This window comes from Bradyrhizobium sp. CCBAU 51627 (genome assembly GCF_028128765.1).
Classification (GTDB): Bacteria; Pseudomonadota; Alphaproteobacteria; order Rhizobiales; family Xanthobacteraceae; genus Bradyrhizobium.
This window is the reverse complement of sequence record NZ_LBJG01000024.1, coordinates 1,198,133-1,313,475: the sequence shown is the minus strand read 5'-3', so window position 1 is coordinate 1,313,475 and position 115,343 is coordinate 1,198,133. Positions and strand designations below refer to the sequence as shown.

Below are 115,343 nucleotides of genomic sequence, written 5' to 3'. Positions count from 1 at the left end.
GACGGCCACGAACAGCGCGACATATTTGGTGAACAGCCGGGTCCTGATCCCCCGCCCCCCCTCGGAGGACGCCACGCCGTCCCCGGCCGCGCTCGGCAGGGTCCCGGTTTGCGGGGTATCGGAATGGACGGAAATGCTCATTCCCCAAAACCTAGCAAGAAGGCCGGAACTTGTCTCCCGCCGCAGCGGGCAGGGTCACTCGATGACCTCGTCGGCAAGAGCCAGCAAGGTCGGTGGAATCTCAAGTCCGGTCGCCTTGGCAGTCTTGAGATTGATCACCAGGGGATAGCGGGTCGGCAATTCGAACGGCAGATCACCGGGATTGGCCCCGTTGAAAATGCGGGCGACGAGCGCTGCTGCCCGTTCGAAGGATTCCGGCACATCCGCTCCGTAGGACATCAGCCCGCCGTCGCGGGCAAGATCGGCATTTTCGTAGATCGCCGGTAACTTCCGGACGGCGGCGAACTCGAACACCCGCTTGCGGTTGAGAATGGTGAGCGCGTCGGCCACCATCAGGATGCCGTCCGGAAGATCCGCGTTCATCACGGAGAACGCCTCGTCGAAGTCGTCAGGCTCGCGGACGCCGAGCGCCTGCACGGTGAGGCCGAGCGCCTGGGCCGCTTTTGCCGACGCCTGGTAGCGCGTCGTCATGCCGAGGTCGTCCTTGTTCCAGAGCATTGCGACCTTGGTCAGTTTCGGCGACATGTCCTTGAGCAGCGAGAGCCGCTTGGCGCTGAGCGTTGCCGCAACGTCCGAAATCCCCGTGATCTGGCCGCCCGGATGCGCCAGGCTCTCGATCAGCTTGGTTTCGACGGGATCGCCAATGCCGCTGGCCGCCACCGTGGCGATGCCGGCCGCCTTTGCAGCCATTGCGGTCGGGTAGCCCACAATCACGACTGCATCGACGTTCCTGGTCTTCAGCTCCGCGATGAGCGCGGGGAGTTTGGCAACATCGCCTTGGGCGCCGCGCGCTTCGAAGGTCAAGTTCTGACCAAGCTTGAAGCCGCGCTCTCCGAGCACCTTGACCAGAATCTTGCCGCTGGAGCTGGTGTCCGTAATCGGCGTGATCGGGGTCAGCGTGCCCAGATGGAAGGTCCTGCCGCTCTGAGCCGCAGCAGAGCATGGCCCCAACAGCGACACACAACCGAGCCCACCGAGGAATTCGCGCCGCCTCATCGTATCTTCCCTACCGTGGCGCAACAGCGCGCTGGAGAAGTCTAGCACGGGACAAGAAAAAAGCGGCAATGGCGATGGCCATTGCCGCTCGGTAATCTTCGCCTCCGACGGCCTCAGGTGGGCCGTAACGCCTTGCCACCGAGGTCGAGTTCGTTGACCTGTTTGTTGCGCTCGGAATCGGCGGCCGCACGATGGTCGGTCGCCAGCACCACGTAGACTGCCGGCAGCACGAACAGGGTGAACAGCGTACCGATCGACATGCCGGCGACGACCACAAGGCCGATCGAGAAGCGACTGGCCGCGCCGGCGCCGGACGCGGTCAGCAGCGGGATCAGGCCGGTCACCATCGCAGCCGTCGTCATCAAGATGGGCCGCAAACGGATGCGAGCCGACATTTCGATGGCCGAGCGGCGGTCGAGCCGCTCGTTGACCTGGAGCTCGTTGGCGAACTCCACCATCAGGATGCCGTGCTTCGTGATCAGGCCGACCAGGGTAAGCAGACCAACCTGGGTGTAGATGTTCATGGTCGCCACGCCGAAGAACAGCGGGATCAACGCGCCGACGATCGCCATCGGCACCGAGATCATGATCACGAACGGATCCCGCAGGCTCTCGAACTGCGCAGCCAGCACCAGGAAGATGATGATCAGCGCGAAACCGAAGGTGATCGCGAGCTGATTGCCTTCCTGCACGTACTGCCTGGAGTCCGCAAGATAATCGTGGCTGAAACCCTGCGGCAGCTTCTTGGCCTCGCCCTCAAGGAAGTCCACCGCGGCGCCGACGGTCACGCCGGGCATCGGCACGGCCGAGAACGTCGCCGAATTGAGCTGATTGTAGTGCGTCAGCGAATTCGGATCGGTCCTGGTCTTGATCGAGACCACCGTCGACAGCGGAAGCTGCTGCCCGGTGTTGGTCGTCACATAATAGCCTCCGAGCGATTCCGGAGACAGGCGCTCGCTGCGCGGCACCTGCGGGATCACCTGGTACGAACGGCCCTGGAGATTGAAGCGGTTGATATAGTTGCCGCCGAGCAGAACCGCGAGCGTCGAGCCGAGATTCTGCATGTTGACGCCAAGATCCTGCGCCTTGGTGCGGTCGATCGTGACCTCGACATTCGGCTGGTTATAGGCGAGATCGCTATCGGAGACGATGAACATCCCGCTCTTGCGCGCGGCGTCCTTCAGCTTCTCCATCTGCTCATAGACGGTCTGGAAGCCCGCGGTGGAGCTGATGACCATTTGCACCGGCAGACCGCCCGGACCACCCGGCAGGGGCGGCAGGTTGAACGCGAAAGCCTGGACGCCCTCGATCTTGGAAAGCTCGGCCTGCACCAGCGGTTTCAGCGCGATCGAGGAGCGCTTGCGCTCCTCCCAGGGCTTGAGCAGCATGCCGGCGATGCCGCCTTGCGGACCGTTGATGCCGTTCAGCACGAAGCGCAGATCGGTCTCGGGGAAGCTCTGAAACTTCTTGTCGAGCTTGTCGCCATAGAAATCGACATAGTCGATGTTGGCGTATTTCGGCGCCTTGGTCACCGCGAAGACGATGCCCTGGTCCTCCTCTGGCGCCAGCTCTTTCGAGGTGTGCAGGTAGAGGAAACCGACGAGCCCGAGGATCGTCACCGCGAACAGGCCGGTGATCGCCTTGTAGTCCAGCGAGCGGTCGAGTCGTCGGCCATACCAGCGCGTCACAGCGCCGAACACTCTGTTAACGAGCTTGGCGAAGCGTCCCTCCTCGGTATTCTTGAGGAGAACCGAGCACATCATCGGCGACAGCGTCAGCGCGATCACGCCCGACACGATCACCGAGCCGGCGAGCGTGAAGGCGAATTCGCGGAACAACGAACCGGTGAGGCCACCGAGGAAGCCGATCGGGGCATACACCGCCGCGAGCGTGATGGTCATCGACACGACAGGACCGACGATCTCGCGTGCGCCTTGTAGCGATGCCTGGACCGGCGTCTTCCCTTCCTCCAGATGGCGGTGGATGTTCTCCACCACGACGATGGCGTCGTCGACCACGAGCCCGATCGCGAGCACCATCGCGAGCAGGGTCAGCAGGTTGAAGCTGAAACCCAGCGCCAGCATCAAGGTACACACGCCGATCATCGACAGCGGGATGGTGACGACTGGAATGATGACCGAACGGAGCGAAGCCAGGAACAAGAAGATCACCACGATCACGATGATCACGGCTTCGCCGAGCGTCTTCTCCACCTCATCGATTGATGATTGGATGAACTTGGTCGAGTCGTAGGCGACCTTCATCTTCATCGACGGCGGGAGATTGCGCTCGAGCTCGGGGAACAGTGCGCGCACGCCCTTGACCAGCGTCAGCGGGTTACCCTGCGGCGTCGCCTGCACGCCGATGAAGATCGCATGCTCGCCGTTGAAGGCGACGCTGGCGTCCGTGCTCTGGGCGGCAAGCTCGACCGTGGCAATGTCCTCCATCCGCACGAAGCCGCCGTCCTTGGCTTTGACGATCATCTTCTTGAACTGATTGACGTCGGTCAGACCCGTGTTCGTCGAGACGTTCGAGACGATGAGGTAGCCCTTGGCCTGGCCCGCCGCGGACTGGAAATTGTTGGCTTGGATCGCGGAAGCAACGTCCGCCGGCGATACGTTGCGGCCGGCCATCTTCACCGGATCGAGCCAGAGCCGCATCGCAAAAGTCTGACCACCCAGGATGTCGGCCGAAGCCACGCCATCGACGGTTGACAACACCGGCTGGACCACGCGGGTCAGATAGTCCGAGATCGCCGAGCCCGACAGCTCCTCAGAGGAGAAGCCGAGATACATCACGGCCGTGGTCTGGCCCGTGGTCTTGGTGACGATCGGGTCGTTGGACTCCTTCGGGATCAGGTATTTGACCGAGTTCGTCTTGGCCAGCACCTCGGTGAGCGCCTGGTTCGGATCGAAATTCAGCTTGATGTAGACCTGGATCGTCGAGGTGCCGAGCACGGAAGACGAGGTGATGTAATCGACGCCCTCGGCGGAAGCGACGGCCTGCTCGATCGGCGTCGTGATGAAGCCCTGGATCAGGTCCGCGGACGCGCCGGGATAAACGGTCGTGATGTTGATGACCGTGTTCGACAATTTCGGATACTGCCGGATCGGCAGCACCATCGCCGCGCGCAGCCCGATCAGCAGGATCAGCAAGCTGACAACGACCGACAGAACCGGGCGCTTGATGAAAATATCAGTAAAGGCCATCGCGGCGATCTCGATTTCTTTTGTCTCAAGAAGCGTGATCCGGCCAAGCCGGACCACGCGAGTGTCTTGTCAATAGCGCGGCGGCTGCGCGGGGATCTGCGGAGCCGGATCGGTCGAAATCGCCACCGCGGCGCCCGATTGCAGCTTGAGCTGACCGACGGCAACGACCTTGTCGCCCGCCTTGACGCCCTTGATGATCTCGGCGCGACCGTTGACGCGGTTACCGGTCTGCACGAACGTCCGCACTGCAGAGAGGCTGGTCTTGCCGTCCGCTTCCTTCTTCTCGGTGATCACGAATACGGAGTCGCCATACAGCGTGTAGTCCACCGCCGTTTCCGGAACGGTGATCACGGCCGGCTTGTCCGGCAGCACCACGGTGGTGGTCACGAACATGCCGGGCTTCAGGATCTTCTCCGGATTGGCGATCGTCGCCTGCACGCGGATGTTGCGGGTGTCGGCCGCAATCTGCGGCTCGATGGTGGTGATCTTGCCGTCGAAGGTGCGGCCCGGATAAGCGTCGACCTTCAGCCGGACCGGCTGGCCGACCTTGAGGCTTGCGGAGTCCTTTTCCGTCACCGTGAAGTTGGCCCACAGTTCCGACAGATCGGTCAACGACACGATCGCAGTACCGGCGGTCAGATACTGGCCGACCTCGACCTTACGGACGCCGAGTTCGCCGGAGAACGGCGCGCGCACCAGCTTCTGCGAGATCAGCGCTTCGGTCTTCGCGATGCCGGCGAGCGCCTGATCGTACGCGGCCTGCGCCTGGTCGACGGTTGCCTGCGGGCCGAACTGGCGCGACGCCAATTGCTTGGCGCGATCCAGCGAAAGCTGCGCGACGGTAGCCTGCGCCTTGTAATTGGCGAGGTCGCCCTGCTCCGGCGCGTCGAACAACTGCACCAGCGGGGTGCCGGCCTCGACATGGGCGCCGGGCTCGAACTTGATCTCGGTGACGCGGCCGTTGACGTCGGCGGTGACGTCGACCTGGTGCACGGCGGCAAGGCCGCCAACTGCGGTGAGCAGGTTCGGCACCACCTCGGATTTCGCTTCCGCTGCGGTGACCAGCGTCGGCGGCGGCTTGTTGTTGGCGAAGAACTGCTTGATCATCTGGCCGCGGAAATAATTGAACCAGACGAGACCACCGACGAGCGCGCCGAGGAGCGTGCCGACGATGATGAACCACAGCACCGGCCGGACCGGACGCTTGGGAGCCTTGCTGTCGATCGGTTCGCCCGAAATCTTGTGTTCGGTTACGATGTTCATTGTCATACGCTTTCTGCAATCGCCGCCTTGCCCGCACAAGCGGCCTGATCGTGGCCCAGATGCGAAGCAATTGCGGCGTCGTTAAGTCCGATGCCTCTCAGGAGAAACTCACAAAGCTGCCGCTCCAGATCGTTCGGCCTGCCATAGGCAAGACACGGCAGGGAGGGCAGTCTGGTCAGCGCAGTTGTCATCACCGTATGATGCGCAAACCAGAAAAGGTTGAGCGGTTCACTGCCACAGGCCCGCGCATCGCCGGCGGCGACGGCGCGATCGAGCGAGGCGACGAAGATCGGTCCAATCAGCGTCTCGATCTTGGCATAGAGCAACCGTGCGAACTCGCCGTCATCCAGATGACTGGTAGCCATCAGTCGCAGGCGTTGCGCTTCCTCCTGGTCGGGACCGTCGGCAATCAGCAGGAAATGCTGGACCATGCCGCGGATCAGTTCGACCAGGGTCGCCGTCGACGGCTCCCGCTCGAGGAGCTCGGTCAACGCCGGGTCCGCTTCGCATTCGTCACTCAGGATTTCGGCGTAGAGCGCCGCCTTGGACGGGAAATGCTTGAACAGCAGCGCCTCGGAAATGGCAGCAGCGGCCGCCACGCTCTTGGTCGTGGTGCCGTTATACCCGTGTCGGGCAAAGCAGCGTTTCGCGGCACCGAGGATCAATTGACGCCTCAGGTCGCTCGTCATACGCAATGAGCTCATGCTAGTGAGTAAGCACTCACTAGCGCGAAAGTCAAGCACTATGCTGCATCGCAACCTGAATGCGTTGTATAATAAGTAGAAATTGGCCTCACCTGCAAGGCCTGCGAGCAGGACTGGGGCGACTTAAATGGGCTGAAAGCCGAGGTCCCCCCGAATCCGGTTGAGGATGTAAGTCCCGTCCCGGGTCGGCAGGATGCGCTCCAGATTGGCGCTATCGATCTTCACATTGGCAAATCGCGGCCCTGCCGTGAGGTCGTGAACGGCTTTGGCAAAGGCCTCCACCTCGGCCATGGTTGAGATCGCCCGGCTGTCGGCGATGCCGCAGGCCTTGGCGACGCCGACAAGGTCGGCAGCGGCAGAGGTGTGGCTGGTCTGGCCGCCGGTCTCACCATAGGCCTCGTTGTCGAGTACTGCGATCGAGAGGTTGGCCGGCTTTTGCAGCCCGATAGTGGCGAGACTGCCCATCCCCATCAACATCTCGCCATCGCCGGTAATGACCAGGACCGGCAACTCCGGCTGTGCCAGCGCGAGCCCGAGGCCGATCATCGCAGCGCCGCCCATGCCGCCCCAGAGATAGAAGTTGCGGGCGTGGTCGCCGGCGGCGGTGATGTCGTTGGTCGAGGCCCCGAGGCCGCCGATGGCAACGACGTCCTTGCGGTTCTCAAGCAGCGCGGAGACCACCTGGCGGCGATCAAGCAGATTGGCCTTGCTCATTTGGTGAAAACCTTGGCGCCGATCAGGCGCTGCGACAGCAGGACGGCGGTGGGCGTGAGTGCGTTGTAGGCCTGCGCCGCAGCCGCTTCCAGCACCGCCGGCACTTCGGCTGCGTTCGAGGCGCGCATCACCTTGATGCCCGAGAGTTCGAGCACTCCTTGCGTAGTCGAGCCCATCGGCACCTGCCAGGGATTGAACTCGCCCCACTCGCCGCGCATGGTGATGAGCGTGAGGAAGGGAAAGCGCAGGATCGGGATCAGCGACAGCATGTTGATGCAATTGCCGACGCCGCTCGACTGCATCAGCAAGACGCCGCGCTGGCCACCGGCCCAGGCACCGGCGAGCAGCGCCACACCCTCCTCCTCCGTCGTGAGCGGAATGCCGCGCATCGTGGAGGAGCTCAGCACGCACTGGATCAGCTTCGAATGGCCGGCATCGGGCACATAGGGCACCTGCCGGACGTCGAAGCGTTGCAAGGTCGCGAAAATATCGTCGGGCCAGTTCGGCGCCGTGTCGGCAGCATCAGGGCGGGCGTGCATTTTCCTGTCCGGTCGGCTAGCAAGGTTCGGAGAGTGTAGACGCGTGCACGCATGAACCAGAACAAGAAAAACGGCATAACGGCTTTAACCGGCGAGTATAACGGGATGAACGCAGATGCGAAGGAGCTGGCGGCGAGCTTCGACCTCGAGAAGCTGACGCCGGAGTTCTACGACAACCCCTATCCGACCTATCGTGCATTGCGGGAGAACGAGCCGGTCAAGCGGCTGCCGAACGGCACCGTGTTCCTGACGCGCTATGACGATCTCGTCACCACCTACAAGAACACGAAGTCCTTCAGCTCCGACAAGAAGCGCGAGTTCGCACCGAAATATGGCGACACGCCGCTCTACGAGCACCACACGACGAGCCTCGTCTTCAACGACCCGCCTTCGCATACAAGAGTGCGCCGCCTGATCATGGGCGCGCTGTCGCCGCGGGCGATTGCCAGCATGGAAGGCGACCTCATCAAGCTCGTCGACGGCCTGCTCGATGCCATCGCCGCGAAGGGCCATTGCGAACTGATCGAGGATTTGGCCGCCTCGATCCCGATCGAGGTGATCGGCAATTTGCTCGACGTCCCGCATGAGGAGCGTGCGCCGCTGCGCGACTGGTCGCTGGCGATCCTTGGCGCACTCGAGCCGGTCGTATCACCCGAGGCGGCCGCACGCGGCAACAAGGCGGTGACGGACTTCCTTGTCTATCTCCAGACGCTGGTCGCGCGGCGGCGCGAGAAGCCGGGCAATCCTGATCGTGACGTGCTGACGCGCCTGATCCAGGGCGAGGAGAATGGCGAGCGGTTGACCGAGAAGGAGCTGCTGCACAACTGCATCTTCCTGCTCAATGCCGGCCACGAGACCACGACCAATCTGATCGGCAACGGCCTCGTTGCGCTGGACCGCAATCCGGATCAGAAGCAGCGGCTGATCGACAATCCCGACCTGATCAGGACCGCCGTCGAGGAGGTGCTGCGCTACGAAAGCTCGAACCAGCTCGGCAACCGCATGACCACCGAGCGGGTCGAGCTCGGCGGCGTCACGCTCGAGGCTGGCACGTCAGTGACGCTGTGCATTGGAGCTGCCAACCGGGACCCCGCGCAGTTTCCCGCCCCCGAAACATTCGATGTCGCGCGCACGCCGAACCGGCATCTCGCCTTTGCCACCGGTGCGCATCAATGCGCCGGCATGGCGCTGGCACGGCTCGAAGGCGCGATTGCGATCTCGCGCTTCCTGGCGCGTTTCCCGGACTATGCCGTCAGCGGCGCACCGGAGCGGGGCGGACGGGTCCGGTTCCGCGGCTTTTTGAGCGTGCCCTGCGCGATCGGATGAGGTCCCAAAACAAAAAAGTCGAAAACAACCCCATGCACAGTAGACCGCGGGTTGGCCAAGGATGACCTGTGGCTCGGCAGAACCATCTGACATTTCGAGCAAATCTGACCATGCCGCATCATCGGCATATGAAAGCTTCCGCACGTTGCGGCCGATACCCACATTAAGCTGAGCGCGGCCGGCAAACGCCGCAGCGCAGCAATGGAGTGGCGAAGATGGGCCCGTCGGTTATTGATTTCCTCGCAACCGAAAGGCGCCTTGGCACCTACAATTACGAGCCGATCGGGGTCGTCCTGTCGCGCGGCGAAGGCGTCTGGGTCTGGGATACCGAAGGCAACCGTTATCTCGATTGCCTCTCCGCCTATTCCGCGGTCAGCCAGGGCCACTGCCACCCCAAGATCCTGGCGGCGATGGTCGAGCAGGCACACAGGCTGACGCTCACCTCGCGCGCCTTCCACAACGACCAGCTCGCCCCCTTCTACGAAGAGATCGCGGCGCTCACCGGCTCGCACAAGGTGCTGCCGATGAACAGCGGCGCCGAGGCTGTCGAAAGCGCAATCAAGTCGGTCCGCAAATGGGGCTATGAGGTGAAGGGGGTGCCTGATGGCCAGGCCGAGATCATCGTCTGCGCCAATAATTTCCACGGACGCACGCTGGGCATCGTCGGCTTTTCAACCGACCCCGAGACCCGCAAGCACTTCGGGCCGTTCGCGCCGGGCTTCAAGGTCATCCCGTTCGGCGATGCCGCGGCGCTGGAGGAGGCAATCACTCGAAACACCGTCGCCTTTCTGGTCGAGCCGATCCAGGGCGAAGCCGGTGTCATCATTCCCCCTTCAGGCTATTTCACGAAAGGGAGGGAGCTCTGCACCGCCAACAACGTGATGCTGGTGCTCGACGAGATCCAGACCGGGCTCGGCCGCACCGGCAAGCTGCTGGCCGAGCAGCACGAGGGCATCGAGGCGGACGTGACGCTGCTCGGCAAGGCCTTGTCCGGCGGCTTCTATCCCGTCTCAGCCGTGCTCTCGAACAACGACGTGCTCGGCACATTGAGACCCGGGCAGCATGGCTCAACCTTCGGCGGCAACCCGCTGGCCTGCGCGGTGGCGCGCGCCGCCCTGCGCGTGCTGGTCGAGGAAGGCATGATCGAGAACGCGGCGAGGCAAGGCGCGCGCTTTCTGGACGGCCTGAAAGACATCCGCGCCAACACGATCCGCGAGGTGCGCGGGCGCGGCCTGATGCTGGCTGTCGAGCTGCATCCGGAAGCCGGCCGCGCCCGCCGCTACTGCGAGGCGCTCCAGGCCAAGGGCATCCTCGCCAAGGATACCCATGAGCACACGATCCGCATCGCCCCGCCGCTGGTGATCACCAGCGACCAGGTCGACTGGGCGCTCGAACGCTTCGCCACGACCCTGACGCAGGATTTCTCCTGAGGTTGTCTGCGTCGGAAAATCGCAATGCCGGGCGTGGCCAGCAACGAACGATTCCGCTAGCTGTGCGTTGAAACGTCGTGGGCGATTATGAGCTGGGAGCGACAATCATGCTTCCGCGTGGCGTTTGCCTTACGGCTGTCTTCGTTGGTATCTCGATGCTGGTGACGAGCGTCGGCGCGTTCGCCCAAGGACCAGGCCACGGAAGGGGCGGACCACCCGGCCCTGCCCCGGCACCACGGCCAGCAGCACCACCGGCCATGGCCCGCCCGGCAGCGCCACCAGTCATGGCACGCCCCGCCGCCCCGGCGTTCCACCCGCCCTCCATGCCGCAGCGGCCGGCGATGGCCCCACATTTCGCCGCACCGCAACCGCGCCCGGCCCCACACTTCGCTGCGCCCCCACCGCGAGCCGCCCCGCACTTCGCAGCGCCGCGGCCTGAATTCCATCGGGCGCAGCAACGTCCCGCCATGGTATCGCGGCCGCCGCATATCGCCGCCCCCTCGCGCCCGAACGCACCGGCAGCCGTGAGCCAACGGTTATCGCGACGGGATCAGATCGAACAGCGAGCACAACAGCATCAGCAGCAGATTCAACAGCGCCAGCAGGTGGTGCAGCAACGGCAGCGCGAGGTGCTGTCGCGCCAGACCGCGGAGCGCCAGAGCCGCATCGATCGCTTGCAGCAGCGCGTGCAGCAGCTCCAGTCGCAGAAGCCGGAAGGCGCGCGGGCGTTGCGCGAGCAGCAACGGACGCTGCAGACGCAGAACCGCCTGCTCGAGCGTGAGCAGCGTGCGCAGCAAAGCGACATCGCGCGCCAACAGCGGCTTGGATTACAGGCTCCGGCCGGGCGCACGCCAGCGACTGCGGCCGCCGTGCAGGCCGCCCAGCGCGGGCGGTTTACCGAGCCCTTCCGTCAGCAGGTGACTGCGCAAACCCAAGCGGCGCTCACCACCCGCGAGAGCGGCTGGGCTCCCCGGCAGGCCTGGCGACACCGCCATCCCGCGGTGTTCGTGGCATGGCTCGGGCCCGTGTTCTGGCCGTACGCCTATTCCGACATTTTCGACTACACGTTCTGGTCCTATGCTTACGAGCCCGACTACTGGGCGTACGCGTATGACGACTTCGTCGATACCGTGTTCTGGAGTGGCGACAGCCCCTATTCCGCCTATGCCAGCATCGAACCGTATGACTATCCGCAAACTGGCGGTGGTTCCCGCGCGCGCCAGCGCACCAGCGTGAGCCCGCAAACGCTACAGCAGGTGTGCGGCACGCCGGACAAGGGCGTCACCGCCTGGCCGCTTGCCGATATCGCGAGGGCGGTGCAGCCGACGCCGGAGCAACGCACACTGCTCGACGAATTGAAGGCGGCGGCCGCCAGGGCTGCCGACGTGTTCAAAAACTCCTGTTCGGAGACCTATGCGCTGACCCCGCCTGGCCGCTTGCGGGCCATGATGAACCGCATCAGCGCGACGCTGGAAGCGGTCAAGATCGTGCGACCGGCGCTGGAAAACTTCTACAACTCGCTCAGTGACGAGCAGCAGGCCCGCTTCAACGCGCTCGGCCCCAATGTCGGCGACCGCTCGCAGCAGCAGCAACAAGCCAATGCCGAGAACTGCAGCGCTCCGAAATCCGGCCTGACCCAGTTTCCGATCCAAAGGATCGAGGCTGTGCTCCACCCCGCCGGCAAGCAGAAGGACGCACTCGACCGCCTCAGTGACGCGACAGCCAAAGGCGTTGAGGGCCTGCAGGCGGCCTGCCCGAACGATATACCGCTGACACCGGTCGGCCGGCTCGAAGCGATGCAGCACCGGCTAGAGGCCATGCTGACCGCCGCCAACCTGGTCCAGCCCGCGCTGGACGAGTTCTATGCCACGCTGAGCAGCGAACAGAAGGCGCGCTTCAATACGCTGCAGCAGGTCGCCGGGCCGTGAGGGCGGCCTCGCGTTGCGATCTGCGCAGCGACCGGACGATGCCGGGTGACGCCTCACGTGGAAATCGGCTTCCCCCCGGCTTCATTCGTGCTCGTGGTCGCATGAGGCTGCTCGACCTCATTCGAGCCAGTGGCGTTGCATTGTTGAAAGTAAGAGGACAACTCGAGATCAGCCAGATGATCCCAGTATTCTGCTTCTGCGAGCAGCTTCCATTTGTTCATGCTGTTGTACGCGGCCTGTTGGCGGCACAGTGAGCTCATCGCACGCAAGCGTCGCACTTTCTCCACTGCGAACCTCCTCCGCGCCTGCTTGCCTGCAAGCGCATCTGTGTTGTCGGAGCTTCGCAGATCGAATTGACGAGTGATAGTCCGGTGTTTGACGGTAAATCGATGACAGCGCAATCGTCTGACTTTTCACCGACCGCACGCGTGTTAACTACACTACCGTCTTGTGCCGCCTGATACAGGTACGCAGTACCTCGTCCATCGGCGTTCCCCACCAGTCATTCGAGAAGATTTCGATCTCCGAATAGCCGGCAAAGCCCTGTGCTTCGACCGCCGCCCGCACGGATCTGATGTCGATGACGCCGTCACCCATCATGCCGCGGTCGTTGAGGATGTCTCTCGTCGGCACCAGCCAGTCGCAGACGTGGAACGCGAGCAGGCGATCTTGCCCAGCCCGCGCGATCTGGCCCATCAGCTCTGGATCCCACCAGATGTGATAGACGTCGAGCGCGACGCCGAGCATGCCGGTACGACTAGGGTCGAGCCTGTCGCAGATGTCGAGCGCCTGCTTCGTGGTATTCACGCAGGCACGGTCGGCGGCATAGGCCGGATGCAGCGGCTCGATGGCGAGCGGCAGCTTTGCCTGCTTGGCGTAGTCGAGCATCTCGGCGAGAGCTTCCTCGACCTGCCCGCGCGCGGCCACGATATCCTTGGACGCCTCGCTGCCCGGCCGCGAATATTGCGGCAGGCCGCCGACGACGAGCACGATGCAGGGCGCGCCCAGCGCCTTGGCTTCGTCGACGCAGCGGCGGTTGTCGTCACGCACCTCGCCCCGGCGTGAGGTATCCGAAGTGAACATCCCGCCACGGCAATAGCCCGACAGCTCGAAGCCGGCATCACGCACAGCGCGCACCGCGCGATCAAGGCCAACGGCCGCGACCTGGTCGCGCCAGGGATCGATGGCGCGAATGCCGTGCCTGGCACATGCGTCGATGATCTCGACGAGATCACCCTGCTTGCGGACCGTCGCCGTGTTCAGCGACAGCCACCGGTGGTCGGAGGAGAAATCGCGCATCAGGATTCGATACCGTGGGTGGCGAGCACGGCTTTCATCCGACGCGTCGCGAGTTCAGGGTTGGCGAGCAGGCCGGCCCTGTCGGCCAGACGAAACAGCTCGGCGAGATGCAACGTGGAGCGCGTACTCTCCTGGCCGCCGACCATGGTAAAGTGATCCTGGTGGCCGTTGAGATAGGCCATGAACACCACGCCGGTCTTGTAGAACCGCGTCGGTGCCTTGAAGATATGGCGCGACAGCGGCACCGTGGGACCCAGCACGTCGTGGAAGCCGGCTTCGTCGCCAGCCGCGAGCCGCGATAACGCATAGGACGCGGCCGGAGCGATCGCATCGAAGATACCGAGCAGCGCGTGCGAGAAGCCTTCGCTGTCGCCGGCAATCAGCTCCGCATAGTTGAAATCGTCGCCAGTATACATCTTGACACGCTTGTCGAGGCGGCGGCGCATGTCGATCTCGCGCTGCTTGTCGAGCAGCGAGACTTTCACCCCGTCGACCTTGGCGGCGTTGCCGTTGATGATCGCGACCGCAATGTCCATCGCCTTGTCGAGGTCTTGGGTGCCCCAATATCCCCCCAGCGCCGGATCGAACATGTCGCCGAGCCAGTGGATGATGACGGGCTCGCGGACCTGCGACAGCACGCGGTCATAGACTCTTGCGTAATCGTCAGCATTTCTGCCGAGCCTGGCCAGCGCGCGCGAGGCCATCAGGATGATGCGGCCGCCAACCTTCTCGACCGCCGAGATCTGCTCCTCATAGGCGCGGATCACGTCATCGAGGCTCCTGGCATCCTCCACGGCAAGATGATCGGTGCCGGCGCCCGAGAACACCAGCGCATTGCGGCGCTTGGCGGCCCCGACCGAACGTGTGATCAGCTCCAGCGAAGTCGGCCAATCCAGCCCCATGCCGCGCTGCGCGGTATCCATGGCCTCGGCAACCCCGAGGCCGAGGTCCCAGACATGCTCGCGGAAGGCAATGGTCTTGTCCCAGTCGACGGCGACCGACAGCCAGGGATCATTGTCCGCGAAGGGATCGGCGACCGTGTGCACGGCCGAGAAGGCGATGCGGTTCAGCGGTCCTTCGAGCTTGGCAGGAAACGTGCGCGAGGCGGCGAGCCGGTAGGTTTCGATCGAGCGATCGGTCTTCGGCAGCTTGAGCGACAGGGACGACATTGAAGCACCAGACTTGGGCAGGACGGGCTTGTTCATGATTTCGGACCTCTCCCCGTCATTGCGAGCGAAGCGAAGCAATCCAGAATCTCACCGCGGATGCAGTCTGGATTGCTTCGCTTCGCTCGCAATGACGGCTTGGTAGGCATCGGGGCTATATCCAACAGACTTCAGACAACCTCACGCCTTGATCGGCGCGACGTCGATCCAGCGCCGCTCCTTCCAGCTCTTCAGCGCGCATTCGGCGAGCTGCACGCCCTTGGCGCCTTCGAGCAGGGTGAACTTGTAGGGCGCATCCTCATAGACGTGGCGGATAAACATCTCCCATTGCTCCTTAAAGCCGTTGTCGTAGGTGACGTTATCAGGCAGCTTCTGCCAGTCGCCGTAAAAGTCATGCAGCCGCTTCTCGTCGGGATTCCACACCGGCCTCGGGGTCGCCTGCCGCGCCTGGATCATGCAGTCGGTAAGGCCTGCAACCGCCGAGCCGTGCGTTCCGTCGACCTGGAAGGTGACGAGGTCGTCGCGATAGACCCGCGTGACCCAGGACATGTTGATGTGCGCGATGATGCCGCCTTCGAGCTGGAAGGTCGCGTAGGCGGAATCGTCCGCGGTCGCCTTGTACGCCTTGCCCTGCTCGTCGTAGCGCTCGAGGATATCGGTGTTGCCGATGCAGACTACGCTCTGGACGTTGCCGAACAGGTTGTCGAGCACGTAGCGCCAGTGGCAGACCATGTCCAAAATGATGCCGCCGCCATCTTCGCTGCGGTAATTCCAGGACGGACGCTGCGCCTCCTGCCAGCCGCCTTCGAACACCCAATAGCCGAACTCGCCACGCACCGAGAGGATGCGACCGAAGAAGCCGCTATCGCGCAGGAAGGCGATCTTCTTCAGGCCGGGCAGGAACAGCTTGTCCTGTACCGTGCCGTGCTTGACACCCTTGGCATTGGCGAGCCTGACCACCTCGACCGCTTCCTCGAAATTCGTCGCGATCGGCTTCTCGCAATAAACGTGCTTGCCGGCATTGATGGCCTGGGTCAGCAGACCGGGCCGCGCCTGCGTGGTCGCGGCGTCGAAGAACATGGTGTCGTTCTTGTCGGCGAGCGCGGCGTCGAGGTCGGTGGTCCAGCGCGTGATGTTGTAGCGCTTGGCCAGTGCCTCGACCTTCTCGGCGCTGCGGCCGACCAGGATCGGATCCGGCATGACGCGATCGCCGTTTTTCAGGCGGACACCGCCCTGGTCGCGGATCGCGACGATCGAACGGATCAGATGCTGGTTGAGCCCCATGCGGCCGGTGACGCCGTTCATGATGAGGCCGAGGCGTTGTGTGGTCATGCCAGATACTCCTGAAGTGATGTTGGCTGTTCGAGCCGTGGGAGCGCCGACCAGTCCGGATGGACCGAGGTCGCAAAGCCCGCAGCATGGAGCGATCCCGTCAGGAGATCGCCGTTGTGAATGGAAAGCCGGACGCCCTGCCCGGCACCAGCGTAGAGATCGGGATGCGCGGCCGCGAAGGCCGCAGCTTCAGCGGCCGGCGTCTCGCCGAAGCCGTCGACATAGTGATGACCGTTGCGCTCGGCATGAGCGACGCCAATGAAGGCACCGAGCGCAAGGTCCTGTTGGACGGCAAGGCCAGCCTGGCAGGTCAGGTCCTCGCCGGTGATGAAGAACGTCTCTCCGCTCGCGCTCCATTTCGCTGCACGCGTGGCGTTGACGAGGGACTTGTAAAGGCCCTTGCAGGATTTCGAGGAAATGCCGCGATAGCCCAGCGCCCGCGCTGCAAGAAACGCGTCATAGGAATCGTCGGCCTCGTCGATGATGAAGCTGCGTGCCGCCAGCGGGCCAAGCGGCGACTGCCGCGAGACGTCGCGCGGCATCGGCTGCTCGACATAGAGCAGGCGCGTGGTGATGGGGCGCAGCGCGGCGTCGCGGTCGAGCCGGTCCATCAGGGCCTGCAGCGCGGCCAAGTCGGCATATTGCTCGTTGGCATCGAGCGTCACCTTGGTGTCGCGCCCCAGCGCGTCGAGTTCGTTGCCGATGCGCGCCAGCCGTACTGCATCGGCTGAGGGATCCCCCGACAGCTTCAACTTGAAATACCGTGCACCGGCGTTCTCGCGTGCGTCGGCAACACCACCCTCGCCTGCGACGGGATCGTCAAGGCCGATCGTGTGCCTGATGGCAACGCGCAGCCGCGGCTTGCGGCCGGCGAGAAACACGGCGAGATCGGCGTCCTTCAGGTCACGCGAAAGCCGCGCATCAATGCCGGAAATGTTGCCGGCCATGCCGTCGAAGACATTGGTCTCAACCGCGCGCAAGAGCGCATCGAGGACCGCCTTGTCGATCTCGGCGGGGCCGTAAGCTGCGGCCAGCGCTGGAATGTTCTCTTTCGCACAAGCCGCGACCTGTGCGCCGATGCAGGAGGCATGCAGATCGAACGCCGTCTGGAAACCGGTTTGCGCGAGGTAAAGATCGCGCGCGATCTCGAGCGAGCGACGCAAGCCATCCACCGTCTGCGCCGGCGACAGCTCCGGCCGCTTGTCGAACCATTTTGGCACCAGCAGCTCGGCACTGGCGCCCACCGCAGTTCCCCTGCCGGCGACCTCGATCTCGACCCGCACGAACAGCTGCGGCGTCGCGTTGATGGTCACCGCGCCAAAGCGGAACGGCCGCGCGAAATGCACCGGACGTTCGAAGAAGGCAATATCTCGCAGCTTCAGGCGCACGGATACGGTCCCAAGAAGGTCGTCATGCCCGGGCTTGTCCCGGGCATCCACGTGCTTTGTCCCGAGGGGCGGCACGTGGATGGCCGGGACAAGCCCGGCCATGACGTCCAGGAAATTAGAGCCGGTCCCATCGCCCTAATCCAACGTCCCTTGCGAGAAGAAATGCTTGCGGATGCGTTGCACCAGCTCGGTGAAGACAGGATCGGCCATCACGTCGAGCGAGCGCGGGCGCGGCAGCGGCACGTCGTAGATCGCGGCAATCGCACCGGGGCGCTCGGTCATGACCAGCACGCGGTCGGCGAGGAACACGGCTTCCGGAATCGAATGCGTGATCAGGAGCACCGTCTTCTTCGTCTCGCGCTGAATCCGCATCAGCTCGACATTCATGCGCTCGCGCGTCAGTGCATCGAGCGCACCGAACGGCTCGTCCATCAGCATGATCCTGGGATCGTGCACCAGCGCACGGCAGATCGAGGCGCGCTGCTGCATACCGCCGGAGAGCTGCCAGGGCAGCTTCTTCTCGAAGCCTTCGAGGCCGACGAGCTTGAGCAGCGACTTGGCGCGGGCGAGATATTCCTGCCGCGGCAGCCGCTTCATGTCGATCGGCAGCATCACGTTGGAGAGGATGTTGCGCCAGGGCAGCAGCAGCGCGTTTTGAAAGACGATGCCGACATTGCCGTGCGGCGTCGTGACCTTCTCGCCTTCGACCAGCACCTCGCCTGATGTCGGCGGCAGCAGGCCCGAGATCAGCTTGAGCAGCGTGGACTTGCCGCAGCCGGACGGGCCGACCACGACGAAGAACTCGCCGTCGTTGATGTGGAAATCGAGCGGCCGCAGCGACGGCACATCGCCGTCGCGCGTCCGGTAAGTCTTCGACACGCCTGACAGTCTGATGCCCGACGTATCGCCGGCAGCCCGGTCGCTCACCAATCTCAGATGCGCGGCCGGTTGCACGGTTTCACTCACTGCTTTCGCTGGTTTCACGTGCCACTCTTCGGCAGATAATCGTTGGTGTAGAAGGCCTTGGGGTTCTCCTTGGCCTTGGCATCGAGCCCGCCATATTCGACCATCAGATTGACGGTATCAGTCATGTTCTGATCGGTGACCTGGAACGGCCGCTTGTTCTTGGTCTCCGCGGTCCGGTACAGCGGAATGGTCAGCTCGAAGCCCTGCGTCAGGGTGTCGATCTTGCCGCCCTTGGGGTTGGCGTCGAGGATGGACTGCGCGGCCGCCTTCGGATCCCTCTCGGCGGCTTCGACCGCTTTCGTCGTTGCCGACATGAAGCGACGAACGAGATCGGCATTGGCCTTCACATAGTCGGTGTTGGCGATGATGCCTGATGAGACCATGTTGATGCCGTAGTCGGCGAACTTGATGGGATAGACGTCCTTGCCGGTGGCGTCCTTGATCTTCATCGACTGGTCCATGACGTAGCCGAGCAGCAGATCGGCCTGGCCGTTGATGACCGCATTGAGCTTGGTCTGGCCATCGCCGGCAACGGTCTTGAAATCGCTCTCCTTCAAGCCGGTCTTCTTCAGGAACAACGGCCAGATCTGGGTCATGGAATCCGCCGGCGTGATCGCCACCGTCTTGCCTTTGATATCCTCGGGCTTCCTGATGTTCTTATCGGCAAACCCCATCGCGGACATCGGTGAGGTCTGCAGCAGCACACCGGTCGCGATGACAGGCGCACCCTTGATCGCGGCGCGCATCATGGTGGGAACGTCGACATAGCCGAAATCGGCGGTCTTGGCGGCGACCGCCTGCGTGGTCGCAGCCGAGCCGCGGCCTTCCTGGATCTCGAGGTCGATGCCTTCGGCGGCATAGATGCCCTTGGCCTTGCCGTAATAGAACGGCGCGTGTTCGCCATAGACGTACCAGTTCAGCATCAGCACGACCTTGTCGGCTGCCTGCGCCGGCACGGCTGCAAACGCCAGCAGCGCCACCGCTGCAGCCCCAATCCACCGCTTCATCGTCACTCTCCCTTGCCGCTATGTTTCGGCCATTGATGGCCGTTTGCTTGAACTCATTGTTTGAGCATGACTGCTTCGGAAAACCGCGACACACTTTTCCGGATCATGCTCTTAAGAGGCGAAAATCACGTCCTCGCGCTGGCTGACATGCCAGGGGATGACCAACTTCTCGATCCGGTCGACGATCCAGAACAGGATGACGCCGAGCAGCGCGAGGAGCACGAGCGCTGCGAACATGGTCGGCAAATCGAAGGTGCCGATCGAGCGTTGCATCACATAGCCGATGCCGGAATTGGACCCGACAAATTCGCCGACGACGGCGCCGACCACAGCGAGCGTCACCGAGACCTTCAGGCCGGAGAAGATCGCCGGCAGCGCATGCGGCAGATTCACCGCGCAAAACACCTGAAAGCGGCTGCCCTGCATGGCGCGGGCGAGATCGACCATATCAGGGTCGACCGACTTGAAGCCCTGCACGGCGGAGACCACGACGGGAAAGAAGCCGAGCAAAAACGCCGAGATCACCTTCGGCAGGATGCCGAAGCCGAACCAGACCACGAACAGCGGCGCGATCGCGATCTTGGGCACGGACTGGGAGAAAACCAGCAACGGATAGACGTAGCTCTCCACCGTCTTCGAGCCCGCAATCAGCATGGCCACGGGAATGCCGAACAGCGCGGAAAGCAGGAAACCCCAGACGGTCGCATAGGTGGTCGGCCAGCATTGGCGCAGCAGCTCCGGCCAATCGGAGCGGAGCACGGCAACGACATCCGCCGGCGCCGGGATCTGATAGGCGGGGATCTTGAACAGCCGGATCGACAGATCCCAGGCCACCACGATGAAGACAAGGAACAAGAGCGGCCGAACCCAGGCCGCGTTCAGCATCTTGGACACCGCATTTTGCGGCTTCGGCTCGGCCAATTTTCACTCCCGGCAGTCTTCTTCGTTGTCCGGAGAAATTAACCTGTTGGATAAATACTGTCCAGAGGATTCCCTGTGACGTTTCGCGGCGGGTTCCGGCCGTCGAAAGGAGCATGGAGACACACGGTGTGGCAGCATCGTCGCGCCCAAATCCCAGGTGTCATTCTCCGCGAAAGCGGGGAATCCGGAACGCCGCGGAGTCCGTATCTCACCGGCGCCTCTGGAATACTGGATCGCCCGATCAAGTCGGGCGAAGACAGCGGAGATTGCTGAAGCAGTCGTCGGAAGCAGCTAAACCGTCTGTGCCACCGCCGCGCGCGACTTCGGCGCCTTCGTGGTCTCGAACAGCGCCACCGACTGCCCCGTCAGCGCGGCCAGCACCAGGCCGACCATGTGGGCGAGCCGCTCGTCCTTGGCCTTCTGGTCCAAGAGGTCGCGACCAAAGATCACGCCGAGCGTCGCCGAGTTCGAAAGATAGAAGAAGCTGAGCGCCGCGATCGAGATGTAGAGCTGCACCGGATCGACGGCGACCTGGAAATCGCCGCTCTCGACGCCGCGCCGGACCACGGCGCGGATCATCTCGACGAAGGGCGAGTGCATCGACTTGACCTTGGTCGATCGCTTCAAATGCTTGGCGCGCGCGAGGTTCTCGGTCTGGAGCAGCGACAGGAACTCGGGATTGCGCAGGAAGTAATTCCAGGTGAATTCGATCAGCCGCCTGATCGCCTCGGGCGGATCGAGATGCTCGAGATCGAGCCCCCGCTCCTCGCTGCGGATCTTGTCGTAGGCGCCTTCGAGGACCGCGAGATAGAGCTCGTCCTTGTTGCCGACGTGGTAGTACAGCATGCGCTTGTTGGCGCCGGCCTTGGCCGCGATGCGGTCGACGCGCGCACCGGCGAGCCCGTGAGCGGAAAACTCCTGCTTGGCAGCTTCGAGAATGCGCAGCCGCATCCCTTCAGGATCGCGCTGCCATTTCAGGGTTCGCTTTGCGGTTGCCTTGGCCAAACCGGGTGCTCGCTGGGTGGTGTGGATACGTCCTCTACCACGCGCGCGCCGACATTGCGAGGAGCGAAGCGACGAAGCAATCCAGACTGTCACCGCGGCGCCAGACTGGATTGCTTCGCTGCGCTGGCAACGACGGGTGGAGAGAGCGTCGGCTACTCCGCCGGCTTCGGCGAACGCTCGAGCAGCACGGTCTGGATCCCGCAAGTGCCGCTGCGCACCGTCATGATGCGTGTGCCGGGCTTGCGGCCGTTGCGGACGTCGCTGACATCGAGGCCGGCGGCGATCAGGCGGGCGCGCGTGGCGTCGATGTCGGCGACGCGCCAGCTCAGGCCCCAGAGACGGTCATGCCTGATATCGCCGCCCGCGACGGGACGGCGCACCACCTCGACGATGAGATCGCCGCAGCGGAAGAACATCAGCTGGCCCCAGTCATGATGGGAGCGGTCGAGCGCAAGATCGAGCCCGAGTCGCGCGCCGTAGAGGGCGGCGGCGCGATCGGAATCCTCTGAGGTGATCACGACATGATCGAGTCCGTCGATCGGCGCGAAGTCAGTTGCGACCGACTTCGGCCGCTCCTCGGCAAGCTCGAGGAAGAACATGCGCACGGCCCGCGTCAGTTCGGTCGCGGCCCGCGTGCGCTTCCAATGCAGCACCGCACCGCTCAAATCATCGCTGCTCTCGACCTCGGTGACGGGGTCGGGCTTCAGCGCCACCCGGTCCAGCCGCCGGTGCATCTTGCCGATGTCTGCGACGCGAAAGCACAGGCTGGCCAGCATGCCCTCCTGGTCCTCGAGCAGCGCGCGCATCCGGTCCGCCGTCGCGGTAAAGCCGCTCGGCGCCATCAATTCGATCGTCATGTTGTCCAGGGTGAACAGCACGCGATCGGCGCCCTCGCCGGAATTCTGCCAGGCCGGTGCGCGGGCGAGGAGCGTCTGATAGGCTGCCTTGGCCGCGGCGATGTCCCTGACCAGAACGACGACGTGATCGAGGCCGGTGATCATCTGTTCCCCTACTTGATCGACTTCCTGATCGACCTGGAACCCGCGGCCGAAAAGCGGCATTTGTCCGGGCTTGGCATGAGCCTGACATGGTCGTATTCCGGCCATAGGTCGACCTCAAGCGCTCCGGGCCGGTTTTGCGAATAATTTCAGCGTCTCCGGCACGGAACCGGTGCTAGAGTAAACCCGCCGGCCGGACCACAAGCGCATCACGGACAAGCAATGCAGGCTCTCTTCATCGGACAGACCTATATCGACGTCGTCTTCATCACCGACCACATGCCGACCGGCGACGAAAAGCACGTGGCCTCCGACTACGCCGTCTCGTTCGGCGGCAATGCGGTGACGGCGGCGTTCTGCTGCGCCAAGCTCGGCATCGTGCCCGACCTGATCGCCACGGCCGCCAATGACTGGCTGGGGCGCATGTTCCAGGACATGTGCGCGAAATATGCGATCTCGCTGCATGGGCGGAAGGTGAACCAGTCCTCGCTGTCCTTCATCATGCCCAAGGACGGCAAGCGCGCCATCGTCCGCTGCCGCGACGACCAGCACATCCACCCGTTCCCGATGCTCAATCTCGGCGGCTGCCGCGCGCTTCATGTCGACGGCCACCAGCCGGATGCGGCGATCCACTACGCAAAGGTCTGCCGCGAGGCCGGCATCCTGACCTCGCTCGACGGCGGCGGCCTGCGCACCAACACGCACGAGCTGCTGGAATTCATCGACGTCGCCATCGTCGCCGAACGCCTGTGCGAGCAGATGGACCTGACGCCGGAGAAGATGCTCGATTATCTCAAGAGCCGCGGCTGCAAGATCGGCGGCGTCACCATGGGTGAGAAGGGCCTGCTCTGGTACGACGAGACCGGGACGGTGCAGGTGATGCCGGCGATGCCGATCCCGCGCGAGCGCGTGATCGACACCAACGGCGCCGGCGACGTCTTCCACGGCGCCTATGTCTATTCCTATCTGGCCCATCCCGGCAAAAGCTGGCGCGAGCATTTCGACTTCGCCCGCGCGGCCTCGACCTTCAAGATCCAGCGCCTCGGCAACGAGGCCGGCCTGCCGACCCTTGTCGACATCGCCAAAGTCAGGCACGAGTTCGAAGTTCGCGTTTAGGAAATCTGTCATGGGGCGCGTCTTCGTCGCCGGCAGCATCAACATGGATGTGGTGGCGACCGCCGATCGCCACCCCAGGGTCGGCGAGACCGTCGCGGGCCGGCAGGTGCTGTATTTCCCGGGCGGCAAGGGCGCGAACCAGGCCGTGGCTGCGTCCAGACTCGGCGCGAAGACCACGCTGATTGGGCGGCTGGGCAAGGATGCTTTTGGGGCTGAGCTGAGGGCATTCCTCGGTGCCCAGGGCATCGATCTCGGCTCCGTGCGCGAGGCCGACACGCACACCGGCACCGCGATCATCACGGTTGCCGCTTCCGACAACACCATCGTCGTGATTCCCGGCAGCAATGGGCTGGTCAGCGCGGATGACGTCGCTGAGGTGCCGCTGGCAAAGGGCGATGTCGCCGTCAGCCAGTTCGAGATCCCGCTGCCGACCATTGCCGCATTCTTCCAGCGCGCCCGGAGCGCAGGCAGCACGACGCTGCTCAATCCGGCGCCCGCGCAAAAGATGTCGAGCGAGCTGCTCGCGCTGGTCGACATCCTCGTGCTGAACGAAACCGAGCTTGGGTTCCTTGCCGGCAGCGAACTTTCCGACAGCGACGAGGCCGCCAAAATCATCGCGGTGGCGCGACAGCTTCAGGCGCGCGAGGACCAGACCATCTGCATCACGCTGGGCAAACGCGGCGTGCTCGCCCTCGCCGGCAGCGAGGAATTTGCCGTGCCAGGCCGCGTCGTGAAGGCGGTTGATACCACCGGCGCCGGCGACTGCTTCGTCGGCGCGCTGGCCTCGCAACTCGCCGACGGCGTGCCTCTGCGCGCAGCCCTCGCGTTCGCCAATGCCGCCGCCTCGATCAGCGTGCAGCGGATGGGCGCCGGGCCGTCGATGCCGACGGCCGCGGAGGTGGCGGCTGTGCTCAGCGCCGGCTGATCAGGCCAGCGCGCTCTTCAGGTCGAAACTTTCGTGCGCCGCCTGCTCCGGCGTGATCGAGCGATCCATCGCCTGCAAGCGGCGGCCGAACATATGATCGCCGGCGCGGTTGATCGATTCGATTCCGAGCAGCTTGTCGCCGTGATAGCAGAACGCGGAGAAGGCCTTCTTGGCGGGATCGCCGCGCAGCACGACGCGGTCATAGCCGGTGGTGAGGCCGGCGATCTGGAGCTTGTCGTCGCCCTGGTCGCTCCAGAACCAGGGACGGCCGTCATACGGCTTCCCGTCCCCGGTCAGCCGCGCCGCGAGGCAGCGGGCGTGGTCGGTGGCGTTCTGCACCGATTCCAGCCGCAGCGAGCCGCCGAAGCGCGGGCTTGCAAACAGCGCGCAATCGCCGATCGCCGAAATATTCGGATCGGCCGTCGAAAGATATTCGTCGACGATGATACCGGCCGCGACCGGCAGCCCGGCCTCGGCCGCAAGCTCGATGTTCGGCAGCACACCGACGCCGACCACAACGAGGTCGGCGGGCAGATGCCGTCCGTCGCTGAGACTGACGCCGGTGACCTTGCCGTTCTCGGCCTCGATCGAGGTCGCCTGCACGCCGAGGTGAATGCGGATGCCGGCCTCGCGATGCCGCGCCTGGAAATAGTCCGAGACCTCGGCCGTGACCGCGCGCGCCATGACGCGCGGCGCAAGTTCGAGCACGTCGACCTCAAGCCCCTTGATGCGCGCGGTGGAGGCGAATTCGAGGCCGATGAAGCCGGCGCCGATGATCACGGCGCGCGTCTTCGACGGCATGATCTGGCGCAGCGCCTCGCTCTCGTCGAGGATGCGCAGATATTTCACGTCGGGCAGATTGGCGTTGGGCAGATCAAGCAGGCGGTTGCGCGCGCCGGTGGCCAGCACGAGGTGGCCGTAGGCCAGCGTCTCCCCCGAGGCGAGCAGCACTTTGCGCGCCGCGCGATCGATCGAGACCGCGCGGCCTGCGATCAGCTCGATCTTCTGGTCCTGGTAGAATTTTTCGGGGCGGAACATCAGGCTCTCCGGCCCGGCCGAACCCTTGATATAGGCCTTGGACAGCGGCGGCCGCTGATACGGCAGATGCGCCTCGTCATTGATCAGGCAGATCCGCTCGGCAAAGCCCGCCTGGCGCAGGGAGGCCGCGACCTGGTAGCCGCCGTGGCCGGCCCCGACAACGATCACCGGACCTTCCGTCATTGGACAGCCCATTTCTTCAAGACACGAGCGTGACCCATGTCGTCCCCTCTCTCGCTAAAGATGGCTTGGCTAGCCTAGGAGGAGCCGGCGCTCGTGTCCGTCCCTAAACGAAGGCGGCCCATATGAGCCGATCATTCCGCCCGACGCAAGGCCCGTAAGCGGGGATTGTCACCCCGCGCCTTCTGCGATTTAGTTGCAGTAGCGAACCTCTTGCCGGGGATTTCTCAGATGCCAGCTCCCGTCTCAAAGCCCGACGATCCCGCGCTGCTGCGGATCGATGGCGCGATCGCCACCATCACGCTCAACCGCCCCGCCGCGTTCAACTCGGTCAACCTTGCGATTGCGCAGAAGCTCGAGCAGCTCGCGGCGTTCATCGAGGGCAACGATGCCATCCGCGTCGTGGTGCTCGAGGGTGAAGGCCGCGCCTTCTCGGCGGGCGGCGATCTGCAGACCATTGGGGCTGCGGCCGAAGCCAACAATGTGACGCCTGTGGTCGGCGAGCTGCTCAGGCACTATCATGCCTTCATCGAGATCATCAGGCGTATGCCAAAGATCTCGCTGTCGAGCGTGCACGGCTCGGCCGCCGGCGCCGGCATGGGCCTTGCCTTCATCACCGATCTCTGCATCGCCGCTGAAGATGCGAAGTTCACGCCCGCTTACGCCAAGATCGGCGTATCCCCGGATGGCGGCTCCACGGTCGGGATCGTCGGCACGGTCGGCGCGCGCCGCGCGCTGCAGATTTTCCTCGCCGAGGACAATTTTACCGCGCAGCAGGCCTATGAGTGGGGCTTGGTCGCCAAAATCGTCCCCGCGACCGAGCTGAAGGCGGCGACGCGGCAGCTGGCCGAGCGCCTGGCGCAGAATCCGCCGGCGGCCATATCAGGCACCAAGGCACTGGTCCATCAAGCCGCGACCACGCCGGTAAAACAGCAGCTCGATGCCGAGGAGCACAAGATCATCATGGCGATGAACACGGACGAATTCCGCGTGGCCGTGAAGAAGTTCACCAGCAAGAGCAAGTAGCGCGCTACTGCGGACAGATGTAGCCCGTGCCCGCCGGCGACTTGAAGCAGCCGACCGACTCGGGGAGCACGTGCCGCGGCAGCCACAGCACGACGCTCGGGAAGTAGATCGCAAATGCGATGGTGGCGAAGAACACCACATAGATCGGCAGCGCGGCGCGCAACGCTTTCGCAAAGCTGATGCCGACGAATTTCGATGCCATCAACAGCACGAGGCCATAAGGCGGCGTGATCAGGCCGAAGGCGAGCGTTGCGATCAGCACCACGCCCATATGCACGCCGTTGATGTCGCCGGCCTCCGTCAGCGTGTTGACCAGCGGCATGAAGATGATGATGGTCGGGACCGGCTCGATGAAGTCGCCGACCACGGTGAACAGAAGCACCATCAGCAGCATGATCAGATGCGGATCGTGGCCTGCAATCGAGGTGATCATCTCGGCGATGTAGCTGGCGCCACGCAAGTAAGCGAGCATCCAGCCGAACGCGTTGGCGGCGCCGATGGTGATCAGCGGCAGCGAGAAGATCAGCCCCGCGAGACAGAAATCGTACGGGATCTTTCGGAAGTGCCCGCGATTGAGCGCGGGGATCACCACCAGGATGATCCAGACCACGGCGACGACGCCGGCCTCAGTCGGCGTGAACCAGCCGGTCAGGATGCCTCCTAACAAGATCACCGGAATCATCAGCGGCAGGGCCGCATCGCCGGCCGCGAACACCACCTGCCGCAGCGGCGCGCGCGGCTTGCGCAGGCCCGAGGGGCCGAAGAAATAGCAGTAGATCATCAGACCGAAGCCGATCATCAGGCCAGGCACCACGCCCGCCATGAACAGGCCGGCGATCGAGACGTTGCCGACCGCGCCATAGACGACCGCGGTGATGCTCGGTGGCACCAGCGCCGCAATGGTCGAAGCTGACGCGATGATCGCGGCGATGAAGGCGGGCTCGTAGCCCTCGCGCTTCATCGGGCCGCCCAGCGCACGACTCATCACGGCGACGTCCGCGGTGGTCGAGCCCGACATCTCCGAGAAGAACATGCTGAAGACGACGACGACCTGCGACAGCCCGCCCCTGATATGTCCGACCAGCGACACCGACAGATTGGCTATTCGCACCACGACGTTCGCCGAACTCATGAGCTCGCCGACCAAGAGAAAGAACGGAATGGCGAGCAACGCCTCGGAATCGACGCCGTCGAAGATCTTCTGGATGATCGCGGCGAGCGAGACGTCGGACAGGATCGCGCCGATGAAGACGCCGGCCATCAGCGAGAACGGCACGGGCACGCCGAGATAGCCGAACGACAGGAAGCAGATCGACATCAAGGCCAGGACGACAGGTGCGCTCACGGCTGCACCCCCGCCTGCGCTTCGGTGACGACGGGCGCGGCATCCTCGTCCGGTGGCTCGGGATGATCAAAACCGTTGCGCAGGCCGTTGACGAGCTGCTCGACCGTGAACAGGCCGACCAGGATGCCTGACAGCGGGATGATGACATAGAGCGATGCGATCGGCGTGCCCGACGGCAGGCGAAAACTGCCGAAGCCGCGAAGATAGTTCTGGTAACCGTACCAGATCAGGCAGAAGGCGACGCCGAGCACGATCAGGCGGATGATCACTTCGACGATCATCCGCGGCGTGCCATGCATCGCCTCGGAGATCGCGGTGAGATAGAGGTGATCGTTGCGGCGCGTCGCTGCCGCCGTCCCGATGAAGATCGCGTAGATGAACAACGTCGAGGTGACCTCCTGGAGCCACAGCCAGGGATGGCCGATGGTGCGGGTGACGACGTCGGCAGTGACCGACAGCGAGAAGCCGAAGCACAGCACGCCGCAAAGGATCATCAGCGCGAGCTCGAGCCAGTCGAGCCAACGCCATTTGAGATGGCGCCGGCGTTGCACTACGAGCTTGTCGGCGATGGCCATTGTTGTCCCCGGCTGCGGCTTTCCGTCATGGCCGGGGCCCGTCCCGGCCATCCACGCACTTTCGCGCGGGCTCGAAGGAAGAACGTGGATGCCCGGGACAAGCCCGGGCATGACGACCTTGCTGGACCTAATTGATCGATCGGATCAGATCCTTGATCTTCTCGGCGTGCGGGCCGAGCTCCTTGGCGAGCTTGTCCAGATAAGGATCGGCGATCGCCGTAAAGCTCTTCTTGTCGACGTTGTCCACGACCTTGACGCCCATCTTCTTCAGCTTCTCGGCCGCGCTGCGCTCGAGATCGAACGCCTTCGCCGGCTCCTTGGTGCTGATCTCGTTGGCCGCTGCCTGCACCCAGCCCTTCTGCTCGGCCGAGAGACTCTGCCAGAGCTTGTCGGAAACGAACACCAGCGCGTTGTTGGCCTCGTGCTCGGTAATGTTCAGCACCGGCGCCACCTCGTAGTGCTTGTTGACGAGGTAGACGTTGATGCTGTTCTCGGCGACGTCGACCACGCCGGTCTGCAAGCTGGTGTAGACGCTGCCGAACGGCATGTGCACGGTCTGGGCACCATAGGCCGGAAACATCGTGTCTTCTGTGGCGGTCGCCTGCACGCGGACCTTCAGGCCCTTGATATCACCGACATTATGAATCTCCTTCTTGGAGTACATGTGGCGGACGCCCTGCGAGCCGGTGCCGATCAGGTGCAGGCCCTGCGTGGTCTCCTCGATCATGGTCTTGAGCGCTTCGAACACGCGGGGGTCCGCAAGCCCCTTGATCACGTGCTGTTCGTCGCGGAACAGATAATGCAGCGACATCACGCCCGCCTGCGGCGAGATCGTCGCGGTGTTGGCCGATGAGACGATGGAGAACTCGACGTCGCCGGATTTGACGAGCTGGAGCACCTGCGGCTCCTGCCCGAGCTGGGCGCCCGGATATTGGTCGATGATCATGGTGCCTTTGCTCAATTCCTTGAGCTTGTCGGCAAAGAGGTCGCCGGCGATGGAGTAGCCGGTGTTGCGGGGCTGGTCATAGGCGAAGCGATAATGCTTCACATCCTGTGCCCCCGCGCCCGTGACGAACAGCATGGCGGCCGCAGCCAGCAACGCACGCATGGATCGTGCAGTCATCGTCCCCCCCTGTGTTATCGCTCGCCGCTTTCAGCGGTCTGAGCGCTTGTTGTCAGTCCTTACTCGGTCTTCTTCCCGGTCCTCTGCATGAAATCGAAATCGCAGCCCTCATCGGCCTGCATGATGGTCTCGTTGAACAGCCAGGCATAGCCGCGCCGCGCTTCATCGCGCGCCGGGGGCGGCTTCAAGGCCGCGCGCCGGCGCTCCAGCTCGGCCGCATCGACCAAAAGCTCGATGCTTCGCTTGGCGACATCCAGGCTGATCCTGTCGCCGTTTTTCACCAGCGCCAGCGGTCCGCCGACAGCGGATTCCGGCGTGATGTGGAGAACGATGGTGCCGAACGCGGTGCCGCTCATGCGCGCATCCGAAATGCGCACCATGTCCTTGGTGCCGCCGCGCGCGAGCTTCTTCGGGATCGGCAGATAGCCGGCCTCGGGCATCCCCGGCGCGCCTTTGGGGCCGGCATTGCGCAGGACGAGCACGTCGTCGGCGGTGACGTCGAGATCTGGATCGTCGACCCGCAAGGTCATATCCTCGACGGATTCGAACACCACGGCGCGCCCCGTATGCTTCAGCAGCTTCGGGCTCGCGGCCGACTGCTTGATCACGGCGCCGCGCGGCGCGAGGTTGCCGTGCAGCACGGCGAGGCCGCCCTCTTTCTTGATCGGATCGTCGCGCGAGCGGATCGCGTCCTGCCCTGGCACGTCTTCCGCACTGGCGACGACGTCGCGCAGCGTCTGGCCCGAGATCGTCTTCGCATCGAGATCGACGAGATCGCCGAGCCGCGCCAGCAGCTTCGGCACGCCGCCGGCGTGATGGAAATGCTCCATGTAATGCTCGCCGGACGGCTTGAGATCGACCAGCACCGGTACCTCGCGGCCGATCTGGTCGAACGCTGCGAGATCGAGCCGGTGCGGCGAACGATGCGCCATCGCCGTCAGATGGATCAGTCCGTTGGTCGAGCCGCCGATCGCCTGCAGCACGACCTGCGCATTCTTGAAGGAGGCCGGCGTCAAGAGCTCGCTCGGCTTCGGACCCTTGGTCCTGGCCATTTCGGCAGCCACGCGACCGCTGGCCTCGGCGAGGCGGAATCGCTCGGCATGCGGCGCCGGGATCGTCGCGCTCATCGGCAGCGACAGCCCCATTGCTTCGATCATGCAGGCCATGGTCGAGGCCGTGCCCATCACCATGCAGGTGCCCACCGATGGCGCGAGCCGGCCGTTCACCGCCTCGATCTCGGCATCGTCCATGTCGCCGGCGCGGTATTTCGCCCAGAGGCGGCGGCAGTCGGTGCAGGCGCCCAGCACCTCGCCCTTGTGATGGCCGACCACCATGGGTCCCACGGGAATGACCACCGTCGGCAGATCGGCGCTGATCGCCGCCATCACCTGGGCCGGCAGCGTCTTGTCGCAGCCGCCGATCACGATCACCGAATCCATCGGCTGCGCCCGGATCATCTCCTCGGTGTCCATCGCCATCAGATTGCGCAGGTACATCGAGGTCGGATGCGCGAAGCTCTCCGCGATCGAGATGGTCGGGAACACGAACGGCATCGCGCCCGACAGCATCACGCCGCGCTTGGCGGCTTCGATGATCTGAGGGACATTGCCGTGGCAGGGGTTGTAGTCGCTATAGGTATTGGTGATGCCGACGATCGGGCGCTCCAGCGCATCGTCGGAATAGCCCATGGCCTTGATGAACGCTTTGCGCAGGAACAGCGAGAAGCCGGCATCGCCATAGCTCGTCAGACCCTTGCGCAAGCCACTCGTCATCACATCACTCCTAAGCTGCCATTGTGGTACAGCCTGCCTCTCGATTGTCAATAAGATAGGCGCTCATCCGCCTATTTCTGGACTAGCACACCGCCGATCGGCCGGATTATTGACAATCAGCCCGTTCCTTGCTCCCTAAGGCAAGCCGGCAGGGCGCCGGGAGACTGAGGGCATGTCCGATATCCATACCGCAGACGCGATGCCTATCAGGCGCGATGATCCTGACGACGTCGTCGCGCGGCTGGAGGAGGACATCATCTTCGGCCGCCTCGCACCGGGCGCGCGCCTGACCGAGGACGCGCTGATGTCGCGCTACGGCACCTCGCGTCATTTCGTGCGCCAGGCGTTGGTGGATGCCGAGCGCCGCGGCATCGTCCGCCGCGAGAAGAATGTCGGCGCCACCGTGCGGTTCTATGCCGCCGAGGAGGTCCGGCAGATCTACGAGGTCAGGGAGATGCTGACGCGGCAGGCCGCGCTGATGATCCCCCTGCCCGCACCGCAAGCGTTGATCGACGAACTGACCGCCTTGCAACGGCAATATTGCGCGAAAGCCGATGTGCAGGACCTGCGCGGCATCCACGAGGCCAACGACGCCTTCCACCTCGCGCTGTTCTCGGCCTGCGGCAATCCCTATCTCGTGCGCTCACTGCAGGACTACATGAACCTGACGCTGCCGATGCGCGCGAAGAACCTCGCCGACCGCGACGGGCTCGCGCAATCGCGGCGCCAGCACGAGCTGATGATCGAGCTGTTGAAGGGCCGCGACAGCTGGGCACTGGCGCAGCTGTGCGTGGATCACATGCAGTTCAGCAAGAAGGATTATCTGGCGAGGATTGCGAGCGAAACAGAGCACTAGAGCCCAGGTCGACAGACCTCCCGCGTTCGGCGATCGTAGCCGATCAGATCAAGGAGAAAAGACGCGCGTGCCAGTGGCCCATGACCGCTGGTTTCCAACTGGACTGGCGCCGATTTCCCAGCCGGCGCCGCCCCAGAGAGCGTCAACGACGCCAAGATCGCCCATGCCGTCACGGACAAAGAAGATGTTTGGAGCAGAGTCGGTTTGCAGTGCTCCGCTTTCGCCGTTGGCTTGCAGCTTCAAGAGACACCAGACATCGGCAAGTCTGCTTTCAGCGCGGCCACCCAGCTGAGCGAGGATCCGCGCTGAATTAGCGGGTTTGTTCAAGACATGAGGCTGCAGAGACGTATCGTCGGCGGTTTCGACCTTGACCGCAAACCGGCGCGCAAAGGTCGCTCCAAGCCATGAAATCTTGACAGGCGCGGTGGGCGCAACGTCCTCGCGGAAATGCTCGCGAGCTACGAAGGATTCGCTACCGGGAATGGCGGACGTTGAGGGCGGATCGAGAGGTTCACCAGGCTTACGCTTGAGGGAGCATTCGATCCTCGCACCCGCAAGAAGAGACGCCGAGCTGCCGTCGGCCTTGTTCTCGTCGGCACGCGCGCAGAAGCCGGATGCTGCAAGGACAACGACTAGAAATAGATTGGGCGCAAAGCGGCGCATTGTTGGCGTCCTTGAATTACCGACTCAAGGACAAGGTAAACTTTAGATTGCTGCTGTAAATCGAGGACTAGGTTTCTGGTTAAGCTTAAAGCAAGGAACTTATTTGAGAAAAATGCGAATAGATCTGGAACCACGAGGCGCCTGCTCGGCCGCAACCCGCAACGCAGATCGCGTCAAATCGCAACGGCCACGCGACTCCTCTACTTGCTCGCCAAACGCGCGACAGCCTGATCGGCCGGAGGCACCGGCGAGCCCGGGAGGGATACGGGCTGCATGATCCGGCAGCACCTCGCTTGTGCGCGAAGTGGATCGTTCCACATCCACCGCACCCGCCACGCCGGGTTGTGGGCGTAGGCCGGAATGCGCCAGAACCAGATGGTTTCGTAGACGCTGTCACCGAATTGCTCCACATCCGGGCGTGGCGTTGGCCAGGATGCTGCCGCCGCGACCAGGGCGACCGTCAACACCGCGGCCCCTGACAAAACCATTTTGCGCATCTTTGCTTCCATTATCGATAGAATGAAAAGGCGGTCACTTCCCCGCAACACAATGCATAGAAGAAACGCTCAGTGTTCCGACAATAGAACGCCTATTTCCGAAAACGGAAATCCGGAGCTCTACGGTGCTCCCCTCCTCTCCCCAACGCTTTTCGTATGAAATGAGCGACGCCCGGCGCCGCAAGCGGAGCCGGGAGCGAGCGCCTACGTCCTTTCAGGCATCAGGCTACCGCCTATTCCAATCGATGATCCGGCTCTCATCGCCGTCGAACTCGTTGCTGCAGAACGCGCCGCCCTGGAAATGGTCGCCGATCGGATCCGGCTTCAGCTTGGCCTGCTCGGCCATGGCGTGCGCCACGTGATCCTCGGAGCGGCCGGTCGGGCGATAGCCGAATTGGTAGGCGCGGCTGTTGTCCCACCAAGCGCGCTCGTTCAACGAGACGCCGTAGAACACCTCGAAATGGATATCGGGATGCTCGAGCCCGATCCGGCAGAGCTGCACCAGATCTTCCGGCTTCAGCCACATCGCGATGCGCCGGTGATCGAGCGGCCGCTCGTCGCAATTGCCGATGCGAATGCAGGTGACCTTCAGACCATGCTTGTCGGCATAGAGCGCGCCGACCGCTTCGCCGAACACTTTGCTGACGCCGTAGCGGCCGTCGGGACGCACGGTGACGTCGGTGCCGATCTTCCGGTGACGCGGATAGAAGCCGACGACGTGGTTGGACGAGGCGAACACCACGCGCTTGACACCCTTGCGGTACGCAGCCTCGAACAGATTGTAGCCGCCGATGATGTTGGCCTGGAGAATGTCGTTCCAGGGACCTTCAACCGAATAGCCGCCGAAATGGATGATGCCCTCGACGCCCTCGCAGATCGCCTCGCATTGCGCGAGGTCGGACAGGTCCGCCGCCCGAAACTGCTCGTTCGGCCCGAGATCCTTCGGTGGCCGGATGTCGGAGAGCAGCAGGTCCGGATAAACCGGCGGCAGCAGCTTGCGCAGGCGCGTTCCGATTCCGCCCGAAGCTCCCGTCATCAAGATGCGCGGCATGTCTTTCCTCGTATATGTCGACCGATTTGCGGCCGTAGATATCTGATGGTAGCAGACTTGGACAGAGGGAACGCAATAACGAGAACTGCACATGAACGCTGCATCGTCCCACGCTCTGGGCTGGCAACCGGCGACCTATTATCCCGATCCCGCGATAAAGGCACTCGATCCCCGCTTCGAAAAATACTGGCTGAAGCTTTCGGCCGTGGAGCGGCTGACGACTGGCCTGCGCTGGGCCGAGGGGCCGGTCTGGTTCGGCGACGGCCGCTATCTCTTGTGCAGCGACATTCCCAACCAGCGTATCATCAAATGGGAGGAGGAGACCGGCGCCGTCTCCATCTTCCGGAAACCGTCGAATTTCGCCAACGGCAACACGCGCGACCGCCAGGGCCGGCTGGTCACCTGCGAGCATGGCGGCCGCCGCGTGACCCGCACCGAATATGACGGCACCATCACCGTGCTGATGGATCAATTCAACGGGAAGCGGTTGAACTCGCCGAACGATGTCGTTGTTAAATCGGACGGCTCGATCTGGTTCACCGATCCGACCTTCGGCCTGCTCGGCAATTACGAAGGCTTCAAGGCCGAGAGCGAGATCGAGCCGAACGTCTACCGGCTCGATCCCGTCAGCGGCAAGGCGACCGTGGTCGCCGAAGGCGTGCTCGGTCCGAACGGACTGTGCTTCTCGCCGGACGAGAAGATCCTCTACGTCGTGGAATCCCGCGGCGTGCCGAACCGCAAGATTCTCGCCTACGACGTCTCGGCCGATGGTACCACGATCTCGAACAAGCGCGTCCACATCGATGCGGGGCCCGGCACGCCTGATGGCATGCGCAGCGACATCGACGGCAATCTCTGGTGCGGCTGGGGCATGGGCGATCCCGAGCTCGATGGCGTCGTGGTGTTCGCGCCCGATGGCGTCATGATCGGCCGCATCGCGCTGCCCGAGCGCTGCGCCAATCTCTGCTTCGGCGGCGTCAAGCGCAACCGCCTGTTCATGGCGGCGAGCCAGTCGATCTACGCGCTGTATGTGAATACGCAAGGCGCTGTGGGGGGATAGGGCCCCCTCTCTCCTCCGTCATTGCGAGGAGCTCTTGCGACGAAGCAATCCAGACTGCTTCCGTGGAAAGACTCTGGATTGCTTCGCTTCGCTCGCAATGACGACGGACGCTTTGCTTGCGCTCCTTACCCGCCGCACGATGACGTAACAAAAACGCCGGAGCGGTTGCCCGCTCCGGCGTCATGCTGTTCAATCTCTAAACCTTACGCCGCGTTGAAGCCCGCGACGGCCTTCACTTCGAGGAAGTCCTCGAGGCCGAACTTGCCCCACTCGCGGCCGTTGCCCGACTGCTTGTAGCCGCCGAACGGCGCGGTGCGATCGTTGGGCACGCCCTGGAGATTGACGTTGCCGGCGCGGATCTGGCGACCGACGCGCTTGGCGTCCTCGACGGTCGCGCCGGAGACATAACCAGCGAGGCCATAGGGCGTGTCGTTGGCGATCTTCACGGCGTCGGCTTCGTCCTTGGCGCCGAGGATGGTCAGCACCGGTCCGAAGATCTCTTCGCGAGCGATCGTCATCTCAGGGGTCACATCGGCGAAGATGGTCGGGCGGACATAGAAGCCCTTGTTGACGCCTTCGGGCAGGCCCGGGCCGCCGGCGACGAGCGTTGCGCCCTCGTCGATGCCCTTCTTGATCAGCGCCTGGATCTTGTCCCACTGGCCGCGATTGACGACCGGGCCGATGGTGGTGCCTTCGCCGCGCGGATCGCCCGCCTTGGTCTTGTCGGCGACGGCCTTCGCGATCGCGGCGACCTCCTTCATCTTGGACAGCGGCACGATCATGCGCGAGGGCGCGTTGCAGGACTGGCCGGAGTTGTTGAACATGTGCATCACGCCGCCGGTCACCGCCTTCGTGAGGTCGGCGCCTTCGAGGATGACGTTCGGCGACTTGCCGCCGAGCTCCTGGCTGACGCGCTTCACGGTGGGCGCCGCGCGCTTGGCCACATCGATGCCGGCGCGGGTCGAGCCGGTGAAGGAGATCATGTCGATATCGGGGTGCTCGCTCATGGCGGCGCCGACCTCGGGGCCGAGACCGTTGACGAGGTTGAACACGCCCTTCGGCACGCCGGCTTCATGGAGGATTTCCGCGAAGATCAAAGCCGAGGTCGGCGTGAACTCCGACGGCTTCAAAATCATGGTGCAGCCGGCGGCAAGCGCAGGCGCGACCTTGCAGGCGATCTGGTTGAGCGGCCAGTTCCAGGGCGTGATCATGCCGACCACGCCGATCGGCTCGCGCAGCACCATGGCGGTGCCGACCGGCTCCTCGAAATGATAGTTCTTGAGCACATCGAGCGTGGTCATGAGATGGCCAAGGCCTGCGCCGGCCTGCAGCTTCTCCGCCATCGGCAGCGGTGCACCCATCTCGTCGGAGACGGCGGCGCCGATCTCCTTGAGGCGGCCCTTGTAGACCTCGATGATTTTCGAGAGCAGCACGGCGCGCTCGTCGCGGCTGGTCTGGGAGAAGGTCGCGAAGGCGCGCTTGGCAGCGGCCACCGCCTTGTCCACATCGGCCTTGGAGCCCAGCGCAACCTCGTACATCGCCTCTTCCGTCGCCGGATTGACCACGGCGGTGGACTTCTTGACGGCGGGATCGACCCAGGCGCCGTCGATGTAGAATTGCATGCGATTGACCATCGTTAACCTCTTCTTCGGAAGCTGGAGGGGGGCGTTTCGGCAGGCATCCTTGCACGAAAGCGCCGGCAGTTGAACCCGCCATATGCGGGGCCAGCGTTGCGGCTTACGGAGGTTATATGAGCCGAGGGCGGGAACGTGGCAAGGCTCCCGCAGATGTCATTCCGGGACGCGGCAAAGCCGCGAGCCCGGATCCATTTCACCACCTGTACTGAGGCCCAACGGATTCTCAGGTGCGCAATTGCGCACCATAGCTCGACGCTACGCGTGGCCCCCGAATGACGGGGCCAGTTACCCCGACTACACCGCCATCTTTCGATGCAGCACCGGCGCGCCGGTGGTGAGGCTTTCCGCCGCATCGATGATCGCATTCGCATCGATGCCGTAGTGGCGATAAAGGTCGGCGATGCTGCCGGTCTGGCCGAACTGCTCGACGCCAAGCGCCTCGACGCGATGGCCGCGGACGCTGCCGAGCCAGCCGAGCGCGGACGGATGGCCGTCGACCACCGTCACGATGCCGCAATCGCGCGGCAGCGGCGCCAGCAGTCTTTCGATGTGGCTGAGATGCTGCACGCCGCGCCGATCGCGCCGCAATTTCCGTGCGGCGGTCCAACCCGCATGGAGGCGGTCGGCCGACGTGATGGCGAGCAGGCCAATGTCGCGCCTGTCCTCGCCGATGAAGCCGGTCGCCTCGATCGCCTCGGGCGCGACCGCCCCGGTATAGGCGATCACGACTTCGGCATTGGGACCCGGCTTGCGCAGCCAATAAGCGCCGTCGGTGATGCCCTGCTGAAGTTCCGGCGTCATGATCCGCTGCGCCTGCTCGATGCTGCGCGTCGAGAGCCGCAGATAAACCGAGCCGCCCTCGCCCGGATCGCGCTGCATGTGCTCAAAACCCCACCCCATGATGACGGCGAGCTCGTCGACGAAGGCCGGCTCGAACGAGGCGAGCCCGTCCTGCGCCATGCCGATCAAGGGCGTCGCGATCGATTGATGCGCGCCGCCTTCCGGCGCGAGCGTGATGCCCGAGGGCGTCGCCGCCACCATGAAGCGCGCATCCTGGTAGCAGGCGTAGTTCAGCGCATCCAGGCCGCGCTCGATGAAGGGATCGTAGAGCGTGCCGACCGGCAACAGCCGCGCGCCGTTGATCTGGTGCGACAGGCCGAGCGCAGAGAGCATGATGAAGAGGTTCATCTCGGCAATGCCGAGCTCGAGGTGCTGGCCCTTGGGCGAGGCGTCCCAGTTGTAGGTGGATGGAATTTTCTCGCTGCGGAATAGATCGGCCTTCTCGGCGCTGGCGAACAGGCCGCGCCGGTTCACCCAGGGGCCGAGATTGGTCGAGACGGTGACGTCGGGCGAGGTCGTGACGATGCGTCTGGCGAGCTCGCTGTCGCCGCGCGCGATCTCGTTCAGCACGAGGCCAAAGCCCTGCTGGGTCGACATCTGCGGCGACGGCTTGAAGGCGAGCGGCGTAGGCACCTCGACGACGGGCGCGGTCAGCCGGCGGCCATCCTGGTTGAACGGCACGCGCGCCAGGAACGCATCGAGCTCGGCGGCGCTCTGCGTGAGGCCCTCATACTTGTCCCATTCATGGCCGGGCCGGATGTTCTGGCTCTCGCGATATTTCTCCATTTGTGCGACGGTCATCAGGCCGGCGTGGTTGTCCTTGTGGCCCTGGAACGGCAGGCCGACGCCCTTGATGGTGTAGGCGATGAAGCAGACCGGGCGATCGTGGTCGACGGACTCGAACGCCTCGACCATGCTCGCCATGTCGTGGCCGCCGAGATTCGACATCAGCGCCAGCAATTCCTCGTCACTGCGCTGGTCGATCAGCTTGGTGATCGGGCCCTGATCGCCGATCTCGTCATGCAGATGCTTGCGGAAGGCGGCACCGCCCTGAAAACACAGCGCGGCGTAGAGCGCGTTCGGGCAATTGTCGATCCAGCGCTTCAAGGCCTCGCCGCCGGGTTCGGCAAAGGCCTCGCGCATCAGCCGGCCATATTTCACGATGACGACGTCCCAGCCGAAATTGCGGAACATGGTCTCGAACTTTTCCCAGAGCCCTTCGCGCACGACGGCATCGAGCGACTGCCTGTTGTAATCGACCACCCACCAGGTGTTGCGCAGGCCGTGCTTCCAGCCCTCGGCGAGCGCCTCGAAGATGTTGCCCTCGTCCATCTCGGCATCGCCGACGAGGGCGATCATCCGTCCCTCGCGACGGTCCTTCATCCAGCCGTGCGCCTTGACGTAATCCTGCACCAGCGAGGCGAACAGCGTCTGCGCGACGCCGAGGCCGACCGAGCCGGTGGAGAAATCGACATCGTCGACATCCTTGGTGCGCGAGGGATAGGACTGCGCGCCCTTGAAGCCGCGGAAATTCTCCAGCTTCTCGCGGCTCTGCCGGCCGAACAGATACTGAATGGCGTGGAACACCGGGCTCGCATGCGGCTTCACCGCGACGCGGTCCTCCGGACGCAGCACATGGAAGTACAGCGCCGACATGATGGTGGCGAGCGAGGCCGAGGAGGCCTGGTGGCCGCCGACCTTGAGGCCATCGGCGTTCGGGCGGATGTGGTTGGCGTGGTGGATGGTCCACGACGACAGCCACAGCGCCTTGCGGCTGAGAGCGGTCAGGATTTCGAGACGCGTGGAATCGACGGGCATGGCGATGCTCCGGAAAATAAGGTCGAGCATACGCCTGCCGGAAACGTCAAACTTCTCAATTTTTCGCGCCATACCGGCCGTAATTGGGATAATTTACCAACATTTAGCGCCCATAACAGGTTCCATCCCAATGTCCGAACTCGACGCCATCGACCGCAAGATTCTCGGCCATCTCCAGACTGACAGCCGGATGACCATGCAGGAGCTCGCTGATAAGGTCGGGCTCTCGGTCTCGCCCTGCCATCGCCGGGTCAAGCTGCTGGAGGAGCGCGGCGTGATCTCGCGTTACATCGCAACGGTCGACCAGAAGGCGCTCGGACTGCATGTCAGCGTGTTCATCTCGATCAAGCTGGCGCGGCAGAAGGAGGAGGACCTCAACCGCTTTGCCCGCGCGATCTCGAAATGGGACGAGGTGCTGGAGTGCTATCTGATGACCGGCAACCGCGACTATCTGCTGAGAGTCGTCGCCGCCGACCTCGCCTCCTACGAGACCTTCCTCAAGACCAAGCTGACCCGGCTCGACGGCATCGCCTCGATCGAGTCGAGCTTTGCGCTGAGCCAGGTGAAATATTCGATCGCTCTGCCGGTCTAGACTAGCTGTCTCTCCCCGTCATTGCGAGCGTAGCGAAGCAATCCAGAGTCTCTCCGCGGCAACAGTCTGGATTGCTTCGTCGCAAGAGCTCCTCGCAATGACGGTGCTCTAGCGCCAGGGCTGCACGATGATCTTGGTGTGGGCTTCAGGCTTGGCGAGATCGGCGAACGCCTTTGCGACTCCGTCAAGGCCGACTTCCGCGGTCACCATGGCCGCCGCATCCACCTCTCCTTCCGCGATCAGGCGCAGCGAGGCCGCGAACTCCTCCGGCGTGTAGCCGAGCACGTACTGGACGTTGAGCTCCTTCATGATGCCGAGCATCGGCTCGTTTCTGTCGCTCTCCATGCAGACGCCGACCACGACGATCTTGGCGTCGCGCGGCGCGCCCTCGAACACCTGCTGCAACAGGCCGGGCACGCCGACGCATTCAAAGACGATCGCTGGCTTCAATGCCGGCAGCATGGCCTGGAACGGCGGCCGCGCCGCCTTCTCCGTCTCCGACATCTGCGCGTGCTCGGCCCAGGTCGCGTAGGGCTGCGACACCTTGGGGTCGACGACGATGTCGGCGCCGAGCTTTGCGGCGAGCACGCGCCGCGCCGGCGAGTAGTCGGCGGCGACGATCGGATGCAGGCCTTTGATCTTCAGCGCGGCGATCACCGCGAGCCCGACCGGGCCGCAGCCGATCACAAGCGGCACCTCGCCGCCGCTGATGTTGGCTTTGGCCACGGCATGAACGCCGACGGCCAATGGCTCGGTCAGCGCGGCATGTTCCGGCGCGAGGCCATCAGGCACCTCCAGCAGCAGCGGCTCGCTGAGCAGCATCTGCTCCGCATAGCCGCCGACGAACTCGTTGGAGTAGCCGATGCCCTTGATGCCATCAGGCATCAGCAGTGCGGGCAGCGAGCACACATGCGTGCCCGGCTTGAGCTTGCGCGCGGTACCGGGGCCATAGTCGATAATCTCGCAGCAGAACTCGTGACCGAAGACGACGTCGCGTGACAGATCCATCGGCGTTCGTCCGGTCTTCTTCGCCATCTCCACCATCCGCGGCGCATGCTGGCGCGCATGCAGGTCGGAACCGCAGATGCCGCAGGCGAGCGTCTTGACCAGCACCTGGCCGGGGCCGGGCTTCGGCTCCGCCATCTGGTCGACGACGATCTCACCGTTCCTGAAAATCGCAGCGCGCATCCGGGTCCTCCCCATCCTGTCGGAGCCGTTGATAGCACGAAGTGGGACGCGCTGACTTGCGTCAGGGGTTCGGGGAACGCTCTTCCAGCACCAGGAGCTGGGCCCGGCGGACGCGCTCGCGATGGGCAATGTAGAGGCCGCTAGCCACGATGAAGGCCGCGCCCGTGACGGTCCAGACGTCAGGCACCTCGCCGAACAGGAAGAAGCCCAGGATGCTGACCCACAGCAGCTGCGTGTAGGAGAACGGCGCCAGCACCGAAGCGTCGCCGTAACGATACGCCAGCACGATGATCCATTGGCCGACAGTGGAGGCTACGCCGATCACGATGCCGAGTCCGATCGCGGTCCAGCTCGGCGCGACCCAGACGAAGGGAACCATCATGGACAGAATCGCAACGCCCGTCAGCGCGGAATAGGCCATGGTGGTGAGCACGGCTTCACGGCCGCTCATCATGCGCGTCAGGATCAGCGCGGCGGCCCAGCAGAATGCCGAGATGATCGGGAAGAACGCGGCGGCGTGAAAAGCGCTCGAGCCCGGCCGCAGAATGATCATGACGCCGATGAGGCCGATCGCGGTCGCGATCCAGCGGCGCATGCCGACCTTCTCGCTCAGGAAGATGATCGACAGCGCGGTCACGAACAGCGGCGAGACGAAGCCGGTGGCGGAGGCTTCGGCGATGGGGAGAAAGCGCAAGCCCGTGATGAAGAACAGGGAGGAGCCGAGCAGCGCGGCACCGCGCATCAATTGCAGGCCAAGGCGCTCGGTGCGCATCGCATGCAGCGGCGATCCCGGCAGCATCACCGGCGTGAACATCATTGCGAAGACGACGAAGCGAATCCAGGTGATCTCGATCGAGGGCAAGCTGGTCGACAGATATTTCGCGGTGACGTCGGAGGTGCCGAGGAACACCGTCGACAGCAATACCAATGCAATGCCCTTGAAGGGATGATCGACGCGCGCGAGCGCGCGGCGAGCCTCCAGCTTCTTCTCCGGCATGGACATGGGAATACTGTCGAGCCTTGCGGCTGCGGCGGGCGGCGGTGTCACTGTAGGAACCCGGCAAAAGGCGAATCGAGAACACGGGTAAAAAACGACAAATGCACCGCGTTCACAACTTCCGAAAACAGGATGCCGATATGCGCTCACGTCCGCGCGCGTCAAGGCTCCATTAATGTTGCACGTTGTGCACTACAGCATGGGCAGGCTGCGCGGCTTCGGACCGCGCGGAAACGCCGCATCCAGCGCCGAAATCTCTTCTTTCGTCAGCACCAGATCGCCGGAGGCCGCATTTTCGCCGGCATGTTCCGCGGACGACGCCTTCGGGATCGCGAACACCGTCGTCGCACGGGTGAGGAAGCTCAGCGCGACCTGACGCGGCGTCGCCCGACGCGCCTCCGCGATGCGCGCCAGCACGGCACCGCCCTTGCTGCGGTCGTCGGGAAAATCATCGTGTCCGAACGGCGAATAGGCGACCACCGCAACGCCGTGGCGCTCGCACCACGGGATCACCGCATGCTCTATCGCACGCTCCTTGAGATGATAGAGCACTTGATTGCAGGCAATCTTCCCCTCGCCTGATACATCGAGGATCTCGTCGAGATCGTCGGCATCGAAATTGGAAACTCCCCAGGACTTGATCTTGCCCGATGTCACCAGTTCCTCGAACGCGGCCACGGTATCTTCGAGCGCATACGATCCGCGCCAATGCAGCAGATAGCAATCGAGACTGTCAGTCTTCAGCCGCTTCAGCGAGCGCTCGCAGGCCGTGATCGTGCCGCGCCGCGAGGCATTGCTCGGCAGAACTTTCGAGACGAGGAACACCTCGTCGCGGCGGCCGGCGATGGCATCGGCAATGACGAGCTCGGCATCGCCATACATCTCGGCAGTGTCGATATGGATCATGCCGAGATCGAGCCCGCGCTGCAGGGCGGCGATCGCGCGCTTGCGATCACCGTGATCGAGATACCAGGTGCCCTGCCCGATCACAGAGACGTTGGCACCGGTCTTGCCGAAGGATTTTGTGTTCATGTTTGGCTCCAATGCCACTCTTGGCTCACACAACCGCCATCGCGCCCAAGAGTTCAATCCGCTGATGTTTCGATCAGACGCGGCGGTGTAGGTACATCGTGGTTTTTGTGGATGCTGAGGGCAGCGCGCGACACCATAGGGCACAATCGCGGGCGCGTCGATTGGCGCGGGTATGGCCTGCGCCACGCCACTCTTGTGTCCCGGACGCGCTGCAGCGTGAAACGCTGCTGCGCAGAGCCGGGATCCAGAAATGCAAAACACCCCACGGTTGGATGGGCCCCGGCTCTGCAGCGCATCACTTCGTGCTGCGCAGCGTCCGGGGCACGAGCCCGATTGCTAGATCGGAGTTTTAGCTCGCCGCGCCCGCGAGCTTCGCCTGCTTCGCAGGCGCCGCCTCGACCGTCGCGATCAGCCGCTTCAGCTCGGGAATGCAGGAGCCGCAATTGGTGCCGGCCTTGAGTTTTGCGCCGATCTCGGCGGCGGTGCGCGCGCCGCCCGCGATGGTGTCGCAGATGGTGCCGCGGCCGACGCCGAAGCAGGCGCAGACGATCGGACCGGTCGACGCCGCGCCTTCGCTGGACTTGCCCGACAGCAGCATACGGCGCTGCTCGTCGGTGACGTGGTCGGCCGCGAACAGGCTCTTCACCACCTCCCAGTCGCCGGCATCATGCCCGGGGCCGACGAACAGGCAGGTCTCGATGCGGTCGCCCGCAAACGAAGCAGCGCGATAGACGCCGCCGCCAAAATCGCGATATTCGGCAATATCCTCGCCGGAGACGCCATCGAGCCAGGCCGGCCAGCGCGAAAGATCCGCATTGTCAGCGAAGAGATAGCCGAACCCGCCGGTGACCGTGACGCGGGTCCACAACAGGTTTTGCGGCAGGTCGAGCTGCTTGCGCGACAGCGCGAAGCCGCGGAAGACGAATTCGTAAGGAGCGATCGCCGCCGGCGTCGCCTTCGACTCCGGCTGGCCCGAGAACGGATCGGTGAAGGATTGCACCAGCGCGCCGACGCGGCCGTGCGAGCTGTTCATCGCACTCCAGTGGATCGGCACGAACAACACGCCGCGCTGTTGGCCTTCGCTGACGACGACCTTCAGGATGCACTGACCATAGTCGGTCGTGATGCGGGCGTAGCCGTCGTGGACGATACCGAACTTGCCGGCATCGTCAGGGTGGATCTCGACGAAGGGTTCGGGCAGATGCGCACCCAGCCGCTGGCTCAGGCCCGTGCGCGTCATGGTGTGCCACTGGTCGCGGATCCGTCCGGTGTTGAGCCGCAAGGGGCGCGAAGCGCCGGTCTCGCTGCGCAGCAACGGCACCTCGGGCACGACGAAGCGGCCCTTGCCGTCATTGGTGTAGAAGCCGCCGCTCGCAAAGAAGCGCTCGCCCGGCGCCTCGCCTTCGCGCGCGGGCCACTGCACCGGCTTCAAGGCGTCGAAGGCTTCGTCGGACAGCGATGTCAGCGCGCCGATGTCGAAGTCCCGGCTGCCGTCGTTCTCGTAGGCCGAGAGCGCGGCGTGCTCGCGGAAGATCTCAGCAGCGGATTTGTAGTTGAAACTATCGCCGAAGCCGAGACGCTTGGCGGTCTCGCTGAGGATCCACCAATCAGGGCGCGCCTCACCTGGCGCCGGCAAAAAGGAGCGCTGGCGCGAGATGCGACGCTCGGAGTTGGTCACGGTGCCCGACTTTTCGCCCCAGGCGAGCGCGGGCAACAGCACATGCGGGCCGGCCTCGATCGTGTCGTTGGAGAGCACGTTCTCGGAGACCACGAACAGCTCGAGCTTCTTCAGGGCATCACGGACCATGTCCGCGTCGGGCAGCGACACCGCGGGATTGGTGCCCATCACCCACAGCGCCCTGACCTCGCCGCGGTTGATCGCCTCGAACAGCTGCACCGCCTTCAACCCCTCATGGGTGGCGATGCGCGGCGCCTTCCAAAACCGCCGAACACGATCGATGTCGGGCGGCGTGAATCCCATATGCGCGGCCAGCATGTTGGCGAGCCCGCCGACCTCGCGGCCACCCATCGCGTTGGGCTGGCCAGTCAGCGAGAATGGCGAGGCGCCCACCTTGCCCATGCGCCCCGTCGCAAGATGGCAGTTCAGGATCGCGTTGACCTTGTCGGTGCCCTGCGCCGACTGGTTGACCCCTTGCGAATAGAGCGTGACCACCTTCTCGGTGTCACGGAACATCTTGAAGAAGGTGGCCACGTCCCGCTCGGAGAGGCCCGTGGCCAGCGCGGCGGCGGCGACACTGCCGGCGATGTTGCGTGCGCGCGCCAGCGCATCATCGAAGCCCGACGTGTTCCGTGCGATGTAGTCCCGATCGAGTGCGCCGTTGTCGGCGAGATGGACCAACAGGCCGGAGAACAGCGCGGTGTCGGCGCCGGGCCTGAGGCCGAGGAACAGATCGACGTCGCTCGCGGTGTCGGTGCGGCGCGGATCGATCACGATCATGCGCGCACCACGCTCCTGCCTATTCTTCAGCATGCGCTGGAACAGCACCGGATGGCACCAGGCCGCGTTCGAACCGACAAAGACGAGCAGATCGGCCTGGTCGAGATCCTCGTAGCAGCCGGGCACGGTGTCGGCGCCGAAGGCGCGGCGATGGCCGGCGACCGAGGACGACATGCAGAGCCGCGAATTGGTATCGACGTTGGCGGTGCCGACAAAGCCCTTCAACAGCTTGTTGGCGACGTAATAGTCTTCGGTCAGGAGCTGGCCGGAGAGATAGAACGCAACCGCATCGGCACCGTCGCGCGCCACGATGTGCTGCATGCGGTGAGCGACATGGTCGAGCGCATCGCTCCAGGCGACGCGTTCCAGCACGCCCTTGCAGCGGATCATCGGATACAGCAGACGGCTTTCCAGCCCGACCGTCTCGCCGAGCGCGGAACCCTTGGAGCAGAGCCGGCCGAAATTGGCGGGATGATCGGGGTCGCCCGCGATCGCCGCCCCGCCCTTGCCGTCGGGCGTCGCCAGCACGCCGCAGCCGACGCCGCAATAGGGACAGGTCGTTCTGGTCGCGCGGAGCGTGGGATCGACTGCCGTCATTTCAAACTGCCTTATCAAGCCGCCCTGGAAGGATGCGCCAGCGCACGACCGAACATCATGTCGGTGCGGATCGCCGCGACCTTCTCGCGATTGCGGATCAGCTCGAGATACCAGAGCGCATCGACGGTATCGCCGATCAGCACGGCCCCGGTGAGCCGGCCATCGGCAATGACGAGTTTCTTGTAGGTGCCGCGCCTGCGATCGGTAAGGACGAGGCTCTCGCTGCCGTCCCCGCCCATGAAGTCGCCGGCTGAGAACACGCTGACGCCGGACACCTTCAGATTGGTCGAGACGACACTGCCTTGATACGCGACGGGACGGCCAGCAAGATGCCGGGCCAGTACGCGCGCCTGCTCATAGGCGGGCTCGACCAGGCCATAGCAGGTGCCGCGATGCTCGGCACATTCGCCGAGCGCGAAGATATCGGGCGAAGCCGTCTGCATCACGTCGTTGACGACGATGCCACGGTTGACCGCGATGCCGGCGTCCCTGGCAAGCGCCACGTTGGGTTTGATGCCGGCGGCGAAGATTACAGCGTCGGCTTCGATGCGGCTGCCGTCGGCGAGTTCGACGGCTTCGACATGGCCCTCGCCGTGAATCCGCGCAGTCGAAGCGTTGAGCAGGATTCGGATGCCCTTGCGTTCGACCAGTGTCTTGAGCAGGTCGGCGGCCGGCAGATCGAGCTGGCGCTCCATCAGCCGATCCATCAGATGCAGCAGAGTTACCGGCGCGCCGGCCTTGGCAAGGCCATAGGCCGCCTCGAGCCCGAGCAGACCGCCGCCGACCACAACGACGCGCTTCCTGGCGGCAGCGAGCGTCAGCAGCAGGTCGACGTCGCGGCTGTCGCGGAAGGTATGGACGCCGGAGAGATCGGCGCCCGGCACGTTGAGCCGCAGCGGGGTCGATCCGGTGGCGAGCACGAGCTTGGAATATTCCACGCTCTCCTCACCTTCGATCTTGAGCTCGCGGCGGCCGGTGTCGATCTCGGTGACGCGATAGCCATAGCGTACCGTGACGCCGCGGTGGCGCCACCAATCCGCCGGCCGGAGCTCGATCTCGTGCGAGCCGGTCTCGCCGGCCAGCACGGATGAGAGCAGCACCCTGTTGTAAGCGAGCCGCGGTTCATCGCCGATAACGGCAACCGCGTAGCGGCCGAGTGCGGTCTTGGCGAGTTCATCGACCAGACGCGCGGCCGCCATACCGTTACCGACGATGACGAGGGGTTCACTCACAAGACATCTCCTATTCGGCGGCCTGCGCCTGTGGGCCGTAGGCCTCGGAAATCATGTAGCCGGACAGCACGCCATAGACGTCGGTCCAGGCGGTGGCGAGTTCGGGCGTCCAGGCATCGCCAAGGCCCTTCTCCAGGGTCCAGAGCAAGGCCGCGCCGACCACGGGATAGTGCTCGGCCTTGGCGCCGTAAGCGACGTGACGCTTGGCGAGCGCGGAGGCCGCGGGAAGAATCGCTTCGAGATTTGACAGGCCACCGACCACGGCAGCGAGCATGCCCATCAGCTTCTTGCGCTGCTCGGTCATGTCTTGCGGAAACATCGCGCGCACGGACGGGGCAACCTCGAACAAGCGATCGTAGAACAGCTGGGAGGCTGCTTCTGAAATCGGTGCGACCTTGGAAAAACTCTGCTGCACGAGGGCGATCTGCTGGGGAGTCATGATGTTGTCCTGTCTGTTTCGGTCTGCCTTCGTCCGCGCCGTTGCGGAAAAGGTTCATGGGTCAAACGTCATCAGAGCGACCTCCCCCCGCGTACGGGGAGAGGCTGTTTTCGTCTCGCTCACACGCGCGCTTCGGCGAGGCTTGGCGCGCCTTCACTCTGCGGGCTGCGACGCAGGTAGAACCACCAGGTCAAGGCGAGACAGAGGGCGTAGAACGCGAGGAAAATGGCCAGCGCGAGCTGCGGACCGCCGGTCGCAGCGATCGACTTGCCGAAGCTGCTCGGGATCAGATAACCGCCGACGGCACCGATCGCGCCGATGAAGCCGACAGCCGCACCGCTCTCGATGCTCGCCGTCTTCAGCGCCAGCGCGCGCGCCGCATCGCCCTTGCCGCGCACCTTGAACAGGTTTTCTTCGCGGAAGATCGAGGGGATCATGCGGTAGGTCGATCCGTTGCCGATGCCTGTCGTCAAGAACAGGATCAGGAACATCGACAGGAAGCCGGTGAAATCCTTCTGGCCGACGAAGTAGAGCACGCCGATCGTGGCCGCCGCCATCGCGATGAAATTCCAGAAGGTGATGATGGAGCCGCCGAGCCTGTCGGCAAGCCAACCGCCGAGCGGCCGCGACAACGAGCCGACCAGCGGCCCGAGGAATGCGATCGAGATCGTCACCGTCGGAAACTGGGTCTTGATCAGCAGCGGAAACGCGGCGGAGTAGCCGATGAAGGAGCCGAACGTTCCGACATAGATGAAGGCCATGATCCAGGTGTGCTTGCGCTTGACGATGGCAAGCTGGTTCTTGATCGACGACTTCGCCGAGGTGAGGTTGTTCATGAAGAACACGGCGCCGAACACCGCGATCGCGATTGGCAACACCCACATCAGGCCGGCATTCTGGAGATAAACGCCGCCGACCGGCGCTGCCTGGAACAGGTTGATGACGGCGAGCGTCATCAGGATCGGCGTGAGCAGCTGCACGCTGGAGACGCCGATGTTGCCGCCGGCCGCGTTGAGGCCGAGCGCCCAACCCTTCATCCGGTCAGGGAAGAAGAAGGAGATGTTGGTCATGCTGGACGCGAAATTGCCGCCACCGAGGCCGGCGGTCGAAGCAATCAGCAGCATCAGCCAGAACGGCGTTTCGGGCTGACCGACGAAATAGGCAAGCGTCAGCGTCGGAATGAACAGCACGGCCGCACTGAAAATGGTCCAGTTGCGACCACCGAAGGTCGTGACCGCGAAGGTGTAGGGAAAGCGCATCAGGGAGCCGATCAGTCCCGGCACCGCCACGAGCTGAAACAGCTCGTCGGTCGAGTAGTGGAAGCCCGCCTGCGGCAGCTTGGTCGCGACGATGCTCCAGATCAGCCAGACGGAAAAGCCGATATGCTCGGCGACGATCGACCAGATCAGGTTACGCCGGGCGACGACCTTGCCGCCCGCATTCCAGAACGCCTCATCTTCGGGGCGCCAGTCAGAAATCCACGTCGGATTGCCTTCCTTCATTGGAAATAGTCCCTTTCGCTAGGAAGCGGGACACGGCCTGACGCGGAGGCGTAAAGTTGCACGCTCGGGGAAGCCCCCGTTTTCGGCGGTGTCACGATTTGAATGATTGCTCGGTGACGGCGTCGATGGCGTCGAAACCTCTAATTCAAGCTCCGTGCCAAACCAGCCATCGCAAGAAATATAAATAGGACCAGCACCTTATCGACTATGATGAAAAAATAATCACGCCTATAATTGCATCAAAAGTTTGCTGACCGCTCATTTCTTGAATGTCGATTCGCCTGTTGATTGTGCGTCGCACAAGAGTTGGGCAGAAGCCCGTTTTCGCGCCAGATCGCCCCGGCGAGCGGTCAAATGCGACGGTCTCCGGCAAGACTATCCCCTTCCAGCGCGGTGCAAATTCGGCTCCTGGGAGTGTGCCCACCATGGCCACATCGTCTGGCACATCGATTGCTTCCATTCTGCCTAGTCAACGATGACTGACAGTGAGCCGGAGCATCAAGCCACCGAAGGCCACTGGGAAGCCTGTTCGCTGGTCCGCCAATGCGCGGTCATCGTGACGCTATCCCCTTGCGCATGTCGGTGCCCCACTTCGATCCGCATCCCGCGGGGGCGCGAAGCTCACTGCCTGGCAGAAGCGTCGATCAGGCACGGGCCGGGTCGATCGCGTAGATGAGCAAAGGAGCTGTTGATGTCGTACCTCGCACCCTCGGAATTCGTCACCAAGATGGTGGACGCCGGCGAATCCAAGATCTTCATGTCCACCCGGGATACGGTCATCCGCGCCTACATGGCCGGCGCCATCCTCGCACTCGCGGCCTGGTTCGCCGTCACCATCAACGTCAACACCGGCCAGCCCATCATCGGCGCACTGCTGTTTCCGGTCGGCTTCTCCATGCTCTATCTGCTGGGCTTCGACCTGCTCACGGGCGTGTTCGTGCTATCGCCGCTCGCGCTGATCGACAAGCGCCCCGGCGTCACGCTGGGCGGCGTCTTGCGCAACTGGGGCCTTGTCTTCATCGGCAATTTCGGCGGCGCGCTCACGGTAGCCCTCATGATGGCTTTCGTGACCACGTTCGGCTTCACACAGGCCCCGGACAAGGTCGGTACGGCCATCGGCAATATCGGCGAAGGCCGGACGCTCGGCTATGCGGCGCACGGTGCCGCCGGAATGGCAACGCTGTTCATTCGCGGCATGCTGTGCAACTGGATGGTCTCGACCGGCGTCGTCGGCGCCATGATCTCCACGACGGTCCCCGGCAAGGTGATCGCAATGTGGATGCCGATCCTGGTGTTCTTCTACATGGTGTTCGAGCATTCGGTCGTGAACATGTTCCTGTTCCCGTCGGGCCTGATGCTCCATGCCAAGTTCTCGATCCTCGACTATTTCATCTGGAACGAAATCCCGACCGTGCTGGGTAACCTCGTGGGCGGCCTCGCCTTCACCGGCCTCACGCTCTACACGACGCACGTGTTGACCAAGCCGAAGCGCCAGCCGGCCGCCAACCCGTCGACCCGGGCAGCGGCGTGACAATTGCGCGTCACGAAGGGGGCCTCGCCTGATATGGTGAGGCTCCCTTTGCATTGGTGGCGAGGATGGGCCGGGGCTTGCAAATCTCGATCGGGCAGCACTCCGACAAGGGGCGCAAGCCGGTCAACCAGGACTTCCACGGCGCCCTGATCCCGGCAGAGCCGCTGTTGAGCCTGAAGGGGATCGCCGTTGTCCTGGCCGACGGCATCTCGAGCAGCGCGGTCAGCCAGGAGGCGAGCGAGTCGGCGGTCAAGAGCTTCCTGACCGACTATTACTGCACCTCCGAATCCTGGACGGTGAAGACTTCGGCGCGGCGTGTGCTTGAAGCCACCAATTCGTGGCTGCATGCCGAAACGCGGCGCAGCCGGTACGCCTACGATCGCGACAAGGGCTACGTCTGTACCTTCACCGCAATGGTCGTCAAATCGACCATGGCCCACATCTTTCACGTCGGCGACTGTCGGATCTACCGCGTCGCCGGCAAGGCCCTCGAACAGCTGACCGACGATCATCGGATCATCGTCTCGTCGGAGCAGACTTATCTCGGCCGCGCGCTCGGGATCAATCCGCAGATCGAAATCGATTACCAGGCACTTCAGATCGAAAAGGGCGACATCTTCCTGCTGGCCACCGATGGCGCCTACGAGTTCGTCGATCATCGCTTCGTCACGGCCACGCTCGACGTCTGCGCCGGCGATCTCGATGCGGCGGCGAAGAGCATCGTCGAGGAGGCCTATCGGCGCGGCAGCGACGATAACATCACCGTCCAGATCCTGCGCATCGACGAGGTGCCGCAGATCGGCTCGTCGGACATTTTTGGCGGCACCGCCGGGCTGCCGCTGCCGCCGTTGCCGGAGCCCCGGGCCCTGTTCGACGGTTACCGCATCGTGCGCGAAGTGCATGCCTCCAGCCGCAGCCATATCTACCTGGCGGTCGACACCGAAACCGGCGAGATGGTCGCCCTGAAAATTCCCTCGATCGATCTCCGCGACGACCCCGCCTATTTGAAACGCTTCCTGATGGAGGAGTGGATCGCGCGGCGGATCGACAGTCCGCACGTCCTGAAGCCGCGCTCGCGGTCCAAGCGGCGCAACTATCTCTACGTCGCAACCGAGTTCATCGAAGGACAGACGCTGCGGCAGTGGATGCTGGACAATCCGCGTCCCGACCTCGAGACCGTGCGCGGCATCGTGGACCAGATCGCGTCGGGCCTGCGCGCCTTCCATCGCATGGAGATGCTGCACCAGGATCTCAGACCCGACAACGTGCTGATCGACAAGACCGGCACCGTGAAGATCATCGACTTTGGCGCGGTCAAGGTCGCCGGCGTGGCGGAGGCGTCGCCCAATCCGGCCGGCGCTGAAATCCTCGGGACGGTGCAGTACACCGCACCGGAATACTTCCTCGGCGAAGGCGGCTCGCCGCGCTCGGACATGTTCTCGCTGGCGACCATTTGCTACCAGATGCTGACCGGAGAACTGCCTTACGGCGCCCAGGTCGCCCGCATCAGGGGACGATCGGACGCGTGGAAGCTCCGGTATCGCCCGGCCAGCCACGACGACCGCGCCGTCCCCATCTGGATCGATGGCGCGCTGCGCAAGGCGCTGCATCCCGACCCCAACAAGCGGCACGAGGATCTATCCGAATTCACCTACGAACTCAGGAGCCCGAACCCGGCCTATCTCAGCACGCGGACCACGCCCCTGATCGAGCGCAATCCGCTGCTGTTCTGGAAGCTGACCACGGTGGTCCTGGCCTGCGCCGTCGTCGCCCTGCTCGCTTTGCTGCATGCGCGCTAGCAGGGCTGCCGATCAGGCCGGCTCCGCCGCCTTCGTCCCCAGCGGCTTGGGCGCGATGCCGCCGCCCGGCTTGAGGTGGAATTCGTAGGTCATCAGATGCCAGGGCCCATTCGCCTTGGTGCCATCGGGCATCTCGGCATCGTTGCGCGGCTCGACCTTGGCGACGAGGTCGTCCTTGACCCCGAACACCACGTCGGAATCGAGATATTTGTCGCCGTCCATGAAGACGTGGGTGATCAGCGGCTCGTAGCCCTTTGCATTGACCAGGAAGTGCACATGCGCCGGGCGCATCGGATGGCGCTTCGTCTGCACGATCATCTCGCCGACCGGCCCGTCGGTCGGAATCGGATAGCTGCACGGCAGAATGGTGCGGAAGAAGAAGCGGCCGTCGGCGTCGGTGATGAAGCGCGCCCGCGCCGAGGCGCCGACTTCATCATAGTTCGCCTTCTGGGAATCGTAGAAGCCATCGTCGTCGGCATGCCAGACGTCAACAGGGACATTGGCGAGCGGCTTGCCCTCGAGATCGGTGACGCGGCTCTGCACGAACATCCGCTCGCCCGTCGGATTGTTCGGCGAGATGTCGGTGCCGTGGGCCGTCACCTTGTGCTCGCCGACATAGAATGGCCCGAGCACCGTGGTCTCCGTCGCGCCGTCGCGGTCGCGATGATTGACCGCGTCGACCAGCATGGAGACGCCGAGCACGTCGGAGAGCAGGATGAATTCCTGGCGGGTATCGCTGCATTTCTGGCCGGTACGGGTCAGGAAATCGATGGCGTACTCCCACTCCTCGAAGGTGAGACCGGTCTTGCTCACGTAATCGTGCAGCGACTTCACTAATTCCTGGAGCAGGAATTTCGCGCGGCGGTCGGGCGTATCGTCGAAGCTCTTGACGACGGCTGCGGTGAGCTCGGTCTCGTTGAACTGGGTCATGGTGCGTTGCCTTGGTTTTTCTCGTTGGCCCCACTGGGATCTTGAGGGCTCCCTGGAGGCGTTTCGGGCCGGAGCCTACACTATCAGGCGGGCTCGCGTTAAGCGCGACCCGCTTGGAATAAGGGCGTCATTTCGGCTATCAACGTCGGACAAAACTGCCCGGAGGAACTGATGCTCGCCCCCACCCCTGCCTCGCCCGAATCTGTCGGCATGTCCAAGGCCGCGCTCGACCGCGTCGATGCTCACCTGAAGAGCCGGTACATCGATGCCGGCCGTTTCCCCGGCACGCACCTCCTCGTCTACCGCCGCGGCAAGATCGCCCACAGCTCTGTGCAGGGCCTCGCCGATGTCGAACGCAAGGTGCCGGTCAAGGACGACACCATCTACCGCATCTATTCCATGACCAAACCGCTCACCAGCGTCGCCTTCATGATGCTGGTCGAGGAGGGCCTGGTCGCGATCGACGAGCCGGTCGCAAAGTACATTCCGGAATGGAAGAACCTCGGCGTGTTCGTCGCCGGCACCTCGCCTAATTTTCTGACCCGGCCGCCGTCCCGGCCGATGCTGATCGTCGATCTCCTGCGCCACACCTCCGGCCTGACCTACGGCTTCCAGCAGCGCTCCAATGTCGATGCCGCCTATCGCGCCGAGAAGATCGGCGAGGTCGAGAAGTCGGGCACGCTGCAGGGCATGATCGAGAGCCTTGCAAAGATCCCGCTGGAATTCTCGCCGGGCGAGGCCTGGAACTACTCCGTGGCAACCGATGTGATCGGCTATCTTATCGGCAAGATTTCGGGCATGCCCTTCGAGCAGTTCCTGAAGAAACGGATCCTGGATCCGCTCGGCATGACCGACACCGATTTCCACGTGCCGGCCTCAAAGGCGCATCGCTTCGCTGCGTGCTACTCGGCAGACCCCGCCGGCGGCATGACCTTCCACGCCGGCCAGCGCCGCGAAGGCATCACGCTCCAGGACGATCCGGAGACGAGTTCGTTCCTCTCCCCGCCCTCCTTCATCTCCGGCGGCGGCGGGCTGTGCTCGACGGTTGCAGACTATCTGACCTTCTGCCGCGCGCTGCTCAACGGCGGCGAGCTTGGCGGTGTGAGGCTGATCGGGCCGAAGACGCTGGCGCTGATGACGAGCAATCACATTCCGGGCGGTCGCGCGCTGCCGGACGTGTCGCGCTCGCTGTTCTCGGAAGCCACTTATAACGGCATTGGCTTCGGCCTCGGTTTTGCGGTAACCATGCGCCCGGCCGAGACGCTGATCGCCGGCAGTCCCGGCGAATATAATTGGGGTGGCGCGGCCACGACCTCGTTCTGGATCGATCCGGCTGAAGAGCTGATCACGATCTTCATGACGCAGGTGCTGCCGTCGAGCGCCTATCCGCTCCGGCGTGAACTGCGCAGCATGGTCTACGCCGCGATCACCGAGAGCAATCTCTGACGTTCCCGGAATTTGTTGTAACGGGCTTCGCGAGCGATCGCGGAGCCCGTTGCTATCTTGTCTAGTGGAAATGGCCGATCAGATAAATTCCGCCGCCGATCACCAGCACGGCCGGAACGGCCCACAAAATCAAGACTGGCATGTGCGTCCTCCTTAGTTCGACGTGCAGACCTTGACCGTCTTCATGCCGCTCTCAGCCTCGGTGCGCGACTTGTAGATTGTGCCCGACGGGCTGACGACGGTCATGCTCGAGTCCGTCGGCTTCTTGTCGACGACCGTGCATTTCTTGGTCTTGACGTCCTGCACGACATAGAACTCGTCGGCCGCGAACGCCGGCAGCGAAAACGCAGCAACCATCAGCGCCGCGGTAACGATCCTCAGCTTCATTCTCTCCTCCTCCAATTGCCGGGCGTTTCCGCGCCCGGTCGATTCACAAACGGGAAGAAGTAGCAATTTGTTCCTATCCAGCGGGAACGTCACCGGGGGCGCGATGTTGATGCGGCGCATATTCCCGAGGAGGACAACATGAAGAAGCTATTCCTGCTTTCCGCAGCAGCGCTGATGATCTCGACTGGCGCGTTCGCCCAATCCACCGTGGTGACCACGACCGGAACCGGTCACGCTGCGACGATTCAAATCGAGCCCCAATACCGGACGCGGATCAAATCCTACGTCACGGAGCATCACCTGCGGCCGGTGACGACGAAGGAGAAAATCATCGTCGGTGCGAAGGTTCCGAGTGATGTCGAGCTGGAGTCGGTCCCGGCCGATTGGGGTCCGTCGCTCACGCAATATCGCTATGTCTACTCCGGCGATCGCGTAATGCTGGTGGATCCAGGCACCCGCACGGTCGTGCAGGAAGTTGATTGAGACCTGACGAACAGGGGCGGTCGCCTCGAGGGCGGCCGCCGCCTCGGAGTTGATCGCATGACACCGCATCGAGAAGCTCGCATCGCAGGGCTCAGCCTGGCGGCCGTATACGCCATGTGCCTGCTGCTGACCGCAATCAGTATGAGCTGAAGCGCCGACGACCGCGCTGCAAAATCCCCTTTCGATCCGCCCGCCGGATAGGAAAAATCATGGCGCGGCGCAGGTCCTGCCCGTATGGTTTGACAAAATCATAATCCGGCGCTGCAGCGCTGGAACCGGGACGCCTGCGTTGTCAAAGCTCACCCTGCCGGTCCGGCTCGCTCTCCTGGTCACGGGAACGATGTTGCCCTTGATCGTCTTCGCAGTCGGCATTGCCTATTTCAATTATCGCCAGGACCGCAGCGACGCGACACGCCGCGTGCTCGAGACGGTACGGAGCATGCGTCTCGTGCTGGATGCCGAAGTGCAGCGGATGACCGGCGGCTTGCAGGTGCTCGCGCTCAGCGATTCCCTGCGTAGTGGAGACTTCGACGGCTTCAGGCGTCTCGCCGTCGGCTTCATCAGCCAATATGGCGAAGACAGCGTCCTGCTGCTGGCCGACAGGTCCGGACATCAGCTGTTCTCGACGGTCACGACCGACACGAAGAATCTGCCGTCGCGCAACAACCACGAAATCGTCGAACGGGTCTTCGCGAGCAAGACCCCGCAGTTTTCCGATCTGTTCACTGGATCGGCCAAGAAGCGCCCGATCGTCACCGTCGAGGTCCCCGTGCTGCGCGACGGCGAGGTAGTCTATGCGCTCTCCTTCAGCCCGCCGATCGACATCTTCCAGCACCTCGTCGAGCGGCAGCGCCCGGACGAGCGATGGACCGTATCGCTGCTGGACAGCAAGGGCATCGTGTTCGCGCGCGCTCCCAACCCGGGCGATACTTTTGGCAAGCAGGCATCGCCATCGCTCTTCGACGCGATGTTCCGCTCGCCCGAGGCGATTCTGTCGAGCGTCTCACTCGATGGCGTGGCTCTTGCTTCGGCCTATACGCGATCGCGGCTGACGGGCTGGACCATCGCCGCCGGAGTCACCGAGAGTTCGCTGATCGCGCCGCTCTGGCGCAACATCGCGATCACGAGTCTGATCGGCGGCGTACTGCTCCTGGTCGGCCTCACCTTTGCGATCAGGATGGCAACGACGATCGCGCGCGGCGAGATGCTGCACAATCTTCTGATCGAGGAGCTCAACCATCGCGTCAAGAACACGCTCGCGCTGATGCAGGCCATCGCGGTGCAGACTTTTCGCAGCGCAAGCCGCGACGAGCGAACCAAGTTCGAAGGGCGCCTCGGCGCGCTCGCCGAGGCACATAACCTTCTCAGCCAGGAGAAGTGGGCGGGCTCGGAACTGAGGGACGTGATCGCACGCGCGCTCCAGCCATTCCTGCTCGCAAATCCCGATCGCATCCGGATGGCCGGCCCTGCCGTGCCGCTGTCACCGCGGCTCGCCGTGGTGCTGTCGATGATCGTGCACGAGATCGCGACCAACGCGGCCAAATACGGCGCATTGTCCAACGAGACCGGCCGGGTGACGCTGGACTGGGATGTCATTGCCGACGTGCCGAAGCCGCGGCTGCGGCTGATCTGGACCGAGTTCGGGGGCCCGTTGGTGACAACACCGGTGCAGCGCGGCTTTGGCTCACGCCTGATCGAGCGCAGCGCGCGAGACCAACTCGGCGGCGAGGCGACCGTCGACTTCCTGCCGCGGGGCGTGGTCTGCACGGTGACCTGCGCGCTGGACGGGGAGCGGTGAAGCCGAGACCTCGTCGCCGAAGACCACTCGGGTCCGCGCGCGCACTCTCGAAGCACAACTCTCGCAATCTTTCGCCGTGGAGATCAACTCGCGAAGCGCTGATACTCTTCGCGGTCAACTGTCGAGTTGTCTCCGTCGGCAATCACGATAACCCGGGGACACCTCTGGGGCCGGCCCTTGTCGCAGCCTGTGCGCTATAAGCGCCCGGTCCGTAAGTTGCGATCATCGCAAGGGCGCCAAGCAGGCCGAGGTTCTTCAGGAAGTTGATAGTCTGCACCACGACCTGGGCTTCGGGCGCGGCCCAGAAATTGTGGAACATCAACGTGGCGGCGATTGTGAACGGGATCAGGATCACCGCTGCCGGCCGCGCGAACAGGCCCAACAACAGGGCCGTGCCGCATCCGATTTCCGTCGCCAATGCGCCGGCGGCGAGCAGAGCACCAAAGCCATCGGCGCCGCCGGGAAGCCGGCTCGCCGTCGCAGTAAAGGCCATCGCCTTTCCAAAGCCGCTATAGAGAAACAGCGGCGCGACGGCAACACGCGCGAACAGAAGCACCCAACTGTCGAGCAGGCCTGCGATCTCAGCAGAACGGATTGATGCGAACATGTCATGTCTCCCGTGGTGAAGGTCTCGTCATTCCGCCGGCGCGATATCGACACGCGGCAGGCGGTTTGCCGCGGCGATGCCAAGCGATCCAATCGCCAGCGCGCCGACAATGGAGGCGCCGCCGATTGCCCAGAACACGGCATCGGGACCGCCGGTAACCTGCTGCAGCAGGCCGATGACATAGGGTCCGAGAATCGCGCCGACGCGGCCGATGCCCAATTCCATCCCGACGCCGCTGGCCCGGAAGCAGGTTTCGTAGGAACCGGCGGTGAAATTATTCAGCACGTGCTGCGCGCCGATGATGCAGAACCCCGCAACGGCGACGATGGCGAGATTGACGCCGTGACCACTGACGAAAACGAGAGCCAGCACGGCAATGCCGCCGGTGATCCACCATGTCGCGAGGTAACGCGGCGTCAATGCGAATTTCCGGTCGGCCAGCATCGCGAGCATGAGCCCCCCGATGAAAGACATCGCCTGCATCAGCGCGCCGAAGCCGAACGAAGCCGCAAAGGTCTCGCCACGCTTGAGCATGACGGTCGGAATCCAGCCGGTGAGACCGAAGATCGCGAACAAGGTGAGGAACGCCGTGAACCAGATCGTCAGGGAGATGCGGCGATAGCGTGGACTTAGCAGGGCTCGGATCGGGCTCTCGGGCGCCTCGCGGTCGACGGCCGCGAACGTCGCATCCCGATAGACGAAGGCCCGCTCCGGCCGCAGCCGGGTCAGCAAGGCGCGCAGCTCCGCGGTACGCGAGCGCGAGGAAAGAAAGCGCGCGCTCTCGGGCAGAATCGCATGGGCCACGAAGGTCAACGGAATCGACAGCGCTCCGACGTAGTAGAGGATCTGCCAGCCATGCTGCGGCGTCAGGAACACTCCGATGAGACCAGCGCAGACGCCGCCAAGCGACCAGCCCAGCGTCACGCCCCAGAGCGAGAACGCGTTGCTGACGCGTTTCGGCGCGAGCTCGTTGATGAACGTGGTGCCGAGCGGCAGCAGAACACCGAGACCGAGCCCTGTGGCGAAGCGCAAGGCACAGTAGCTCCAGAAATCGCTGGCCAGCATCGCAGTCAGCAATGTGAAGACGTTGACGATCCAGAGCCCGGCGAGCAGCGTGCCGCGCCGACCGAGACGGTCGGCAATGCCGCCGTGCCCGATCGCTCCGAACAGAAATCCGAACAGACCCGAGCTCACCAGGAGTCCCGCCTGACTTGGCGCAAGCCCCCAGGGCTGCATGACATAATGGATGACATAGGCCGGATTGAAGGTGTCATAGCCGTCGAACAGGGTGATGAGTGTGATCAGGACGCCAAGCTGCTTGTGAAACGGACCTATCGCGGCGCCGGACAATTCCTCATGCACGTCGATTTCGGACGAGATGCTCACGGGTTTCCTCCATTGGATCTGATGATGTCTTCTGCTCTGCGGCAGATTGGATCGTTATTTCGCCGAGACCGAACAAGGCGCGAGCGTTGTCGCGGCCGATCTTGCGCCGATCACCTTCGGAAATCGTCGCCGTGTCGAACCAGTCGGCGGCGTGGTCGATGTTCTCGAACGGCCAGTCGGCGGAGAACAGGATGCGATCGGCGCCGATCTCGAGCATCGCGTCGATCAGTGCCTGGGTGCGGAAATTACCCGACGTGGTGATGTAGAAATTCTCCCTGAAATATTCGGCGATCTTGCGTTTTGCCGGATAGGCGTTCTGGGTCCGCATCCACTTGTTGTGATTGTCGACGCGCCACATCGCGTAAGGCAGCCCCTCGCCCATGTGGCCGAGGATGATCTGCAGCCGGGGATAGGCGTCGAACAGGCCGGAGCCCATCAGGCGCAGGGCATGCACGGCAGTTTCCTGGCCGAACGCCCAGCTCGGTCCCAACAGCCAGCGATGTCCCTCGTAGATCGCCGCATCCTTTGCCAGCGGATTGCGCGGGTGCAGATAGAAAGGAGCGCCGAGGCGCTCGGCCTCCGCCCAGAATGGCCAAAACTCCTTGCGATCGTAGTAGATGGCATGTTCGGTGCCGGCGAGCTCGCTGAAGCCGTTAACCAGCGCGCCGCGAAATCCGAGCGTGCTGACGCAGCGGTCGAGCTCGCGAGCGGCGTCTTCCGGGTCCTGCATCGGCAGCGCTGCGAGTCCCTGGAAGCGGTCGGGCCGCCTTGCGACCTGCTCGGCGAGAAAGTCATTGGCGCGGCGCGACAAGTCCAACGCGCGATTGCGATCTGGAATCGCCTGCACGGCCGGCGCGTTCAACGACAGCACCATCAGCTCGATGCCGTGCGCATCCATCTCCGCAAGCCGCCGCTCATGTATGTCGAGCAACCGTGCCTTGAGCTCGACCCAGTCCTGGGCCGGCGCGAAGCCCGCGCTGTCCTTGACGGTGTCGTCCATCGCAAAATGCTCTTCGAGCGCGATCTTGCCCTGCATGGTGGTCGTTCCTTCGGCTTTGCTTTCGCGTTGACAAAGCAAAGCAGCACGCGCAAATACTTGTCAATGGGAAAGTTGTATCTGCAAATGATTGATACGCAAATATTGCACCTGCGAAGGTTGGCGCTTAATCCGGACGGAGCTTTTCCGCGAGGACTCGAGCCCGGACCCAAACTCATGTATCGATTTTCGAATTCGCTTCCCTATCTGCTCGCACGCCTGGGCGTGCGCATGGGCGATCTGTTCACGCGCGTGATCCGTCACGAGAAGTTGACGCTGCCGATGTACCGCGTGCTGGCCGCGCTGCTCGAGCAGGGCCATCCGTTGCGCCTCGGCGAGATCGCCGAGCTCACATCGGCTGACGTGTCCACGCTGTCGCGGATAGTCGCGGAGATGAGTCGCACCGGCTTATTGACGCGCGACCGGCCGGAGAACGATCAGCGCAGCCTCCAGGTCGCATTGACGCCCAGGGGCGCCGAACTTGCCGCACGGCTGGTGCCGCTCGCCGCCTATTATGAAGAGGTCGTCACCGGCAGCATGTCCGCGAAAGAAGCGACCGAGCTCAAGCGGGTGCTGGTCGAACTCTACCACAACATTGATCGGCTCGAGCAAGAAGTCGAGGCCGGTTTGATCAGTGTCGCACCGCCGACGAAGTCCAAGGACGTGCACGAACGCGCGGAGACGCGCGGCAAGACGAGCCTGCCGCGCGGAAAGACGTCAACGAAATAGAGAGAGGCAGGAGAGGACATGCGACAGGATCCCATCATCATTGCAGGCGGCGGCATCGGCGGATTGGCAGCCGCAATCGCGCTGGCGCAAAAGGGTTTCCAGGTCACCGTCCTCGAGCGCGCATCGTGCTATCAGGAGATCGGCGCCGGCATTCAGCTCGGTCCCAACGCGTTTCACGCATTCGATCGCCTCGCGCTCGGCGATGCCGCGCGGTCGATCGCCGTGTTCATCGATCAGCTCCGTCTCATGGATGCCATCTCGGCGGAGGAGATCACCAATATCGATCTCACCAGCTATTTTCGCCGACGCTTCGGCAACCCCTATGCCGTGGTCCATCGCGGCGAGCTGCACCGCATTTTCGTCCGTGCCTGCGAGGCACATGCGAATGTCAGCTTGAGAACTGATTGCGACGTCATCGGATATCAGCAGGACGGCACGCGGGCCACGGCCCTGCTCAGGTCAGGCGAGCGCATCACCGGGGGCCTACTGATCGGCGCCGACGGGCTGCGCTCCCGCATTCGCCAGCAGATGGTGGGCGACGGCGCACCGCGGATCGCCGGCCATACCACCTATCGCTCGGTGATCCCGACCGAGCAGATGCCGGAGGATCTGCGCTGGAACGCGGCGACGCTGTGGGCCGGCGCCAAGTGCCATCTCGTGCACTACCCGCTGTCAGGCTGGAAGGTGTTCAACCTCGCAATCACCTGCCACAACGATCCCGCGGAGGCCTTCGCCGCCAGGCCCGTCACCCATGACGAGGTCCTCGCGGAATTTCGCGACGTGCATCCCCGCGCCAAGACGATCATTCATCACGGCAGGGACTGGAAGGCCTGGGTCACCTGCGATCGCGACCCGACCGACCGCTGGATCGACGGACGCGTCGTGCTGCTGGGCGATGCCGCACATCCGATGTTGCAATACTTCGCGCAAGGCGCCTGCATGGCGCTGGAGGATGCCGTCAGTCTTGCCGACGCGCTCGATGGCAGCGAAAGCGACCCCGCCCACGCGCTGCAACGCTACAGGACTATGCGGCTGCTGCGCACCGCACGGGTCCAGCTTGGGGCCCGCGAGCTTGGCGACCACGTCTACCATCCCTCCGGGGTCCATGCGCTGCTGCGCAACCAGCTGATTCGCGAGACCAGTCTGGAGCGCTTCTGCGAGAACCTTTCCTGGCTCTATCAGGACCCGTTCGCCGACAGGCCGTCGGACCCGAAGAGAACGGCCGCGCGAGCCTGAGCCGCCCTATCCGATCGTCTGCAGCGACGGAAACGTCTCCAGCAGCCAGATGCTCACATTGGAGACTGCGCCGGTGAGGAAGCCGATGCCGGTGATCACCATCAACACGCCCATGGCGCGCTCGACGTTGACGAGATGGCCCTTCATCCGCGCGAACAGTTTTGTGAACTGCTCGATCATCAGCGCTGCGATCAGGAAGGGAATGCCGAGGCCGGCGGAATAGACCGCGAGCAGGCCGGCGCCCTTCGTCACCGTGGCTTCAGCCGCGGCGATCGAGAGGATCGCGGCCAGGATCGGACCGATGCAAGGGGTCCAGCCAAAAGCAAAGGCGAGCCCCATGATGTAGGCTCCCCAGAGCCCGACAGGCTTCGGAATCGGAAGCCGGCCTTCCCGCATCAACAGGCCGATGCGCGTCAGCCCGAGGAAGTGCAGCCCCATCACGATGATGACGATGCCGGCAAGGATCGATAGTTCCGCCGACCAGGCGCGGATCAGCCCGCCGATCAGCGAGGCGCTGGCGCCGAGCGCCACGAACACCGTGGAGAAGCCAAACACGAACAGCAACGCCGAGATCATGATCGCACGCTTCGAGGCCGACGCCGGTTCGTCGCTCTCGACATGCTCGATCGTCGCACCGGTGAGATAGATCAGATAAGGCGGGACCAGCGGCAGGACGCAAGGAGAGAGGAAGCTGACGAGGCCGGCAATCAGCGCCGCCGTAATCGAAACATTTTGCATGATGCAGTCGAAGCCATCCCAGGCCCTCGGGCGGGGCGCGGGGAACGCGCTCGGGGCCGGAGCCGAACCGGCTCAGGTGTAGCCGATGCCGCGGAATGCGCAACAGAAGCGCGATCAAACCAGGGCTCCTCCCGATGCCAACTGCAATCACAGATGCGGCACCGGGACGCACACAAATCTCGCCAAAAAGCGAGATCCGGCGGCGCGGCTACTTCACCACGCGGAGCAGCGGACGCCGGGGCTGGTCCTGCGTCTGCTTGGAGGGGGACAGCGGTTCGCTGGCAGCGCTCCGCAGCATTTCGTCGCACAGCGCCTTGAGATCGGCACTGTCAATTCCTTTGAGCTTCATCCTGACATCGAGGATGACGATCGAAAGGAGCTCAGCCGACTCGCGGCTGTTGCTCTCGTTGAGAACCTTGCGGCACTCCTCGAGCGTCTCGAGCACCGACTGCAACTGTTCGTCTGAATGCGACACCGGCGTTCTTTCCGTTAATTCGGCCTGCGAGACGTGCTTGAAACGATCCCCTCGGCCCCCAAAGAGCACCAACGATAACACGAGGAGTCCGCACGCCCGAAGTCGATTTCAGTGTGTTTCTGCGTCGAAACCGCGGTTCCAGCCGGCATCACTGCGCGCAGCAAGCCGGAACGATCAGAGGTGAAACGCTTGAGCCGGAGGCCTCGATCCGTCCCATCGGGGTGCATGACATCTCGCATGCCCGCCTCCGGTCCAACTGGACCCGGCAATCCCGCAGCCATTCTAAGGCTCGCAACGGAACGCACGCCTACCCCTCTTCCGGGCAGAAATTAGCCCGATTCCTCGCTCAGGCACACCTTAATACCACTTCGGGCGCAGTAAGTATGGCGTTCAAAACTCACCGCTCCCCAACCCGTCGTGGTTGTGGTTTGCGCTAGATTCTGCCAGTTTAGCGGCCCGAAGGGACTTGTATGCATTCCTTAGCGGAAAGGGGCGTTCCACGAGAGGAACGCCTAAACACAAATATCAGCGGCCTCTCGGATTGGGATGCCGCCCGCATATTCCTGGAAGTCGTTCGATGCGGAAGTTTCCGCTCGGCGGCCGAACGACTGTCGCTGTCGATCAACGCCGTCCGCCGCCGGATCGACGATTTCGAGCGCCAGACCGGCACCACCCTGTTCACCCGCGACGTTCACGGCACCCATCTCACGGATGAAGGCGCGCTGGTGGTCTCGGCCGTCGAGCGCATGGAGGCGGCCGCCTTCGATGTAGTGCGCGCCAGCGATTCGACCGCCAACTCTCTCACGGGCGAGGTCCGCGTCGCGGTCACCGAAGGATTGGGCACGTTCTGGCTCGCCCCGCGGCTGGTCGAATTCCAGCAGACCTATCCCAAAGTCCTGGTCGATCTGCACTGCGCGATGCGTTCGGCCGACGTCTCCCGCCATGAGGCCGACGTCGCCATCCATCTGTCGCGTCCCTCGGCACTCGATGTCAAGCTGGTGCGGCTCGGCCGCATGCACCTGATGTTCTGGGCTTCCAGGAGTTACATCGAGAAATATGGCGCGCCGCGCTCGGCAGCGGAATTGATCAAGCACCGCCTGGTGCTGCAATTCGCCGATCAGATCGCCGCCAAGGAAACCTTTGAGAGCTTCTTCCCGGGCGTTCCGGAGCGTGACCTTCTGGTCATGAAGACCAACGTCTCGAGCGCCAACTACTGGGCGGTCGCGAATGGCGCCGGCATCGGCGTCTTCCCAAGCTATGCCATTGCGCTTGGCGGGAAGTTGATTCCACTGGAGGTCGAGTTGAACCGACCGTTGGATATCTGGTTGTCCTACCATCCCGGTAGCGGCCGGATTCCCCGCGTGCGGCACATGATTGACTGGCTGATCGAAGCTTTCAGTCCGGCTCGCTTCCCGTGGTTTAAGGAAGAGTTCGTGCATCCGCATGAATTCAAGGACTCGTATATGGGCGAACCCCTGACCCAGCTCTTCGGGGGATTTTCAACCGAAGAACAAAGGTGAAAACAGAGATGAAAGCAGCGGCGAAAAGGATGAAGCAGCGCAGTGCCGGCAAGCCGGACATTGAGCTTGGCAAGCGGATCCGTCTGCGGCGCGTCGAGATGAAGATCTCGCAGGCCGAGCTGGGCGAAAAGCTCGGCGTCAGCTTCCAGCAGGTCCAGAAATACGAGAAGGGCGTCAATCGCGTCGGCGCGGCTCGGCTTCAGCAGATCGCCTCCGCCCTCGATGTGCCCGTGACCTTCTTCTACGACGGCGACAACAAGGCCCGCGAAGTCGAAAGCCTCCTGTTCCTGGACTCGGCTTTCAGCCTCCGCCTGCTGCGCGCCTACAGCAAGATCAAGGATCAGACGGTGCAGCGTCAGCTCGTCTCGCTGATGGAATCGATCGCGGCGAACGAGGACTGAGCCGGTCGACGGTCCGGCCTTTCAGGCCGACGTTCAATCCGCCGCGTCGCGGGGGCGCGGCCGGATTGAGCGAGACCTGACGAATCCGGCTTGGGCCCGCGCGCCATCCGCGCGCGGTCTCGGCTTTTCGGGGCGGCCTGGCCGCCCCTTTTCTTTGCCTTCACTGATTTCGCGAACCCATCCCGACCTTGCTGCGACCCAATCGAGTGCTCCGATGCAGGGATGCACCGGGTTCGATGTGCCTCGCTTAATGGGACCGCAACCCCGATGCCCTAGCGTCCCACCGGTTTCAGCGAATCGGCGCATGCCGCGTGGGCGGCCGAGACGTGCCGATACGAGCGCCCGTTGCGGGCCTCGTCCTGATGGGGAAGACCAGACAAATGTCGAAACGCCATGCCGTGATCATCGCCACGGCCCTCCTCGCCAGCGCTTCCGCGCTTGCGCAGACCGAGACCACTGGCCAGGCCGGTCCCAGGACCAATACCTCGCCCGCCGCGCCATCCGGCACGGTGCCCACAGCCGCCAACACGGCTCACGCCGCCGCCCCCAAAGCCGCAGCAACACCGGCGTCGACCGCCGAGAGCCGCTCCGCCGCGGCGCTCGCGCTGACGCATGAGCCGACCTATGACGAAGGCACTGCACAGCGGATCAAGGATGCGGCGCTGAGCTATTCTGATCTTGCGGTGCGCGGCGGATGGCCGATGATCCCCGCGGAAGCCAAATTCGCGCTCGGCGTCCAGGGCTCCCATGACGACCTCCTCCGCAAACGGCTGATCCTCTCGGGCGATCTCGCTGCGGCTAGAGCGAGCGGCGGCTTCGACCAGGATCTCGCTGACGGCGTGAAGCGCTTCCAGGCCCGCCACGGTCTTGCGCCCACGGGCATGATCACGCCGCGCACGCTCGCAGCCATGAACGTCCCGGTGCAAAAGCGTATTCGCCAGCTGGAAGCATCGCTCGAGCGGCTCGAGAACATCAATTTCAGCTTCGGCCAGCGTTATGTCGTCGTCAACATCCCCGCCGCCTACGCCGAGGCGATCGAGAACGACGTCGTGGTGCGGCGCTATCGCGTCATCGTCGGCAAGACCGAAAAGCCCTCGCCGACGCTGACGGCCCAGATCACCGGTGTCGTGCTCAATCCGACCTGGACGGTCCCCTCTTCGATCGCCAAGACCGAGATCTCTGCGCATATGCGCAAGGACCCGACCTATCTGTCGCGCATGCACATGGAGGTGCTCGATGCCCACGACAATCCGATCGATCCGCATTCGGTCGATTGGTCGGGCACGCACGCGCCGAACTTCACCGTGCGCCAGCAGAACGGCTCCTTCAACGCGCTCGGCGCGGTCAAGATCGACATGCCGAACTCCTATTCGGTCTACATGCACGACACCAACCAGCGCAGTCTGTTCAGCGACGACTACCGTTTCGATTCCCACGGCTGCTCGCGCGTCGACAATGTGCGCGATCTCGCAGCCTGGCTGCTCAAGGACCAGCCGAAGTGGACGCGCGCCGCAATCGACGCGGAGATCTCCACCGGGCAACATCAGGAGGTCGCCATGGCCAGGAAGGTGCCGGTGGCCTGGGTCTATCTCACGGCGTGGATGACCAAGGACCAGACCATCCAGTTCCGCAACGACGTCTATAACCAGGACGAGCAGTTGCTGGAGGCGACCGCCGAAGAAGCCGCGTTCTTCAGCAATGCCGGCAACCATCCGCTGACCGCGCATATGGCGCAGTAGGCATGCAATCGCGGCACGGGCGGTTGCGGGATCACCCGCCCTGCCGTGGTTGACCCGGGCCTTCGCCCGGTCCCACATTGCGCTTCGCCAAACGACAAGCGAGCGCGCGATGCCTGATCTGTCCCAAGACACTCCCTACGCCGACGGCAAGATCCTCAAGCAGGTCACCGATGGCGTCGGCGTCATCACCTTCAACAATCCCGGCAAGCGCAACGCGATGTCGCTGGAGATGTGGGAGGGGTTCGGCGAGGCGCTGACGGCTTTGCGCGACGACGAGGCGGTGCGCGTCGTGATCCTGCGCGGCGCCGGCGGCAAGGCGTTCGTCTCAGGCGCCGACATCAGCCAGTTCGAGAAGGTCAGGCACAACGCCGCGGCATCCGAAGAGTACGCCAGGCGCAGCGCCGCCCAGCGCGCGCTGCTTGCCGAATACCCGAAGCCGACTATCGCCTGCATCGAGGGCTTCTGCCTCGGCGGCGGGATGCAGGTCGCGATGCTTGCCGACGTCAGGATCGCCGCGCATGGCAGCCAGTTCGGCATTCCCGCGGCAAAGCTCGGCATCGCCTATGGCTATGACGGCTTGAAGCATCTGGTGTCGCTGGTCGGCCCGTCCTGGGCGCGGCTGTTGATGTACACGGGCATGCGCATCGACGCAGCGGAAGCGCTGCGCATCGGTCTCGTCGAGCGCCTGTTTCCGATCGATCAACTCTGGGGAGAGACGATGGCGATCGCGCAGACCATCTCCGAAAACGCGCCGCTCGCGATCAAGGCCGCCAAGATCACCATCGCGCAAGTGTTGAAGGACGAAAGCGCACGCGACATGAACGCGATCAAGGCGATCGGCACGGCCTGCATGGACAGCGCCGATTTTCGCGAGGGTCGGCAGGCCTTCATGGAGAAGCGCAAGCCGCAGTTTAGGGGGATGTGACGCCTCAGACAGCTCCTGCCGGCCGCACTTACTTTGGATTTGCGAACCGAGGGCTGTGCAAGATCTCCCTCAAGGCCTGAACGTTCGCGGAGCTAGCACCTTTGCGCCAGATGAGCGCGGTCCATGCCCGGTTCTCTGTTCGCCCCAGCGGGTGGACGCTCAAAAGCCTTCTGTCTGGAAAAGTGGTCAGAACGCTCTTTGGGATCAGGGCTACGCCCATGCCCGCGACGACGCAGCCAAGCATGGCGTGATATGACGCCAGCTCGATCATCCGTTCTGGCATTTCGTTTCGCTTTGCGTACCAGTCTTCAAGCCGCTTGCGATGCGGGCAGCCGTGCTCGAAAACGATGATGGTGCGTGGCAGGTTGCTGCCCCTCTTGCCGATCGGCGGGTGATTGGCGGCCGCGATGATCACCAGCTCTTCCTCGAAGGCAGGCGCCCTTTCGAATGGATCGTCGGCGATCGGTTCGGCGACGAACGCGGCATCGAGATCGCCGGCGAGAATGGCGCTCGCGAGCACCTGCGGATTGCCAGTGCGAAGCTCAAGAACGACTCCTGGATGACGCCGGTGGTATTGGTCAAGCAGTCCCGGCAGCCTGACAGCTGCCGTGCTTTCCATCGCACCGAGGCGGAACGTACCGCGAGGCTTTGCATCTTTCAGAGCATCGCGTGTTTCATCTGCGAGCGCGAGCAAGCGACTGGCGTAGCCAAGTAGTACGTGTCCCTGGGGCGCTAGATGAAGGCGTTTCCCCTCGCGAATGAAAAGGGACACTCCGAGATCCTCCTCCAGCTGCCGGATGCGTGTTGTGACGTTGGACTGAACGCGGTGCAGCCGCTCCGCTGCCCGGGTCACACCGCCCTCGCGAACCACGGCGAGGAATATTCGCAGATCAGCTAGATCCATACATCTCTCTGGGTGATCAACTAAATCATAATTATTCATTATACGGAATGATAGGCGATCGGTAAAGATCATGGCAGTCTCACACAGGAGCCCTCCCGATGATCGTCACCGTATTTCGCACGCGAATGAACCCCGGCGTGCAGGATGAATATGGACCGATGGCAAAACGCATGAGCGAACTGGCGCGGACGATACCCGGCTACATCTCGCACAAGGGCTTCGTCGCCGACGATGGAGAGCGCGTGACGATCGTCGAGTTCGAGACCGAGGAAGCGCTTCACCAATGGCGAATTGATCCAGAGCACGCCAAGGCAAAGCGGCGTGGGGTCGAGGCTTTCTTCAGCGCGTTCACATTCCAGATTTGCAGCGTCATTCGGGAGCGACGATGGTCTGCAAAGGCAACCCTTGGCGTTTGACCTGGCGGTCGACCCGGTGGTGCCTGTTTCCGCTATTGCGGCGAGCCCTTGCGAACGAAGCACTCCAGCGCCCTTCCGCGGAAGGACGCTGGGTTGCTTCGCTGCGCTCGCAACAATGACGAACGGCACATTTGGAACTCGCCGGTAGTCTGAACCTTCATTCAGGAAGATTAAATTCCTCGCGCGGTTTGCCGCGGTAGCAACCACTTGATCCCTCGCAAGTTCTCCCGCCACCAACGAGGGAGATTGCGATGAAACTCAAATTTGCTGTTCTTGGTCTGGCTGCCCTGGGCGGTGCCGCGCTGGCGTCGGGACAAGCGCTTGCGGCAATGCCGAACGGCATCCCGCAGGCGGACCAGATTGCAAGCGGTCCGGCCGCGCATGTCGATCAGGTGCGCTGGGTCTGTAACCCCTGGGGCCGCTGCTGGTGGCGTCCGAACTTCTACGACGCCTACGGCTATTATGGCCCGCGCCCGTTCTACGGACGTCCCTGGGGCTGGCGCCATCGCTACTGGCACCGCTGGTGAACGAGGGGCCGCAAGCCCCTTTGCAATGGCGTCTAACTACAATGCCTCAAGCACCGCCTTCGCGATGTCGGCGGTGCCATTGCTGCCGCCAAACTCCATCGGCTTGAGGCCGCCGGCATAGACCTGGTCCACCGCGCGTTCGATCTGTGCGCCCGCTTCCGTCGCGCTCTCGATGCCATGCTTGTCGGCGAGCCAGTCGAGCATCATCGCCGCCGACAGGATCATGCCGGTCGGATTGGCCTTGCCCTGCCCCATGATGTCAGGCGCGGTGCCGTGGCACGGCTGGAACACCGCGTACTTGTCGCCGATGTCAGCCGAAGGCGCCATGCCGAGGCCGCCGATCAGGCTCGCGGTGATGTCGGAGACGATGTCGCCGAACATGTTCTCCATCACCATCACATCGAAATCCCAGGGACGCTTGACCAGCATCGCCGAGCAGGCATCGACATAGAGCCGATCGGTCTTCACGTCAGGATGCTTCTTCGCGATCTCGTCGAAGATACCGCGGAAGAACGCAAAGGCCTTGAACACGTTCGCCTTGTCGACGCAGGCGAGCGACCCCGGCTTGCCGCGCGCCTTGCGACGCTCGGCAAGGCGAAACGAGAACTCGAACAACCGCTCGGAGGTCTTGCGCGTTATCACCATGGTCTCGCGCGCGTCTTCTTGCGTGACGACGCCCTTGCCCATCGAGGCGAACAGGCCTTCGGTAGACTCGCGGATCACGACGAGATCGATGCCGCGCTGGTCGGCGCCGACGATCGGGCTCGGCACGCCAGGAATGAGGCGCGCCGGCCGCACACCGGCATAGAGATCGAAGATGAAGCGCAGCTCGATCTGCGGCGCGATCTCGGTGTTATCAGGGTAGCGCACCGACGGCAGGCCGCAGGCCCCGAGCAGGATCGCGTCCGCCTCCTCGCAGAGCTTGATCGTCGAATCCGGCATCGATTTGCCGGTCGCAAGATAGTTGTTGGCGCCGGCGGGCGCCTCGGTGAAGCGGAAGCTCAGGCCCGACTTGTCGCCGACCTTGCGCAGCACTTCGAGCGCCGGCGCCATGACTTCGGGACCGATGCCGTCGCCGGCGAGCACGGCAATGTGGAAGGCGTTGTTTGCGGACATTTGAGAGCCTCGAGGGGAAGAGCCAGCCAAGCCGTCATTGCGAGCGAAGCGAAGCGATCCAGAGTGTATCCGCAGATGCAGTTCTGGATTGCTTCGCTCGCAACGACGGAGGAGAGAGCGTTGGACTACGGCGTCAGCACCGTGCGCCCGACCACCGCGCCCTGCTGCAATTGCAGCAGAGCCTCGTTCGCCTTGTCGAGCGGCAGCCGCGTCACCGGGATCGGGGGCACCTTCTTCGCACGCACGAGATCGAGCAATTCCTGCGTCTCGCGCAAGTTTCCAACATAGCTGCCCTGGATCGTGATCGCCTTGATCGGGATCAGCGGCAGCGCCCAGGTCGCGCCGCCGCCGAACAGGCCGACAATGACGAGCTTGCCGCCCTTGGTGAGACAATCGAAGCCGAGCTGCGTCGTCGCGGCATTGCCGACGAGATCAATCACGGCGCGGATCGGGCCGCCCGCTTTCTTCGCCAATTGCTCTAGCGCGTCCGGCGCCTTCGGATCGACGGTGGCGAGTGCACCGGCCTTCTCGGCGGCTTCGCGCTTCCTGGCGTCGATGTCGACCATGATCGCGCCCTTGCCGCCCATCGCTTTCAGGAGCGACAGCGCCATCAGCCCAAGACCGCCTGCGCCGAACATCACGATCGGGGTGTCGAAGTGCTGCTCGACCTTCTTCAGCGCGCTGTAGGTGGTGACGCCCGAACAGGCGTAAGGCGCCGTCGTGGCGGGATCGAGCCCCCTCAGGTTGAGCAAGTAGCGCGGATGCGGCACCAGCATGTGATCGGAGTAGCCGCCGTCGCAATAGACGCCGAGCGAGCGCGGCGTCAGACACATGTTCTCGTCACCGGCGAGGCACGTCGCGCATTTGCCGCAACCGATCCAGGGATAAACGAGGCCGACGTCCCCGAGCTTGAGGTCGCCCTGATCGGTCGGCTTCACATCGGGGCCGAACGCAAGAACCTCGCCCACCGTCTCGTGACCCATGGTCAGCGGCAGATTGATGCCGCGATCCTTCAGCGACAGGGGCTTGCGGCCATGGCCAAGATCGTAGCCGCCTTCCCAGATATGGAGGTCGCTGTGGCAGACGCCGGCGGCCTTCACCTTGATCAGCACCTGCGTGCCTGAGGGTTGCGGCGTCGCCTCGTCGAACTCCAGTAACGGCGCCTTGAAATCGGCAACCTTGAAACTCTTCATCGACGTCCTCCCGGCATCCGTCTTATTGCCGCGCACCATGCCACGGGCAATCGGGCGAGACAAATCTGTCCAGCCGTCTTAGTTCAGGCCAGCGGATGATGGCAAGCCGCGAACTGGCCGATCGCGACTTCGCGCAACTCCGGTATTTCCGCGCTGCATCGCTGGTCCGCCTGCGGACAGCGGGTGCGGAAGCGGCAGCCGGACGGCGGCGCAATCGGCGATGGCGGCTCGCCGGCTGCCACACTCTCGGCGGGACGCACATCCGGATCGGGCACCGGGATCGCTTGCAACAGCAGTGCCGTATAGGGATGCGCAGGCCTGGCGAACAATTGCTCCGATGGCCCGACCTCGCAGAGCCTGCCCAGATACATCACCGCGACGCGGTCGCTGACCGCCTTCACGACCGCGAGGTCATGCGCGATGAACAGAAGTGTCAGGCCGAACCGCGCCTTCATCTCCTCCAGCAGATTGAGGATCTGCGCGCGGATGGAGACATCGAGCGCGGAGACCGGCTCGTCGCAGACGATGAATTCGGGATTGAGTACCAGCGATCGCGCAATCGAGATGCGCTGGCACTGACCGCCGGAAAATTCGTGCGGCAGGCGGTTCGCCACGAGCTCAGGGTCGAGCCCGACCGCGGCGAGCACTTCGCGAACCCTGCGCTTGCGCTCGGCGTCATCCTTGACGCCGGCGATGATCAGCGGTTCGGCGACGATATCGCCGATGCGCCGGCGCGGATTGAGCGAGGCGATCGGATCCTGGAAGATGAGCTGCACACGGCGGCGCATCTTGCGCAGCGCCTCACCCTCCATCGCGGTGAGGTCCTCGCCATCGAACAGCACGCGGCCAGACTTGGCGCGGCGCAATTGCAGCACCGCGCGTCCCAGCGTCGACTTGCCGCAGCCTGATTCGCCGACCAGTCCCAGCGTCTCGCCGCGCGCGACCTGAAGGCTGACACCGGAGACGGCATGAACGGTCTTGTCGCCGAGCCCATATTCGACGACGAGATTGTCGACCCTCAGAAGCGGCTCATGGCGCGCAGCCGGCTGCATCATGCGCCGATCCCTTCCGCCATCTTGATCGGGTGGAAGCAGGCATAGAGATGATCCGCCATCTCGGCGCTGGTCAGCTCGGGCTTGGCCTCGCGACAGCGGCTGGTGGCGTAACGGCAGCGCGGCGCGAACGAGCAGCCCTTCAGTGGCCGGGTCGGATCGGGCGGACGGCCGGAAATAGCCGGCAATGGCGTATGCGGAGCGGTCTCCAGCTTCGGGATCGCCGCCAGCAGCGCCTCCGTGTAAGGCATATGCATGCGCTTGAAGAGCATGGGCGTCGGCGCGCGCTCCACCACCCTGCCCGCATACATCACCGCGACCTCGTCGGCCCGGCCGGCGACGACGCCGAGATCATGGGTGATGATGATCATCGCCATGTGGCGGCGGCGTTGCTCGCGCGCAAGCAGATCGAGGATCTGCGCCTGGATGGTGACGTCGAGCGCGGTGGTCGGCTCGTCCGCAATCAGGAGTTTGGGCTCGCAGGACAGCGCGATCGCAATGGCGATGCGCTGACGCATACCGCCGGAGCATTGATGCGGATATTGCGCGAGCCGCTGCTCGGGCGCGGGAATGCCGACCGCCGCGAGCAGCTCGATGCTGCGCTTCCGCGCCGCTGGCGTGTCGAGTTCGAGATGCTCCTGGAGCGTCTCCATCAGCTGGGTGCCGATGGTGAGCACCGGATTGAGCGAAGTCATCGGGTCCTGAAACACCACCGCGAGATCGCGCGCGCGCAGGCGCCGCAGGCTTTCGGGCGCGAGCTGAACCAGATCCTGACCATCGAACATCACGCGTCCCGAGAGCTTCGCCTTCTTTGGCAGCAACTGAAGGATCGCGCGCGACAGCATGGTCTTGCCGCAGCCGGATTCGCCGACGATGCCGAGCGTACGGCCCGCCTGCAGCGACAGATCGACATCGTCCACGGCACGCAAGATGCCGCGCGGGGTCGGCAGCTCGACCGCAACGTCGGTGATGGTCAGGAGTGGCGGAGTCAAAGCGCCCCCTGACGCGGATCTGTCAATGCCCGCATGGTGTCGCCGACGAGATTGAACGCCAGCACGGTCAGGAACAATCCGGCCGCCGGCAGGAAGGCGAGCCGCGGCGCGACGTCGAGGCTATCGCGCCCCTCGCCGATCATGCTGCCCCAGCTCGCCATCGGCGGCGGCACGCCGAGGCCGAGGAACGACAGGGCCCCCTCGACCACGATGGTGACGGCGACGCCGAGCAGGAAGAAGGCAAGCAGCGGCAGGATGACGTTCGGCAGCAGCTCGCGCAGCAGGATGCGCGCATGGCTGGCACCCAGCGCCTCGGCTGCGATCACGAATTCGCGTCGCGCCAGTGACAACGTCGCCGCGCGCGCCACCCGCATGAAGGCGGGAATGCCGAGCACGCCGAGGATGACGGTGAGATTGGGAATGGACTGGCCGAGATAGGCGGTGACGGCGAGCGCGAAGATCAACGGCGGAAACGCCAGCAGCACGTCCATGCTGCCGACCACCAGCGTCTCGAATCTCCCGCGGAAATAGCCGGCCAGCAGGCCGAGCGCGCCGCCGACGCCGAGCCCGATCAGGGGTGCGATCAGGCCGACCGTCAGCGAGACACGCGCGCCAAAGATCAGTCGGGCGAATTCGTCGCGGCCGAGGCCGTCGGTGCCGAGCCAGTGCTCGCTGGAAAAGGCGGCGCGGCGCTCCAGCATGTCCATGTCGACGGGATTCTGCAGCGGCAGCACCGGCGCGAGAATCGCAAGTGCCAGGACGATGGCGAGCCAGAGGCTCGCGATCCAGAACAACAGCCCGAGCTTGCGCTTGTGCCTTACCGGCGCGGCCGCCACCTCGTCCTGCATCGAAAGCTCAAGCGTGGCCATGGCGAATCCTTGGATCGAGCACGGCGTAGAGCATGTCGACGATGAAGTTCACGATCACGAAGCCGCAGGCGACCAGCAGCACAACCCCCTGGAGGATAACGAGGTCGCGGGTGTAGATCGCCCCGACCAGCAGCCGGCCGATGCCTGGCAGCGCGAAGATCGATTCCACGATCAGCGTGCCGCCGAGCAGACGTCCGATATTGATACCCGTCACCGTCACCAGCGTCAGTGACGAGGGCTTGAGCGCGTGCACAAACAGGATGCGCGATGGCTTCAGGCCCTTGGCCTTGGCCAGCGCGATATAGTCTTCCTGCAGGGTCGCGATCATGTCGGAGCGCAGCACCCGCATGATGCCGGGCCACTCCGCCAGCGCCAGCGTCAGCGCCGGCAGGACGAAGAAGCGCAAATTGGCGAGCGGCTCTTCGGTGAATGGCACGTAGCCCGTCGCCGGCAGCCAGTGCAGCTCGACCGCGAACAGATAGATCAAGAGGATCGCCAACAGGAAGGACGGCATCGACAGCATCGCAAAGGCGCTGCCGGTCATGAAGCGGTCGAAGGCGCCGCCGGCGCGGGCGGCGCAGGCGATCGCGAGCGGCACGCCGATCAGGAGCCCGATGAACTCGGCCATCAGCATCAGTTCGAGCGAGACCGGAATGCGCTCGCCGACCGCCTGCAACACGGTCTGCCCGGTGCGGAACGAGCGGCCGAGATCGCCCTGCAGGACGTGCCCGAGCCAGCTCAGATAACGCCACCACAGCGGCTGGTCGAGCCCCATGTCATGGCGGAGCGCCGCGACATTCTCCGGCGTCGCCTGATCGCCGAGGATGACCATGGCAAGATCGCCCGGCAGCAGCGAGGCGATCAGGAACGTGAGCAGCGAGACGGCAAGCAGAACCGGCAGGATGGCCAGCAACCGCCGCGCGACGAAGTTCAGCATCGCGCGGTCATTCCAGCCAGGTGTTCGAGACGTCGATCACGCTGTTGTAGATCTTTGGAAAGCCTTTTAGCTTCGTGCTCGACAGCGCGTAATAGGTGTTCTGGAAGGTCCAGAACCAGATCGCCTCCTTGTTGATCAGGCGGCTGACCGCGCAATAATCCTCAGTGCGCTGGCCGACATCGGCAGTGACGCGCGCATGGTCGAGCAGCCGATCGAGTTCCGGATCGGAGAAGCCAGCGAGTGCGAGCGGGCTGCCGGTGTGGAAGTTCGCGTACATCTGCGGATCGGGGTCCGCGAGATCGACAATGCGCCACGGCGTCAGCTGGAATTGCCGCGTGAAGGCGCGCGAGGGAATGGTCGCCTGATCGACCTGCTCGATCTCCATGCTGGCGCCGACGCGCTTCCAGAATTGCTGCAGCACCTGGCCGATCATGCGGCCGCGAGGCGTCGCGGTCACAAGCATCTTGAACTCCACGGGCTTGCCATAGTCCTTGATCAGCGCCTTGGCTTTCTCGACATCGTAAGGCAGCGCGCCGTCGTCCTTGCACTTAACCCAGGAGCCATCGCCATAAGGATTGCTCGCGGGCCGGCTCAGGCCATTGCTGATCGCCTGCGACATTTTGGGCCGGTCGATCGCCATCACCAGCGCCTGGCGCACGCGGACGTCGTCGAACGGCGCCACCTTGGTATTGAATGCATAGACCTGCGCGCCCGAGCCCTTGTAGGTGTGCACGGTCAGCTTGGGGTCCTTCTGCGCCTTCATGATGTTGTCGGCGTCGTTCTCGTCGTCCCAGATGATATCGGCCTCGCCGGATTGCAGCGAGGCGAAGCGCGACTGCGCATCGGGCAGCGGCTTCAGGATGATGCGGTCGAGATAGGGGCGGCCTTTGTCCCAGTAATTTGGGTTCTTCTCCAACACCATGCGGTCGCCGGCAGTCCATGATTTCAGGATATAGGGACCGGTGCCCACGGGGTTGCGGTTATAGTCGTCGCCCTTGGTCTTCCAGGCCGTGGGCGAATGCACCGTGTTGTTCGAACTCTGGATGCTGATGACAGCAGGCAGGTTCACCGAAGGATCGGTGAGATGATAGACGACGGTGTATTCGTCCGGCGCCAGCACCTCCTTGACGTTGGTGATGTAGAAGGCGCAGCGGCACTTGTTGGCGGGATCCTTCTGCCGATCGAAGTTCTCCTTGAAAGCCTGTGCGTTGAACGGCGTGCCGTCGTGGAATTTCACGCCCTTGCGCAGCTTGAAGGTCCAGGTCTTGTAGTCGTCGGAATGCGTCCAGGATTCCGCGAGCTTCGGCGCCGCCTCGCCCTTGTCGTCGAGCGTCACCAGCGTGTCGAAGATTGCGGCCGCGGCGGTGAAGGTCGAGGTGTCGTAAACTCCGACCTTGAGTGGATCGAAGCCGGGAATGTCCAGCTCCTGGCCGACGGTGATGCTGCCTCCGGCCTTCTGTGCCGCCGCCGGCTCAGCGAGCGGCACGATCGCAAATGCCGCAACAAGGAAAATCGGCGCGTGCTTGCGCGCCGCAGCAGCAATCTTCGTCATGGTTCCTCCCAGGATCCCTCGTCCGATGTTTCGGATCGTTGAATGACTCGGAGGCGAGATTGGCGACAAATGCTCGCGACGGCAAGAGGAACGCGCGAGCGATCAGTTGCCGCATGCGGCGGCGCAATGTTGCTCAGCGCGTCGCTGCTGTTTTGCCTGTCGGAATTGGCGCATCGCCGGAAAGGCCGATCTCGTCGCGCAGCACATCCGAATGCTCGCCAAGCAGGGCGATCGTCCTGGCCGGCGTGGTGTCGGCGCCGGACATCCGGAACGGCAGGTTGAGAACCTGAAACGAGCCGCCTTCGTCCTGCACCGATGACAACGCCTTTCGGTGCGCGAGCTGCGGGTCGGCCAGCGCTTCGGACACGGTGCGATAGGCCGAGGCCGGCACGCCGGCCTCGCCGAGCGCGGCGAGACACACGTCGGTCGTGAGCCGCCGCGACCAGGCTTCGACGCCGTCCATCACCTCCGCCCAGTTCTCGCGGCGCGCGGCGTAGGTTGAGAAGCGCGGATCCGAGATCCATTCGGGGCGGCCGATCACGCCCGTCAAGGCCCGGAACGTCTTCTCGCTCGCGACCGTGATCATGACATAGCCGTTTGCGGTCTCGGTCGGCCCGAACATCGGGCGCGGCGGCGGCTTCACTGCGAATTGCGCGCTCTGCAATTCGGTCAGGGTCAGCGACAGCATCGATTCCAGCATGGAGACGTCGATGTGCTGGCCAAGGCCGGTCATGCTGCGCTGATAGAGTGCGGAGGCGATCGCGCCGAAGCCGTAGGTGCCGGTGACGACGTCTGCGTGATAGATGCCGCAATAGTCGGGCCTGCTGCGGCCGGGCTGATAGGCGAGATGCGCCATGTCATAGCCGGAGGCGGCATGGATCACCGGCGCGTAGGCCGGCAGCTCCGCTGAGGGACCGCTCTGGCCGTAGCCGGAGATCGAGCAGTAGATCAGCCTCGGATTGACGATGCGCAGCCTTTCGTAATCCAGCCGCAGCCGGTGCATGACGCCGGGGCGAAAGTTCTCGACGAGGACGTCCGCGGTAGCGGCCAGCCGGCGGACCGCCTCCCTGCCGTCCTCGGATTTGAGGTCGAGCACCATGCTCTTCTTGCCGACATTGAGCTGGCCAAAGGCGGTACTGCACCCATTGCGCAGCGGTGGCCGGGTGCGCATCGTCTCGCCGCCGTCGGTCTCGATCTTGATGACCTCGGCGCCCATGTCGGCCAGCATCCGCGCACAATGGGGACCGGCGATGGTGGTTGAAAAATCCAGCACCCTGAGGCCCGCAAAGGCCTTTGTCGTCGTCCGCTCATGCTTATCTGCTAGTTGCATCCCCGAAGCCCCTTGGAACCTTCAATGTTCTCTCTTGTTGATGCGGCGACCCTAGAGGGTGGCGGCTGAGTAGGGAAGTGTTTACCGAACGGACGCGCCGCGTGGGCAGGCATTGAGATTTCCTGGGCAACTGGACCCGTTCTTGCATAGCAGCAAACGGGATCGGAAGAGGGCAGCTGTTCTTGAGGGTCTTGTTCGTCACGACAGAGATGGACGACTTTGTCCGCGTCGGTGGACTCGGTGCCGTTTCTGCTGCCCTCCCCCGAGCGCTCCGCCCCTTCGCCGATATCCGGATCATGCTGCCTGGCTATCGCGACATCATCGAACAACTCACGCATATTCAGATCGTTGGCCGCTGCCCGGCATTTGCGGAGATGCCGGCCTGCTCGCTGGGCCGGGCCGCGACCAAGGATGGAATGCCGGTTTATGTCCTGTTGTGCTCACAGCTCTACGACCGGCCCGGCAACCCCTATGGCGACGAGTCCGGGCGCGACTGGCCTGATAACGACATCCGCTTCGCGCGCTTTGCTTCGGCGGCCGCTGAGCTGGCCATGGGCATGCTGGACAAGAATTGGGCAGCAGACCTGATCCATGCCAACGACTGGCAAGCCTCGCTCGTGCCGGCCTATCTCGCCTGGCGTGGTGCCAGGCTGCCGTCGATCCTGACCATTCACAACCTCGCCTATCAGGGGCTCTTCCCGAAGGAGTCGCTGCGGCGGATCGGTGCCCCCGAAAGCTCCTTCCATATCGACGGCGTCGAGTTCTACGACCAGCTCTCCTTCCTCAAGGCCGGGCTGGTCTACGCCTCGCATCTCACCACGGTCAGCGGTACCTATGCGCGCGAGATCACGACCGAGGAATTCGGCTGCGGCCTCGAAGGCCTGCTGCGCATCCGCTCCGATGCCGCGGAGCTGACCGGCATCCTCAACGGCATCGACGAGAGCTGGGACCCGCGCTATTGCGCCCAGCTCGCACAACAATTCGGTGCCGGCGACTGGGTCGGCAAGAAAGCCAATGCCGATTACGTGCGCAAGCAGTTCGGTCTCGCAGTCTCGCGCGGGCCGATGTTCGGCATCGTCGCCCGCCTCGTGCACCAGAAGGGCATCGACCTCGTGCTCGCGGCTGCCGACGAGATCGTCGATGCCGGCGGGCAGATCGTCGTCACCGGCTCGGGCGAGCCCGCGCTCGAGCAGGCACTGGTCGATGCCCATCGCCGCCGCCCCGACGCCATCGGCGTCGCGATCGGCTTCAATGACGCCCAGGCGCGGCGCATCTTTGCCGGCAGTGATTTCACGCTGATGCCCTCGCGGTTCGAGCCGTGCGGGCTGAGCCAGATGTACGCCCAACGGTTCGGATCGCTGCCGATCGGCCACCAGACCGGCGGCCTCGCCGAGACCATCAGCGACGGCGAGACGGGCTTCCTGTTCTCAAGACCGTCGCGAGAATCTTTTCTCGGCGGCGTTCGGCGCGCCTTCGAGGCGTTCATGGCCCACGACCAGCTCGACACCATGCGCCGCAGCGCCATGGGCCGGTCGTTCTCCTGGAGCATCTCGGCGGGCAGTTACAACAAGCTGTACCGGAAGCTGTCGGCGGCGTGAGATAGGCCCGGGCGCTTCCACGTACTCCGTCATTGCGAGTTGCAATCCAGACTGTCTCGGCGGAGGGATTCCGATGTAGGAACGGCGTGCACCACTCCATCACCGTCGCGGAGAACTTCACCCCTTCCCGCGCACGTCCATTTGCGGCCGGCCGATCCAGGCGCGATTGAGGCAGCGGGTCATCCAGTCCGGCTGCGACTCGCCGCGCAAGCGGGCGAGTGCTTCCTGGTAGGGACCGACATAGCGCAGCCGGTCGGGCAATTTCGGATAGATGCGCTTGATCCACCGCAGCGCGTTGTCGGCAGATCTCTTATCGCGCGCGTCGAACTCAAACCCGAAACCCGCGCGCAAACGCTCCGGCAGCAGGCTTGCCGTGAGCGCGCGATACCATCGCGGCGGCCGCAGCCACGGACGAGCGCCACCAAAAATCTGCGCCGCGACCTCGCGCGCGGCCGGGCTGACGGTCAGCGTCTCCGACCGCACCATCGCGGCCGTATAGGCCGCAAAGCCGGACCAGTCGGCCGGCAGATCGTCCGCCGTCAATCCGAACAGCGCGCCGAACGTCCTGCTCTCGATCCAGTAGCGCTCGCGCTCCTCCAACGAGAACGGCGGCAGGACCAGATCGTGCGCCATCAACGCGGTCTCGACCAGCGTGGCATGAACCCAGCGCAGCGAGGGGATGTCGTTGGCAGAGTAGCGCGAGCCCGCCGCGAACGGACCGACGGTCTGCGGCATCTCGCCGACGATCATGCTGTGGCGCCGGTGCAGCTGCCGCGATGACAAGAGCGCCCGGTCGAGTGAGCCAAACACCATGGCAAAAACGATGTCGAAGGTGCGATGGAAGCGCCCGATCGGATCGGCAAGGGTCTTGGAATGTTCGGCGATCGCGGCGGCGACCCAGGGATGCGCAAGTTGCAGCAGCAGCGCCCGGCCGGCACCGAGAAAGATGACGGCCTCCCGGTCGATCCCCCAGGTTACCGTGTCAGGACCGAACACGCCGGCGACCGGTCCCGCTGCGCGAGCGCGGACCTGATCGAGAGCCAATTCCAGATCGTGGCCGGATACCACTTGCAGGGACCTCATCGACTGCGGATTGCTACAATCCGCAAGGCCTGTGGCAATTCGATGAAGCGAACGACGGGCTGCCCCGCTATTCCGCGGCCATCGGCATCTCGTCCAAATGCTCGTGCAGCACCACGCCCGACAGCGGATCGAATTCACCGACCCACGGCGCGCGCGCCAGCACCGAACGGGTATGGGCATAGCCCGCATCCCAGCGCTGCATGATGCCGGACGGGCTGAAGTCGATGTCCTTGGTGTGGCTCTCGCGGTCGAGCTGAGGGGCAAGTAGCCGCACCACATGCATCCGGGTCGGACAGCCGTAGCTGGTCAATTCCCTCACCGCGGGATCGGCGCGCTCGCTTTCGGACAGACGCCCGGCGAGCTGATTGATGACATGGCGGAGACGATGAGCCTGCTGCTGGCGGACGATCTGGCTGGCGATGCGGCTGGAGTACTGCACGTCCTTGTGACGGTTCAGTACCTCCGCCATCGTGGTTGGCTCGGCGCCGACGGGATTCCACAGATGCACCGCGAAGATTAGCGAATTCTTGCGCGGGTTGTCGTCGAAAACCGCCTCGGTCGGCGTGTTCGACAGAATCCCGCCGTCCCAATAGAGCTCGCCATCGATGCGCACGGCCGGAAACGCCGGCGGTAGCGCGCCCGAGGCCATGATGTGCTTCACCGTCAGCTCGCCGTCGCGGCTGTCGAAATAGCGCATCTGGCTGCTACGGACATGAGCCGCGCCGACCGTCAGCCGCGGCGCGCAGCGATTGACCAGGCTGAAATCGACGAGCTCGCGCAACGTCTTCTCCAGCGGTGCGGTCGAATAGAAGCCGGCATGATCGGCTCCCAGAGGAAAGGAATCGCCCGCATGCGCCAGCGGATTGGGACGGAAGAAGCCGGGAATGCCGTTGGTGACCGTTGACCAATAGGCCAGCTTGTCGTTGAAGCCGGGAAACGCGCCACGCAGATTCCAGACCGGGTTCTGCTCCATCCGCTTCCAGAACTCCTTCAGCTGCGCCAGCCGCTGTCCGGGCTCATTGCCTGCAATGAGGCTCGCGTTGATCGCACCAATGGAGGTGCCGATGATCCAATCCGGCTCGATGCCGGCCTCATGCAGGGCCTGGTACACCCCGGCTTGGTAGGAACCGAGCGCGCCGCCGCCCTGGAGTACCAGCACGACCTGGCCCGGCAAGCCCTTGCCCTGTGTGTTGTCCTGTGTGCCGTTCATGGTTCGCTCCTGATGAGCCTGCATCGGTCGAATATTCGTTGTCAGCCGCGACTTGTTACGCAGACCCGCGCGATGCCGTTTCATGTCAATGCGCGGTCCAGCCGCCATCGACAGGCAGCGCAATACCGGTGATCGAGGCGGCCGCATCCGTTGCCAGGAACACCGCGAGCGCGCCAAGCTCCTCGACTGTGGCGAAGCGCTTGTTCGGCTGCTGCGCGAGCAGCACATCGCGGATCACCTGATCGCGGGAAATGCCGTGCGCCGTGGCCTGCCCGTCGATCTGCGCCTCGACCAGCGGCGTGTAAACATAGCCGGGACAGATCGCATTGCAGGTAATGCCCTCTTCCGCGGTCTCCAGCGCCGTCACCTTGGTCAGGCCGACGATGCCGTGCTTGGCCGCGACATAGGCAGCCTTGAACGGCGAGCCGACCAAGCCGTGCGCGGATGCGACGTTGACGATGCGACCAAAGCCGTTCTGGCGCATCGCGGGCAGCGCGAGCCGCGTCGTATGGAAAGCCGAAGACAGATTGATGGCGAGGATCTGGTCCCATTTCTCGACCGGAAACTGGTCGAGCGGCGCGACATGCTGGATGCCGGCATTGTTGATGAGGATGTCGAGCCGCCCGGATTCGGCGATGGTAGCTTCGATCATCTCGGCGATCGATTTTGGCCTCGTCATGTCGGCCGGCGAATAGCTCGCCTTGACACCGAACTCGGCCGCTATCTGCTCGCGCGTCCGGCCGATCTCGCCCGCGACGCCAAGGCCGTTGAGCACGATGTCGGCACCCGCAGCGGCCAATGCGCGCGCGATACCAAGGCCGATTCCGCTGGTCGATCCGGTGACCAGTGCCACCTTACCGGCAAGCACGCGTGACGGAGCGGCCGCCTGCGTCTTGATGGGGATATTCATGATCCAAACCTCTTCGGGACAAATAGCCGGCACAAGCTCAGCGCGACGGTCGGGGCGAAATCTGCCGGATCATCGCATCTTGCGGAAATGCCGGTTGGCTTCCGAGTCCATACGTCCGCGCTATCGCAGGCGGGATGTCATTCCTCGCGCCGATCGGCTAGATTCTCGGCGATCCAGCTGGGGAGCCGAACCATGGAAATGCATCAGGTCCGCTATTTCCTCGCGGTGGCGCAGCTGCTCAACTTCACGCGCGCCGCCGAGGAGTGCAACGTGACGCAGCCGTCGCTGACGCGTGCGATCAAGCAGCTCGAGGCCGAGCTTGGCGGCGACCTGTTTCGCCGCGAGCGTCCGGCAGCCCAACTGACCGAGCTCGGCCAGCGCATGCATCCGCTGCTCAAGCAGTGCTATGACGCCGCTGCCGGCGCACGTTCGCTCGCCTCCTCATTCAAGAGCGGCGAGATCGGTGCGCTGCGCATCGCGCTGACGCATTCAATCGACCTTGCGCTTTTGATTCCGCACCTCAACGAGATCAAACGACAGTTCAACCGGCTGGAATTCCGCTTCCTGCGCGGCTCGAGCAAAGAGGTCGGCGACTTCCTGAAAAAAGGCGAGGCCGAGCTCGCCATTGCGGCAGAAATCGACGAGGCTTGGGACCGGCTCGACACCTGGCCACTGTTCACCGAGGCTTTCGAGCTCGTGGTCAGCAGCGGACACCGGCTGGCCGGACGCCGCAGCATATCGCCGGACGACTTGCGTTCCGAGCAATTGCTGAGCCGGACCTTCTGCGAACATTCCGGCCGGGTCTCTGCCAGCCTGCGCGAGCACGGCATCAATCATGGCCACGAGATCTCGAGCGAGCGCGACCTGATCGAGCTGGTCGAAGCCGACATCGGCATCGCCATGGTCCCTCACACTTCACCCGTGCCGGAAACGCTGACACGCGCCGCAGTCGCAGGGCTCGACGCCCGCCGCACCGTGAGTCTCTACGGAGTGGCCGGCCGCCAGCGCACGGCTGTGGCCAACGCCGTGATGCGGATGCTGCGCGGCGCGGATTGGCGAGCGGTTGCGGGCTGAATTCGCTTAAGGACCTGCAGGACCGTTTCAGCGGCCGACGCTCGCGCTTTCGAGCGCTGCGAGCAGATCGTCGATCTCCATGCGCTTGCGGAAATCCGGATCGACGAAGCGGGCCTTCACAATGCCGTCGCGGCCGACCACGAACACGGCCGGAATCGGCAGCATCCAGCCGTCATTGCCGTGAAATTTCGCCATGTCCTGATAGGATAACAGGTTCTGGATTTCGGCGCCCAGCCAGATCGCGAGATTCAACGACAGCGCGTAGCCATTGTCGAGATCGGTCAGGATCGGGAATGGCGCACCGGCATCGGCCTTGAGCTGCCGTGTATATTCCTGGGTCTCCGGCACGATCGCGACGATCCGTGCCCCCATGGCCTCGATGCGATCGAGCGACTGAACCACGGCGCGGACGTTGAGCCGGCAATAAGGACACCAGTGCCCGCGAAAGAACATCACCGCGACCGGCCCATTCTCCAAAAGCGTCGGCAAGGTGACGAGACGTCCGCTTTCATCCGGCAGCATGAACGGCGGCATCGGATCTCCCGGACGAGGCGCGGTCTCGCCACCGCCATTCCCGGCCAATCGCACCACCAGGCGATCGACCGCCTCGCCATAGGCCGGGAAGACCTCACGGCTGGCATCGGCATAAGCGCGGAGCTGTTCGTTCAGCGTGCCGTCCATGTCGCGGCAGCGCTGGAAGGCGGACCTGAGCCGCTCGGTATCGGCTGGCGAGAGTGACGTCATCTTCAGCTCCGGCATTCTTGAGGCGAATACTAGTTTCCCGGTTCGGCCGCCCGCAAGGGGGCGGCCGCGACGCGGGGCTGATCAGTTGACGTAGAAATTACCGGTTGGGTCCAGTCGACCCGGCGTGTAGTACATCGAACCGTTGTCCATGAAGAAGACGGTGTTTTCGGGCACCTTCTTGGCGTGCTTCATCATCGCCCGGTGGTTCTTCTCGGCCGGGGCCATCGCCATCGCCGACATCTTGCCGGGCCCACCGTAGACATAGGCCATTCCGGCCTTGAAGTCCCATGCCGCCTCCGAGAAGGCCGAGGTGGCGATGACCGCGAAAGCGGCGGTGGCAATCATGGTCTTGGACAATTTCGTCATGGAATGCTCCTCCGGATTGACGTGAACGCCCGCCAATCGGGCGTGAGGCCATCCGACGCCGACCGGGTCCAAAGCGGAAATGCCGATGCCCAATCGGTTCGATAGCCGCCACGCATCAACATAGCGGCCGGCTATCGCATCGAGAGCAAGCCGGCATTTCAGGGCCGACACGACCCAGGCGACACTCCTGCCATAGCCGACGACCAGCGGGGTTGCGGCCAACACAGGAGACCTCCCATGTCCACGAGCCACACCTTGTCGCGCCTGATCTGGCCCGGCGTTGCCGTCGTCGGCGCATTGACACTCTCGGCGCAGCCGGTGTTCGCCGGCGAATGCCCGGCCGACAAGATCAAGCCGAACGCCCAGCAGATGGTCGACTACAAGCCGGTCGGCGTGACTGACGTCACGCTCGGCGCGATCGACCTCGGCAAGCAGCCGGCGCATCTCGAAGGCCGCGAGCTGCGTTTCCGCAAGCTGACCATCGCGCCCGGCGGCATCGTGCCGTGGCACAGCCACGACGATCGCCCTGCCCTGATCTTCGTACAGCAGGGCGAAATCGTCGAATACGCCTCCAACTGCATCGATCCGATCGTGCACAAGGCCGGCGAGCTTCGGCCGGAAGTGTTCGGCACCTCGCATTGGTGGAAGAACCTCGGCAAGGAGACGGTCGTTCTCTATGTCGGCGACGTCCGCAAGGATCCGAACGATCACAACATGTAACGAGCACGCTGGCCCCGCCTGCTCGTAACCGTGGCGCCCGGATCCCCTTGCCGCAAGCAACCGGGCGCCACATCCTTAACCGGAGATGCGCCGCATGACCGACCTGTCCGCTCACATGAAGCCGTCTGCAATGGCGCTGCATTCACCTGGGCAGGCGCTGCGCTCGCTCGTGATCGGGCTGACCGCATTCCTGACCGTCGTCGACCTGTTCGCGACACAGGCGATCCTGCCCTCGCTGACGCGCCATTACGGCGTCACGCCGGCGGCGATGGGCTTCGCCGTCAACGCCAGCACGTTCGGCATGGCGGTTGCCGGGCTTGTCGTCGGCCTCTTCAGCCCGCGCATCAATCGCCGCACCGGCATCCTGCTCAGCCTGATGCTTCTGGCAATCCCGACCAGCCTGCTTGCGGTCGCGCCAAATCTTGCCGTGTTCACCACACTCCGGGTTATCCAAGGGCTCTGCATGGCCTCCGCCTTCGCATTGACCCTCGCCTATCTCGGCGAGCAATGCAGCGCGATGGACGCTGGCAGCGCATTTGCCGCCTACATTACCGGGAACGTCGCCAGCAATCTCGTTGGCCGGCTGATCTCGGCGGCGGTCGCCGACGGCTTCGGGCTTGCCCGGAATTTCTACTTCTTTGCGGCCCTCAATCTTGCCGGCGCCGCGCTGGTCTTCTTCTCGATCAAACGCGTGCAGCCCCTGGCCGCGACGACGCCGGCGGAAGCGCCGTTTACGGCCATGGTCGCGCATTGGCGCGATCCACGGCTGCGTGCCGCTTTCGGCATCGGCTTTTGCATCCTGTTCGCCTTTATCGGTACCTTCACATTCGTCAACTTCGTGCTGGTTCGGCCACCGCTGTCGCTCGGCATGATGGACCTGGGGCTGATCTATTTCGTCTTCTTGCCATCGGTCGTCACGACGTTGCTGGCAGGACGGGTCGTATCTCGCCTCGGGATACGTCCGACGATCTGGTGCGCGCTCGCCGTTGCGGGCTTCGGCTTGCCTCTCATGCTCGCACCGCATCTCGGCGAGGTGCTTGCCGGCATGGTCCTGGTCGGCGTAGGCACCTTTTTTGCGCAGGCCGCCGCCACCGGCTTCGTCGGACAGGCCGCCGCCGACAATCGTGGCGTTGCCAGCGGCACCTATCTCGCCTGCTATTTCTGCGGCGGGCTCGTCGGCACAGCCGTGCTCGGCCGCTTGTTCGACGGCTTCGGCTGGCACGCATGCGTTGCCGGGATCGGCCTTGCCCTCGCGGCCGCCGCCCTGCTCGCGTTCGCCTTGAAGCGCGAAGCATGAAAAGTGCGCAGCGGTCTTCCGAAAAGATCATGCCCAAACAAGAGCGAAAGCGCGATGACGATTCATCCCGATCTCGTCGCGCTTTAGCGCTTCGCCGGCACTTCCTGCGGCGGCGGATCGTCGTCGGCAATCGCCCGCCACGCGGCCCCCTCGAGATCGTCGTACTGGCCACTGCGGAGCGACCAGAGAAAGGCGGCAAGGCCGGCGCCGCCGAGCAGCAACGCCAGCGGGACCAGGTAGACCAGAATCTCCATCACACGATCTCCCGCGAGGCGCTGCGCGCACGCAGCGAGTTCAGCATCACCACGATCGACGATCCACTCATGGCGGCCGCCGCGATCAGGGGCGTGACGACGCCGCTGATCGCGACCGGCACCGCAAGCACATTGTAGCCGATCGCGAGCCAGAGATTTTGCCGCATCAGATGCAGCGCCTTGCGCGCGGAATCGATCGCAGCGACGACCGGGGCCAGTGGCCGGCCGAGAAAGACGAGATCGGCAGTGGCCTGGCTCAGATGCGCAGCCGAGATCGGCGACATCGAGACATGAGCAGCTGCCAGCGACGGCGCATCGTTCATGCCGTCGCCGACCATCAGCACCTTCGCGCCGCGCTGCTTCAACTCCTCGATCCGCGCGATCTTGTCGGCCGGCGTGACGCCGGCCCGCCATTCGGCGACGCCAAGCGCGTGGGCCGCGGCGATCACCGCGGGCTCGCGGTCGCCGGAGAGGATCTCGATGCCGATATTGCGCGCCTTCAGTGCCGCGATCACGGCCTGCGCGTCCGGACGCAAGCCCTGGCGCACGGAGAGGATGAATTTTTCCTCGCCCCTGCTGAAGGCCAAGATGGACGCTTCGGGATCGAAACGGGTCGCATCGGCGACCAGCGCCTCGGCGCCGCAGAACGACGGACGGCCGAGTCGAAGCTCGACGCCATCGACCACCGCGCGGACACCCTGACCGGCCTCTTCGGCTGCGCCGAGGATCGGTGACTTCGCGGCCGCGGCCTGCGCGACCGCGGCGGCGACCGGGTGATGACTCGACAGGGCGAGGCGGCCGGCGAGGTCGAAAACGTCGGCAGGGATGTCAGCGGCGTTCGTGACTTCGAGATCCGGCAGCGTCAGCGTGCCGGTCTTGTCGAAGATGACATGGTCGGCTTCGGCCAGTCGCTCGATGGCATCGCCGGAATTGAGCAGCACGCCCGCCTTGAACATCGCACCCGAGGCCACCGTCTGCACGGTCGGAATCGCAAGGCCGAGCGCGCAGGGACAGGTGATGATCAGGACGGCAACGCCGGTGACGATCGCATCATGCCAGGTGGCACCCGCGATGACCCAGCCCAAAATGGTGATGAGCGCCGTCGCATGCACCACCGGCGCATAGAGCCGCGAAGCGCGGTCGGCGAGCCGCATGTAGCGCGAGCGCGCCTGGAGCGCGTTGTCGAGCAACCGCGAGATCTCGGCGAGCAGCGTTGCTTCGGAAGCCGCAGAGACCCGCACGCGCAGCGTGCCGGAGATGTTCATCGAGCCGGCATAGACCGGCGTGTCCTGTTCGGCCGTGACATAGAGCGTCTCGCCGGTGATCAGGCTCTGGTCGATCTCGGAACGCCCCTCGATCACTACGCCGTCGACCGCACAGCGCTCGCCGGGCCTGAGCAGTACGACGTCGCCGGGATGGATCGCGGCGACAGGCACCTGCGAGATTTCGTCGGGTCCGACGAACTTGGCCGCCGTCTCCGCTTTCAACGCCGCGAGGTTGCCGGCCACCGCGCGGGTCCGCCGACGCATGTTCTGGTCGAGGAAGCGGCCGACGAGCAGGAAGGTGAGCAGCATGATCGCCGCGTCGAAGTAGGCGTGCTCCGAATGGTTGATGGTCTCGACCACGGACATGCCCAGCGCGAGGCAGACGCCGATCGAGATCGGGAGATCCATGTTGGTGGTCTTGTTGGACAGCGCGCGCCAGGCCGAACGGAAGAACGGCTGGCCGGCATAGGCAGCGGCCGGTAGCGCGATCAGCGCCGACAGCCAATGGAAAAAGTCGCGCTGCTCCGGCAACATGTCCGAGACGTTGCCCGACCACACCGGGATCGACAGCATCATCACGTTCATGGTGGCGAACGCGGCGACGCCGAGGCAGCGGAGCAGGAAACGCGATTCCGCGACCTCGGTCGCTTCCGCGCTCTGGGTCTCGTAAGGATAGGCCTTGTAGCCGAGTTCCTCGAGCCGATCGATGAAGCGGGCGGGATCGAGCGTCCCCTCCTTCCATTCCAGCGCGACGCGCCGGTCGGTGAGGTTCACGCGCGCCAGCGTGACATCAGGGATCGCCGACAGTCCGCGCTCGATCTTGGCCATGCAGCCGGCGCAATGAACGCCCTCGACCGCGAGATCGATATGCTGAACGCCCGCGCCCGCGGCGCGGACATAGTGAGAGAAATCGCGCGTCACCTGCATGGCGAGACCTCAGTTCAGGATCACGCGGTTGCGCGACAGGAACACGCGCTCGCCCTTGGAGTCGCCCTCGATGACCAGATCCCACTGGCCCGGCGCGACCGACGCGGCATTGCCACGATAGACGCCGGCACCCGCCTCGGCGAGCTCGACCGCAAGGTCGGCGCGCTTGTCGGTCGGCCGCTCGAGGCGCCCGCCGAAATTCAATCCGGTCACCGGCCGGCCCGACGCGTCGCGCGCCTCGACCTGAAGCACGGCATTGCCGTCGGCGTGCCGCTCGATATGCGCGCTGACCTTCCATTTGCGCGCCGCCTGATCCTGCGCCGCCGAAATCTCGCGGTCATAGACGAGGCCTGCGGCATAGGGGCTGTCGACGTCGGTGCCGGGCAGCGTCGCGATCGCGAGCTTCATCATGGTGACGTTGACGCCGATCACGATTCCAAAGAAGACGACCAGCATCACGAACACCTTGGTTCCGGTCAGCGGCTTGGCGGCCATATGACGATCTCCTGAACTTAGGGCTCGACGAAATTGTCGGTGGTGGACGCCACCACGCCGAGCCCGATATCGGTGACGTGGAAATGGACCGGGATCGATTTCTCCGGATTGTTCTCGGCCGGCGCGGTGACGAGCAGGCGCAGCTCGCTGGTGGAGTCACGCGGAATCACGATCATCGGCCTGTCCGGCGTCACCGAATCGACGCCGATGACGTGAACCGTGGGATTGGCCGGACCGTCCACATCGATCGCGATGACGCGATCATAGCCGCTCTTGTTCAGTAGCCGCACCGTGTAGGCGTTGCGGATCGCGCCATCGCTGAGCTTGACGGCGACCGGGTTGCGGTCGTGCAGCACGTTGACGTCGAGCAGGCTGCGGGTCGCGAGCGTATAGATCATGATGCCGCCGACCGCGGCGATGATCGCGCTGTAGACCACCGTGCGGGCGCGGACGAAGCGATAGATCGGCGCCTTGCCTTCCTGGCGGCGCTGGATGTTGATGTCGTTGTCATAGCCGATCAGCCGCTTGGGCCGGCCGATCTTGGTCATCACGTTGTCGCAGGCGTCGATGCAGAGCCCGCACTGGATGCATTCGAGCTGCGGCCCGTTGCGGATGTCGATGCCGGTCGGGCAGACCGCGACGCATTGGTAGCAGTCGACGCAGTCGCCGACCTGCTCCCCGAGCGCGCGGAGCTCCGCCGCCTTCTTGACCGAGGTGCGCTTCTCGCCGCGGTCGTAGCGATAGGTGACGTTGAGCGCCCATTCGTCGGTGAGCGCGGCCTGGATGCGCGGCCACGGGCACATATAGGTGCAGACCTGCTCGCGCATATAGCCCGCGAGTATATAGGTCGTCGCGGTGAGGATGCCGATCCAGATATATGCGACCATCGGCGCCTGGAAGGTCAGGAGATCCTTCACCAATGTCGGCGCGTCGCTGAAATAGAGCACCCAGGCGCCGCCCGTCCACCATGCGATCATGAGCCAGATCGTATGCTTGGCGGCGATCTCCGAGACGCGCTTGAGCGTCAGTGAACCGGCCTGCTTGTCCTTGCGCATCCGCTCGCGGCGGTCACCCTCGACGAAGCGCTCGACGGCGTAGAACAGGTCGGTCCAGACCGTCTGCGGGCAGAGATAGCCGCACCAGATGCGGCCGCCGACCGAGTTCATCAGGAACAGCGCCACCGCGGCAACGATCAAAAGGCCGGTGAAGTAATAGACCTCCTGCGGCCACAGCTCGATGAAGAAGAAATAGAAGCGGCTGTTGGGCAGATCGATCAGCACCGCCTGGCTGGGGGCGCCAAGGCCGCGATTCCAGCGCACGAACGGCAGGAAATAATAGACGCCGAGGCAGAACACCATCAGGCCCCATTTGATCCGCCGGAAGGTGCCGGAGACGCTCTGGGGATAGACCTTCTTGCGGGCGGCATAGAGCGGCCCGTTGTCATCAACCGGTGTGAGGTCTTTCGGATTTACGGTCTTGTTCATCGCTCAGCGCTTCTTGAGAGGTGCGATTGAACCTAGACTCCGCGGCGATGAGTCAATTGATCCAACGCAAACGGGGGCGGATTTCTTCGCCCCCGCTGGAACCCGTTGACCGCCGATCGGCTATTTGCCGCCGCCCAGCGAGTGGACGTAGACCGCCATCGCCTTGATGGTGGCGGGGTCGAGACGCCCCTCCCACGCCGGCATGACACCGGCACGGCCATTGGTGATGGTCTCGATCAGGACCGCCTCGTCGGAGCCGTAGAGCCAGATCTTGTCGGTCAGGTTGGGCGCACCGAGCTCCTGGTTGCCCTTGCCGCCATCGCCATGGCAGGCGACGCAATTGTCCGCGAAGATCTTCTCGCCCTTGGCGGCGTCATAGCCGTTGCGGGTCGGCAGGCCCGACAGCGAACGAACGTAGTTGGCCACCGTGACGATCTCGTCCGGCTTCAGCACGCCATCCTTGCCGAAGGCCAGCATCTGGCCTTCATGGGTCTTGACGTGACCGGAGCGTGCGCCGAACTGGATGGTCTGCATGATCTGGTCGAGCGTACCACCCCACAGCCAGTCGTCGTCGTTGAGGTTCGGGAAGCCCTTGGCGCCGGCCGCGCCGGAGCCGTGGCACGGCGCGCAATTGTCGCCGAACACGGTCTTGCCCTTGGCGCGGGCGAGTGCCAGCAAGGCCGGGTCCTTCTCGATGTCGGCAAGCGAGGCCGTGCCCAGCGCCGCCATCTTGTCACCCCGGATCTTCTCGAGATTGGCAAGCTCGACCGCGACGTCGGCACGCGACGAATAGCCGAACAGGCCCGTCGTATTGCTCGAGATCAGTGGCCAGGCCGGATAGACGACCCAGTAGGCGATTGCCCAGACGATGGTCAGGTAGAAGCAGGTCACCCACCAGCGCGGCAGCGGCGTGTTGAGTTCCTTGATGCTGTCCCATTCATGACCGGTCGTGGCCCTGCCGGTGACGGAATCGATTTCGCTTTGATGGTCGGTCATGATCTCTCACTCCTCCCGCAGAGGCAAGCTGGCCGCATCGTCGAACGCAGCCTTGTTGCGGGGCCAAAACGCGTAGGCGATGATCGCGAGAAAGATCGCGACGAAGACCGGCGTCCAGATCGTGGTCACGAGACCGGACGCGAGATTGTCGAGTGTCAGGATGGCTTTCATCGGTGATGCCTTCTCAGCGAAGATTGGCTTTCTCGTTGTAGAGCTTGAAGTCGACCAGCGTGCCGAGCATCTGGAGGTACGCGATCAGCGCGTCCATCTCGGTCGGCGTGCCGGGCTTGCCATCGAAATTGCGCACGACGGCCTTGGCGTAGCGCTTGGTGAAGGCATCGGCGCCGGCATTGTCCGGATCGGCCTGGGCCTTCATGTCGGCGGCCGCGTTGGCGATCTGATCGTCGGTATAGGGCACGCCCACCGTCCGCAGCGTACGCATGTGGTCGGCGATCGCGTCCGGATCGACTTCGGTCCGGGCCAGGAACGGGTAGCCCGGCATCACCGACTGCGGCACGATCGCACGCGGGTTGGTGAGATGGGTGACGTGCCAGTCGTCGGAATATTTGGCGCCGACGCGGGCGAGGTCAGGACCGGTACGTTTCGAGCCCCACTGGAACGGATGATCGAACATGCTCTCGGCGGCGAGCGAGAAGTGACCGTAGCGCTCGACCTCGTCGCGCAAGGGGCGGATCATCTGCGAATGGCAGAGATAGCAGCCTTCGCGGACGTAGATGTTGCGCCCGGCGAGCTCCAGCGGCGTGTAGGGCCTGACGCCGTCGACCTTCTCGATCGTGCTCTTGAGGTAGAACAGCGGGGTGATCTCGACGAGACCGCCGATCGCGACCACGAGCAGGATGCCCAGGACCAGGATGATCGAGTTCTTTTCGAGGATTTGGTGGCGTGTCCAGAACGACATGGGAAGCTCCTCACTCCGCCGGCTGAAGAGCGACGGGCATCTGGACTTCCTGTTCGCCGACGCGAACCGTCATCCAGAGATTGTAAGCCATGATCAGCGCGCCGATCAGGAACAGCGCTCCGCCGGCGGCGCGGATGATGTAGAAGGGATGCATCGCCTCGACGGTCTCGATGAAGGAATATTCGAGGAAGCCGAGCGAGGTGTAGGCGCGCCACATCAGACCCTGCAGGATGCCGGACACCCACATCGCCGAGATGTAGAGAACGATGCCGAGGGTAGCGATCCAGAAGTGCCAGTTGACGAGCTTGAGGCTGTAGAGGCCCTTGCGATTCCAGATCCACGGCACCAGGCAGTACAGCGCGCCGAAGGAGACGAAGCCAACCCAGCCGAGCGCGCCGGAATGCACGTGGCCGATGGTCCAGTCGGTATAGTGGCTGAGCGAGTTGACCACCTTGATCGACATCATCGGGCCTTCGAAGGTCGACATGCCGTAGAACGCGACGGAGACGACCAGCATGCGCAGCACGGGATCAGTGCGCAGCTTGTCCCAGGCACCCGACAGCGTCATCAGGCCGTTGATCATGCCGCCCCAGGAGGGCATCCACAGCATGATCGAGAAGGTCATGCCGAGCGTCTGCGTCCAGTCCGGCAGCGCCGTGTAGTGCAGGTGGTGCGGGCCGGCCCAGATGTAGAGGAAGATCAGCGCCCAGAAGTGGATGATCGATAGCCGATAGGAATAGACCGGCCGCTCCGCGCGCTTCGGAATGAAATAGTACATGATGGCGAGGAAGCCGGCGGTCAGGAAGAAGCCCACCGCGTTATGGCCGTACCACCACTGGAACATCGCATCCTGGATACCGCCCCAGACGATGTAGGACTTCGAACCGAAGACCGACACCGGCAGCGCGGGGTTGTTGCCGAGATGCAGAACCGCGATCGTCACGATAAAGGCGAGATAGAACCAGTTCGCAACGAAGATGTGCGGTTCCTTGCGCTTGAGGATGGTGCCCAGGAAGACCAGCAGATAGCTGACCCAGACGATGGTCAGCCAGAGGTCGGCGTACCATTCGGGCTCGGCATATTCCTTGGACTGCGTGACGCCGAGCAGATAGCCCGTGCCGGCGATGAGAATGAAGTAGTTGTAGCCGAGCACGACGAACCAGGGTGCGAGATCGCCAGCAAGGCGCGCGCGGCAGGATTTCTGCACCACGTAGAAGGACGTGCCGATCAGCACGTTGCCGCCGAAGGCGAAGATCACGGCGGAGGTGTGCAGCGGCCGGAGCCTGCCGAATTGAATCCAGGGCAGGTCGAAGTTCAGCGCGGGCCAAGCCAGCTGCGAGGCAATGATGAGGCCAACCGTGAAGCCTGCGATGCCCCAGAACATCGCCATGAAGGCGCTGAACTTGATGGGGCCCAGATTGTAGTTGGGCCGGCCGTTGATCTCCTGGGGCGGCAGTGCCGCCGGGCGGTCGTAATAGCGGTTGACGATGAAGAACACCGCGGCCAGGCTCGCCGCCGCGCTCAGCGCAGCATGGAAGGCGAATGGCGCATCGAGCGCCTTGGCCGAAGCGATCAGGCACAGGAAGGCAGTGACCGCGAATATGAACGCCAGGCCGCTTTCGCCTGTCGTCATGGTTTTCGAGATGGAGGGCTGGGGCATCGCGGATTCTCTCTGAAAGAACACGCTGCCAGAAACCACATCCCCCCTCGCGGGGAATTGATTGAAATCAAGATAGATGGATTTCTGTTAATGTGAGGCTGCTGCGGCGCCAGTTGAAGTGTCCTCTCCCCTTCTTGTGGGACAGGGCGGCGAGGACCGGCGCGGCAAACTCGCTTGGGTGAGGGATTGGTTCCTCACTCAGAATCCTTCTGCGGAGAAAGACCCCTCATCCGGCGCTTCGCGCCACCTTCTCCCACAAGAAGGGGAGAAGGAAAGGAAAGCGCGGCCTCCGGGAAATCACGGAGTCTGGAACCGCAGGATTCAAAGGCGTTGCGTCAGTCGTTCGCGGTCGCCTTCAGCGCCACGATGACATCCTGGCGAGCGACGATTCCGACCAGCTTTTGGCTGCCGTCGAGCACGATGATGCTCCGGATGCGGTGCTCGACCATGATCTGGAGCACACGCGTCAGCCGCGTCTCGGGGCTGACATAGATGAATTCCGGCGTCATGACGTCGCCGACCTTGCGGTTCATCAGATCGTGATAGCGCGGTAGCATCTGGCTCGGCGTGAACGCAAAGCATTTCAGGATGTCGAACTTGGTGACGATGCCGACGACCTGACCGTCGTCCTCGACAGGATAGGAGTTGAAATCGTCCTGCTCGAACATCTCGCTGAGCGCGAGCAGATTCTGATCACGCTGCACGGTGCTGACGTTGCGCGTCATGTAACCTTCGACGGTCTGCTCAAGGAATTTGTACACGGCGCGTCCTCATCGATCGTTCTGTGCCGGTCTTTGCCGTCAGTGCGACAACAGCACGCAGCGGGCGGTTTGCGTGACCAGATATTCGGTAACGCCGCCGAGAATGAGCTCGCGGAATCGGGAGTGACCGTAGGCACCCGCGACGATCAGACCGGCGCCGGCATCCTCGGCGACCCTCTCCAATTGCGCGGCGGCGGTTTCGTTCCCCGCGTCCGAAACGCGCGCCGTCGCGGTGACACCGTGACGGGCGAGCCAGGCGGCGACGTCGCTGACATGCGCCATCACCACCGAGCGGTCATCGTCCGTTTCCGGAATCTCGACGATGATGACGTCCTTGGCTTTGCGCAGCAGCGGCAGGGCGTCGGCCACCGCCCGTCGCGCCTCCGGCGTGTCCTTCCAGGCCACCAGCACGCAGCGCGAATCGAGCCAGCTGATCCGGTCGGGCACGACCAGCAGCGGTCGGCCGGTCTGCATCACCAGATCCCTGGGGCTGACCAGCGAAAAGGCGTCGGAGAAGGTCGGGCTCTGCCCGCCGCTGACGACGATGTCGGCGCAGCGCGCCTGCGCCAGGACGTATCGTGCGGGAAGATCCATGGCACTACGCCATTCCGCGCGCGCGCTGCGCGTTCTGGTCGCGGCACGGAATTGCGCCTCGAGGTCGGCGAGGCGCCGCTTGACGGAGCCCTCTTCCTGGTCGATCAGTCGCTGGGCCGCGATGCCGTCAGTGAAATAGAGCGGCGGGGCGAAGCGCGCTGCGGCGACTCCGACGATCGCCGCCTCGAACCGTTCGGCAAGCTCGCCCGCGACCTCAAGGCGCGCATTGTTCGGCTGATCCAGCGCCAGGCTGACCATTACGGTCGCGTATGTCATGTGGATCCTCCAGTGCAATCACTCTTATCAAATTGTACGCCTGCCCCCGTGCCGGGAGATGAGATAGATCAATCGCGGACCTGCTGTGTGCGACGTGAGGCGGGGACAGACGACGGACCTTGCCTCCGGGCCGGGCTTGGGCGACATTACGGCAAGCGGTAACCCCATCCGGAGCCACCGCATCAGAATAGGAGCATCGCTTGTCGCCGACCCGCGTAACGCACCCGCCAGACGATCATCGCGGCGAGCATTTCCGGGTCCGGATCGAGGGATTCGGCGTCGGCACCTGGGATCTCGACCTCACGACGCGCGAGCTGGAATGGTCGGAAACTGCGCGGATGCTGCTCGGCATCGCGCAGGGCCAACCGGCAAGCTACGAGCTCTTCCTGTCACGTCTCGAACCTGCGGACCGGGAACGGGTCGAGAGCGCGATCAAGCAGGTCGCCACGCATGGCGGCGGCTTCGACGTCTCCTTCCGGATTGCAGGAACATCCGACCGGGGCAAATGGATCAGGGCCCGCGCCGGCCTGATCAGAGATGAGGCCGGCGTCGCCCGTCATCTCAGCGGCATCTTGCTCGATATCGACAAGGAGAAGCAGGTCGAGGAAGCGCTGCGCACCCGCGAGACCCACCTCCAGTCCATTCTTCAGACCATTCCCGACGCCATGATCGTCATCGACGGCCATGGTATCATGCAGCTGTTCAGCACGGCCGCCGAGCGCCTGTTCGGCTGGTCCGAGCAGGAGGCGATCGGCCAGAACGTCAGCATCCTGATGCCGGAGCCGGACCGCACCCGTCACGACAGCTACATCGCGCGCTATCGCACCACCAACGATCCGCACATCATCGGCATCGGCCGCATCGTGACCGGCAAGCGCCGCGACGGGACGACCTTCCCGATGCACCTGTCGATCGGCGAGATGCAGTCCGGCGGCGAGCCCTATTTCACCGGCTTCGTCCGCGACCTCACCGAGCACCAGCAGACCCAGGCCCGGCTTCAGGAGCTGCAATCCGAGCTGGTGCATGTTTCGCGGCTCACGGCGATGGGAGAGATGGCCTCGGCGCTGGCCCACGAGCTCAACCAGCCGCTGGCGGCGATCAGCAACTACATGAAGGGGTCCCGGCGGCTGCTCGCCGGCAGCGTCGATCCGAACACGCCGAAGGTCGAAAGCGCACTGGACCGCGCGGCCGAGCAGGCCCTGCGCGCCGGCCAGATCATCCGGCGGCTGCGCGATTTCGTCTCCCGCGGCGAGTCGGAAAAGCGGGTCGAGAGCCTCTCGAAACTGATCGAGGAGGCTGGCGCACTCGGGCTCGCCGGCGCGCGCGAACAAAACGTGCAGCTCCGCTTCAACCTCGATCCCGCCGCCGATTTCGTCCTCGCCGACCGGGTGCAGATCCAGCAGGTGCTGGTCAATCTCTTCCGCAACGCGCTGGAAGCGATGGCGCATTCGCACCAGCGCGAGCTCGTGGTGGCCAACACCCGCGTCGCCGACGGCATGATCGAGGTCGAGGTCTCCGACACCGGCTCCGGCTTCCAGAGCGACGTCATTCCAAACCTGTTTCAGACCTTCTTCACCACCAAGGAAACCGGCATGGGCGTGGGACTGTCCATCAGCCGCTCGATCATCGAAGCTCACGGCGGCCGGATGTGGGCCGAGAGCAATGCATCGGGCGGCGCAACATTCCGCTTCACCTTGCCGGCAACGGACGAGACCTGATTCATGACGACCAAGGGACATATCTACGTCATCGACGACGACGCCGCGATGCGGGATTCGCTGAACTTCCTGCTGGATTCCGCAGGCTTCGCCGTCACGCTGTTCGACGACGCACAGGCTTTCCTCGAGGCCCTGCCGGGTCTTGCCTTCGGTTGCGTCGTCTCCGATGTCCGCATGCCGGGACTCGACGGCATCGAGCTCTTGAAGCGGATGAAGGCGCAGCAAAGCCCGTTCCCGATCCTGATCATGACCGGTCATGGCGATGTGCCGCTGGCAGTCGAGGCAATGAAGCTCGGGGCGGTCGACTTCCTCGAAAAACCGTTCGAGGACGATCGTCTCACGGCCATGATCGAACTGGCGATCCGACAGGCCGAGCCGGCGGCCAAGAGTGAGGCCGTCGCCCAGGATATCGCCGCCCGAGTCGCGTCCTTGAGTCCCAGGGAACGCCAGGTCATGGAAGGGCTGATCGCCGGCCTCTCCAACAAGCTGATCGCCCGCGAATACGATATCAGCCCCCGGACCATCGAGGTCTACAGGGCGAACGTCATGACCAAGATGCAGGCCAACAGCCTGTCGGAACTGGTGCGGATGGCAATGCGCGCCGGCATGCTGAAGGACTGAGGCAATCGGATTTGGGCAAATCCAATTGAGGCAGGTCAAGGCCCTTCCCAGGCGCCGTGCTAGCCAAGCAGCATGATTGAAATCAGCTCGCCCCGTGAGCGGCTGTCGTCCCCAGCCACAAAACCCACCGTCTTTGTGGTCGACGATGACGCCGCCGTGTTGGGATCCCTGCGATTCCTGCTGGAGACCGACGGCTTCGCCGTGCGGACCTTCAGGAACGGCACGGCGGTGCTCAACGCCAGCGGTGCGCCCGAGGCGGATTGCTACGTGATCGACTACAAGATGCCCGACATCAACGGCATCGATCTTGCCGGCCGGCTGCGTCAGTCCAACGGCGACGCCCCGGTGATCCTGATCACCGGCTATCCCGACGCCAATATCTCGGCCCGGGCGGCCGCGGCAGGCGTCAAGGACGTGATCTTGAAGCCGCTTCTCGAGGAAAACCTGATCAAACGCATCCGCGGCGCCATCCAGGACCGACCGCGGTAACCGGGGCAGGCCTCAGAACGCGCTTCTGTACTGCGCGATCCCGCTGCGGGGACCATAAATCCACATCGGCTCGCCGCACTCGCTTGGACCGTGATCCGTCATGCAGGCGGCGCTCCAGGGCGGGGCCGCGATCTGCCGGCCCTCGGTCGGGCTTGGATGCGAGTGGCCGTGGATGCTGATGATTCCAGACCGGGCTGCCGCTGACACATCCGGTAGCAGCGCAAGCAACAGCGCAGCCAGAAGAGGCGGGATCAATTTCGATGTCATCGGGGGTCTCCGTTGGCGTGAAGGCTTCCGATGACCAGATTTGCGTTGGAGACCCGATATTTCCCCGCACACTGAAGTGTGAGAACGGCGGTATCCCCGGGCTCGCGGGCGACCTACGGAATACTACGTAGGTAACCCCCCTTAAGATATCTCGCGAAATTTTCGAAGCCCCGGATACCGCGTAGGAAAGCGTCATCACAACGGAGATGGCGCAGATGCTGACCCAGACGTTCAACCCCCAGGCGATCAACACCCAAATCGTTGGCAAGATTGCCCCGGCCCATCCCGTCTCGGACCAATTCGGTGCGATCACCGGCCACGTCGGCTTGGTTGCCATCGAGTTCTCCTACCGCAAGGACGAGGAGATTTACGGTGAAGACGAGCCGGCCGAATACGTCTATCAGGTCGTCTCCGGCGCAGTCCGCACCTACAAGCTCCTCTCCGACGGCCGCCGCCAGATCGGCGCCTTCCATCTTGCCGGCGACGTGTTCGGCCTCGAATCCGGCGCCATCCATCGCCTCGCCGCTGAAGCCATCATCGATACCACTGTGCGCCTCGTGAAGCGCGTAAGCCTCGAAAAGGCCGCCGGCACCGACGTGCAGGTCGCCCGCAAGCTCTGGGCCATGACGGCCGGCGAGTTGCGCCACGCCGAAGACCACATGCTGTTGCTTGGCCGCAAGACCGCTATGGAGCGGGTTGCGACCTTCCTGCTCGAAATGGACCGCCGCCTCGCCGTTGCCGGCATGATGGCCCTGCCGATGTGCCGCCGCGACATCGGCGACTATCTCGGCCTCACGCTCGAGACCGTGTCGCGCGCACTGTCGCAGCTCCATGCCCAAGGCATTCTCGGCTTCTCCGGCGCCCGTCAGATCGTGCTGCGCAACCGCCAGCGCCTGCACAATCTCGACGCCTGATCTCGTCGTCCTCCCTACCAACTTGGCCGGCTGAATTCGTTCAGCCGGCCATTTCTTTTGGCGCGGTCATGCCCGTACGCCGGGTTTCAGGCATCACGAAGAGGATCAGCAACAGACCGGTCGCAGCAATGCCAGCCAGGCCGAAGAAGGCGGTGGCGTTGCCGAACTTGTCGCTGACATAGCCGCCAAGCGCGGTGCTCAGGGAAGCACCGATCCCCGTCGCAGTACCGACGATGCCCTGCGCCAGGTTGAAATGCCCGCTGCCGAAGGCGACATCGGCCACGATCAGGGGAATCATCACCGCAAACACAGCGGCCGTGAAGCCGTCGAACACCTGCACCAGCACCAGCAGATAGGGATCGCGCACCGTCGCGAACAGCAGGCCGCGGATCGTCAGCGCACCGAATCCGATCAAGAGCAGCGGCCGCCGGCCCCAGAGCTGTGCCTGACGCCCGACCGATGGCGACAACAGCGCCACGATCGCCTGCGGGACGACAATGCAGAATGCGACAAGCACCGTTGCCCACTGGCTCGATCGCGCCGTCACCGCGCTTGCCATCAGCGGCATCATCGAGGCGTTGGCCAGCTGCAACAGCAGGACACTGATCGCAAAGACGATCAGCGGCCGTTGCCGGATCAAGTGCCAGATATTGGTGTCGCCAGGAACCGGCGCCTCGCGCGGCATCTCGCCGTGGCAGCGCGCGATGTCGACCTCCTCCTCGCGGATGCGCGACAGCGCGATCAGGGTCGGGATCGCGAGCAGGAAGGTGACCAGGAACACCGAGCGGCTCGAGAGAAGATATCCGGCCGTCCCCATCACCCCGGCGGCGACGCCGTTGCCGAGCGAGGCAAAGCGGGCGTTGCGGCCAAGCCGCTCGCCGATCGCGAGCGGGCCGACGAGGCCGAGGCTGATCGCGGCGATCGCGGGCCCCAGCACGCAGCTCGCCGCCGCATGCAATGTGGCGGCCGTCACCACGACGGCGAAGATCGGCATCGCCGCATAGGCAAGCGCGCAGCAGCCGATGGTCGCGATCGCAAGCGCGGCGACCAGCCGCTCGGATCTCGCGGCATCGATGATGGCGCCGCCCGGCATCTGCCCGATCAGCGCGACGATGCCGCCGATCGACAGCACGAAGCCGATCTCGACCTGCGTCCATTTCTGCGTCGTCAGATAGACGGCGATGAAGGGACCGAAGCCGGTCTGTACGTCGGCGAGGAAGAAGATGAACCAGTCGAGACCGCGCAGGCTGCGGCGCGAAGGCGCCGGAATGGCCGCAAGCATGGGCGCGGCAACGTTGTCCTGTTCAACGCGTCCCTCGCGCTTCTCATGATCAGGCTTCCTCGACAAGAGCACAGGCGGTCAGCCCTCCCCGCTCCTCACTGGATGGCTTGCAGCGGTTGAAGACTGCCGGACGCACCTAGCACGACCATCGGCGTGTCTTCCTTGTATTCCGGCGCGGCAGCAACCTGCGCCTTGGTCAATTCCAGCGTAATGCTGTCCTTCTTGTTGGTGATCTGGCCGAAACGAAGCGCGTTCCAGTCCACCACGATCTTGCGGCTGCCTACGCCGAGAAAGCCGCCGAAATCGATCACGGCGGCGCGGACATGGCCGGTGCGGTCGACGATGACGTCGACGATATGGCCCATGTCCTCGTCCGCCGCACTACGCACGTCGCGACCGAGCACGCCGTGGGCGTCGCTGGCACCGATGATGGTCACCGACGGCGGCGGCGCGGCATCCTTCGGCGTGACGGGCACGACCGAAGCCGGTGGCTGCACCGTCGGCGGCGCCTTCGCCTCATTTGTCGCCGCGGGCGGTTCCTCCGCGGCTTGCGATACCGCAACCGTCGCCCCTGCGACGATCGTCACGCTCAGAACCAACCATCCGGCGGTACGCATGACCCCTCCTCGCAAGGTTCACTGATGCGCCAGCACGATCGACACCTGGATATGGCCGCGCGTGCGCAGCACCTCGAGCGCCACATCGTGACCGTGGCGGCTGACGCGCAGATCGACGCTGGATTCGCCCAAGCGCAGATCGCGCAGGATGACCTCGTTCAGAAACGCCGGCAGATGCGGATTACGCAGGCGAATCTCGCAGCGCGGGACGTCGAACTCGATGCCGAGCGCCGCCTCCAGCAGCGTGAACGGCGTCGCGCTGGCCCAGGCCTGCGGCGCGCAGGCGACCGGATAGAGCGTCGGGCCGCGCCGCTTCTCGCGGCGGAAGCCGCAGAACAATTCGGGCAGCCGGCGCAGATCCATATAGGTCGCGGCATCGAACAGGCCCTTGGACACGTGCGCCACCGAATGCTTGAGCCCATAATGGGCGAGCCCGAGCGCGATCAGCGCATTGTCGTGCGGCCAGATCGACCCGTCGTGATACGACATTGGATTGTAACGCACCTCGCCGTGCGCGACGGTGCGGATGCCCCAGCCCGAAAAGAAGTGCGGGCGCATCAGATCGGCGGCAACGAGGCGGGCGCGGTCCTGGCGGATCATGCCGCTGAACAGCACCTGCCCGGCATTCGAGGTACGAACCTCACATCGCCGTTTCTGGCCGTCGAGCGCGAGCGCGTAGGTGCCGAGCCCCTCGCACCAGAACGCCTGTTCGAACCGCTCGGCCAGCGCCTTGGCTTCCGACTCGAGCTTGCTGGCGAGATCGGGCTTGCCGAGCTTGAGCGCGCACCGCGCGGCAAGCTGCTTGGCTGCGTAGACATAGCCCTGGACTTCCGCGAGCGCGATATTGCCTTCCGCGAGCTTGCCATCGGCGTGAAAGATCGCGTCGTAGGAGTCTTTCCAGCCCTGGTTGGCGAGGCCCTTTTCGGTGGCGCGCTGGTATTCGACGAAGCCGTCCTGATCGGGGTCCCCGGGGCCGTCGATCCAGGCAAGCCCCGCCTCGATCGCGGGCCACAGCTCGACCAGGGTCTGCTCGTCGCCGGTGCGCTCGAAATAGCGTCCGGCCAGCAGGACGAACAGGGCGGTCGAATCCACGCTGCCGTAATATTGCGAGAACGGCACCTCGCGCAGCGCCGCCATCTCGCCGCCGCGCATCTCGTGCAGGATCTTTCCAGGCGCGGCATCGGCGAGCGGATCGACCGCCTTGGCCTGGAAATGCGCGAGCCGCCGCAGCACGCCCTTGGCGACCCGCGGGTCGACCCATAGCATCTGAAGCGCGGTGATCAGCCCGTCGCGGCCGAACGTCGTCGAGTACCAGGGAATGCCGGCATAGGGATAGCGCCCTTGCGGCGTCTCCGTCATCAGCATGTTGAGGTCGGCCATGGCCTGGCACAGCACCTCGTTGAAGATGTTGTTGGAGGTCTCGATGCTCGCCGCGCCGTTCGTGGACTGACGCATCTCGCGGCGATGCGCCAGCAGGCCCCTGAAGAAGCGCGCCGGCTTTTCCCCGACCGGCCGGTTGCAGGAGACGGCGACGAACAGCGACTTGGCCTCGTGCGGATCCAGCTCGAGCTGCCAGGTCGCCGCATTGACGGACAGCCGCGTCGGACGCGGATCGAAATGCAGGCCGGTGGTTCGCTCGGTATCGTCGAGGCCGCGATACTCGAACAGCACGTCGGTCGGTCCGAGCAGCTTGCTGGTGCCGGTTCCCCGGCGCGGCCGCCGCTCGCCGCGTACCTCGAACAGATCGGCAAAATCGTTGTCGAACAACAGCGTCAGCTCGAAGCTCGCACGTTGCTCGCCGTGGTTCTGCAGCCCGATGCGCTGATACGCGGTGCCACGCCACAGGAAGATCGTGCGCACGATGTGGAGCAGGTCCTTTTGCAGGACGAGGCGGCCCTGCCGGTAGATGTCGGGATTGGTGAGATCGACCGTCAAGCCCGAATTGTCGTCGCGCAGATTCGAGCCGAGCAGCAACGGCTGGAGATCGTCGAGCACGAGTTCCAGCCGCGCCAGATAGCGCGTGTCATGGTTGAACAGGCCGTCCGGCCCGCCGGCCGAGGCGCCGATGTCGCCATGGCTGTCCAGAACGATGAAGGTGTCGTCGTGCTTCAGCGACCGCCGCGGCCGCGCGGCGGGACCCGTCATCGGAATGTAGAACGCCTGCTCCGCGACGGCCTCCACCGTCTGCGATACCGAAATGACCCTGGTGACGGCTTCGGCTGCCATGAGCTGCTCCCCTGCGCCTTGTTTGTCGAACGCGACCAACGCACACGCAACGATTGGGTTTACGCGGCGAACTTCGCGAGCCGGCTCATTTCCTGCGTCACCAGCTCACGATACGGACCGTGGCCCTGCATCAGCCGGTCGGGCGCGCCATCCTCGATGATCTTGCCGCTTTTCAGCACGACCACGCGGTCGAAATTGCGCAGCGTTGCGAGGCGATGCGCAATCGCGATCACGGTACGCCCGCGCATCAGCCGGCTCAAGGCTTCTCGGATGGCTTCCTCGGATTCGCTGTCGAGCGCCGCGGTCGCTTCGTCGAGCAGCAGGATCGGCGCATCCTTCAGGAAGGCGCGCGCGATCGCGATACGCTGGCGCTGGCCGCCGGACATTTTCACGCCGCGGTCCCCAACCATGGTGTCAAGACCTTCCGGCAGGCTATCGATGAAATCGCAGCGCGCCGCGATCGCGGCCCGCAGCACCTCGTCGTCGGTCGCGTTCGGCCGGCCGTAGCGGATGTTCTCGCGGATGGAGCGGTGGAACAGGGAAATGTCCTGCGGCACGACCGAGATCGCTTCGCGCAGACTGAGCTGGGTCACCATCGAGATGTTTTGACCGTCGATGGTGATGCTGCCCTCGTCCACGTCGTAGAAGCGCTGCAGCAGCGTGAACAGGGTCGACTTGCCGCCGCCGGACTGACCGACCAGGCCGACGCGCTGGCCGGGCTGCAAGCGCAGGCTGAACCGCTCGAAGATCTTTTCACCGCCGGGATAGCCGAACGTGACATTGTTGAATGCGATCGCAGCACCGCTCTTGACCAGCGGCCCGGCCTCGGGGTGATCGCGCAGCTCGTGCGGCACCAGCAGCGTGGCGATCGCCTCGGTCAGGCGCGCGACGTGCTGAGTGACGTCCACAAGCGCCACCGCGAGATCGCGCGTCGCATTGAGGATGGAGAGCCCAAGGGTGCAAACCAGCACGACATCGCCGGTAGTCGCCTCGCCGCGTTGCCACAACGTGATCGCCCAGGCCATCAGCGCCACCGTCAGGACGACGGTCACGCCGGCGTGAGTGAGCCGCAACTTTTCGAGGTAGCGCAAGCTGCGCCCGCGGGCCGTGAGTTCCCGGTTCACCGTCGCATCGAAGCGCTCGTGCTCGTGGCCGATGCCGCAAAAGGCGCGAACCAGCGGCATGTTGCTGATGACGTCGATCATCTCCCCGTCGACGACCGCCGCCTTGTCGGCGAAATCGTCATGCAGCGGCTTGCCGGCTGCGGCCAGATGGAACATGGCGATCACCATGCCGCCGGCGATTACGATCAGACCGAGTGCCATGTAGGGACTGACAGTCCCGATCAGCATGATCGCCGCAATTGTGGCAATGCACGGCGGCAACACGTTCCAGACGAACATGTTTTCAACGGTGAACACCGCGTTGGAGGTGGCCGTGATGCGGCTCGTCAGCATGCCCGGCATCCGGTCCGAGAAATAGCTCGGCGCGTGTCCGGTCAGATGACGAAATATGTCACGCCGTAAATCGCCCGTGACACGAACGAAGGTGAAGCTGGCCGTCCAGCTCGCGATCCGCCACAGGAAATTGTCGGCAGCGATCAGCGACATGAGCAGAATGAATGCCAGCCATACGCTGCCGCCGTGCGAGGTTCCCGCGGACAAGCTGTCGACAAGAGATTTGACACCGTACTGCGTGCCTACTGAGCAGGCAACCGCCGCAACGACGGCGTTCAGGATCACCAGGTGCGACGCCAGCCGACGCCGCAGATAGCGCAAGACAAAGGCAAATGGCCTGCGCGCGTAGCGAGAAAGATGATCCATGTGACACTCGACCCCGTCGTGATGAGTACATTTTCTTCTACTGGTCGACTGAACATCGACCGCTTCGCCTCGGTTCCCGGGCAACGTCATCACGACATGCGGATGCGGACGATCTGCGAGGATGAGATGGCAGCATCGAGACACGCGCGCGATGTGTCGAATAAGTAACGTTTGTTGAGAGGAACTTCGCAACTGCGGGAACGTTCCCTTTGTCGGCGTGCCGGTGCCCGATACACGGCGGGGGTTTCAACGTTCACATGATCGCAGAGGAGATGGTGAGATGCGCATCGCGCAGGTAGCTCCGTTGACGGAGGCTGTTCCACCCAAGCTGTATGGCGGCACCGAGCGGGTGGTGCATTGGTTGACGGAGGAGTTGGTTGCGCTCGGACACGACGTGACACTGTTCGCCAGCGGCGACTCGCAGACCTCGGCGAAGCTGGACGCGTTATGGCCCCGGGCGCTTCGCCTCGACGGTTCCGTGCGCGATCCCAACGCGCTGCATATGGTGCTGCTGGAGCGCGTGCGGCAGAAATGTGACGACGAGGAGTTCGACTTCCTCCACTTCCATCTCGATTATTATCCATGGTCGCTGTTCTACCGGCAACCGACGCCGTTCCTGACCACGCTGCACGGCCGGCTCGATTTGCCGGAGCATCAACCCGTGTTCAACACCTTTTCCAAGATGCCGGTGATCTCGATCTCGAATGCGCAGCGGCGGCCCGTGCCGCAGGCCAACTGGGTGACGACGATCCACCACGGCCTGCCGGAGAATCTGCTGACGCCGAAGCCGGCGAAACAGGAATATCTCGCCGTGCTCGGCCGCATCGCGCCGGAGAAGGGCGTTGATCGCGCCATCAAGATCGCGATGCATTGCGGTATCCCGCTGAAGATCGCCGCCAAGGTCGATCGGGCGGACCAGGATTACTATGACGAGCTGATCAAGCCGATGATCGAAAACAATCCGCTGGTGGATTACATCGGCGAGATCAGCGATCACGAGAAGTCCGACTTCCTGAGCGGTGCGCTCGGCCTGCTGCTGCCGATCGACTGGCCGGAGCCGTTTGGCCTTGTGATGATCGAGGCCATGGCCTGCGGCACGCCGGTGGTCGCCTTCAACCGCGGCTCGGTGCCTGAAATCATCGACGAGGGCCTCACCGGCTTCGTGGTCGAGGACGTCCTCAGCGCCGCCGGCGTGGTCAATCGCCTGGCACAGCTCGATCGCGCGGCCATCCGCCGGCAATTCGAGAAGCGCTTCACCGCGCGGCGGATGGCACTCGACTATCTCGCCGCCTATCGCAGCCTGACCGAGGTCACCGCGCCGCGGATCAAGCTGGTGAGCAGCGCGGAGTAGGAACGCCCCCTCTCGTGTCCCGGACGCGCTGCAACGCTCTTCGCGTTGCTGCGCAGAGCTGGGACCCGCGCAGCAGGGACACCTCGGAAACATGGGCCCCGGCCCTGCAGCGCACCGCTAAGAGGCGCTGCGCTGCGTCCGGGGCATGAGCGCGCCCTACACCACCGCCGTCCGCTTCGGCTCCACGATCTCGAACATCCGCGGGAATTCGTCCATCAGGCCCATCAATTCGGCGAGCTTCATCGGATTACCCGACAGCTTGACCTTGCCGGCGGCGACGGCTTCCGGAAAGCTCGTCAGCTTCGCGATCACTTCGTCCAGCGTCGCACGCGCCAGCGTGAAGCTGGCGTCGGCATGTTCGGCCTGCACGCCTTCGGCGTAGGTGAGCGCGCAGTTCTCGAGGTTGAGTACGAACGTCTCGTCGGTATCCGAAAAGCGCCAGTTCAGCACGATGTGCTTGCCTTCCGCCTTCGGCCCGTTGAGGCGAATACCGAGCACGTCCCAGAGCTGTGAGGTGCGCAGTGCCGCCAGCGTCTCGCGCGGCATCGGCGGACGTGGCGGCGTCTTCGGCATACCTTGCCGAAGCTCCTGGGCGCCGAACAGATAGGCATTGCGCCAGGTCGAGCTCTCGGCGGCATAGCCAAGCTGCTCCAGCGTATCGGCCAGCAGGCTACGCGCAGCCGCGTGATCGGGCTCGGCGAAGACGAGATGGCCGAGCGCCTGCGCCACGAAGCGGAACTCGCCCTTGTCGAAATCCGCGCGCGCCCGCGCGAGGATCGCATCCGCGCCGCCCATATACTCGACATATTTCTTGCCCGCGGCCACCGGCGGCAGCGGATCGAGGTTGACCGGGTTGGCGTCATACCAGCCGAGATACTTTTGGTAGATCGCCTTCACATTGTGCCTGATGTGGCCGTAGTAACCGCGACCGTGCCAGGCACCCTCGAGGCTGTTCGGCAACTGGATCATCTCGGCGATCTCGGCGGCGGTGAGCCCGTGGTTCATCAGGCGAATGGTCTGGTCATGCGCGAACTTGTAGAGGTCGCGCTGCTGGCGGATCATTGTATCGATGCGCTCGGCTCCCCATACCGGCCAGTGATGCTGGCCGCACATCGCCTCGGCCTTGCCGCCCCACAGCCGCAGCGCTTCGCCCAGATACTTCGACCAGGCCAGTGCGTCGCGCACGTCCGCGCCGCGGAACGGCAGCAGATTGTGGAAATTATGCGTGCAGTTCTCGGCGAGGTTCAACAGCTTGTAGCGCGGCAGGAAGAAGTGCATTTCCGCCGGCGCTTCGCTGTTCGGCGCCATCTGGAATTCGAATTCGACGCCGTCGATGACGCGCTTGTCGCCGGTCGCCATGATCAGATCGGTCGGCCGCAGCAGCGCGACCGCGCCAGCCGCCATGGTCTTGCCGAGGCCGCAATCGACCTGCCCGCGCACGCCCTTGGCGAGGAACGGCCCGAACTGGTACTGCGCCCGGCGCAGCATCGCGGGCCCCGCAATGATGTTCTCCGAGACGGCATGCTCCATGAACAGGTTCGGCGCGATGATCGGCACCCGCCGCGTCGCCAGTGCATCCTCCTCCAGCACGCCGCGCGCGCCGCCCCAATGGTCGGTGTGGGTGTGGGTGAAGATCACGGCCGCAACCGGCTTCAAACCGCGATGCTTGAAGTAAAGATCGAGCGCGGCGCGCGCGCCCTCGATCGAGGTCAGGGTATCGACCACGATGACGCCGCTGTCGCCCTCGATCAGCGTCATGTTGGCGATGTCGAGCCCGCGCACCTGGTAGACGCCGGGCACGACCTCGAACAGGCCGTGCTGCATGTTGAGCCGCGACTGCCGCCACAGGCTGGGATTGACCGTCGGCGGCGCCTCATCAGCCGACAGAAAGCCATACGGCTTGAGGCTCCAGACCGTCCGCCCTTGCGGGTTGGTGATCTCAGCGTGCTCGATCGTACCGAGGAAGCCGCGCGCGGCGTCATCGAAATCCCGCGTGTCGGAAAACGGCAGCGCATTCAGCATCGCCTGATGCTGCGCAATCACGGACGGCGTTGCGTCTTTCGGCTCGTTGCTGGAAATCTCGGTCATTGTATCCTCCCGGCCTGATGCGCGGCATCTAACCGCAATTCGCGGTCGATTGCCATCGCTGGGCGCGAGAGATCCGTAGCCCGGATGGAGCGAAGCGCAATCCGGGACATTCGTCGAGATGAGAGAGACCCGGATTTCGCTTCGCTCCATCCGGGCTACAAGGCGCGGCTCAATGCATCCCGAGCACCCGCGGCAGCCACAGCGTCAGATCGGGCCAATAGGTCACGATGATGAGGAAGCCGAGCATGGTGAGCAGCCACGGCATCACCGCTCCGGCCAGATCGGTGATGCGCATTCGCGCGATCATCGATGCGACGTAGAGGTTCAAGCCGACGGGCGGATGGCAGAGGCCGACCTCCATGTTGACGTCCATGACGATGCCGAAATGGACGAGGTCGATGCCGAGCTTCTTGGCCGCCGGCGCCAGGATCGGCGCCATGATCAGGATGATGGAGTTCGGCTCCATGAAGTTGCCAGCGAGCAGCAGCAGCACGTTGACCAGCAGCAGGAAGCCGACCCAGCCGAGGTTCTGCGCAGCAATCCAGTCGGCGAGCGTCGCCGGCAGGTTTTCGTTGGAGAGCACGAAGGAGAACAGCACTGCGTTGGTGACGATGTAGAGCAGCATCGCGCTGGTGTTGGCGGCACGGAGCAGCACGCGCGGCACGTCCTTCATCCCGATTGCCTTGTAGACGAAGACCGAGATGAAGAACGAATAGACCGCGGCCATCGCGGCCGCCTCGGTCGCGGTGAACAGGCCGCTGTAGATGCCGCCGATGATGATGACGACCAGCATCAGGCCCCAGACGCTCTCGCGGAAGGCGTGGACGGTTTCCGCCCAGGTCGCCTTCTGCAGCCGCGGATAGTCGCGCTTGCGCGCAAGCCACCAGGTGACGATGCAGAGCATCGTTGTGAGCAGGATGCCGGGCAACAGGCCCGCGACGAACAGCGCGCCGATCGAGGTATTGGTCGAGACCGCGTAGACGATCTTAGGGATCGACGGCAGCATCAAGATGCCGAGCGAGCCCGCGACCGTGATGATGCCGGCGCCGAAGCGCATCGGATAGCCGTGGCGGACCATCTCCGGCAGCACGATGGCGCCGATCGCGGCGACCGTCGCCACGCTCGAGCCGCATACCAGCGCGAACATCGCGCAGGCGACGATGCCGGCAAGGCCGAGGCCGCCGTGCCAGTGCCCGATCAGCGAGGTCGCGAAGTTGATCATGCGCCGCGCGACGCCGCCATGGGTGAGAAAGTTGCCGGCCAGGATGAAGAACGGGATCGCCATGATCTCGAAGCCTTCGATGCCGGTGAAGAGCTTCATCGAGACCGCTTCGATCGGCACCGCGGTCAGCGTGAACAGGAACGTCATCACGGTGAGGCCGAGCGCGATCGAGACCGGAATGCCGGTCAGCATCAGCGCGATCAGCAGCGCGAACACGGTCGCCGCGCGCATCCAGTGCGGCAGCACGATGAAGCCGGTCTTCTCGGCAAGACAGAGCACGAAGATCAGGATCGGCGCCAGGATCAGGATCACGCCGAGCGGCGACACCTTTCGACCGGCAGCTTTCGTTGCCGCGCCCGCGGGCTGCGGGTGCAGCGCCGGCGAAACGTCGGCCTGGACGCCCTCGACATGGGTCTCGTCGTGATGCGGCAACTCGCCGGTCCAGAAATAGAACCAGGAGACCTGGAGGAAGCGGAAGCACATCAGGCCGGAGCCGAGCGGGATCGCCAGATAGACGAACCACATCGGGGCTTCCAGATCGTTGGACTGCTGCCCGGTGTGGAACATCTCGCCCACGAAGGAGGCGCCGAACGCGGCGATCATGCCGGTGAACAGCGCGCCGCAAAGCAGCGCGAACAGGATGACGTGCTTGCGCGAATGTTCCGGCAGGCGGTTGACGAGCAGATCGACGCCGACATGGATGCCGGTCCGCACGCCATAGGCCGCGCCGAACTTCGCCATCCAGATGAACATGTAGATGCAGAGTTCCTGCGCCCAGGACAGGTCCAGCTCGGACATGAAGGTGAACACCGCCATCGCGAGCGATGCCAGCCAGGTCATGCCGTGCGCGGTGGCCCATCGCGCCAGGTTGATCGATTCGCCCGCACCGTAACGGTGCACGACGGCGACGAAGATCAGCCCGGTTGCAGCGGCAATGAGCGTCGCGATCAACCATTCTTCGAGATGATTGAGCGCCTGGTTCAGCACGCGAAGCAAATCAGAGTCCCCCTATCGATGCGAAACGGTCGGGAGTGCATGCACTCCCGACCGTTCGTCCTGTTCTCCCGGCCAACGCGTCAGTTCATCTTGACGTCGAGTTCCTTGGCAACGAGATCGAGCACCTCCTGCCCGACCCGGCCCTTGGCCCACTTGTAGGTCGGCTGCATCGCCTCCTGCCATGCCTTGCGGTCGGCGTCGGTCAGATAGTGCAGCGTGGTCTTGCCCGACTTCTTGATCTCGGCCAGCGCGTCCTCGTTCTCCTGGTGCGCGATCTGGTTGGTGTAGTCGGTTGCGTCCGCCATCGCCTTCTCGAGCTGGGTGCGGATGTCGGGCGGCAGGCCCGACCAGAACTTCGAATTGACGATGACGGCGTATTGCAGGTGCGCGTGATAGGACACGGTGATGTCCTTCTGCACCTCATAGAATTTCTGCGTGAGATAATTCGAGGCCGTGTTCTCGCAGCCGTCGACCACGCCGGTCTGCAGCGCCTGGTAGACTTCCGAGAATGCCATGATCTGAGGAATCGAGCCCATCAGGCGGAAATACTGATCGGCGATCTTGGATCCGGAGATACGGAATTTCAGGCCCTTGAAATCCTCCGGCTTGATCAGCGGCCGGTTGGAGGACACCATGTGGAAGCCGTTGTCCCAATAAGCGAGCCCGCTGATGCCCTTGGCCTCCAGCTTCTGGAACAGCCACTTGCCGAGCGTGCCCTTCATCGCGTTGGCATAGGTCGCCTCGTCCTTGAACAGCCAGGGCAGATCGAGCGCCTCGAATTCCTTGACGCCGAGCGGGGCGAATTTCGCGGTCGAGGGCGCCAGCATCTGGACCGAGCCGAGCTGGAGCGCCTCGATCTCCTCCTTGTCCTTGTAGAGCGAGGAGTTTGGATAGACTTCGACCTTGACCTTGCCGTCGGTGTACTTCTCCGCAAGCTCCTTGAACTTCAGTGCGCCCTTGCCCTTCGGAGTGTCGTTGGCGACGACGTGGCTGAACTTGATGATGATCGGGCTCTGGGCCTGAGCAACAGCCGGAGCCAGAGCGAACGCGGCAGCAGCGACCGCAAAGAACAGTTTGCGCATGAAGGACCTCCCCAACAAACCTTGGAAACC

At 64.0% G+C, this 115,343-nt stretch carries 105 protein-coding genes and 1 pseudogene (1 of these 106 cut by a window edge); 31 read left to right on the top strand and 75 right to left on the bottom strand.

All coding sequences use genetic code 11. The features are described 5' to 3' along the window. From XH88_RS20995 to XH88_RS20965, 7 genes are all read right to left on the bottom strand, one after another. Positions 1-141, bottom strand: partial view of a sensor histidine kinase gene (locus XH88_RS20995; protein WP_271670143.1) — the 5' portion only. It extends 2,457 nt beyond the left edge of the window; the window shows 141 of its 2,598 coding nt (coding positions 1-141); it begins with the start codon at positions 139-141; its stop codon lies off the left edge, out of view. A 54-nt stretch (positions 142-195) separates the two neighbouring features. After that, positions 196-1,176: an ABC transporter substrate-binding protein gene (locus XH88_RS20990; RefSeq protein ID WP_271670142.1), complete on the bottom strand. Its 981-nt coding sequence runs from the start codon at positions 1,174-1,176 to the stop codon at positions 196-198. Positions 1,177-1,289: 113 nt separating this feature from the next. Beyond that, complete coding sequence (locus XH88_RS20985) at positions 1,290-4,385, bottom strand: MexW/MexI family multidrug efflux RND transporter permease subunit (RefSeq protein ID WP_271670141.1); 3,096 nt, start codon at positions 4,383-4,385, stop codon at positions 1,290-1,292. A gap of 69 nt (positions 4,386-4,454) precedes the next feature. Continuing rightward, on the bottom strand, positions 4,455-5,648 hold the full coding sequence (locus tag XH88_RS20980) for an efflux RND transporter periplasmic adaptor subunit (protein WP_271670407.1): 1,194 nt from the start codon (positions 5,646-5,648) through the stop codon (positions 4,455-4,457). 2 nt (positions 5,649-5,650) lie between these two features. Beyond that, positions 5,651-6,352 (bottom strand): TetR/AcrR family transcriptional regulator, encoded by a 702-nt coding sequence (locus XH88_RS20975; protein WP_271670406.1) that lies wholly within the window; start codon positions 6,350-6,352, stop codon positions 5,651-5,653. Positions 6,353-6,475: 123 nt separating this feature from the next. Then, complete coding sequence (locus XH88_RS20970) at positions 6,476-7,066, bottom strand: thiamine pyrophosphate-dependent enzyme (protein ID WP_271670140.1); 591 nt, start codon at positions 7,064-7,066, stop codon at positions 6,476-6,478. After that, a complete protein-coding gene (locus XH88_RS20965) occupies positions 7,063-7,605 on the bottom strand; it encodes a phosphonopyruvate decarboxylase (RefSeq protein ID WP_271670139.1) in 543 nt (180 codons plus the stop codon). The genes XH88_RS20970 and XH88_RS20965 overlap by 4 nt, the downstream gene beginning before the upstream one ends. A gap of 105 nt (positions 7,606-7,710) precedes the next feature. Between XH88_RS20965 and XH88_RS20960 the strand changes: the two genes are divergently transcribed. From XH88_RS20960 to XH88_RS20950, 3 genes are all read left to right on the top strand, one after another. Beyond that, positions 7,711-8,931 (top strand): cytochrome P450, encoded by a 1,221-nt coding sequence (locus tag XH88_RS20960; RefSeq protein ID WP_271670138.1) that lies wholly within the window; start codon positions 7,711-7,713, stop codon positions 8,929-8,931. Positions 8,932-9,146: 215 nt separating this feature from the next. Then, the gene (gene rocD / locus XH88_RS20955) at positions 9,147-10,361 is read left to right on the top strand and encodes an ornithine--oxo-acid transaminase (RefSeq protein WP_271670137.1); all 1,215 of its coding nucleotides are present in this window, start codon (positions 9,147-9,149) and stop codon (positions 10,359-10,361) included. Positions 10,362-10,828: 467 nt separating this feature from the next. Beyond that, entirely contained in the window at positions 10,829-12,289 is a 1,461-nt protein-coding gene (locus XH88_RS20950) for a Spy/CpxP family protein refolding chaperone (protein WP_271670136.1), read from the top strand. A 53-nt stretch (positions 12,290-12,342) separates the two neighbouring features. Here XH88_RS20950 and XH88_RS20945 read toward each other — a convergent pair whose 3' ends face one another. From XH88_RS20945 to XH88_RS20900, 10 genes are all read right to left on the bottom strand, one after another. Beyond that, on the bottom strand, positions 12,343-12,576 hold the full coding sequence (locus XH88_RS20945; RefSeq protein ID WP_271670135.1) for a hypothetical protein: 234 nt from the start codon (positions 12,574-12,576) through the stop codon (positions 12,343-12,345). Between the two features lie 148 nt (positions 12,577-12,724). Then, on the bottom strand, positions 12,725-13,588 hold the full coding sequence (locus XH88_RS20940) for a sugar phosphate isomerase/epimerase family protein (protein ID WP_271670134.1): 864 nt from the start codon (positions 13,586-13,588) through the stop codon (positions 12,725-12,727). Further along, positions 13,588-14,793: a dihydrodipicolinate synthase family protein gene (locus XH88_RS20935; RefSeq protein ID WP_271670133.1), complete on the bottom strand. Its 1,206-nt coding sequence runs from the start codon at positions 14,791-14,793 to the stop codon at positions 13,588-13,590. Before XH88_RS20935 ends, XH88_RS20940 begins: the two co-directional genes overlap by 1 nt. Before the next feature lie 141 nt (positions 14,794-14,934). Then, positions 14,935-16,086: a Gfo/Idh/MocA family protein gene (locus XH88_RS20930; protein ID WP_271670132.1), complete on the bottom strand. Its 1,152-nt coding sequence runs from the start codon at positions 16,084-16,086 to the stop codon at positions 14,935-14,937. Further along, a complete protein-coding gene (locus tag XH88_RS20925) occupies positions 16,083-17,576 on the bottom strand; it encodes a hypothetical protein (RefSeq protein WP_271670131.1) in 1,494 nt (497 codons plus the stop codon). The genes XH88_RS20930 and XH88_RS20925 overlap by 4 nt, the downstream gene beginning before the upstream one ends. 33 nt (positions 17,577-17,609) lie before the next feature. Further along, positions 17,610-18,458 carry an ABC transporter ATP-binding protein gene (locus tag XH88_RS20920; protein ID WP_271670130.1) on the bottom strand — a complete coding sequence of 283 codons (849 nt, stop codon included), beginning with the start codon at positions 18,456-18,458 and terminating at the stop codon, positions 17,610-17,612. Continuing rightward, complete coding sequence (locus tag XH88_RS20915; protein WP_271670129.1) at positions 18,455-19,447, bottom strand: ABC transporter substrate-binding protein; 993 nt, start codon at positions 19,445-19,447, stop codon at positions 18,455-18,457. Before XH88_RS20915 ends, XH88_RS20920 begins: the two co-directional genes overlap by 4 nt. Before the next feature lie 111 nt (positions 19,448-19,558). After that, positions 19,559-20,368 carry an ABC transporter permease gene (locus XH88_RS20910; RefSeq protein WP_271670128.1) on the bottom strand — a complete coding sequence of 270 codons (810 nt, stop codon included), beginning with the start codon at positions 20,366-20,368 and terminating at the stop codon, positions 19,559-19,561. Between the two features lie 291 nt (positions 20,369-20,659). Continuing rightward, positions 20,660-21,319 carry a TetR/AcrR family transcriptional regulator gene (locus XH88_RS20905; RefSeq protein ID WP_271670405.1) on the bottom strand — a complete coding sequence of 220 codons (660 nt, stop codon included), beginning with the start codon at positions 21,317-21,319 and terminating at the stop codon, positions 20,660-20,662. Between the two features lie 206 nt (positions 21,320-21,525). After that, on the bottom strand, positions 21,526-22,374 hold the full coding sequence (locus XH88_RS20900) for a VOC family protein (RefSeq protein ID WP_271670404.1): 849 nt from the start codon (positions 22,372-22,374) through the stop codon (positions 21,526-21,528). A 219-nt stretch (positions 22,375-22,593) separates the two neighbouring features. Here XH88_RS20900 and XH88_RS20895 point away from each other — a divergent pair, with 219 nt between their 5' ends. Both XH88_RS20895 and rbsK read left to right on the top strand, forming a co-directional pair. Beyond that, entirely contained in the window at positions 22,594-23,487 is an 894-nt protein-coding gene (locus XH88_RS20895) for a sugar kinase (RefSeq protein ID WP_271670127.1), read from the top strand. Positions 23,488-23,497: 10 nt separating this feature from the next. Next, positions 23,498-24,412, top strand: a complete 915-nt coding sequence (gene rbsK, locus XH88_RS20890; protein WP_271670126.1) for a ribokinase — start codon at positions 23,498-23,500, stop codon at positions 24,410-24,412. Here rbsK and XH88_RS20885 read toward each other — a convergent pair whose 3' ends face one another. Continuing rightward, entirely contained in the window at positions 24,413-25,633 is a 1,221-nt protein-coding gene (locus tag XH88_RS20885; RefSeq protein ID WP_271670125.1) for an NAD(P)/FAD-dependent oxidoreductase, read from the bottom strand. It abuts the gene before it with no gap. A 228-nt stretch (positions 25,634-25,861) separates the two neighbouring features. Here XH88_RS20885 and XH88_RS20880 point away from each other — a divergent pair, with 228 nt between their 5' ends. Next, positions 25,862-26,656: an enoyl-CoA hydratase/isomerase family protein gene (locus XH88_RS20880; protein ID WP_271670124.1), complete on the top strand. Its 795-nt coding sequence runs from the start codon at positions 25,862-25,864 to the stop codon at positions 26,654-26,656. A 4-nt stretch (positions 26,657-26,660) separates the two neighbouring features. Here the strand turns inward: XH88_RS20880 and XH88_RS20875 are convergent, their stop codons facing one another. The 4 genes from XH88_RS20875 to XH88_RS20860 form a co-directional block, all read right to left on the bottom strand. Continuing rightward, positions 26,661-28,001 (bottom strand): TRAP transporter large permease, encoded by a 1,341-nt coding sequence (locus XH88_RS20875; protein ID WP_271670123.1) that lies wholly within the window; start codon positions 27,999-28,001, stop codon positions 26,661-26,663. Then, positions 27,998-28,576 carry a TRAP transporter small permease gene (locus tag XH88_RS20870; RefSeq protein WP_271670122.1) on the bottom strand — a complete coding sequence of 193 codons (579 nt, stop codon included), beginning with the start codon at positions 28,574-28,576 and terminating at the stop codon, positions 27,998-28,000. The genes XH88_RS20875 and XH88_RS20870 overlap by 4 nt, the downstream gene beginning before the upstream one ends. A 127-nt stretch (positions 28,577-28,703) precedes the next feature. Continuing rightward, positions 28,704-29,699 (bottom strand): TRAP transporter substrate-binding protein, encoded by a 996-nt coding sequence (locus XH88_RS20865; protein ID WP_271670121.1) that lies wholly within the window; start codon positions 29,697-29,699, stop codon positions 28,704-28,706. 59 nt (positions 29,700-29,758) lie between these two features. Beyond that, a complete protein-coding gene (locus tag XH88_RS20860; protein ID WP_271670120.1) occupies positions 29,759-31,471 on the bottom strand; it encodes an IlvD/Edd family dehydratase in 1,713 nt (570 codons plus the stop codon). A 172-nt stretch (positions 31,472-31,643) separates the two neighbouring features. Between XH88_RS20860 and XH88_RS20855 the strand changes: the two genes are divergently transcribed. Then, entirely contained in the window at positions 31,644-32,327 is a 684-nt protein-coding gene (locus XH88_RS20855) for a GntR family transcriptional regulator (RefSeq protein ID WP_271670119.1), read from the top strand. Positions 32,328-32,375: 48 nt separating this feature from the next. Here the strand turns inward: XH88_RS20855 and XH88_RS20850 are convergent, their stop codons facing one another. The 3 genes from XH88_RS20850 to XH88_RS20840 all read right to left on the bottom strand — a co-directional run bounded on the left by XH88_RS20850 (position 32,376) and on the right by XH88_RS20840 (position 34,538). After that, the gene (locus tag XH88_RS20850) at positions 32,376-32,990 is read right to left on the bottom strand and encodes a hypothetical protein (RefSeq protein WP_271670118.1); all 615 of its coding nucleotides are present in this window, start codon (positions 32,988-32,990) and stop codon (positions 32,376-32,378) included. A 200-nt stretch (positions 32,991-33,190) separates the two neighbouring features. Continuing rightward, positions 33,191-33,487, bottom strand: coding sequence for a hypothetical protein (locus XH88_RS20845; protein WP_271670117.1), 297 nt, complete (start codon positions 33,485-33,487; stop codon positions 33,191-33,193). 226 nt (positions 33,488-33,713) lie between these two features. Next, positions 33,714-34,538: an NAD-dependent epimerase/dehydratase family protein gene (locus tag XH88_RS20840; RefSeq protein WP_271670116.1), complete on the bottom strand. Its 825-nt coding sequence runs from the start codon at positions 34,536-34,538 to the stop codon at positions 33,714-33,716. Between the two features lie 91 nt (positions 34,539-34,629). Here XH88_RS20840 and XH88_RS20835 point away from each other — a divergent pair, with 91 nt between their 5' ends. Further along, a complete protein-coding gene (locus tag XH88_RS20835; RefSeq protein ID WP_271670115.1) occupies positions 34,630-35,598 on the top strand; it encodes an SMP-30/gluconolactonase/LRE family protein in 969 nt (322 codons plus the stop codon). 203 nt (positions 35,599-35,801) lie between these two features. On the opposite strand, the gene XH88_RS20830 is transcribed toward XH88_RS20835, so the two are convergent. Together XH88_RS20830 and XH88_RS20825 are read right to left on the bottom strand one after the other, a co-directional pair. Next, entirely contained in the window at positions 35,802-37,232 is a 1,431-nt protein-coding gene (locus tag XH88_RS20830) for an aldehyde dehydrogenase family protein (RefSeq protein WP_271670114.1), read from the bottom strand. 297 nt (positions 37,233-37,529) lie between these two features. Further along, complete coding sequence (locus tag XH88_RS20825) at positions 37,530-39,893, bottom strand: transketolase (protein ID WP_271670113.1); 2,364 nt, start codon at positions 39,891-39,893, stop codon at positions 37,530-37,532. 130 nt (positions 39,894-40,023) lie between these two features. On the opposite strand from XH88_RS20825, the gene XH88_RS20820 reads away from it, so the two are divergent. Then, positions 40,024-40,485, top strand: a complete 462-nt coding sequence (locus tag XH88_RS20820) for an Lrp/AsnC family transcriptional regulator (protein WP_271670112.1) — start codon at positions 40,024-40,026, stop codon at positions 40,483-40,485. A 108-nt stretch (positions 40,486-40,593) separates the two neighbouring features. Here the strand turns inward: XH88_RS20820 and XH88_RS20815 are convergent, their stop codons facing one another. The 8 genes from XH88_RS20815 to XH88_RS20780 form a co-directional block, all read right to left on the bottom strand. Beyond that, a complete protein-coding gene (locus XH88_RS20815; RefSeq protein WP_271670111.1) occupies positions 40,594-41,673 on the bottom strand; it encodes a zinc-binding dehydrogenase in 1,080 nt (359 codons plus the stop codon). A gap of 61 nt (positions 41,674-41,734) precedes the next feature. Beyond that, a complete protein-coding gene (locus tag XH88_RS20810) occupies positions 41,735-42,676 on the bottom strand; it encodes a DMT family transporter (protein WP_271670403.1) in 942 nt (313 codons plus the stop codon). Between the two features lie 186 nt (positions 42,677-42,862). Then, a complete protein-coding gene (locus tag XH88_RS20805; RefSeq protein WP_271670110.1) occupies positions 42,863-43,702 on the bottom strand; it encodes an aldo/keto reductase in 840 nt (279 codons plus the stop codon). Positions 43,703-44,051: 349 nt separating this feature from the next. Continuing rightward, a complete protein-coding gene (locus XH88_RS20800; protein WP_271670109.1) occupies positions 44,052-46,757 on the bottom strand; it encodes a nitrate reductase in 2,706 nt (901 codons plus the stop codon). A 14-nt stretch (positions 46,758-46,771) separates the two neighbouring features. Next, a complete protein-coding gene (locus XH88_RS20795) occupies positions 46,772-47,989 on the bottom strand; it encodes an NAD(P)/FAD-dependent oxidoreductase (RefSeq protein WP_271670108.1) in 1,218 nt (405 codons plus the stop codon). Between the two features lie 10 nt (positions 47,990-47,999). After that, a complete protein-coding gene (locus tag XH88_RS20790; protein WP_271670107.1) occupies positions 48,000-48,428 on the bottom strand; it encodes a globin family protein in 429 nt (142 codons plus the stop codon). A gap of 119 nt (positions 48,429-48,547) precedes the next feature. Then, positions 48,548-49,930 carry an MFS transporter gene (locus XH88_RS20785; protein WP_271670106.1) on the bottom strand — a complete coding sequence of 461 codons (1,383 nt, stop codon included), beginning with the start codon at positions 49,928-49,930 and terminating at the stop codon, positions 48,548-48,550. 205 nt (positions 49,931-50,135) lie between these two features. Beyond that, entirely contained in the window at positions 50,136-50,390 is a 255-nt protein-coding gene (locus XH88_RS20780; protein WP_271670105.1) for a hypothetical protein, read from the bottom strand. Between the two features lie 231 nt (positions 50,391-50,621). Here XH88_RS20780 and XH88_RS20775 point away from each other — a divergent pair, with 231 nt between their 5' ends. Together XH88_RS20775 and XH88_RS20770 are read left to right on the top strand one after the other, a co-directional pair. After that, positions 50,622-51,461, top strand: a complete 840-nt coding sequence (locus XH88_RS20775; protein ID WP_271670104.1) for a formate/nitrite transporter family protein — start codon at positions 50,622-50,624, stop codon at positions 51,459-51,461. Positions 51,462-51,526: 65 nt separating this feature from the next. Next, complete coding sequence (locus XH88_RS20770) at positions 51,527-53,260, top strand: bifunctional protein-serine/threonine kinase/phosphatase (RefSeq protein ID WP_271670103.1); 1,734 nt, start codon at positions 51,527-51,529, stop codon at positions 53,258-53,260. Between the two features lie 12 nt (positions 53,261-53,272). On the opposite strand, the gene XH88_RS20765 is transcribed toward XH88_RS20770, so the two are convergent. Next, positions 53,273-54,190 (bottom strand): intradiol ring-cleavage dioxygenase, encoded by a 918-nt coding sequence (locus tag XH88_RS20765; RefSeq protein ID WP_271670102.1) that lies wholly within the window; start codon positions 54,188-54,190, stop codon positions 53,273-53,275. Between the two features lie 171 nt (positions 54,191-54,361). Here XH88_RS20765 and XH88_RS20760 point away from each other — a divergent pair, with 171 nt between their 5' ends. Beyond that, positions 54,362-55,636 (top strand): serine hydrolase domain-containing protein, encoded by a 1,275-nt coding sequence (locus XH88_RS20760; RefSeq protein ID WP_271670101.1) that lies wholly within the window; start codon positions 54,362-54,364, stop codon positions 55,634-55,636. A 153-nt stretch (positions 55,637-55,789) separates the two neighbouring features. On the opposite strand, the gene XH88_RS20755 is transcribed toward XH88_RS20760, so the two are convergent. Then, positions 55,790-56,023 (bottom strand): hypothetical protein, encoded by a 234-nt coding sequence (locus tag XH88_RS20755; protein WP_271670100.1) that lies wholly within the window; start codon positions 56,021-56,023, stop codon positions 55,790-55,792. 138 nt (positions 56,024-56,161) lie between these two features. Here XH88_RS20755 and XH88_RS20750 point away from each other — a divergent pair, with 138 nt between their 5' ends. After that, on the top strand, positions 56,162-56,506 hold the full coding sequence (locus XH88_RS20750) for a DUF1236 domain-containing protein (RefSeq protein WP_271670099.1): 345 nt from the start codon (positions 56,162-56,164) through the stop codon (positions 56,504-56,506). A gap of 340 nt (positions 56,507-56,846) precedes the next feature. Beyond that, positions 56,847-58,304: a sensor histidine kinase gene (locus XH88_RS20745; RefSeq protein ID WP_271670402.1), complete on the top strand. Its 1,458-nt coding sequence runs from the start codon at positions 56,847-56,849 to the stop codon at positions 58,302-58,304. A 142-nt stretch (positions 58,305-58,446) separates the two neighbouring features. Here the strand turns inward: XH88_RS20745 and XH88_RS20740 are convergent, their stop codons facing one another. The 3 genes from XH88_RS20740 to XH88_RS20730 are packed head-to-tail and all read right to left on the bottom strand — an operon-like array spanning position 58,447 to position 61,333. After that, entirely contained in the window at positions 58,447-58,911 is a 465-nt protein-coding gene (locus XH88_RS20740; protein ID WP_271670098.1) for a DoxX family protein, read from the bottom strand. Between the two features lie 27 nt (positions 58,912-58,938). After that, entirely contained in the window at positions 58,939-60,297 is a 1,359-nt protein-coding gene (locus XH88_RS20735; protein ID WP_271670097.1) for an MFS transporter, read from the bottom strand. Further along, the gene (locus tag XH88_RS20730) at positions 60,266-61,333 is read right to left on the bottom strand and encodes an amidohydrolase family protein (RefSeq protein WP_271670096.1); all 1,068 of its coding nucleotides are present in this window, start codon (positions 61,331-61,333) and stop codon (positions 60,266-60,268) included. Before XH88_RS20730 ends, XH88_RS20735 begins: the two co-directional genes overlap by 32 nt. Between XH88_RS20730 and XH88_RS20725 the strand changes: the two genes are divergently transcribed. Both XH88_RS20725 and XH88_RS20720 read left to right on the top strand, forming a co-directional pair. Further along, entirely contained in the window at positions 61,304-62,062 is a 759-nt protein-coding gene (locus tag XH88_RS20725) for a MarR family winged helix-turn-helix transcriptional regulator (RefSeq protein WP_271670095.1), read from the top strand. The two genes, XH88_RS20730 and XH88_RS20725, sit on opposite strands and share 30 nt — an antisense overlap. Positions 62,063-62,080: 18 nt before the next feature. Further along, on the top strand, positions 62,081-63,298 hold the full coding sequence (locus XH88_RS20720) for a 3-hydroxybenzoate 6-monooxygenase (RefSeq protein WP_271670094.1): 1,218 nt from the start codon (positions 62,081-62,083) through the stop codon (positions 63,296-63,298). Between the two features lie 6 nt (positions 63,299-63,304). On the opposite strand, the gene XH88_RS20715 is transcribed toward XH88_RS20720, so the two are convergent. Continuing rightward, positions 63,305-64,036: a cytochrome c biogenesis CcdA family protein gene (locus tag XH88_RS20715; protein ID WP_271670093.1), complete on the bottom strand. Its 732-nt coding sequence runs from the start codon at positions 64,034-64,036 to the stop codon at positions 63,305-63,307. 208 nt (positions 64,037-64,244) lie between these two features. After that, complete coding sequence (locus tag XH88_RS20710) at positions 64,245-64,592, bottom strand: hypothetical protein (RefSeq protein ID WP_271670092.1); 348 nt, start codon at positions 64,590-64,592, stop codon at positions 64,245-64,247. A 389-nt stretch (positions 64,593-64,981) separates the two neighbouring features. Here XH88_RS20710 and XH88_RS20705 point away from each other — a divergent pair, with 389 nt between their 5' ends. From XH88_RS20705 to XH88_RS20690, 4 genes are all read left to right on the top strand, one after another. Further along, positions 64,982-66,031, top strand: coding sequence for a LysR family transcriptional regulator (locus XH88_RS20705; protein WP_271670091.1), 1,050 nt, complete (start codon positions 64,982-64,984; stop codon positions 66,029-66,031). 29 nt (positions 66,032-66,060) lie between these two features. Continuing rightward, the gene (locus tag XH88_RS20700) at positions 66,061-66,432 is read left to right on the top strand and encodes a helix-turn-helix domain-containing protein (protein WP_164938811.1); all 372 of its coding nucleotides are present in this window, start codon (positions 66,061-66,063) and stop codon (positions 66,430-66,432) included. Between the two features lie 380 nt (positions 66,433-66,812). Continuing rightward, positions 66,813-68,171 carry a L,D-transpeptidase family protein gene (locus XH88_RS20695; protein WP_271670090.1) on the top strand — a complete coding sequence of 453 codons (1,359 nt, stop codon included), beginning with the start codon at positions 66,813-66,815 and terminating at the stop codon, positions 68,169-68,171. A 109-nt stretch (positions 68,172-68,280) separates the two neighbouring features. Then, positions 68,281-69,096 (top strand): enoyl-CoA hydratase, encoded by an 816-nt coding sequence (locus tag XH88_RS20690; RefSeq protein WP_271670089.1) that lies wholly within the window; start codon positions 68,281-68,283, stop codon positions 69,094-69,096. Between the two features lie 28 nt (positions 69,097-69,124). Here the strand turns inward: XH88_RS20690 and XH88_RS20685 are convergent, their stop codons facing one another. Continuing rightward, the gene (locus tag XH88_RS20685; RefSeq protein ID WP_271670088.1) at positions 69,125-70,072 is read right to left on the bottom strand and encodes a LysR family transcriptional regulator; all 948 of its coding nucleotides are present in this window, start codon (positions 70,070-70,072) and stop codon (positions 69,125-69,127) included. A gap of 26 nt (positions 70,073-70,098) precedes the next feature. Between XH88_RS20685 and XH88_RS20680 the strand changes: the two genes are divergently transcribed. Together XH88_RS20680 and XH88_RS20675 are read left to right on the top strand one after the other, a co-directional pair. After that, entirely contained in the window at positions 70,099-70,416 is a 318-nt protein-coding gene (locus XH88_RS20680) for an antibiotic biosynthesis monooxygenase family protein (protein ID WP_271670087.1), read from the top strand. A gap of 251 nt (positions 70,417-70,667) precedes the next feature. After that, positions 70,668-70,943 (top strand): hypothetical protein, encoded by a 276-nt coding sequence (locus XH88_RS20675; protein WP_271670086.1) that lies wholly within the window; start codon positions 70,668-70,670, stop codon positions 70,941-70,943. Between the two features lie 36 nt (positions 70,944-70,979). Here XH88_RS20675 and XH88_RS20670 read toward each other — a convergent pair whose 3' ends face one another. From XH88_RS20670 to XH88_RS20635, 8 genes are all read right to left on the bottom strand, one after another. Continuing rightward, positions 70,980-72,059, bottom strand: coding sequence for an isocitrate/isopropylmalate dehydrogenase family protein (locus tag XH88_RS20670; RefSeq protein WP_271670085.1), 1,080 nt, complete (start codon positions 72,057-72,059; stop codon positions 70,980-70,982). A gap of 125 nt (positions 72,060-72,184) precedes the next feature. After that, positions 72,185-73,252 carry an alcohol dehydrogenase gene (locus XH88_RS20665; RefSeq protein ID WP_271670084.1) on the bottom strand — a complete coding sequence of 356 codons (1,068 nt, stop codon included), beginning with the start codon at positions 73,250-73,252 and terminating at the stop codon, positions 72,185-72,187. An 83-nt stretch (positions 73,253-73,335) separates the two neighbouring features. Then, complete coding sequence (locus tag XH88_RS20660) at positions 73,336-74,307, bottom strand: ABC transporter ATP-binding protein (protein WP_271670083.1); 972 nt, start codon at positions 74,305-74,307, stop codon at positions 73,336-73,338. Further along, positions 74,304-75,296, bottom strand: a complete 993-nt coding sequence (locus XH88_RS20655) for an ABC transporter ATP-binding protein (protein ID WP_271670082.1) — start codon at positions 75,294-75,296, stop codon at positions 74,304-74,306. The genes XH88_RS20660 and XH88_RS20655 overlap by 4 nt, the downstream gene beginning before the upstream one ends. After that, on the bottom strand, positions 75,293-76,165 hold the full coding sequence (locus XH88_RS20650) for an ABC transporter permease (protein WP_271670081.1): 873 nt from the start codon (positions 76,163-76,165) through the stop codon (positions 75,293-75,295). Before XH88_RS20650 ends, XH88_RS20655 begins: the two co-directional genes overlap by 4 nt. Continuing rightward, positions 76,152-77,102, bottom strand: coding sequence for an ABC transporter permease (locus XH88_RS20645; protein WP_271670080.1), 951 nt, complete (start codon positions 77,100-77,102; stop codon positions 76,152-76,154). The genes XH88_RS20650 and XH88_RS20645 overlap by 14 nt, the downstream gene beginning before the upstream one ends. Before the next feature lie 7 nt (positions 77,103-77,109). Further along, positions 77,110-78,654, bottom strand: coding sequence for an ABC transporter substrate-binding protein (locus XH88_RS20640; RefSeq protein ID WP_271670079.1), 1,545 nt, complete (start codon positions 78,652-78,654; stop codon positions 77,110-77,112). A gap of 133 nt (positions 78,655-78,787) precedes the next feature. Beyond that, a complete protein-coding gene (locus XH88_RS20635) occupies positions 78,788-79,984 on the bottom strand; it encodes a CaiB/BaiF CoA transferase family protein (RefSeq protein WP_271670078.1) in 1,197 nt (398 codons plus the stop codon). 182 nt (positions 79,985-80,166) lie between these two features. On the opposite strand from XH88_RS20635, the gene glgA reads away from it, so the two are divergent. Then, the gene (gene glgA / locus XH88_RS20630) at positions 80,167-81,582 is read left to right on the top strand and encodes a glycogen synthase GlgA (protein WP_271670077.1); all 1,416 of its coding nucleotides are present in this window, start codon (positions 80,167-80,169) and stop codon (positions 81,580-81,582) included. 117 nt (positions 81,583-81,699) lie between these two features. Here the strand turns inward: glgA and XH88_RS20625 are convergent, their stop codons facing one another. From XH88_RS20625 to XH88_RS20615, 3 genes are all read right to left on the bottom strand, one after another. Continuing rightward, positions 81,700-82,650 (bottom strand): oxygenase MpaB family protein, encoded by a 951-nt coding sequence (locus XH88_RS20625; RefSeq protein ID WP_271670401.1) that lies wholly within the window; start codon positions 82,648-82,650, stop codon positions 81,700-81,702. 82 nt (positions 82,651-82,732) lie between these two features. Further along, positions 82,733-83,875, bottom strand: coding sequence for a patatin-like phospholipase family protein (locus XH88_RS20620; protein ID WP_271670076.1), 1,143 nt, complete (start codon positions 83,873-83,875; stop codon positions 82,733-82,735). A gap of 85 nt (positions 83,876-83,960) precedes the next feature. Then, positions 83,961-84,785, bottom strand: coding sequence for a 3-hydroxybutyrate dehydrogenase (locus XH88_RS20615; RefSeq protein WP_271670075.1), 825 nt, complete (start codon positions 84,783-84,785; stop codon positions 83,961-83,963). Between the two features lie 192 nt (positions 84,786-84,977). On the opposite strand from XH88_RS20615, the gene XH88_RS20610 reads away from it, so the two are divergent. Beyond that, the gene (locus XH88_RS20610) at positions 84,978-85,859 is read left to right on the top strand and encodes a LysR family transcriptional regulator (protein WP_271670074.1); all 882 of its coding nucleotides are present in this window, start codon (positions 84,978-84,980) and stop codon (positions 85,857-85,859) included. Between the two features lie 27 nt (positions 85,860-85,886). Here XH88_RS20610 and XH88_RS20605 read toward each other — a convergent pair whose 3' ends face one another. Both XH88_RS20605 and XH88_RS39090 read right to left on the bottom strand, forming a co-directional pair. Further along, entirely contained in the window at positions 85,887-86,603 is a 717-nt protein-coding gene (locus tag XH88_RS20605; RefSeq protein WP_271670073.1) for a peroxiredoxin-like family protein, read from the bottom strand. A gap of 81 nt (positions 86,604-86,684) precedes the next feature. Continuing rightward, entirely contained in the window at positions 86,685-86,969 is a 285-nt protein-coding gene (locus XH88_RS39090; RefSeq protein ID WP_333909261.1) for a hypothetical protein, read from the bottom strand. A gap of 237 nt (positions 86,970-87,206) precedes the next feature. Here XH88_RS39090 and XH88_RS20595 point away from each other — a divergent pair, with 237 nt between their 5' ends. Both XH88_RS20595 and XH88_RS20590 read left to right on the top strand, forming a co-directional pair. After that, positions 87,207-87,689, top strand: coding sequence for a cupin (locus tag XH88_RS20595; protein WP_271670071.1), 483 nt, complete (start codon positions 87,207-87,209; stop codon positions 87,687-87,689). A gap of 94 nt (positions 87,690-87,783) precedes the next feature. Continuing rightward, complete coding sequence (locus tag XH88_RS20590; RefSeq protein ID WP_271670070.1) at positions 87,784-88,986, top strand: MFS transporter; 1,203 nt, start codon at positions 87,784-87,786, stop codon at positions 88,984-88,986. A gap of 83 nt (positions 88,987-89,069) precedes the next feature. Here XH88_RS20590 and ccoS read toward each other — a convergent pair whose 3' ends face one another. From ccoS to XH88_RS20540, 10 genes are all read right to left on the bottom strand, one after another. After that, positions 89,070-89,240 (bottom strand): cbb3-type cytochrome oxidase assembly protein CcoS, encoded by a 171-nt coding sequence (gene ccoS / locus XH88_RS20585; protein WP_271670069.1) that lies wholly within the window; start codon positions 89,238-89,240, stop codon positions 89,070-89,072. Further along, positions 89,240-91,432: a cation-translocating P-type ATPase gene (locus tag XH88_RS20580; RefSeq protein WP_271670068.1), complete on the bottom strand. Its 2,193-nt coding sequence runs from the start codon at positions 91,430-91,432 to the stop codon at positions 89,240-89,242. Before XH88_RS20580 ends, ccoS begins: the two co-directional genes overlap by 1 nt. 9 nt (positions 91,433-91,441) lie before the next feature. Further along, a complete protein-coding gene (locus XH88_RS20575; protein ID WP_271670067.1) occupies positions 91,442-91,927 on the bottom strand; it encodes a FixH family protein in 486 nt (161 codons plus the stop codon). A 17-nt stretch (positions 91,928-91,944) separates the two neighbouring features. Beyond that, the gene (ccoG, locus tag XH88_RS20570) at positions 91,945-93,411 is read right to left on the bottom strand and encodes a cytochrome c oxidase accessory protein CcoG (RefSeq protein ID WP_271670066.1); all 1,467 of its coding nucleotides are present in this window, start codon (positions 93,409-93,411) and stop codon (positions 91,945-91,947) included. A gap of 120 nt (positions 93,412-93,531) precedes the next feature. Next, positions 93,532-94,407, bottom strand: coding sequence for a cytochrome-c oxidase, cbb3-type subunit III (gene ccoP, locus XH88_RS20565; protein WP_271670065.1), 876 nt, complete (start codon positions 94,405-94,407; stop codon positions 93,532-93,534). A gap of 6 nt (positions 94,408-94,413) precedes the next feature. Next, on the bottom strand, positions 94,414-94,578 hold the full coding sequence (locus XH88_RS20560) for a cbb3-type cytochrome oxidase subunit 3 (RefSeq protein ID WP_092295718.1): 165 nt from the start codon (positions 94,576-94,578) through the stop codon (positions 94,414-94,416). A 13-nt stretch (positions 94,579-94,591) separates the two neighbouring features. Beyond that, positions 94,592-95,326, bottom strand: a complete 735-nt coding sequence (gene ccoO, locus XH88_RS20555; protein ID WP_271670064.1) for a cytochrome-c oxidase, cbb3-type subunit II — start codon at positions 95,324-95,326, stop codon at positions 94,592-94,594. Between the two features lie 10 nt (positions 95,327-95,336). Further along, positions 95,337-96,986 carry a cytochrome-c oxidase, cbb3-type subunit I gene (gene ccoN / locus XH88_RS20550; RefSeq protein ID WP_271670063.1) on the bottom strand — a complete coding sequence of 550 codons (1,650 nt, stop codon included), beginning with the start codon at positions 96,984-96,986 and terminating at the stop codon, positions 95,337-95,339. 335 nt (positions 96,987-97,321) lie between these two features. Continuing rightward, positions 97,322-97,747, bottom strand: coding sequence for a CBS domain-containing protein (locus XH88_RS20545; protein ID WP_271670062.1), 426 nt, complete (start codon positions 97,745-97,747; stop codon positions 97,322-97,324). Between the two features lie 39 nt (positions 97,748-97,786). Beyond that, complete coding sequence (locus tag XH88_RS20540) at positions 97,787-98,617, bottom strand: universal stress protein (RefSeq protein ID WP_271670061.1); 831 nt, start codon at positions 98,615-98,617, stop codon at positions 97,787-97,789. A 200-nt stretch (positions 98,618-98,817) separates the two neighbouring features. Here XH88_RS20540 and fixL point away from each other — a divergent pair, with 200 nt between their 5' ends. The 3 genes from fixL (at position 98,818) to XH88_RS20525 (ending at position 101,445) form a co-directional block, all read left to right on the top strand. Further along, positions 98,818-100,335, top strand: coding sequence for a sensor protein FixL (fixL, locus tag XH88_RS20535; RefSeq protein ID WP_271670060.1), 1,518 nt, complete (start codon positions 98,818-98,820; stop codon positions 100,333-100,335). 3 nt (positions 100,336-100,338) lie between these two features. Then, positions 100,339-100,956, top strand: a complete 618-nt coding sequence (fixJ, locus tag XH88_RS20530; RefSeq protein ID WP_271670059.1) for a response regulator FixJ — start codon at positions 100,339-100,341, stop codon at positions 100,954-100,956. 72 nt (positions 100,957-101,028) lie between these two features. After that, positions 101,029-101,445 (top strand): response regulator, encoded by a 417-nt coding sequence (locus XH88_RS20525; protein WP_271670058.1) that lies wholly within the window; start codon positions 101,029-101,031, stop codon positions 101,443-101,445. Between the two features lie 12 nt (positions 101,446-101,457). On the opposite strand, the gene XH88_RS20520 is transcribed toward XH88_RS20525, so the two are convergent. Further along, on the bottom strand, positions 101,458-101,712 hold the full coding sequence (locus tag XH88_RS20520; protein ID WP_271670057.1) for a hypothetical protein: 255 nt from the start codon (positions 101,710-101,712) through the stop codon (positions 101,458-101,460). 215 nt (positions 101,713-101,927) lie between these two features. Between XH88_RS20520 and XH88_RS20515 the strand changes: the two genes are divergently transcribed. Continuing rightward, on the top strand, positions 101,928-102,626 hold the full coding sequence (locus XH88_RS20515) for a helix-turn-helix domain-containing protein (protein ID WP_271670056.1): 699 nt from the start codon (positions 101,928-101,930) through the stop codon (positions 102,624-102,626). A gap of 40 nt (positions 102,627-102,666) precedes the next feature. On the opposite strand, the gene XH88_RS20510 is transcribed toward XH88_RS20515, so the two are convergent. From XH88_RS20510 to XH88_RS20495, 4 genes are read right to left on the bottom strand one after another with little or no spacing between them, the layout of a single operon-like run. Continuing rightward, positions 102,667-103,980 (bottom strand): MFS transporter, encoded by a 1,314-nt coding sequence (locus XH88_RS20510; protein WP_271670055.1) that lies wholly within the window; start codon positions 103,978-103,980, stop codon positions 102,667-102,669. A gap of 23 nt (positions 103,981-104,003) precedes the next feature. Next, positions 104,004-104,525 (bottom strand): PRC-barrel domain-containing protein, encoded by a 522-nt coding sequence (locus tag XH88_RS20505; RefSeq protein WP_271670054.1) that lies wholly within the window; start codon positions 104,523-104,525, stop codon positions 104,004-104,006. Positions 104,526-104,543: 18 nt separating this feature from the next. After that, positions 104,544-106,751 carry an amylo-alpha-1,6-glucosidase gene (locus tag XH88_RS20500; RefSeq protein ID WP_271670053.1) on the bottom strand — a complete coding sequence of 736 codons (2,208 nt, stop codon included), beginning with the start codon at positions 106,749-106,751 and terminating at the stop codon, positions 104,544-104,546. A 59-nt stretch (positions 106,752-106,810) separates the two neighbouring features. Next, complete coding sequence (locus tag XH88_RS20495; RefSeq protein WP_271670052.1) at positions 106,811-108,574, bottom strand: ABC transporter ATP-binding protein; 1,764 nt, start codon at positions 108,572-108,574, stop codon at positions 106,811-106,813. 280 nt (positions 108,575-108,854) lie between these two features. Between XH88_RS20495 and XH88_RS20490 the strand changes: the two genes are divergently transcribed. Then, the gene (locus XH88_RS20490) at positions 108,855-109,925 is read left to right on the top strand and encodes a glycosyltransferase family 4 protein (protein WP_271670051.1); all 1,071 of its coding nucleotides are present in this window, start codon (positions 108,855-108,857) and stop codon (positions 109,923-109,925) included. Positions 109,926-110,081: 156 nt separating this feature from the next. On the opposite strand, the gene XH88_RS20485 is transcribed toward XH88_RS20490, so the two are convergent. The 4 genes and pseudogenes from XH88_RS20485 to XH88_RS20475 form a co-directional block, all read right to left on the bottom strand. Continuing rightward, positions 110,082-112,013, bottom strand: a complete 1,932-nt coding sequence (locus XH88_RS20485) for an alkyl/aryl-sulfatase (protein ID WP_271670050.1) — start codon at positions 112,011-112,013, stop codon at positions 110,082-110,084. 169 nt (positions 112,014-112,182) lie between these two features. After that, positions 112,183-113,466: a TRAP transporter large permease gene (locus XH88_RS39085; protein ID WP_333909260.1), complete on the bottom strand. Its 1,284-nt coding sequence runs from the start codon at positions 113,464-113,466 to the stop codon at positions 112,183-112,185. A gap of 243 nt (positions 113,467-113,709) precedes the next feature. After that, positions 113,710-114,033: pseudogene (locus tag XH88_RS39080) on the bottom strand (TRAP transporter small permease); the annotation flags it as partial. Between the two features lie 278 nt (positions 114,034-114,311). Continuing rightward, positions 114,312-115,313, bottom strand: a complete 1,002-nt coding sequence (locus tag XH88_RS20475; RefSeq protein WP_271670049.1) for a DctP family TRAP transporter solute-binding subunit — start codon at positions 115,311-115,313, stop codon at positions 114,312-114,314. Positions 115,314-115,343: the final 30 nt, after the last annotated feature.

Coding starts and splice junctions, on each gene's coding strand:
- XH88_RS20605 (WP_271670073.1), bottom strand. CDS start 86,603: ATGACGTCACTCTCGCCAGCCGATACCGAGCGGCTCAGGTCCGCCTTC.
- XH88_RS20590 (WP_271670070.1), top strand. CDS start 87,784: ATGACCGACCTGTCCGCTCACATGAAGCCGTCTGCAATGGCGCTGCAT.
- XH88_RS20800 (WP_271670109.1), bottom strand. CDS start 46,757: ATGACGGCAGTCGATCCCACGCTCCGCGCGACCAGAACGACCTGTCCC.
- XH88_RS20815 (WP_271670111.1), bottom strand. CDS start 41,673: ATGCGCGCTGCGATTTTCAGGAACGGTGAGATCGTCGTCGACCAGATG.
- XH88_RS20610 (WP_271670074.1), top strand. CDS start 84,978: ATGGAAATGCATCAGGTCCGCTATTTCCTCGCGGTGGCGCAGCTGCTC.
- XH88_RS20750 (WP_271670099.1), top strand. CDS start 56,162: ATGAAGAAGCTATTCCTGCTTTCCGCAGCAGCGCTGATGATCTCGACT.
- XH88_RS20645 (WP_271670080.1), bottom strand. CDS start 77,102: ATGCTGAACTTCGTCGCGCGGCGGTTGCTGGCCATCCTGCCGGTTCTG.
- ccoP (WP_271670065.1), bottom strand. CDS start 94,407: ATGACCGACCATCAAAGCGAAATCGATTCCGTCACCGGCAGGGCCACG.
- XH88_RS20845 (WP_271670117.1), bottom strand. CDS start 33,487: ATGCGCAAAATGGTTTTGTCAGGGGCCGCGGTGTTGACGGTCGCCCTG.
- XH88_RS20575 (WP_271670067.1), bottom strand. CDS start 91,927: ATGGCCGCCAAGCCGCTGACCGGAACCAAGGTGTTCGTGATGCTGGTC.
- XH88_RS20975 (WP_271670406.1), bottom strand. CDS start 6,352: ATGAGCTCATTGCGTATGACGAGCGACCTGAGGCGTCAATTGATCCTC.
- rocD (WP_271670137.1), top strand. CDS start 9,147: ATGGGCCCGTCGGTTATTGATTTCCTCGCAACCGAAAGGCGCCTTGGC.
- ccoS (WP_271670069.1), bottom strand. CDS start 89,240: ATGGAGATTCTGGTCTACCTGGTCCCGCTGGCGTTGCTGCTCGGCGGC.
- XH88_RS20755 (WP_271670100.1), bottom strand. CDS start 56,023: ATGAAGCTGAGGATCGTTACCGCGGCGCTGATGGTTGCTGCGTTTTCG.
- XH88_RS20520 (WP_271670057.1), bottom strand. CDS start 101,712: ATGACATCGAAATTGATCCCGCCTCTTCTGGCTGCGCTGTTGCTTGCG.
- XH88_RS39085 (WP_333909260.1), bottom strand. CDS start 113,466: ATGCGCGCGGCGACCGTGTTCGCGCTGCTGATCGCGCTGATGCTGACC.
- XH88_RS20715 (WP_271670093.1), bottom strand. CDS start 64,036: ATGCAAAATGTTTCGATTACGGCGGCGCTGATTGCCGGCCTCGTCAGC.
- XH88_RS20700 (WP_164938811.1), top strand. CDS start 66,061: ATGAAGCAGCGCAGTGCCGGCAAGCCGGACATTGAGCTTGGCAAGCGG.
- XH88_RS20965 (WP_271670139.1), bottom strand. CDS start 7,605: ATGCACGCCCGCCCTGATGCTGCCGACACGGCGCCGAACTGGCCCGAC.
- XH88_RS20775 (WP_271670104.1), top strand. CDS start 50,622: ATGTCGTACCTCGCACCCTCGGAATTCGTCACCAAGATGGTGGACGCC.
- XH88_RS20870 (WP_271670122.1), bottom strand. CDS start 28,576: ATGGCCATCGCCGACAAGCTCGTAGTGCAACGCCGGCGCCATCTCAAA.
- XH88_RS20500 (WP_271670053.1), bottom strand. CDS start 106,751: ATGGCAGCCGAAGCCGTCACCAGGGTCATTTCGGTATCGCAGACGGTG.
- XH88_RS20580 (WP_271670068.1), bottom strand. CDS start 91,432: ATGCAGGTGACGCGCGATTTCTCTCACTATGTCCGCGCCGCGGGCGCG.
- XH88_RS20825 (WP_271670113.1), bottom strand. CDS start 39,893: ATGCCCGTCGATTCCACGCGTCTCGAAATCCTGACCGCTCTCAGCCGC.
- XH88_RS20885 (WP_271670125.1), bottom strand. CDS start 25,633: ATGACGGAAGGTCCGGTGATCGTTGTCGGGGCCGGCCACGGCGGCTAC.
- XH88_RS20725 (WP_271670095.1), top strand. CDS start 61,304: ATGCTCTTCGAGCGCGATCTTGCCCTGCATGGTGGTCGTTCCTTCGGC.
- XH88_RS20780 (WP_271670105.1), bottom strand. CDS start 50,390: ATGGAAGCAATCGATGTGCCAGACGATGTGGCCATGGTGGGCACACTC.
- XH88_RS20855 (WP_271670119.1), top strand. CDS start 31,644: ATGTCCGATATCCATACCGCAGACGCGATGCCTATCAGGCGCGATGAT.
- XH88_RS20990 (WP_271670142.1), bottom strand. CDS start 1,176: ATGAGGCGGCGCGAATTCCTCGGTGGGCTCGGTTGTGTGTCGCTGTTG.
- XH88_RS20740 (WP_271670098.1), bottom strand. CDS start 58,911: ATGTTCGCATCAATCCGTTCTGCTGAGATCGCAGGCCTGCTCGACAGT.
- XH88_RS39090 (WP_333909261.1), bottom strand. CDS start 86,969: ATGACGAAATTGTCCAAGACCATGATTGCCACCGCCGCTTTCGCGGTC.
- XH88_RS20930 (WP_271670132.1), bottom strand. CDS start 16,086: ATGACCACACAACGCCTCGGCCTCATCATGAACGGCGTCACCGGCCGC.
- XH88_RS20560 (WP_092295718.1), bottom strand. CDS start 94,578: ATGAAAGCCATCCTGACACTCGACAATCTCGCGTCCGGTCTCGTGACC.
- XH88_RS20705 (WP_271670091.1), top strand. CDS start 64,982: ATGCATTCCTTAGCGGAAAGGGGCGTTCCACGAGAGGAACGCCTAAAC.
- XH88_RS20730 (WP_271670096.1), bottom strand. CDS start 61,333: ATGCAGGGCAAGATCGCGCTCGAAGAGCATTTTGCGATGGACGACACC.
- XH88_RS20690 (WP_271670089.1), top strand. CDS start 68,281: ATGCCTGATCTGTCCCAAGACACTCCCTACGCCGACGGCAAGATCCTC.
- XH88_RS20790 (WP_271670107.1), bottom strand. CDS start 48,428: ATGACTCCCCAGCAGATCGCCCTCGTGCAGCAGAGTTTTTCCAAGGTC.
- XH88_RS20670 (WP_271670085.1), bottom strand. CDS start 72,059: ATGTCCGCAAACAACGCCTTCCACATTGCCGTGCTCGCCGGCGACGGC.
- rbsK (WP_271670126.1), top strand. CDS start 23,498: ATGGGGCGCGTCTTCGTCGCCGGCAGCATCAACATGGATGTGGTGGCG.
- XH88_RS20595 (WP_271670071.1), top strand. CDS start 87,207: ATGTCCACGAGCCACACCTTGTCGCGCCTGATCTGGCCCGGCGTTGCC.
- XH88_RS20770 (WP_271670103.1), top strand. CDS start 51,527: ATGGGCCGGGGCTTGCAAATCTCGATCGGGCAGCACTCCGACAAGGGG.
- XH88_RS20970 (WP_271670140.1), bottom strand. CDS start 7,066: ATGAGCAAGGCCAATCTGCTTGATCGCCGCCAGGTGGTCTCCGCGCTG.
- XH88_RS20665 (WP_271670084.1), bottom strand. CDS start 73,252: ATGAAGAGTTTCAAGGTTGCCGATTTCAAGGCGCCGTTACTGGAGTTC.
- XH88_RS20635 (WP_271670078.1), bottom strand. CDS start 79,984: ATGCAACTAGCAGATAAGCATGAGCGGACGACGACAAAGGCCTTTGCG.
- XH88_RS20865 (WP_271670121.1), bottom strand. CDS start 29,699: ATGACTGCACGATCCATGCGTGCGTTGCTGGCTGCGGCCGCCATGCTG.
- XH88_RS20960 (WP_271670138.1), top strand. CDS start 7,711: ATGAACGCAGATGCGAAGGAGCTGGCGGCGAGCTTCGACCTCGAGAAG.
- XH88_RS20835 (WP_271670115.1), top strand. CDS start 34,630: ATGAACGCTGCATCGTCCCACGCTCTGGGCTGGCAACCGGCGACCTAT.
- XH88_RS20720 (WP_271670094.1), top strand. CDS start 62,081: ATGCGACAGGATCCCATCATCATTGCAGGCGGCGGCATCGGCGGATTG.
- XH88_RS20940 (WP_271670134.1), bottom strand. CDS start 13,588: ATGCGCGATTTCTCCTCCGACCACCGGTGGCTGTCGCTGAACACGGCG.
- XH88_RS20695 (WP_271670090.1), top strand. CDS start 66,813: ATGTCGAAACGCCATGCCGTGATCATCGCCACGGCCCTCCTCGCCAGC.
- XH88_RS20640 (WP_271670079.1), bottom strand. CDS start 78,654: ATGACGAAGATTGCTGCTGCGGCGCGCAAGCACGCGCCGATTTTCCTT.
- XH88_RS20820 (WP_271670112.1), top strand. CDS start 40,024: ATGTCCGAACTCGACGCCATCGACCGCAAGATTCTCGGCCATCTCCAG.
- XH88_RS20985 (WP_271670141.1), bottom strand. CDS start 4,385: ATGGCCTTTACTGATATTTTCATCAAGCGCCCGGTTCTGTCGGTCGTT.
- XH88_RS20650 (WP_271670081.1), bottom strand. CDS start 76,165: ATGGCCACGCTTGAGCTTTCGATGCAGGACGAGGTGGCGGCCGCGCCG.
- XH88_RS20540 (WP_271670061.1), bottom strand. CDS start 98,617: ATGACATACGCGACCGTAATGGTCAGCCTGGCGCTGGATCAGCCGAAC.
- XH88_RS20515 (WP_271670056.1), top strand. CDS start 101,928: ATGCTGACCCAGACGTTCAACCCCCAGGCGATCAACACCCAAATCGTT.
- XH88_RS20895 (WP_271670127.1), top strand. CDS start 22,594: ATGCAGGCTCTCTTCATCGGACAGACCTATATCGACGTCGTCTTCATC.
- XH88_RS20615 (WP_271670075.1), bottom strand. CDS start 84,785: ATGAATATCCCCATCAAGACGCAGGCGGCCGCTCCGTCACGCGTGCTT.
- XH88_RS20685 (WP_271670088.1), bottom strand. CDS start 70,072: ATGATCTTTACCGATCGCCTATCATTCCGTATAATGAATAATTATGAT.
- XH88_RS20900 (WP_271670404.1), bottom strand. CDS start 22,374: ATGATCACCGGCCTCGATCACGTCGTCGTTCTGGTCAGGGACATCGCC.
- XH88_RS20805 (WP_271670110.1), bottom strand. CDS start 43,702: ATGAACACAAAATCCTTCGGCAAGACCGGTGCCAACGTCTCTGTGATC.
- XH88_RS20980 (WP_271670407.1), bottom strand. CDS start 5,648: ATGAACATCGTAACCGAACACAAGATTTCGGGCGAACCGATCGACAGC.
- XH88_RS20850 (WP_271670118.1), bottom strand. CDS start 32,990: ATGCGCCGCTTTGCGCCCAATCTATTTCTAGTCGTTGTCCTTGCAGCA.
- XH88_RS20860 (WP_271670120.1), bottom strand. CDS start 31,471: ATGACGAGTGGCTTGCGCAAGGGTCTGACGAGCTATGGCGATGCCGGC.
- XH88_RS20880 (WP_271670124.1), top strand. CDS start 25,862: ATGCCAGCTCCCGTCTCAAAGCCCGACGATCCCGCGCTGCTGCGGATC.
- XH88_RS20840 (WP_271670116.1), bottom strand. CDS start 34,538: ATGCCGCGCATCTTGATGACGGGAGCTTCGGGCGGAATCGGAACGCGC.
- XH88_RS20525 (WP_271670058.1), top strand. CDS start 101,029: ATGATTGAAATCAGCTCGCCCCGTGAGCGGCTGTCGTCCCCAGCCACA.
- XH88_RS20495 (WP_271670052.1), bottom strand. CDS start 108,574: ATGGATCATCTTTCTCGCTACGCGCGCAGGCCATTTGCCTTTGTCTTG.
- XH88_RS20660 (WP_271670083.1), bottom strand. CDS start 74,307: ATGATGCAGCCGGCTGCGCGCCATGAGCCGCTTCTGAGGGTCGACAAT.
- XH88_RS20905 (WP_271670405.1), bottom strand. CDS start 21,319: ATGCGGCTGCGCATTCTCGAAGCTGCCAAGCAGGAGTTTTCCGCTCAC.
- ccoG (WP_271670066.1), bottom strand. CDS start 93,411: ATGAACAAGACCGTAAATCCGAAAGACCTCACACCGGTTGATGACAAC.
- ccoN (WP_271670063.1), bottom strand. CDS start 96,986: ATGCCCCAGCCCTCCATCTCGAAAACCATGACGACAGGCGAAAGCGGC.
- XH88_RS20675 (WP_271670086.1), top strand. CDS start 70,668: ATGAAACTCAAATTTGCTGTTCTTGGTCTGGCTGCCCTGGGCGGTGCC.
- XH88_RS20925 (WP_271670131.1), bottom strand. CDS start 17,576: ATGGCCGGGCTTGTCCCGGCCATCCACGTGCCGCCCCTCGGGACAAAG.
- XH88_RS20765 (WP_271670102.1), bottom strand. CDS start 54,190: ATGACCCAGTTCAACGAGACCGAGCTCACCGCAGCCGTCGTCAAGAGC.
- XH88_RS20830 (WP_271670114.1), bottom strand. CDS start 37,232: ATGGTCAATCGCATGCAATTCTACATCGACGGCGCCTGGGTCGATCCC.
- XH88_RS20950 (WP_271670136.1), top strand. CDS start 10,829: ATGGTATCGCGGCCGCCGCATATCGCCGCCCCCTCGCGCCCGAACGCA.
- XH88_RS20760 (WP_271670101.1), top strand. CDS start 54,362: ATGCTCGCCCCCACCCCTGCCTCGCCCGAATCTGTCGGCATGTCCAAG.
- XH88_RS20485 (WP_271670050.1), bottom strand. CDS start 112,013: ATGACCGAGATTTCCAGCAACGAGCCGAAAGACGCAACGCCGTCCGTG.
- XH88_RS20475 (WP_271670049.1), bottom strand. CDS start 115,313: ATGCGCAAACTGTTCTTTGCGGTCGCTGCTGCCGCGTTCGCTCTGGCT.
- XH88_RS20620 (WP_271670076.1), bottom strand. CDS start 83,875: ATGAACGGCACACAGGACAACACACAGGGCAAGGGCTTGCCGGGCCAG.
- ccoO (WP_271670064.1), bottom strand. CDS start 95,326: ATGTCGTTCTGGACACGCCACCAAATCCTCGAAAAGAACTCGATCATC.
- XH88_RS20680 (WP_271670087.1), top strand. CDS start 70,099: ATGATCGTCACCGTATTTCGCACGCGAATGAACCCCGGCGTGCAGGAT.
- fixJ (WP_271670059.1), top strand. CDS start 100,339: ATGACGACCAAGGGACATATCTACGTCATCGACGACGACGCCGCGATG.
- XH88_RS20505 (WP_271670054.1), bottom strand. CDS start 104,525: ATGCGTACCGCCGGATGGTTGGTTCTGAGCGTGACGATCGTCGCAGGG.
- XH88_RS20915 (WP_271670129.1), bottom strand. CDS start 19,447: ATGAAGCGGTGGATTGGGGCTGCAGCGGTGGCGCTGCTGGCGTTTGCA.
- XH88_RS20810 (WP_271670403.1), bottom strand. CDS start 42,676: ATGTCCATGCCGGAGAAGAAGCTGGAGGCTCGCCGCGCGCTCGCGCGC.
- XH88_RS20745 (WP_271670402.1), top strand. CDS start 56,847: ATGTTGCCCTTGATCGTCTTCGCAGTCGGCATTGCCTATTTCAATTAT.
- XH88_RS20490 (WP_271670051.1), top strand. CDS start 108,855: ATGCGCATCGCGCAGGTAGCTCCGTTGACGGAGGCTGTTCCACCCAAG.
- XH88_RS20785 (WP_271670106.1), bottom strand. CDS start 49,930: ATGAAGGAAGGCAATCCGACGTGGATTTCTGACTGGCGCCCCGAAGAT.
- XH88_RS20935 (WP_271670133.1), bottom strand. CDS start 14,793: ATGAACAAGCCCGTCCTGCCCAAGTCTGGTGCTTCAATGTCGTCCCTG.